Origin of the sequence: Herbaspirillum sp. WGmk3, assembly GCF_023952535.1 — a bacterium.
Classification (GTDB): Bacteria; Pseudomonadota; Gammaproteobacteria; order Burkholderiales; family Burkholderiaceae_D; genus Herbaspirillum; species Herbaspirillum huttiense.
Window position 1 is genome coordinate 57,672 of record NZ_JAKYWT010000006.1, and the last position, 115,343, is coordinate 173,014.

Sequence of the window (115,343 nt, forward strand, 5' to 3'; positions counted from 1 at the left end):
GAGGATTTCCTCAAGCTGGTGGAAAAGGATTCCAAACCCCACGTGCCGGCCGCCAACCTGGACGCCAGCGTCTGGGACCGCTTCACCAACCGCCTGCAATACGCCTCGGTCAATGCCAAGGAAGCCGGCAGCTTCAGCCACCTGAAAGAAGCCCTGCGCGAAGTCGACGGCCTGGCGCGCGTGTTCTACCTGGCCACACCGCCCAGCCTGTTCGCTTCGATCTGCGAGAACCTGTCCAAGGCCGGCCTGGTCACGCCGACCTCGCGCGTGGTGCTGGAAAAGCCGCTCGGCCGCGACCTCGAAAGCGCGCGCAACATCAACGCGCAAGTGGGCCGCTACTTCCAGGAATCGCAGATTTTCCGTATCGACCACTACCTCGGTAAAGAGGCGGTGCAGAACCTGCTGGCGCTGCGCTTCGGCAATGTGCTGTTCGAACCCCTGTGGCGCCGTGAATGGATTTCCGACGTACAGATCACCATCGCCGAAGAGCTCGGCGTCGGTGGCCGCTTCGATTACTACGATACTTCCGGTGCCCTGCGCGACATGCTGCAGAACCACCTGCTGCAATTGCTCTGTATCGTGGCCATGGAACCGCCGGTATCGAACTCGGCCGATGCCGTGCGCGATGAAAAACTGAAGGTGCTGCGCTCGCTCAAGCGTTTCACCCCGACCACGCTGGCCATGAACGTGGTGCGCGGCCAGTACCGCGCTGGTCACGTCGATGGCGTGGCCGTACCTGGCTATCGCAAGGAAGCCGACGCCAATCCCGATTCGCGCACCGAGACCTATGTCGCCGTGAAGGCCGAGATCGATACCTGGCGCTGGGCCGGCGTGCCCTTCTACCTGCGCACCGGCAAGCGCATGGCCGATTCGCTGGCCGAGATCGTGGTGCGCTTCAAGAGCGTGCCGCACGCCATCTTCGCGCATCAGAACGACACTCCCAATTGCCTGGTAATCCGCCTGCAGCCGGACGAAGGCCTGCACATGAACCTGATGGCCAAGCAGCCCGGCGACGGCATGCGCCTGCGCCCGGTGGAACTGGAACTGGACTTCCGCGAGAAGTTCAAGACCCCGCGCATGGATGCCTACGAGCGCCTGCTGCTGGACGTGCTGCGCGGTCACCTCACGCTCTTCATGCGCAGCGACGAACTGGAAGCCGCCTGGGAATGGGTCGAACCCATCCTCACCTACTGGGACCAACAGGAAGCCGACCCCGTGCCCTACAACGCCGGCACCTGGGGCCCGGCTGCCGCGAGCGCACTGATCGGCCGCGATGGCCTGCAGTGGCGCGAAGAAGCGCTGCCCGAGGTCTGAGGCCACACGCTTAGCGTCATCAGGCCACTGCCATGTCCATGCTGCTTGATTCCATCCGCACCCACATCAACTCCCTCTCCAAGTCGGAGAAGAAAGTGGCGGCCACCATCCTCGCCAATCCGCAGCTGGCCTTGGCGGAGAACCTGACGGCGCTGGCCAAGAATGCGGAAGTCTCGGAACCGACCGTGATCCGCTTCTGCCGCGCCATCGGTTACGAGGGCTGGCACGACTTCAAGCTGAAGCTCGCGCAGAGCCTGGCACTGGCCCTGCCCGGTGCGGATGAAACGCTGGCGCAGGATGACCTCGCCGCCGACCTGGTCAACAAGATCTGCAGCCGCTCCATCAACACGCTGCTGGATCTGCGCAACCACCTGAACCCGGATGCGATCCAGCTGGCGCTGGACGTGCTGGCGCGCGCCAACAAGATCGAGTTCTACGGCCAGGGGACCTCCGGCATCGTGGCCAACGACGCCCAGCACAAGTTCTTCCGCTCGGGCGTACCCACGGTGGCCTACTCCGACCCGCACATCCACAGCATTGCAGCCTCGCTGCTCAAGGCCGGCGACTGCGTGGTGGCGATCTCGCAGCGTGGCGGCAATGCCGCCCTGCTGCGCTCGATCCAGCTGGCCCGCAAGGGCGGTGCCGACATCATCGTGCTGGGCCCGTCCGGTACACCGCTGGCCGAACTGGCGACGGTGCTGGTGCCCATCGATCTGTCCTTCAACATCGATCCCTATACGCCCATCTCGGCGCGCCTGGCGCACCTGGTGGTGATCGACATCCTCGCCGTGGGCCTGGCCCTGCGACGCGGACCGGAATTCCGCAAGAAGATGCAGAACGCCCAGAAATCGCTGCAGAAATTCGACATGCAATTCGATTCCTTCTTCCGTTGAGAGGACTGCGACGGATCAAGGATCAGTCATTGACCGACAGACAGCGCAGCGCCAATGCGTACAATGCCGTTGTCCCCTTCATTCTCTTTAGCAACAGGACTTTCCATGAGCCAGCTTGACCAGTTGAAGCAGTACACCACCATCGTGGCCGATACCGGCGACTTCCAGGCGATGAAGGCCTTCGCCCCGCAGGACGCCACCACCAATCCCTCGCTGATCCTCAAGGCCGTGCAGAAGGCCGAGTACAAGCCGCTGCTGGAATCGGTCGTCAAGGCCCACACCGGCAAGAGCACCGATGAGATCATCGACCGCCTGCTGATCGCCTTCGGCCTGGAAATCCTGAAGCTGATCCCCGGCCGCGTCTCCACCGAGACCGATGCACGCCTGTCCTTCGACACCGAAGGCACTGTCGCCAAGGGCCGCGAACTGATCCGCCTGTACGAAGAAGCCGGCATTGCCCGCGAGCGCGTGCTCATCAAGATCGCCTCCACCTGGGAAGGCATCCGTGCCGCCGAGATTCTGGAAAAGGATGGCATCCGCTGCAACCTGACCCTGTTGTTCTCGCTGCCGCAAGCCATTGCCTGCGCCGAAGCCCGTGTCCAGCTGATCTCGCCCTTCGTCGGCCGCATCTATGACTGGTACAAGAAGTCCACCGGCCAGGACTACACCGGCAGCGATGATCCGGGCGTGCAGTCGGTCAAGGCGGTCTACAACTACTACCGCAAGTTCGGCTACGCCACTGAAGTGATGGGTGCCAGCTTCCGCAATACCTCGCAGATCGTCGAGCTGGCCGGTTGCGATCTGCTGACCATCAGCCCGGACCTGCTGCAGAAGCTGGCCGACACCGATGGCCCGGTCGAGCGCAAGCTGAGCAAGGAAGCGGCGGATGCCGCCAATATCGAGCGCATCTCCCTGGACGAAAAAGCCTTCCGCCTGGCCTTGAACGGCGATGCGATGGCCACCGAAAAACTGGCCGAAGGCATCCGCCAGTTCGCGGCTGATGCAGTGAAGCTGGAGCAGATCGTCGACGCATTGCGTTAAGGAGAACGGCGCAGCGGCGCCTTGTCCACGAACGTGATCCAAAAAAGAAGGCCGCATCGTCTGCACGATGCGGCCTTCTTCATTGCGCAATGGAATCCTTCGATTCAGCTCACGCGGCGTTCTTTCTGGTCGCTTCTTCCAGCGTGAGCAGCGTATGCGCAATGCTGTCGGTCGTGGCCAGCGTCTTGATGGTGCCGGTACGCAGCGCGCCCAGCATGGCGCTGGCCTTGCCGCTTTCGCTGGCGACCGCAATGACGTCGGGAATGCGCCGCAAGTCATCCACCGTCAGGCCGATGACGCGCGAGTGCGTCTCCGTGCGGATGGGTTCGCCCTGGATGTTGATGAAGTCGTAGCCCATCATGTCGCCTACCGCACCATGGCGCTTGAGCTCCAGGATTTCCTGGGGCGAGAACCAGCCCATGCGTACCATCGGACTGTCTTCATGAATATCGCCCACCCCAATGAGTGCGACGTGGGCGCGGCGCGCCTTGTCCAGCGTGGGACGGACCGCATCGTTGGCCAGCAGCGCATCGCGCATGGCCGCATTGTTGACCAGTGCCGGGGCATACAGCGTTTCACTGTCGCCACCGAAACGCGAGGCCAGGCGACGGCAGATGTGATCGGAGTTCATCGCTTCGCCACCACGATAGTAACCACCGATACCACAGACGAAGGTGGCGCTGCGCCGCGTGTTGGACACCGCGTGTTCGGACACCGCATTGATGTTGCGCCCGATGCCGACGGCCACGATGCTGTCATCGGTCAGGCTGCGGTCGAGGTGATTGGCCACCAGGCCGGCCAGCATGGCGCGCTGGCGGTCCTGGTCGTTGTGGCTGACCGAGATGAGCGCACGCTCGATGCCGAAACGCTGCATCAGCGCGTGTTCCAGCTCGATGGTCTGGCCCGGATGATGGCGCACGCGGATTTCCACGATGCCCTCGTCCTGCGCCCGCTTGAGCATGCGCGCAATCGAGGCGCGTGAAATCGAAAAGCGCTCCGACAGCTCCTGCTGCGTCAGGCCGTCGACGTAATACAGCGTGGCCAGACGCGTCAATTCATCCATGGACATGGATTCCCCCCTTGGCTTGCGTTTGCCTCTGCGTCGCTGCCGGCTTGCACCCGGAAGCGCTGCGCCTATGGGCGCTTGGTATTGTGCAAATGATGTTCATACTCTTTGATGCGCTCCAGCTTTTCGGTCGAGCGCCCACCTGAAAACTCCGCCGCCAGCCAGGTATCGACGATGGCCTTGGCCAGTTCGCTCCCGACCACGCGTGCGCCCAGGGTGATGATCTGGGCGTCATTGCTCTTGCTGGCCCGTTCGGCGGAATAAGTGTCGTGGCATTGCGCCGCGCGCACCCCCGGCACCTTGTTGGCCGAGATCGCCATGCCGATCCCCGTGCCGCACAGCAGGACGGCGCGGCCGATCGCCCCTTGCCGGATCTGTTCGGCCACCGCAAAGGCGATGTCGGGGTAAATCACGGGCTCCGTATCATGGGTGCCGAAGTCCACCACGTCAAGGCCCTTTCCCGCCAGATGGGCCTTGATGACCTCCTTGAGCACATACGCCGCTTCGTCGCATCCGATACCTATTTTCATCCTTGTCTCCTGGTGACGATGAACTGCCTTGCTCATGCTCGGCCAGAATAATTATTCACCGAAGAGCATTTGTTCATCAAGAGACTAATGCAAAAGTGTTCTGCACGCCACAAAAACTGCAGTAATTCAGCTTTAATACCTCGTAAATGCATTATTGCACCGCAAAACAGAAGAAAAAGTTATTTAAAGCGATGAGCAAATGAGCATTGACAGCAAAAAAATTCTTTGCAATGATGGGCTCACAACAAACATTTACCCATCGCTGGACATTTGACCAGCGCATGTATGGAGACAGCCATGGCAGAGCTTTTGCTGGAAGCACATGGAGTGAGCAAGTCCTTCCACGAGGTCGTGGCGCTGGCCGACGGACGCCTGCAGTTGAAGCGCGGCAGCGTGCATGCGCTGTGCGGCGGCAACGGTGCCGGCAAATCGACCTTCCTGGCCATCATCATGGGCCTGCTGCGGCGGGATGGCGGCGAGATCCGCCTCAAGGGCCAGCCGGTGGATTTCCATTCGCCGGCCGAAGCCCTGCAGCACCACATCGCCATAATCACGCAGGAGCTCTCGCCCATCCCCGGCATGAGCGTGGCAGAAAATCTCTACCTCGGCCGCGAGCCCCGCGTGGCAGGGCTCTGCGTCAACACCCGCGCCATGGAACGGCAGGCGCAGGCGCTGCTGGATCGCCTCCAATTCCAGGTCGATGCGCGCGCTCGCATGCAGGACCTGAGCCTGGCCCAGGTGCAACTGGTGGAAATCGCCAAGGCCTTCAGCCACGACTGCGACGTGATGATCATGGACGAGCCCACCTCGGCCATCGGCGAGAAGGAGACCGAAGTCCTGTTCCGCGCCATCCGCAGCGTGGCCGCACAAGGCGCCGGCATCATCTACGTGTCGCACCGTCTTTCCGAAATTTTCCAGATCGCCGACAGCTACACGGTCTTTCGCGACGGCCGCTTCGTCGAGACCGGCCTGATCGGCGACATCGATCGCGCCAGCCTGGTCAAGGCCATCGTCGGCCGCACGCTGCAGGTGCAGGAGCGCCGCCGTCGCCAGGGTGGCGAGGCGATCCTGTCGACCGAAGCACTGGGCCGCCAAGGGGAATTCGACCAAGTCTCGCTGCAGGTTCATGCGGGCGAAGTGGTCGGCATCTATGGCCTGATGGGCTCGGGCCGCAGCGAATACCTCAATTGCATCTATGGCCTGACCCGGCCCGACCAGGGGGCCGTCACGCTGCGGCAGCGGCCCCTGCCCGCAGGCCGGCCCGCGGCCAGCATCGCCGCTGGTCTGTCACTGGTGACCGAAGACCGCAAGGACAGCGGACTGGTGCTGTGCGCCTCGATCCAGGACAACATCGTGCTGGCCGCCTACCGGCGCATGTCGCGCCTGCCGCTGATCCGGCGCAGCCGCGTCGATACGCTGGTGCGGCAGATGATCCAGCGCCTGCAGATCAAGGTGAGTTCACCGCATCTGCCGGTCTCGTCCATGAGCGGCGGCAACCAGCAGAAGGTGGTGCTGGCGCGCTGCCTCTCGACCCAGCCACGTTGCCTGCTGTGCGACGAACCCACGCGCGGCATCGATGAAGGTGCCAAGCGCGAGGTGTACCAGCTGATCGACCGCTTCGTGCAGGACGGCGGTGCCGCCCTGGTGGTGTCTTCCGAAGCGCAGGAAATCCTCGACCTGTGCGACCGCATCGCCATCTTCAAGCGCGGCCGCGTGGTGGAAGTGGTCGATGCGCATGCCACCACGCAGGAAGAACTGCTGCACCTGGCCTCGTAAGCGCGGGACGCAGTGCGTGCCTGCCGTGGAGCAGCCGTCTGCGATATCCGTGAGATGTATCCCGATGACGATCCACCGACGATCCATGACAAACCCATGATGACCAAACCCACTTCCCTCTCCGCCGGCCGGCTGGCCTCGCCCTCCTTCACCAGCCTGCGCCAGGCCTATGCGCGCTACGGTGTGCTGGCGGCCCTGATCGTGCTGTGCATCGCGCTCTCGCTGGCCACGCCGTATTTCATGACGCTGGAAAACTGGACCGACATCCTGCGCCAGACCTCCATCAACGGCATCCTCGCCATCGGCATGACCTATGTGGTGCTGACCGGCGGCATCGACCTGTCGGTCGGTGCGCTGCTGGCCTTCTCCGGCATGGTCACGGCGTGGCTGGCGACCGGTGGCGGCTATCCGCCTGCGGTCGCAGTGCTGGCCGGACTGGGCGCAGGTGCCGGGCTGGGTGCCATCAGCGGCCTGCTGGTGGCGCGCATGGCCGTGCCTTCTTTCGTGGCCACGCTGGGCATGCTGAGCGCCGCACGCGGTGCCACCTACATCTACAACGACGGCATGCCGGTCTCGGACCTGCCGCCGGGCCTGCTGTCCATCGGTGGCGGACAGATCCTGCACGTGCCGGTGCCCATCGTCATCTTCGGCGTGGTCATCGCGGTGTCGTGGTTCGTGCTGCGTTTCACCGTCTATGGCCGCTACATCTATGCGGTCGGCGGCAATGCGCGCAGCGCCAAGACCAGCGGCATCGATACCCGCAAGGTCTACTTCGCGGTGTACGTCATCAGCGGCCTGCTGGCCGGGCTGGCCGGCGTCCTGCTGGCCGCACGCACGACGGCGGCGCTGCCGCAGGCGGGCGTGTCCTATGAACTCGATGCGATCGCTGCCGTGGTCATCGGCGGCACCTCGCTCTCGGGCGGCACCGGCACCCTGGGCGGGACCGTCGTGGGTGCGCTGCTGATCGGCGTCATCAACAACGGGCTCAACCTGCTCGGCGTGTCTTCCTACTACCAGCAAGTCATCAAGGGCGTGATCATCGTCGGCGCTGTCCTGCTGGATTCCTCGCGCAAGAAAAACTGAAGTCCCACAACAACTCACACGGAGACGATTCATGATCAAGAAAACCCTCGCCAGCCTGCTGCTGATGGCCGTGGCCACCGGCGTCAGCGCCCAGAACAAGCCCCTGCGCATCGGCGCGGCCGTCTACGGTCTCAAGGGCGAATTCATGCAGATGTGGAGCAATCAGCTCAAAGCCCATCCGGCGGTACAGGATGGCAGCGTGCAGGTCACCGTCTTCGACGGCAACTACGACGCCCTCACCCAGAGCAACCAGTTCGACACGATGATCCTGCAAAAGTATGACGCCATCATCTTCGTGCCCATCGACCTCAAGGCCGGCGCGGCACCGGTGCAGAAGGCGGTCAAGGCCGGCATCCCGGTGATCGGCTCCAATACCCGGGTGCAGGGCGATGTGCTGACGTCCTACGTGGGCAACGATGACGTGGTGGCCGGCCGCCTCGAAGCGGAAGCGCTGATGAAGGCCATCGGCGGCAAGGGCAACATCGTCATGATCGAAGGACCCATCGGCCAGTCCGCGCAGATCGAGCGTGCGCGTGGCAACGATGAAGTGCTGGCGCGCAACAAGGACGTCAAGGTGCTGGCCCGCAAGACCGGCAACTGGTCGCGCGCGGAATCGATGGCGCTGATGGAAAACTGGCTCACCGCCCATCCCGGCCAGATCAAGGGCGTGCTGGCGCAGAACGATGATGAGGCGCTGGGGGCACTGCAGGCCATCAAGGCCAAGGGCATCGATCCCAAGACCATCCCGGTGGTCGGCATCGATGGCATTGCCGATGCCATTGCCGCCGTCAAGCGCGGCGAGATGGTGACCCAGTTCCAGGATGCCCAGGCGCAGGCGCAAGGCGCGCTGGATGTGGCCTTGCGGGCCATCAAGGGGCCGTCCTACCAGCCGCGCTCGACGATCTGGACCGAGTACGGCGACAAGCTTCCCTGGAAGGGCGGCACCGAGAAATCCTATACCGTGCCCTGGACCACCATCACCCCGGAGAATGCCGATGCCTTCCTGAAAAAGGTCAAGAAATGAGCGCAGCCCTGTCTGCCGATGCGATGACGCGGCCGCATGATTTTTCCGGACGCGTGGCCCTGGTCACGGGGGCTGCCGCCGGCATCGGGCTGGCCACCAGCCAGCTGCTGGCGCGCTGCGGTGCCCGGCTGGTGCTGGTGGACCGCAGCGATGCCGTGCTGCAGCTGGCCCGACAGCTCGGGCCGGACCACGCGCACCTGGGCCTGGTGCTCGATGTCTGCGACGAAGCCGCCATCGGCCGCGCCATCGTTCAGGTCGAACAGCACTACGGACGCATTGACGTGCTGGTCAACAATGCCGGCGTGGCCTTGTTGCAGGAGGCCGAATCGGCCACCTGCGCCGACTGGGAGCGCACCATGGCCCTCAATCTGAAGGCCCCCTTCCTGCTGGCGCAGGCGGTGTTTCCGCTGATGCAGCGCCAGCAGGGCGGACGCATCATCAACCTCGCCTCGCAGGCCAGCGTGGTGGCGCTGGAGCGGCATGCCGCCTACTGTGCCAGCAAGGCCGGACTGGTGGCGCTGACGCGCGTGCTGGCGCTGGAATGGGCGCGCCACGGCATTACCGCCAATGCCATTTCACCGACGGTGGTGGAAACCGAACTGGGCAAGCAGGCCTGGGCCGGCGCGGTGGGGGTGGCGATGCGGGCGCGCATACCCGTGGGCCGCTTCGCCCAGCCCGACGAAGTGGCGCATCTGGTGGCCTATCTGGCCAGCCCGCAGGCGGCCATGATCACGGGCGAGAACATCCTCATCGATGGCGGCTACACCGTGACCTGACGCTTTGTTTTTGCAGTGGACCGACGTTTTTCCAAGGACTGATTCATGACTCTCAATCGCATCGTCAACAACCCCGACCTGGTCGTCGAGGACATGCTGCGCGGCGTGCTGGCCGCGCACCCCGGGTTGTCCGCCCACCCTGACAATCCGCGCGTACTGCGCCATCGCAGCGCCGGCACGCCGGGCCGCGTGGGCATCGTCACCGGCGGCGGCTCCGGCCATGAACCGGCCTTTCTCGGCTACGTCGGCCAGGGTCTGGTCGATGCCGTGGCCGTGGGTGAAGTGTTTTCCTCACCCACCGCAAAATCCTTCATGGACGCCTTCCAGCTCGCCCATGGCGGCCAGGGCATCGCCTGCCTGTATGGCAACTACGCCGGCGACAACATGAACGTCAAGATGGCCATCAAACTGGCCGAACGCGCCGACATCCAGGTGCGTACCGTGGTGGCCAATGACGACGCCGCCTCGGCACCGCCCGACCAGCCCGGCAAGCGGCGCGGCGTGGCCGGTGAAATCCTGATGTGGAAAGCCGGAGGTGCGGTGGCCGCGCAAGGCGGCACGCTGGATGAAGTGATACAGGCCGCGCAAAAAGCCATCGACAACACGCGCTCCATCGGCATCGGCCTGTCGGCCTGCACCATCCCGGCGGTCGGCAAGGCCAACTTCACGATCAAGCATGGCGAGATGGAAGTCGGTATCGGCCATCACGGCGAGCCGGGTGTATCGGTGCAGGCCGTGGTTCCAGCGCGCGACATGGCGCGCCTGATGCTGGACAAGCTGCTGCCCGATCTGCCCTTCACTCGTGGCGACAAGGTCGCCGTACTGCTCTCGGGCCTGGGGGCCACACCACTCATGGAGCAATACATCCTCTATGCCGATGTCGCCGATGGCCTGCGCGAAGCCGGTCTGCAGGTAGCGCACAGCTTCGTGGGCAATCTCTTCACTTCGCTGGAAATGATGGGGGTGACGCTGACCCTGATGCGCCTGGATGCGCAGCTGGACCAATGCCTGGCCGCCCCCTGCGACAGTATCGGCCTGCGCCAGGGAGGCCAGCCATGAACTCCGGATTCGACATGCGCCAGGCTGCCTGGGTGGTACAGGATCTGGTGTCGACCATCAACCAGCACCGCGATTGGCTGAGCGAAGTCGATGGTGCGATCGGGGATGGCGACCACGGCATCAACATGAGCAAGGGTTTCAGCCTGTGCGGTGAACGTCTCAAACAAGATCCTGAAACCTCGCTGGCGGCGGCCTTCGATACGCTTTCGATCACCCTGATGGAAGGCATCGGCGGTTCCATGGGTCCGCTCTACGGCAGCTTCTTCATGGTCATGAGCACGGTGCTGGAAGGCCAGCCCACACTGGACCGCCAGCTGTTCCTGAAGGCCCTGGACGAGGGCATTGCCGCCGTGCAGGCCATCGGCGAAGCCAAGGTCGGCGACAAGACCCTGATGGACAGCCTGATCCCGGCACGCGACGCCTTCCGCCTCGCACTGGGCCGCGACCTGCCCTTCGCCGCCTGCCTGCAGGCCATGCAGCACGCTGCCGACACCGGCCGCGATTCGACCCGCGCCCTGCAGGCCCGCGTCGGCCGCGCCAGCCGGCTGGGGGAGCGTTCCATCGGCGTGCTCGATGCCGGTGCCTGTTCCTGCGCGCTGATCCTCGGCAGCCTGGCCAAATCGCTGCAGGCCGGCCTGCCCCACTAATCCCCAAGCAAAGGACATCCCATCATGCATTTCCATGACGACGACATGCTGGCCGTGGTCTGCCACGCACCACGCGACTATCGCCTGCAACGGGTCAAGCGGCCGGCGGCCGGTCCCAATGAGGTCATCATCAAGATCGCCTCGTGCGGCATCTGTGCCGGTGACTGCAAGTGCTTCGCCGGTGCCGCGCGCTTCTGGGGCGACGAGGTCAAGAACAAGCCCTCCTATGTCAAGCCACCGGTGATTCCCGGCCATGAATTCTGGGGCCATGTGGTAGAGATGGGACCGGGCGCAGCCGAGCACCACGGCGTGGCCATGGGCGACCGGGTGATCGCCGAACAGATCGTGCCTTGCGGCAAGTGCCGCTACTGCAAGACCGGCTATCGCTGGATGTGCGAGGTGCATGATGTCTACGGCTTCCAGCGCCAGGTGGCCGAGGGCGGCATGGCTGACTACATGCGGCTGTCAGCGCGGGCGGTGATCCACAAGATTCCCGAGCACATCTCATTCGAAGATGCCGCCGTGACCGAACCGCTGTCCTGCGCCATCCATGCCGTCAACCGGGGCGACATCCAGCTCGATGACGTGGTGGTGATTGCCGGTGCGGGCACGCTGGGCTTGCTGATGGTCCAGGTGGCGCACCTCAAGACACCGAAGAAACTGATCGTCATCGACCTCTCCGACCAGCGCCTGCAACTGGCACGTGAATACGGGGCCGATATCGTCATCAATCCGGGCCGCGAGGATGCGCAGAAGATCGTGCGTGAAGCCACCGGCCAATATGGCTGCGATGTCTACATCGAGACCACCGGCGCGCCCGCCGGCGTGACGCAAGGATTGGACATGATCCGCAAGCTGGGCCGCTTCGTGGAGTTCAGCGTCTTTGGCCGCGATACCACGGTCGACTGGTCCATCATCGGTGAGGAAAAGGAACTGGACTTGCGCGGCGCGCACCTCAGCGGAGACTGCTATCCCATCGCCATCGACCTGCTGGCGCGGGGCCTGGTGACCTCACGCGGCATCGTGACGCACAACTATGCCCTTTCTGAATGGGAAGCCGCCATCAAGATGGCCGACTCGATGGATTCGATCAAGGTGCTGCTCAAGCCCTAAGCCAGGCTGGCCTGCATGCCGCGCGCCAGCTGGCACTGGAAGAAACCGACCGAGGAACGCAAGGTCGTGGCACGGCGATTGAGTTCCTCGGAGGTCGCCGCCAGTTCTTCGGAACTGATCGAGTTCTGCTGAACAATCTGCGCCAGCTGGCTGGCCGCGGCGCTGATCTGGCTGACGGCGGCCGATTGCTGCTCCGACGACTGCACGATTTCCTGCACCAGCGCCGAGGTGCGGGCGATGGTCGGCACCATGTCGCCGAGCTGCCGTTCGACCCGGCTGGCCAGGACCGTGTGATCACGTGCGACCTGGTCGATCTCTTCCGCGGCAGCCTGGCTGCGTTCGGCCAGACGCCGCACTTCACCCGCCACCACGGCAAAACCGGCACCATGCTGCCCGGCATGGGCGGCTTCAATGGTGGCATTGAGCGCCAGCAGATTGGTCTGATAGGCGATGTCATCGATGATGGCGATCTTGCCGGCAATCACCTGGATCGCCGCGACCATTTCACCCACCGTATCCGCGCACTGATGCGCCTCCACGGCAGCGGCCGCAGCGATCTGGTCGGTCAGGCGGGCATTGTCCGCCGTGGTGAGGATGGCGGCATGGATCTGGCTCAGGGCCGAGCTGGTCTGCGCCACGCCGCTGGCCTGCTCGGTGGCCGCCGTGGCCAGCAATTGGGCCGTGGCGCTGACTTCGGCAGCGGTCTCGGCCATGCCCTCGGCGTTGCCGCGCACCTCGGCCACTACCCGCCCCAGGCGCTCGACCATCTTGCGGATGGCGTGCATCATGCTGTCGGCACAGCCGGGCTTGAGCCGGATCTGCTGCAACAGATCGCCGTCGGAAAGCCGCTGCATGACCGTGACCACCTCGCCCGGCTCGCCTCCCATCTGGTGCAGCAAGGTGCGCGTGAGCAGCCAGCCCGCAGCGAGCAACACCAGCAATACAGCGCCCGCCACGACAGCCACCGACTCCAGCGCATGGCTGATGATCTCGCGCGCACTCAATGCGCTGGCCTCACCCAGTGCGACGTTGTAGGAACGATGGCGCGCAAAGCTGGCTTGCACGCTGTCGATGGCGGTGCGAAATTCCAGGCCGAGCGCAGTATGGCTGTCATGGACCAGGCTCCTTCCGCTCTCCACCAGCAAGCGGTTGCGGACCTCCTCAAAACCCGCAATGCGGGCATGCACTTCGGCCAGCATGGCGCCGTCGGTCTCATCGGAGATGTAGGCATCGCCATAGGTCTTGAGATGCCCGTTCATGCGCGCGCGCAGCTGATCCATCTCCTGCACCAGGCGGGCACGGTCCGCCGGATCGAGGTTGATGAGGTAGAAGTAGACGCGCTCGCGCATGGCGTTGAAGGCGGCCTGGGCATCGTCCAGCGTGGTCACGCTGGGCACCGTATTGACCTGTGCGTAACTGGCCGCCTCATAGACATTGCCGATCTGGCGCAAGCTGACGATGGCGGTCGCCACCAGCCCCATCGACGCCAGCAGGATCAGCACGAACAAGCGCTGACCGACGGTCAGCAAACGAAACCCGGGCCTGGACATGATTCCTCTCCCCAGAGGCAAGGCTGTGGCTGCGTTGTTGGCGCGCTCCCCTCGCTGCTGCGCGCTGCAGAGCTGTCGATGAAATTATCGTCGGCGACCAGGCTTGTCAATCGGGGCCGCGCTGTCCTCTCATCCGCTGCAAAAGAAAACACCGTCCGGCAACGCTGCGCGACGGCATCCTCACGAGCTCTCACCAGCCCTCACGAAAATCTCCCGTCAAGACAACGGCACCTGGCCTATGCCAGCCGGGGCTGCATGCCGCGCACCAGCTGGCACTGGAAGAAACTTACCGTGGTCTGCAACAGCACGGCGCGCCGGTTGAGTTCTTCCGAGGTCACGGCCAGTTCCTCCGAACTGAGCGAGTTCTGCTGGATCACCTGGGCCAGCTGGCTGGCCGCCTGGCTGATCTGGCTGACCGCCGCCGACTGGCTCTCCGAGGAGTGGACGATTTCCTGCACCAGCGCCGAGGTGCGCGCAATGGTCGGCACCATGTCGTTGAGCTGGCGCTCGGCGGCGCAGGCCAGGGCGACGTTGCTGCGCGCGACCTCGTCGATCTCCTGCGCGGCCGACTGGCTGCGCTCGGCAAGCCGGCGCACTTCGGCGGCCACCACCGCGAAGCCGGAGCCATGCTCACCGGCATGCGCTGCTTCAATGGTGGCATTCAACGCCAGCAGGTTGGTCTGGTAGGCGATGTCGTCGATGACGACAATCTTGCCGGCGATCTGCTGGATGGCCTCCACCATCTGCTTGACGGTAGCGGCGCAGGCGCGCGCCTCGATGGCAGCGGCCGCAGCGATCTGGTCGGTCAGCCGGGCATTCTGCGAGGTGCTGAGGATGGAGGCGTGGATCTGCTCCAGCGCCGCACTGGTCTGTTCGACGCCGGAAGCCTGCTCGGTGGAGGCGCGCGACAAGGATTGCGCGGTGGCGCTGACCTCCTCGGCGGTGCTGACCAGCCCCTCGGCATTGCCACGGACCTCGCTCACCACCAGGCAGAGACGCTCCATCATCTTCTGGATGGCGTGCATCATGCTGTCGCGGTAGCGTGCCTTCACGCTGATCTGCTGCACCAGGTCACCATCGGACAAGCGCTGCATCACCGTCACCACATCCCCCGGTTCGCCGCCCATCTGGCGCAACAGCGTCCGCGTGAGCAGCCAGCCGGCCCCCAGCAGAACCAGCATGATCCCGCCCGCCAGCAGGCTGACCGTCTGCAGCGCATCGCTGATCATTTCGCGCGCACTGAGTGCACTGGCATCACCCAGCGCGATGTTGTAGGAACGGTGACGGCCGAAGGTCACCTGCACGGCATCAATGCTGGCGCGGAACTCCAGGATCGCCTGCGGCAAACTGTCCTCGATGCGGTCCTCATCGGACACCTTCAACAGTCGCCGCACCACCTCGTCGAAGGCGACGATGCGCGCCTGGTCATCGGCCAGCATGAGACCATCGGTCTCGTCAGTGACATACGCTTCGGCGTAGGTCTTGAGATGCCGGTTCAGGCGTGCGCGTTGCGTCTCAATCTCCTTGAGCAGACGCGTGCGGTCGAGCGGATCGGGATTGACCAGGTATTGGTAGATGCGCCCCTGGACGGCATTGAAGGCCGCCTGCGCATCATCGAGCGTGGTCACGCTGGGCACGGTATTAACCGTCGCGTAATTGGCCGCATGGTAAACGTTTTCGATCTGACGCAAACTGACGGCCGCTGTTGCGACCAGCCCCAGCAAGGCCAGCAGGATCAGCACCGACAGGCGCTGACCGACGGTCAGCGTACGAAGCCCAGGCCTGGACATGGTTTCCTCCCCCCAGAGGTAATACGGTGGCTGCATGAAATGGTGCCCGCCCCTCAGCCAGGCCCCATGCAGATTTGGCAACGCAATTATAGCGGGCGGTAACGCTTGTCCATCACTGTCGGACAAACGTTTGCGCGGCGGGCAAAAAAAATGCCGCCCGGCAATGAAGCGGGCGGCATCAGCGATGCAGGAGCGTTGGCGGAGGCCACAGAGACCGTCCGCCCGCCTGATGCTCAGTCGAAACTGATCTGCACCTTCATCATCCTGGAGCGGTCACCGGCGATCTCGAAGGCTTCCACCGCCTGGGCGATGGGATAGGTCGCCGTGATCAAGGGCTTCACGTCCACCAGCTTGCGGTTCATCAGCTCCACCGCCATGGCGAACTCTTCATGGAAGCGGAACGCGCCGCGCCAGTCCAGCTCCTTGCCCACCAGCAGATTGGCCGGGAACTGGATGTCGCCCCCCAGGCCGACCTGCACGATGACGGCTTGCGGACGCAGCGCTTCCAGCGCCCCCACCAGCGCCCGTTCATTGCCGCTGGCTTCGAAGAGCACATCGAAGGTCCCCTTGTCGACGGCATAGGCCTTCAAGGCATCGGGCGTCTCGGCCATGTTGATGGCACGGTCCGCGCCCACCTGCAGGGCCGCTTGCAGCGGCATGCTGGCGACATCGGTGACCACCACTTCCAGTGCACCGGCGCGGCGCGCGGCCACCACCACCAGCGCGCCGATAGGACCACAGCCGGTCACCAGCACGCGCTTGCCCACCAGCGGACCGGCGCGGCGCACCGCATGCAGCGCCACCGACAGCGGCTCGGCCATGGCCGCTTCGCCATCCGTGACATGATCGGCCACGATGTGGGCCTGCGCACGTTCGATGATGATTTCCTGACGGAACGCACCCTGCACGTGCGGGGTGCGCATGGCACTGCCGTAGAAGCGCATGTCCAGGCAATGGTTCTGCTTGCCTTCCTGGCAGTACTTGCACACGCCGCAGGGGCGGCTGGGCGAGATGGCGATGCGGGTGCCGGGTGCGATGTCGGTGATGGCCGAACCCACTTCGGCGATCTGGCCCGAGACTTCATGGCCCAGCACCATCGGTTCCTTGATGCGCACCACGCCGAAACCGCCGTGGTGATAGTAGTGCAGGTCCGAACCGCAGATGCCGCCGGCCTTGACCTTGACCTTCAGTTGCTGCGGTTGCAGCGGGGCGGACTCCAGCGACTGAATGCGCAGGTCGTGCGGTGCATGGATGACGAGGCCTTGTTGCATGTGTATCTCCGAAATGAGCTAAATGATTTACAAGGTAGCGGTCACGCCGCCGTCCACGTAGAGGATGTGGCCATTGACGAAACGTGACGCGTCGCTGGCCAGAAACACGGCAGCACCGACCAGGTCTTCCACATCGCCCCAGCGGCGCGACGGGGTGCGGCCCACCAGCCAGTCGGTGAACTTGGCATCGTTGACCAGGGCCATGTTCATCTCGGTCTTGAAGTAGCCGGGACCCAGGCCGTTGACCTGCAGGCCGTACTTGCCCCAGTCGATGGCCATGCCCTTGGTGAACATCTTCACCGCCCCCTTGGTGGCGGTATAGGGGGCGATGTTGGGACGGCCCAGTTCGCTCTGCACCGAACAGATGTTGATGATCTTGCCGGCACCGCGCGGGATCATGTGGCGTGCCACGGCCTGGGCCACATAGAAGACGCTGTTCAGGTTGGTATTGACGAGATCGTGCCAGTCCGATTCCTTGAACTCTTCCAGCGGATTGCGGCGCTGGATGCCGGCGTTGTTGACCAGGATGCCGATGGCACCGATCTCGCTTTCGATCTTCTGCACCGCCGCCTTGACCTCGTCATTGACGGTGGCATCGAAGCTGGCTTCATGAATGGTGTGGCCCTCGGCACGCAATTGCGCCGCGACGGTGGCGAGCTTGCCGGCATCGCGTCCGTTGAGCACGATGGCAGCGCCCGCCTGGGCCATGCCGCGCGCCAGCGCCAGGCCGATGCCACCGGAAGAACCGGTGATCAGGGCCAGCTTGCCTTCGAGGGAAAAGCCCTGCAAACCTGCGGGCAACGGGGTGGTCTTGATGGTCATGTGGTCTCTTTCTTCTTGTCGGAAATTTCGTTGTCAAACCCTGCCCTGCCCGTGATGGCACAAAACAGGACTCAGTGCTGCTTTCCGGTCTCGCGCTGGAAGGCGGCGATGGCGTGATACTCCGCCTCCAGTTTGGCCGGAATGGCGGCAAAGATGGGTTGCAGGCGGCCATAGACGGCGACCGCCTCGGCCTCGGGAGCGTGATGATTGGTGGAGCCGACCATACCCGAGATCACCGACAGCGACGGCAGCAGGCCCAGCGCCCACGCGCCCAGCACGGCCGCGCCGAGGCAGGACGATTCCACGCTCTCCGGCACCACCACTTCACGGTTGAAGATGTCGGCCATCATCTGTCGCCACAGGGCCGAGCGGGCGAAGCCGCCGGTGGCCATCATGCGCTTGGTCGGGCCAACCAGTTCTTCCAGCGCCGGCAGGATGCTGTAGAGGTTGAAGATCACCCCTTCGAGCGCAGCGCGGATCATGTGGTGCTTGCCGTGATGCAGGGCCAGGCCGAAGAAGGAGCCGCGCAGGTCGGCATTCCACAGCGGGGCGCGCTCGCCGGCCATGAAGGGATGGAACAGCAGCCCTTCGGCACCGGGCCGCACCTTCTCGGCGATGCGGGTCAGTGCCTCGTAGGGATCGACGCCTTCCTCACGCGCAGCAGCCGCTTCGGCGGTGGCCAGCTCATCGCGCACCCAGCGGAAGATGTTGCCGCCGTTGTTGACGGGGCCGCCGACCACCCAGTGTTTTTCGGTCAGTGCATAACAGAACAGGCGGCCATGCGGATCGGTCAGCGGCTCATCGATCACGGTCCGCATGGCACCGGACGTACCGATGGTCACGGCCACATGGCCGATCTCAATGGCGTTCACACCCAGGTTGGACAGCACGCCGTCATTGGCACCGATGATGAAGGGCGTCTCCACCGACAACCCCATGCGCTGCGCCATCTCCGGCGACAGGGCCGGCAGGCGGTGCGTGGTCGGGACCGGTGTGGGCAACTGCTCGGCACGTACGCCCAGCAATTCCAGCGCGCCCTGGTCCCAGGCCAGCTCGCGCAGATTGAACATGCCGGTGGCCGAGGCGATGGAGTGATCCACCACCCACTGGCCGAAGAGCTGATACAGCAGGTATTCCTTGATGCCGACGAAGCGCGCGGCCTGATGGAAGACCTCCGGCTTTTCATGCCGCATCCACATCAGCTTGCTCAGCGGCGACATGGGGTGGATGGGGGTGCCGGTACGGCGATAGATGGCATTGCCGTCGTGCTCGTGCTTGATGCGTTCGGCCCAGACCGAGGCGCGGATATCGCCCCAGGTGATGCTGTTGGAGAGCAGGCGATTGTCGGCATCCAGCGCGATGACGCTGTGCATGGCGGCGCTGAAGGACAGCAGCGCAATCTCCTGCGGCGCAGCCTTGGCGGCCTTGACGGCACCGGCGATGGAAGCCAGCGCGGCCGCGACGATCTGTTCCGGGTCCTGTTCCGCCATGCCCGGTTCGGTACAGAGGACCGGGTATTCCTCTGCATGCTGGGCGACCACCTTGCCATCGAGCGTGAAGACCACGGTCTTGGTGCTGGTGGTGCCGATATCGACGCCGAGCATGTAGGGTGCGGAAGAGGACATATGCAGTTTCCTTAACAAACAAAGCAAGACGCCCGGACCAGCCGGGCGTTGCGATCAGTCTTAGACGACCAGGTTGAGCAACATGATGAAGATGATAGCAACAACCGAGATCAGCGTTTCCATCACCGTCCAGGTCTTGAAGGTTTCACCGACGCTCATGTTGAAGTATTCCTTGACCAGCCAGAAGCCCGCATCGTTGACGTGCGACAGGATCAGCGAACCGGCCCCGGTGGCCAGCACCAGCAATTCCTTGTTGGTGCCGGGGATCAGCGCCACCAGCGGCGCGACGATGCCGGCACCGGTGATGGTGGCGACGGTGGCCGAACCGGTGGCCACACGGATCACGCCAGCTACGAACCAGGCCAGCAGCAACGGCGAGATCTGCGCATGCACGGCCAGCTGGCCAATGGCAGTGCCCACGCCGGAGTTCACCAGCATCTGCTTGAAGCCGCCGCCGGCACCGATGATGAGCACGATGGCCGCGGTCGGGGCCAGGCTCTGGTCCACGAATTTCAGCACTTGCTGGCGGCTGAAGCCACGGGCGATGCCGAAGGTCCAGATCGCCAGCAGCAGTGCCGCCAGCAGGGCCACGATGGGGTTGCCGATGAAGTCCATCAGGTCGCGCACGGCGTGGCCTTCCGGCAGGGTGACGTCGACGAAGGTCTTGAGCAGCATCAGGAACACCGGCAGCAGCACCGTCACCAGCGTGGTGGTGAAGCCCGGCAGGTTGGTGGTCTGCGGTTCGCGCGCCAGTTGCGCCATCAGTTCCTCGGAGGGCTTGATGTCGACGTAGCGCGAAATGAAGGCACCGAACAGCGGGCCGGCGATGATGACCGTCGGCAGGCCCACCAGCAGACCATAGAAGATGGTCTTGCCGATGTCGGCACCGAAGATGCCGATGGCCAGCAGCGGGCCCGGATGCGGCGGCACCAGGCCGTGCATCACCGACAGGCTGGCCAGCATGGGCATGCCGATCTTGAACAGCGGCACGCCGGAACGGCGCGCCACGATGAACACCAGCGGGATCAGCAGCACGAAGCCGATCTCGAAGAACAGGGGAATGCCAACCAGGAAGGCCCCCATCATCATGGCCCAGTGCACGCGCTCGCGGCCGAAGGCGCGCACCAGCGTCTGGGAAATCTGGTCAGCGCCGCCGGACTCGGCCATCAGCTTGCCCAGCATGGTCCCCAGGCCCAGCACGATGCCGACGAAACCGAGCACGCCGCCGAAACCGTCCTGGAAGGACTTGACGATCTCGGGCAGCGGCATGCCCGAGATCAAGCCGAGGAAGCCCGATGTGATGGTCAGGGCGATGAAGGGATGGATGCGCAGGCGCGTGATCATGAGGATCAGCGCAAGGATCGCAATGACTGCATTGAACAGCAAGGTAGCGTCGTGGCTCATGCCCAGCATGGGATCTCCGATTGCCGATAGCCGATGGCGCACGATCCCTGGTTCAGCGCAGCAGCGCGGCCCCGCGCATGGCGCCAGGGCGAGCGTCTCCTGCGGCCTCTCCTGGAGAAGGCACGGGCATCTGCACTATCTGCGTAGTGTTTTATTGAGGAACCCACGAGGGCTGCACTGAGTTCCGTTCCTGAGTGTGGTATGCCGCCGCCAGCTCCGCCGCCGTGTGCCCGGAGGTTCAGATGTTAGCGTTAACATGGGGCGCGATGATAACGCTAACATTTTGCGCGGGTCAAACACTTGTTGTGTTGCGGTGCGTCAGAAGCGGGAGTTGAGCGGGCGCCGGTGCGATATAAATTGTTTTGCGGAAATACCCGAAAGGACTTCCTGCATGCCAAGAGGGCCCCGCAAGCAGGTATCATGTCGCCACCCTGAATGACCGCCCTCCTCCGCATCCATGACCCAGCGCGCAGCACCCAAGTCCAAGCCCAAAGCCCCACCCGCCGTGCGCGGTAGCCGTGCCACCGGGCGCGTCACCATCATCGACGTGGCGGCCGAGGCCGGGGTGAGCCCGATGACGGTGTCCCGTGCGCTGAAAAATCCCGGCCTGGTGCAGGAACAGTCGCGCCAGCGCATCCTGGAAGCCATCGATCGCCTGGGCTATGTGCCCAACCAGGCGGCCTCGACGCTGGCCTCGGCGCGCTCGCAGGTAATCGCGGTGCTGGTGCCGTCGCTGACCAATGCGGTGTTCATCGAGACGCTTTCCGGTATTCGTGACTACCTGGCCGGTGCCGGCTACCAGTTCCTGATCGGCGAGACCGGTTACGTGCGCGCCAAGGAAGAGCAGCTCATCGCCACCTACCTGGCCCATGCGCCGGCCGGTTTCCTCCTTTCCAGCAGCGAGCAGCACGACATCCTGCAGGCCCGTCCCGGCAGCCGGGATATCCCGGCGGTGCGCATGTTCGACCTGGGGCGCAGCCAGCATGATTTCTCGGTGGGCTTCTCGCAGACACGTGCCGGGCATGCGGTGGCCCGCCATCTGGTCGAACGCGGCTACCGGCGCCCGGCTTTCCTGGCGGCCCAGCTCGACCCGCGCATGATGAAGCGCCGTGAGGGCTTCCGCAAAGGCTTGCTGGAAGCGGGCATCAAGCCGGAGATCGAAGTCTTGCTGCCCGAGCCGACCACCGTCGACATGGGCGCGCAACTGCTGCGGCGGGTGCTGGAACAGCATCCGGAATGCGATTCCGTGTTCTGCTGCAATGATGACCTGGCCTTGGGCGCGCTGTTCGAATGCCAGCGCCAGGGCATCAGCGTGCCGCGCGAGATGGCCATTGCCGGTTTCAACGATCTGTCCTGGGCGGCTTGCGCCACCCCTTCCATCACTACCGTAGTCACGCCGCGCTACGACATCGGCTACAAATCGGCCGAGATGCTGGTGCGCCAGCTCAAGGGCGAGGACATTCCCAAAGGCCGCCTGGACCTGGGCTTCGAGCTGGCGCTGCGCGAGAGTACCTGAGCGAGCGTTTGCGATTGCGTATGCATTTACGTTCGCGCCTGCATCCCACGCATCCGTGGACGAATCGGCGCCAATAATCCATCCATCGCCGGCTCCCGGCTCTGGACAGAAAATTGCCATTCTCTACAATCTCCCGGTGTCGTTCTGCTCTGCAAGAATGCAGCAGCACAGCAATAGGCTGATGCAGGGATGCAGCAGCGCGGACGGCATTTCTATAAATAATATGCAGATAACCAAGTCCAGATCACCAGGAGCAACCCTCATGCAGACATTCACCGGTCTTTGCAAACCCGCCGCCATGGCCCTGCTGCCGCTGTGCGGCGCGCTGGCCTTCCTGCCGGCCTCGGCCCAGACGGCAGCGCCGTCGGCCCCGGTCGTCAAGTACGACCTGACCTATGACATCATCAGCCCGGTCCACAGCCAGCACGGCATGGTGGCCACCGAGCAGGAGCTGGCCACCAAGGTCGGCGTGGATATCCTCAAGAAGGGCGGCAATGCCGTCGACGCCGGCGTGGCAGTGGGCTTTGCCCTGGCCGTGGTGCTGCCCAATGCGGGCAACATCGGCGGTGGCGGTTTCATGATGATCCACGACGCCAAGACCGGCAAGAACGTGGCGCTGGACTTCCGCGAGATGGCCCCGCAGCGCGCCACCCGCAACATGTACCTGGACGACAAGGGCAACGTGGTGCCCGGCCGTTCGCTCTATACCCACCTGGCCGTGGGCGTGCCCGGCACCGTGGCGGGCCTGTCGCATGCGCTCTCCAGGTACGGCACGATGAAGCTGTCGCAGGTGATCCAGCCGGCCATCGAACTGGCCGAAAAGGGTTACCCGGTCAGCCGCAGCCTGGCACTGATCCTCTCGGCCGAGCGCGAACACCTGGGCCAGTGGGATTCGTCCAAGGCCATCTTCTTCAAGGAAGGCCGTCCGCTGAAGGAAGGCGAAATGCTGGTTCAGAAGGACCTGGCCAAGTCGCTGCGCCTGATCGCCAAGGAAGGTCCGAAGGCCTTCTATGACGGTGCCATCGCCAAGAAGATCGTGGCCGAGATGGACAAGCACGGCGGCCTCATCACCGCCGAGGACCTGAAGAACTACAAGGTCGTCGAACGCGTGCCGGTCTCCGGCAACTATCGCGGCTACCAGGTCATGTCGATGCCGCCGCCGAGCTCGGGCGGTGTGCACATCATCCAGATGATGAACATCCTGGAACGCTATCCCCTGAAGCAATACGGTGCCGACAGCGCGCAGACCATCCACCTGATGGCCGAAACCATGAAGCTGGCCTATGCCGACCGCTCCGAATACCTGGGCGATCCGGATTTCACCAAGGTCCCGGTCAAGGGCCTGACTTCGCGCGCCTATGCCGACGAGCTGGCCAAGAAGATCAACCCGGACCGCGCCACGCCCTCCACCGAGATCAAGCCGGGCCAGCCGCAGCCGTATGAAAGCGACCAGACCACCCACTACTCGGTGGCCGACAAGGACGGCAACCTGGTGGCGACCACCTACACGCTGAACCTGAACTTCGGCAGCGGCATCGTCGCCACCGGTACCGGCATCACCTTGAACAACGAGATGGATGACTTCGCCGCCAAGCCGGGCGTGCCCAATGCGTTCGGGCTCATCGGTGGCGACGCCAACGCGGTCGGTCCCTACAAGCGTCCGCTGTCGTCGATGTCGCCGACCTTCGTGCTCAAGGATGGCAAGCCCTTCCTGGTCACCGGCAGCCCGGGTGGCAGCCGCATCATCACTACCACCCTGCAGACCATCCTCAACGTGATCGACCACGACATGAACGTGGCCGAAGCCACCATCACGCCGCGCATCCACCACCAGTGGGCACCGGACCAGCTGCGCGTGGAAAAGGGCTTGTCCGCCGATACGCTCAAGATCCTGCAGGACAAGGGCCAGAAGATCAGCGTGCAGCCTTCCATGGGCCGTACCCAGACCATCCAGATCCGTCCGGATGGCTTTGACGGCTTCTCGGATCCCCGCAATCCGGATGGACGTACGCTGGGATTCTGAGGCATCGGCAATTGACGCAGTGATGCGCTGATGTGATTGCCCGTCACGCGTTTATCCGGCACGGAACCGGACCGGCCAGTCCCGGTCCGCACCATGGCTCCCGATGATTCGGGAGCCATTTTTTATCAGGGAGCGCGTATCACTTCCCGCACGATGGCTGCCATTTTTCAAGAAACGTTCATTTCCTGAAACGGCGATCTGAACCGGCCTACCCGGTATCAAAACTTATTTTCACTCCGGCACAATAAAATTGTTCGAACTCCGATCAGTTTTCTTTGCAGCACTTTACTCACTCCCAAAAAATCACCACTCGATTTCGCGAGAGCGCCTCCGACGCGGCTTTCCGGGCAATTCCAATTACCTGCCTGCTGGCTTTCTGAATTTATTCGATCAAACTCAAGAAAATTTTCGAGACATTCTTCGAAATCTGAAGAGCCGTATTTCGTTAAATTTTTGTATTTCGGTTTTATTCCCTTGATCCCCTTATCAGGACAAAACGACGCCATCACTATGGCAGGCGTTTGTCACTGAGCACGATTTTTCAACCGCTCACGTTCACCCGTACCGCGCACCGAAAGGTGTCTTGCCGGCAGGCACCTGCCCTGTCCTGCCAGCGGCTTGGCGTGAGCGATGAAAGCGTGCGTGACCCGATTTCGATTTGTCACTTTCTAGGGAGTACCACCATGACCGTTACCGTTCTCAAGCTGTCCGACGCCGACGCCTACCTCAAGAACATCTCCATCAAGAGCATCAAGGACGTCCGCGCGCTGGACGTGGACCTGATGCTGGTGCTGGTCAACGGAGATCGCATCATCATCAGCAGCGGCGCGGTCAGCGCCATGAGCGCCCCGGAGTCTTCGTTGCAGTTCGCCGATGGCCAGCTGCCGCTGGCCAGCGTGTTCCAGCAGATCGACAAGATCGATGTCTCGCCGGAAGCCAACCTGACCGTGAGTTCCAAGGAAATCACGCGCTACAACCAGAACAACGCCAGGAACAAGAAGGCCCGCAAGAACGACGAGGAAGACAGCGACAAGCCGGTGGTGGTCGAAGACGGCGAGCGCGATCCCAGCGCCGCTGCAGAGACCAGCGGCAGCAGCGGCAACACCGAGCGACCCAACTTTTCGCCCACCAGATCTCCTGACAACCAAAGCCAGATCGCCGATGCCGAAATCAACTCGCAGCATGAAAGGAACTGGGGCGTGCAATGGCCCATCGCGGCCGGCGCGCTGGCGCTGCTGGCAGCGGCCGGGGGCGGTGGTGGTGGCGGCGGCAGCGGGGGCGGCAATGGCGGTAGCGCTGCTAACGGTGGCAGCGGCGGCGCAGGCAGTGGCGCAGGCGCTGCAGCCGCCGGCAGTGCAGGTGCAGGCACGGTCGACCCGTCCGCCGCAGTCATCCGGGGCAACGCCGCGCTGGGTCCCATCAAGAACGCGAACGTCACGGCCTATGACGCAGCCGGCAATGCCATCAGCGATACCGTGGCCGTGGTCGACGGCAAGTACACGCTGACGCTCAAGCACCCGCTCTACAAGGGCCCGATGATGCTGGTGGTGCGCGACAACACCCCCGGCGGAGCCGACAACTACATTGACGAAGGCAGCCTGCAGCTGACCGACCTGGGCCCCACGCCGCTGCGTGCACTGGTCATGGCCAGCGGCGTCAACCAGAACGTCAACGTCACCGCACTGACCGAACTGGCCGTGCTCAAGGCCGGTCTGGACCAGGGCGTCACACGCGCGGCCGAGCAGCCTGACGTCACGGCCGAACGCATCATCGCCGCCAACAATGCGGTCAGCGGCTTCTTCAAGGTCGATATTCTCGGGACGGACGTGGTCACCACTTCCGCCACCCATGCGAACGGACGCGGCATCCCCAATCCCAGCTTCAACAGTGCGTTGAGCGTGGAGACGCAGAACTATGGCGCAGCGCTGAAGGCCATCGCCAACCTGGTCCGGCTGGACAAGAAGACTTACCCCAACCAGGCCAGCGCACTGGTGCGCCTGGCTGACAGCCTGGACTTCGTCGACGAGGCCGGCAGCGGCCTGAAATGGGCGACCACTGCACGCGGCCAGACGCTGGCCAAGGCCAGCGCCCTGCAAGGAGCGCTGTTCAGCGAGGCGCTGACGCAGATCATCGAGAATCCCGACAGCACGGATGATGCAGTAGAAGGCGCCCAGCGCACGCTGGAGGCTTTGCAGAACCTGCCCAACGGCAGCACGGTGGCCGACTACCTGATCAACAACCACGTGGCCATCCCCAACCCGATCATCACCATCCGCAATGCCGTGGTCAGCAATCCCAAGCAGTGGCAGACGGCTCCGCTCAACAGCACGCTGGTGCTGGACCAGGGTGACCTGCTGGACGGCGACCTGCGCGTCAAGACCACGCCCAATGCCAAGGTCTCGGTCACCATCAAGGGCATCGACACTCTCGGACATGAGGTCAGCGTCAACCTGCCCGTGGCCCACGCCGATGCCAACGGCAACGCCATCCTCAAAGCCAGTGAGGAGAACATGGAGGTCCTGCACGGCGTCGACCGCGGCCGCGCCATCAGCGCCCAGGTCACCGTGACCGACGGCAGCAACAGCCGCACCAACCATGCGCTGTGGAGCAGCAGCAATACCGATGTGCGGGTGGACCTGAATACGCCCGAGAGCATGACCCGCTTTGCCGCGCAAAATCCGCTGAGCCTGGTCAGCGACACCTTCTACAACGACAGCAGCACCGGCGGCGACAGCGGCAGGTTCCCCGCCACGCAGGGCGACAGCGACCGCATCACTCGCGATGGCAGACTGCGCATTGCCCTGACCAAGGCGCTCAACGGCGAAAGTGAAGTGTTGCAACTGGCCGTGGCCAGCAGCACCGACCGCAACGGCAACCCGGTATGGGACAACTGGCACGAAGTGAACGGACTGACCGAAAACGGCAGCCCCGCCGCAGGCCGCTTCATCTACGAGACTGGCAAGGTGACCGAAGCCAACGGCCAGATCTGGGTCAAGGCGCGCATCGTGCAAAAGGGGCGCGAGTTCACCGGTGGCTACGGCAATGCCAACACGCTGGAGACACCGCTGCACTTCACCCTGGACAGTCTCGCCCCCACGCCCCTCCGCCTGCGCCTGCCCACGGGTGCGGACGATGGCATCGCCAGCGACGATGGCATCACGCGCCAGCGCGATACCAGGCTGGAACTGATGGCCCCGCGCGAAGGCGGCGCGGAACTGCACCTGCAGCTGCAGGCCGTGCCTGGTACCGCCAATGACACCTTGGCGGCGATCAATACCGCCGGCGTCGGCCGCACCATCGCGCCCGGCAGCTGGATCACCCTCAGGGCCGACGAACACCTGGTCATGAGCGGCAACACCAAGACCGGCAACGGCAAGGTAGTACTGAAGCTGCGCCACATCGACGCCGCCGGCAACTATCAGGAGATCAGCCAGACCTTCGTCACCGACAGTACCGGCACCATCGAACTGGTCAACCTGCTGGTGCAGCGCAATAGCGTCCTGCAGGAAGCGCGTAAGGCCACGGCACAAGCACAGACCGCCTTCGACACGGCGACGGCCACCGAGCGTACCGCCAAGCAGACCGTGCTGGCAGCCGCACAGCGGGTCGAGCAGGCCGCCCGCAAGGCCCATGAGGAGGCCGTCGTGAGCGTGCGCACGGCATTGACTACAGCACGTGAGGATGGCACGTATCGCCTTGATGAAGTCTTGAACCAGAACACCGATAAAGCCTATTTCCCGGCCATCGTCAACCAGCTCAGCCGCGAGACCAATGTGGAGGAGCTCAATCACCAAAGCGGACTGAAGAGCTTCGTCACGAGGGCCATCGAGAAGGCCGACGCTGCCGTGACCAAGGCTTCCCTCTACGGGGATGATCCGGCCAAACCGGCACCGGATCACGAGGATTTCTTCGCCATGGGCGTGCTGGGCCTGGACAATAATGCGGTGGCCATGGCGGCGGTGGTGAATGCCATCGAGAAGCTACCGAAGGACAAGACCAATTCCATTGGCAAGATCCAGGCGGTCACCGACGCCTACCTGAAGGTGCTGGCGCTGGCCAATGAGCGGACCGACACGGCAGACACGGACCTGCCTGCGGCCACCGTCTACGCAATCCTCGGGGTGAAACCGGCCTTGACGCCGGCAGCGGCCACCATCCTGGGCAATGTGCTGGATGACAAGAAAACACAGGATGTCGATACCATCGACAAGCTGAACCTGATCGCCGCATCGGCCCAGCGCATCGCGGAGCAGGCGGCCAATGCCACGACCGCCCATGCACCGACCGTGGAGGACTTCCGCAACCTGGGCATCAATGGCGTAACGGATGACAATGTGGCCGCCGTGCGCAACAGCCTCTATGACGTTCCCACCATCCTGCGCGGAGCCAACCGCCCCGACAGGGTGATCGGCCCGGTCGACACCTTGCGGGAGGTCAAGTCGATCGTCGCCCACAACATCGGCCAACTGCAGGTGCTGATCAACTATGCAGAGGGCCGCTCGCCGATCAATCCTGCGTCTCCGCTGCAAACGGAACCAGTCGAGGAGAATTACCGCCCGCCATCCTCCCTGGGCCTGACCTCGGCCGTGACCGCCTCGAACCTGCCATCGATCAACAGCGCGCTGCGGGCCGTGGGTGCAGCCAACATGAACTCGTGGCAGAAGGTCGGTGAGATTGTCGCTTCGTATGAGCGCATCCTCACCGCGGCCAATGGCAACCCGGGCGATGCATCCTCCCTGCCCGCGCTGGAGGACTATGTCCGGGTGGGCGTCAAGGCCCTCACCAACGTATTCAGCAGCGCTGGCGCGGTCGATACTGCCGGCCAGGCCAGTGCCGTGCGCCTGCTGTCGGAAGTCATTGACGGGAGTGCTCGCAGCAAAGTGGCCGCCGTCCCCGCCCTGGAGGCACTGGCCGACATCGCCGCGCGCACGGTCCATCTGGCCAAGCAGCGCGACACCGCGCTCAGCGCTGCGGAACTGAAGCAGCTGCTGTCCGCTGCTGATCTCTACGACGATGCACAGATGGCGATCATCCGTTCCGGCATCACCGGTACCAAGGATGATGGCACCAGGGTCAACAGCGTACAGGGGCTGCGCGATGTGATCGACAAGGCACTGGCCGCCGCCGCGAAGATCCGGGCCTATGCCGATGACGCCAACAAAACCGCACCTGTCGTCGACGATTATCGCGACCTCGGCATTGCCGGCATCGATAACACCACCAAGGCCACTGCCCTCAACAGCAGCCTGGCCACCGACAAGATCAACGGAGCCGCAGTGGCCTCGCCTGCCGCCCTGCAAGCGATTGCCGATGCCTACCTGCGCATCATCGGCGAAGCCGGCGATGTCGCCAATGCCAACACCGATCCGGGCGCGGCGGACTACACCGCCATCGGCGTGGAGATCTCCCTCACCGCCAATGCCGCGCAATTGCTCAACTCCGTCCTGCACAAGAAGAGTGCCGAAGACGTGGGCACCGTGGCCAAGGTCACGGTGCTGGCACAAGCCGCAGCGGAGCTGCACGCCCTCGCCAAGGGCGCGCCCGAACCCGAAGACGCGGTTGCGCTGACCACCGCCCAACTGACGGCCATCAAGGCCCAGCTCACCAAACTCGGCGTGACCTCTCCCGACGACGCGGTGCTGCCAGCGGTCATTGCCGCCCTGCGCTTGAGCCCTGCCGATGGCGCGAAGATCAACACGCTGGACAAGCTGCAACAGCTTGCCGACAAGGCCGCCGATGCACAGCGCAAGATCAGTCTTTACGCCGATGATGCCAGCAAGCCCAAACCGACCGCTGATGATTATCTCGACATGGGCGTGGACAAGGTCAGCGACCTCAACCTCAATGCAATCAACTCCGCGCTGGCCAGCCCGCTGGTCGAATCGGCACAGACCGCCAGCCCGAAGCTGGTACAGGGCATCGTCACCTCCTACGCAAGAATCCTGGCAGCGGCCGATGGCATTGCAGACAATGCCACCACACCGGCGAGCGCGCCAACCGCGCCTACGGCCGTCGACTACGAACGCGTGGGCATCAAGACGGAACTGGTCACCAAACTGAAGGACAGTGCCTACCCGCTGCTGGGAATGCTCAATACCCTGGTCGATGCCACCAGCAAGGACAAGGTCAATACCGTGGCGCTGCTGCAGGAGCGCGCCGAGATCGCCGACAAGATCATTGCCCAGGTCCGGGGCGTGCCCGGCGACAGCAAGGTCAACCAGCAGGAATTGACAACGGTCGGCATCACCGAATTGCAGGCCGACACCTTCGCCGCCGTCCTCTCGGCACTGGCGGCCAGCAAGGATGACGGTTCGGAAGTGATCGGCCAGATCGGCGGCACCTTGCGCCTGCAGCTCCTGGCCAACAAGGCCCATGCAGCCCAGCGGGTGCTGGAGAACTACGCCGACAACAAGCAGGAGGCCACCGAGCCGAACAGCGACACTTACAAGGACATCGGTCTTGACCTGACCAAACACCTTCCGCAGGCCGGCAGTGCGGCCAAGGCCGTGGCCGCCCTCAACAGCGCATTGCAAACCACCGCCGTGACCAAGGCGCAGGTCAATCCGCCGGCCAGACTCAAGGAAATCATCGAGAGCTACCAGAAGGTCCTGGTGGCCGCTAACGGGGAAGCGCCCGCCGATGGCAGCCTGAGTCCGGAAGCCAGCCAGCTCACGGCGGAGGGACTGGGCAAGCTGGGCATTGCCGGTCTGGCCGCTGCCCCTGACGGGCTGCTGCCCAATGTGCAGGCGGTGGTGGATGGCATGGCACGCGAGAAGGCGCTGGATGTGGCCAACCTGCAGAACAGCGTGAATATCCTGTTGAAGATCAGCCGGCTGGCCGACGGCACGGCCGGCAATGCGACCGTCGCTGAGCAATTCACCGATGCCCTTGCGGAACTGGAAGCCGTCGGGATTACCGTGACCGACCCGGTCGTGGCGCAAGCGGCAGTCAGCGCCATCGATGCAGTGCGCTTCACCGAGATCAACAGCCCCAGGAAGCTGCGCGCACTGGTCGAGGCCTATGAACGCATCCTGCAGGAGGCCAATGAAAATCCGCGGGCTGCCGGTGCCCCTCCCGTGAACGAGCAGGCTGATACGACGCCAACGGAAGACCCCGGCATCGTTCATTTCCGCACCATTGGCGTGAAAGTACCGGGCGTTACCGAAGCACCGGTCTCTCCCGAAGACCAGGCGGCCCGCCTGCGGCTGCTGAATGACGCGCTCAAGTACAGGACGCGCGCCGAAGTCGATACGGTCGGCGAGCTGACCACCTTGGGTCAGGCCGTGGATGCCTTCATGACGCTGGCCGCCCAGGCTGCCGGCAGCGCGAGCAGCGTCACTGCCGAGCAGTGGCAGACGCATGCGCATGCGCTGGGCATCAGTGGTATCGATACAAACGCCGAGGACGGCAATCTCGCCGAAGTGCAGGCAGCGATCCGTGGAAAGGGCGTGGAGACCATCGAAAGCATCAGCAAGCTGCGGGAGATCGTCCGCGAGGTCAACGCGTCGCTCGAAGTGATTGCCGCCTATGCCGAGAACAGCACCAATCCCGCCCCGACAGTGGCCAACTACACGCAGGCCGGCATCACCGCGGCGGGCGGTGCGGCGCTGGTCACGAGCGAGAACCTGGCCGCCATCAACAGTGCCATCGACAGGCTCAGCCGCGACGACGTCAGCTCCCGCCGCAGCATCAAGACCGTGGTCAATGCCTATAACGCCATCCTCGCAGCGGCCGATGGCGAGGACCTCAACAGCTCGGGGGCGTCCCTCACCGCCATGGGCTATCTGGCCATCGGCGTGCCGGTGGGCAACGCCGCCATCGGCATGGGCAGGCTCGTCATCAAGCCCGACGGCTCACGGATTTTCGAAGATGTGGACCAGGCCAAGCTCGCCCTCTTCAACAACGTGGTGGGCAGCCGCAACAAGCAGGACGTCGACACGCCCGCCAAGCTGGAAGCCCTGGCCAAGACCGTCGCCGATCTCATTCGCACCGGACGTGAACAGGATACGGATGCGGTCGTCAATGCGGGCGGCACCGCGCTGAGCCTGGAGAGCCTGCGCAATCTGGGCCTGACCGGCATCGATACCCCGGTCCGCCGCACGGCCTTCCTGAATGCGGTCAAGTACAAGGGCAACCGGGTCGATACCGCCACCGGTGAGCCCAGGACCGGCGACGCTGACAGCCACAATGTCGAAGGCATCAATACCCTCGCGAAACTGAAGCAGATCGCCGCCAGCTACAAGACCATCCTCGACCACGTGGGCACAGGCGAGAGCGCTGCCACCCCCTTGCGTGAGGACTATCTCAACATCGGCGTGCAGTTGCCTGTGCAGGGCGGGCAACATGCCCTGCAACTGTTCAACAGCGCCATTGCCGCGCAGGCCAGCGAAAACAAGATCGACGATATCGGCAAGCTCAACAAGCTGGCGCTGACGGTGGACAAGCTCATGCAGGTCGCGGCCGTGAAAAAAACGGCGGAAAAGTACCCCGACCAGTATCCGGAGGTGGCGATTGCGCTGGAGGCCGATGCCCTCGCCAGCCTGGGTTTGCAGCGCATGAACGAGGCCAGCGTGCCCCTGCTGCTGGCCAAGCTGCAGACTACCAATGACGATGGCAGCGGCGCCACCCGCATCGCTACCCTGCAATCCATGGCCGATGCCGCCGTGGCTGCGCAGGAGAAAATCACGAAATACGCCAGGGACAACAGCGGTACGGCCCCTGTGATCGGCGACTTCACGGCACTGGGGCTGAGCTGGCCTGCCAGCACGCAGAGTCCGGACCCCTACCTGACCGCCATCAACGATGCCCTGCGCTCGCAAGCCGTGACCGATGACAAGGCCAATACGCCAGCGCTGCTGCAAAAGATCATCGTGGCCGCCGTGCACGTGGTTGATGCGGCCAATGGCACCGCCGGCGATGCCGTCGCCATACCGAACAAGGAGGATTTCCTGGCCCTGGGCCTGGACGCCGCCAAACTGACCGCCGTCAAGGCGACCGGGGTGGGCTTCCTGGGCGAGACGGTTGACGCCAGCACCATTGCGCAGCTCACCCACGACAGCAGCGGCAATCCGATTGCCTTGCCCGACAAGCTGGCCAGCCTGCTGGACCTGATCCAGTCCCTGATGAACACGGTGGCGGGCACCGCAGCCACACCGCCGCTCTCGCAGGACACGCTGAGGCAACTGGGCGTCAACCTGGACGGCCTTACCGTCGACAGCACGGGCAAGCTGGTCAACTGGCCGGCCATCCGCGCTGCCATTGCTGGCAGCGCGGCGAATGGCTCGGAGGTGGACAGTCTCACCGAGCTCAATGCGCTGGTGGGAAAAGCCGACGCTTCGCAGGAAACGCTGCGCAACTACGCCGCTACGAACGCCGGCACGCCTCCCACCCAAGCGGATTACAAGAACGTCGGGCTGGTCAGGTTCCCCTCCCCGCCCGCCGCTGCGGATGGCCCGCGTCCGGCGCTGGTGGGCGCTGAACATGTCGAGGCCATCAACGCCGCACTGCGCACGGCCAAGGTCGGTGCCGAGCAGGCCGGTACGCCCGAAGCGCTCACCCAAGTGGTCGAGGCCTACCTGCACATTCTGGCGCGCGCCAATGGTCCGCAAGCCGATACCGGCGCGGCCCTCACCGCTGCGGATTTCGAGCGCATCGGTGCCGACATCGCGGGCGTCACCGACGGTGCGGCGCACGCCAGCGCCGCCGTGCGCGCACTGCTGGATTCGGTCATCGCCAACAAGACCGCAGCCGACGTGAACACACCCGCAAAAATCGAGCGCATCGGACTGCTGGTGAACAAGGTCATCGAGCAGGCCAAGGCCGGCACTGGCGAAGCAGACAAGCTTGCCGCCGCCGACCTGAACGAGCTGGGCATCAGCGCACCTCAAGGCAGCATCACGGATGCGGCCAATGCCGAGGCCGTCAAGGCAGCGCTCTACGCCATCCGCGCCGGTGACGATACCGGCAGCGCCGTGGACAGTTTCACTGAGCTGCAGGAGGTGGTCGGCAAGGCCATGACCGCCTACAAGAAGATCCAGGACTACGCGGTCCTGACGGCGCTGCCCGCCGGCTTCCCCGACGATAGCGCACGTCCGGATGAGAACGACTTCCAGGCCATGGGCCTGGCCGTCCCCGAGGCGGTCAGGGCCGACAAGGCAGTCGGTGCCGCCGCCAGCCTGGCGACCGCCCACATCGACGGTACCGCCATCAACACCATCGACAAGCTCGCCACCCTGCTGCGCAACTGGAACGACTTGCTGACCCTGGCCAACGGGGTAGCGGACCAGCCTCTGGCCGCCGACCGACGCAGCGACTTCAGGAACCAGCTCGCCGCCGTGGGTGCGCCTGCTCCTGCCGCCACCACGGATGCCGCCATCGACCTGCTGCATTCGGCGCTGGACAAGATGAGCACGACCGCCACCATGCATACCCCGGCCCAGTTGCTCTCCCTGCTCAAGACCAGCCAGGCCCTCACTACGCTGGCTGGCACCCCGCAAGCCTTCTCCGGCACCGGCCTGCCCGAGGGGCTCGGAGCACCGGATCTGGTGGCCCTGGGCCTGATGCCCGCCGAACCGTCCAGCACGCCTGGCGCAGCCGCCGCCATATTGGGGGCCATCGCTGCCACCACCGGCAGTAGCGAGGTCGACAGCATGGCCGAGATCGCGCCACTGGCCGCCACTGCGCTGGCGGCCCACGCGCGCCTTCTTGCCTACGCCGCCAATACGGCCTCGGCCATCGCGCCTGCGGCCGCTGACTATGCGGCCATCGGCCTGGTCAGCAACGATGCGGCCCGCACGCCCCTGGTGAACGGCAACAATCTGCAGGCCGTCAACTCCGCCCTGGCCAGCAGCGCCATCGATGCCGCCAGAGCCAATGATCCCGCCTTGATCAAGACGATCATTGATTCATACGACCGCATCCTGGACTGGCAGAGCGGGGGCACAACCATGCCGGCTCTGGGCCAATATGAAGCTATTGGCGTCACCAGCCTCAACGAGCAGGCCAAGACGCTGCTCAATGATGCCGTACGCCAGTTGCCCCTGCCCGATGTGAAGAACCAGGCAAAATTGCAGAGCGCCGCCACGACCGCCACCCGTATCGTGATGCTGGCCGATGGCCTCGCCAACACGGCCGATGGCACGCTCCCCGCTGCTGACGACTATGCTGCGCTGGCCCTGCAGATGGGCCACAGCAGCAGCGCCACGGACAGCGACGGCTCGGGTGCCGCCCTGATGGGCAGCGTACTGGACCGCAAGACCTGGAGCGAGGTCAACAGCCTCGCCAAGCTGCAAACCCAGCTCGACCTGGTCAACAAGTTCATGGACCGGGCGGCCACACCCGAGACCGCCGCGGCACTGAGCGCCACCGACTTCCAGACGCTGGGTCTGGACATCAGCGGCAAGAGCGCTGCCCAACAAGGGGCCATCCTCGCCGCCGTCGGCACCAGCGGCGCAGACGGGCAGGCCATCAAGTCCATCCCGCTGCTGCAGACGCTGATCGACAAGGCCGTCATCGCGCTGGCCAAGGTCACGGCCTATGCCCAAAGCAACGCCTCCGATGAAGCCCTGCGGCCCACGGTGGAGGACTACAAGGACATGGGGGTGGCCCATGTCGATGCGACCAACCTGGCCGCCATCAATGCGGCACTGGCCACCGACCAGGTCGGCGCTGCCCAGGCTGACACCCAGCCCGAAGTCCAGGCCATCGCCGATGCCTACCGCAAGATCCTGAAAGCCGCCGATGGCGTGCGCGCCAGCGTCGACCCGGTCGGTAGCGAACTGGTGCCCACTGCCGCAGAGCTGAACCTCATCGGGGTCACCGTGGCCCCTGGCACCTCCCCGGACGTGGTCAACCTGCTGGCCACCGCGCTGGATGCCGTCCCCCGCGCCAAGGTCGGCAAGCCGGCCGACATCGACGTCATCAAGGCCTCGGCCATTCGCGTCATTGCCGCCGCCACCAATAGCCCGAGCGGCAGTCCCCTCGGTGCAGCCGCCGCCGCCCTGCAACTGTCCGATCTGGAAAATCTCGGCGTCAACGGCCTCACCGACGATGCCATGCCCGATGTGCGCACGTTCATCGCCGGCAACCCGGCCGGCAGCGTCAACACCAGCACGCGCCTGCAGAACCTCATCGACGGCCTGTTGCTCGACCTGAAGCTGATCCGCTACTACGCCGACAACAAGCCCAACGACGACGCCCGGCTGGGTGCGCTCGACGTGGTGCTGGAACCCACTGCCGCCAACTACGCCAATGCGGGGGTCCTGCATGTGACGGCCGCCAATCTGGTTTCCATGAATGCCGCCGTCAAGGCGCAGGGCAACGGTACCAAGGTCGACAGCAAGGCCAAGCTGCAGGAGATTGCCGACGCCTACCTCCACATCCTGCAGGCCGCCGATGGCGTGGCCGGCAACGTCACCGGAGGCCCGGTCACCCGCGCGGAGCTGGTGCGCATCGGCCTCACGGAGCACGAACTGCCCGATCCCGACAAGGCTGGCCTCACCCCGCAGCAGAAGCACCAGGCCAGCGCCACGCTGGGCCTGCTCACTACCGCGCTGGACGCCCAGCCTGCCGACGGCAGTACTGTCAAGACACCGGCGCTGATCCGCGAATTGCTGGCCCTCTCGGGCAAGGTGGTGCAGTACGCCGCCACTGCAGCTATTGCCGAAACCGATGCAGCCCCGGCCGCGCCTACGCTGGCTGAACTGCAAAAGCTGGGCGTACGCCAGCTGCTGCCCTTGGATGGTCCGATCCCCGGCACGCTTGCCCTCTTCAACGGCGCACTCGCCAAAACGCCCGCCGCCACGCTGGAGACACTCGACCTGAGCCGGCTGCAGACCATCGCCACGGCGGCGGCCAAGCTGCGCCTGCTCACCAGCAGTCCCGGCGTGACGGAAGACGCGCTGCGTCCGACAGCAAACGCCACCGACGCCAGCGGCCTGCCCAAACCCGGCGCACCGCTGACGCACGCCGAGCTCACCGCGCTGGGCATGGCCATCGAGGACAAGCCATCCCACATCAAGCTGCTCAATGAAGCCTTGGACCGCCAGCCCAACTTTGGGGCCGTCTCCGACGTCACCAAGCTGGACAACCTGAACCTGGCCAGCATCGTCAATCGCGTGATGCAACTGGCGGCGCACGATACGGACGCGCCTGCGCTGCCTCCGGTGAGCCTCAGCAATGCCGACTGGGCCAAGCTGGACATCCCCGTTTCCGGCGCCAGCGCGGTGGTCGACGTCAACTCCCTGCCCGCCTTCGTAGCCGCACTGAAGCTGCACCAGCCGGCCGACATGGACACGCTGTCCGAGTTGCGCGCACTGGCCGTGGCAGCGCACACGGCGCTTAAAAAAATCCGCGACTACGCCCAGAACGCCAGCGACGGCACAGTCGCAGCGGAAGGCACCAGCGGCTTGCCGACCCTGCAGGACTTCAAGGATATCGGCGTCATCGACGTGGACAAGTTCGTCCTGCCCACAGCGGATCGCGACGATCACATGCCTGCCGGCCTCTTCGCCCTGCTCTCTGGCCTGGCCAGCGCGGACGTCAAGGGCAGCGACGCCACCACCCACAGCCAGATCCAGGACATCGTCAACAGCTACAACAAGGTCCTGACGCTGGCTGACGGCATGGCCAACCTTGCCACTGGCGCGGCCGCTCCCCTGGCAGAGGACTACACCCGCATCGGCAGCACGCTGGGCAGCGTGGCCACGCAACCGGCCTATCTCAAGCTGCTCAACTCCGTCATCGATCCGCTTGCCGCTGACAAGGTCGACACCCCGGCCGAGATCAGCGCTCTGGCCGCCAAGGTCGCCAAGGTCCTCGGCTATGCCAACAGCCTTGGTGCCACCCCGGCACCGGCGGCCCCCACGCGGGAGGACTTCACCGGGCTGGGGATCAGCGGCCTGGAAGCCGATGACCTGCCCGCCGTGCTGGCGCGGCTGCAACGCATCGGCGAGCCTGAAGCCGCAGGCATCACCCGCCTGGGCGGGTTGCAGGAGATGGTCAGCCAGGCCGTGCAGGCACAGGCCAAGGTACGCCGCTACGCCGACACCCATGCCGCCGATGATCTGCCCGGCATACAGGATTACCTCCACATGGGCGTGATCATGCCCACCCTTGCCGGCCAAGCGGACTACCCGCAACGCATGCTGGAAGCGCTCAATTCCACTCTGGCCTCCCCACTGGTAACGCGCGCCCAGGCCAACACGCCGCAACAGCTCGACGCCATCCTGGCGATCTACCACGGCAAGGTGCTGCCGATGGCCGATGGCCTCAGCAACACTACCGAGGGCCACAAACTGAGCGCCGCCGAGCTGGACTTGCTGGGCCTGGACACCACCGCCCACCAGCTCACGGAGGCCGGGCATCTTCAATTGTTCAATGACATGGTGGACACCATGCCCGATGCCACCAAGGTGGCCCGGCTCGACAAACTGAGTACGCTGGCCGCACGTGTGGTCAAGGTCCTCGCCATTGCCAACCAGACCCCGGCCGATACCCTCGTCAATGCGCATCGCTTCGATGCCGACGATTTCAGCTACTTCAGGGGTGCGGATCCTGCCTTGACGCCTTTGGACGAGATCGCGATTTACTACGCCCTGCAAGCCAGACAAGCTGCGGACGTGCTGACGTTCCAGTCCGTCAAGTCCCTGATGACACAGGCCCCCCTGGCCTATGCCACGATCCTCCGCTATGCCGATGGCGTGGACGGAGCAGCCGCCCCGACGGGTGCCGACTACGACAAGCTGGGCATCAGCGATGTCCGCGAAGTGGCTACCACCGGCAAGCCCGCCAATCTGGCATCGCTGCAGGCAGTACTGGCGCTGCCGGCCATCAATGCGGCCAGCCTCAATGCGCCGGGCAAGCTGCAGGACATCGTCAACAGCTACAACAAGTTGTTGGCGCAGGCCAACGGAGCGGCCGCCGATACCGCCGAGAGCAATCTGGCCACGCTGCAGGATTTCAAGAACATCGGCGTGAACCTCACTGAATTGGAAGCCATGGATTCGACTCGCTCGGCCAATGCCGTGCAGTTGCTCAGTTCCATCATCGACAGCCGCTCAGTGACTGATGTCGATACCCCGGCCAAGATCCAGGCCTATGCCAATCTGGCAGAAAAAATTGCCCGACTGGTCGTCAATGATCGCAGCAAGCTCCCGAGCAAGGAGGACTTCAACAAACTCAGCATCCCGGGCGTGAAGGATGGCAACCTGGCCGCCGTCCTCGACAAGATCGCCGCCTTGAGCGACGACGGTGTGCAGGCCAACACGTGGAGCAAACTGGCCGATGCCGTCTTCACGGTCACCAACGTGCCCAGCCTGAACCTGGTCACCGAGGACAACGTCATCAACCTGGCCGAACGCACCAGTGGCGTGACCCTCACCGGGACCGCAGGGAAGGACGACACGGTCACCTTGCGCCATGCCGACGGCACCGTCATGCGGGCAGGCATCGTCACAGTCGATCCGCACAACGGTACCCAGCTGTGGAACTGGAGCTATACCCTGACCGAGGCGGACTGGACCAAACTTGGCGCGGCCAGTGCCAACAACGTCAAGAAGACCATCACCCTGCAATCGCACAATACCGTCAACGGACTGCACTCGATTCTGGTCAATGGGGAGTTCTTCATCGATACGGTGGTCCCGGCCTTCAGCAGCCCGATCCGCCTGGAGGTGGATAGCGGCGTACCAGGCGACCGCATCACCAACAACGGCAAGATCATCGTGCCTGCGCCCGAGGCGGGCGTCAGCTGGAGCTACCAGATCGACGGCGGCAACTTCCAGACCGGCAGCGGCACCAGCTTTGTGGTTGATGAAGGCGCACATACGGTCATCGTGCGCCAGAGAGATGGCGCGGGCAACAGCACCGACCAGAACCTGATGGTAACGGTTGATACCATCGCCCCGATCAAGCCGACCGTCGCGCTCAAGGAAGATACCGGCGAACGGGACAATGACTTCATCACCCGCACCGGCGTGGCCAAGGTCACCGGACTGGAACCCGGCGTGAAGTGGCAGCACCGCAGCGGCAGCAGCGGTACCTGGATCGATCACGGACTAGCCGGACCGGCCGACAGCGAGCACATCGTGGATCTGTCTGACGGTGCCGATGGCGAGCGCCGCATTGAAGTACGGCAGATTGATGCGGCGGGCAACGAAAGCCCCATCAGCACTGAACTGGTCTTCATACTGGACCGTACCGGCCCGGTGCTCACACTGCGACTGGCACAGGATACCGGCACCGCTGGCGACGGCATCACCTTCAATGGCACGGTGCAGGTCAATGGCCTGGAAGCGGGACGCGCCTGGGCTTACCAGATTGATGGCGGTGACTGGCAAGCGGTCAGTGGCAGCGCGGGCCTGAACACCGTGGCCGTGTCTGGCCAGAGAACCGGCGGCACCGATGGCCTCAGAAAGGTGCGCGTCAAGCAGACCGATGCTGCCGGCAACGAGACCGTGAGCAGCGAATTGTCTTTCACGCTGGACACCATCGATCCAGTCTTCAGTAGTGACATCAGGCTGCAATTCGACAGCGGCAGGAGCGACATCGACGGCATCACCAACAATGGCAGGATCATCGTGCCCGCACCGGAAGCTGGTGCCAGCTGGAGCTATCGCATCGATACCGGCAGCTTCCAGAGCGGCGGCAGCACCAATATCGTCGAGGTTCCCTCAGGAATCCACGATGTCACGGTGCGCATGACCGATGTGGCCGGCAACTTCACCGAGCGGAGCAAGCACGTGACCGTGGACACCCTGCCACCCACTGCGCCGACGCTGACCCTGGTCAACGACACGGGCGACTTCAACAACGACCGCAAGACACGCGATGGCAATGTACGCGTGAGCGGCCTGGAACCCGGCGCAAGCTGGAAATACAGGATCGGTGCCAGCACTTACCTGCCCGGGGGCAGTACCAACATCATCGACGCTACCAGCGGCCCGGATGGTGAACGCCAGGTCAGCGTGATCCAGATCGATGAAGCCGGTAACGAAAGCGTCGCCGCCGAACTGATCTTCACCGTGGACCGCACCGGCCCGCCGCTGGTCTTGAGCCTGCTCAACAAGACGGGCAGCACGGCAGCGGCGATCACCAAGGATGGCACCGTCAAGGTCGATGGACTGGAAGCAGGGCGCAGCTGGCAATACCAGATCGGTGAAGGCGCATGGGTGACCGGCAGCGGCAATACCGTGGTCGTGCCCGGTGCCAACGTCAGCGGCGGCAGCGATGGCGTGAAGAAGATGCGCGTCAAGCAGAGCGATGTGGCGGGCAACGAGACCATCACCGCTCAATTGGAATTCACCCTCGACACCACCCCGCCCATCAAGCCAGTGCTGGCACTGGTGCGCGATACGGCGGGCGTGGCGGGCAGCGGCGTTGTCACCTCCGATACCGACAAGATCACCAGCGATGGCCACGTGCGCATCACCAATGCCGAGGTGGGTACCAAGATCGAATACTCCTTCGACAATAGCAACTGGATCACCCTCAGCGGCGACACCATCGACCTCGCTGGCAGCGATGGCCTCAAACAGATCTGGATGCGAGAGACGGACGTGGCGGGCAATGTGGCCATGAGCGACAAGTTTGAATTCACGCTGGATACCACCGTCGCCAAGCCCGGCCTGCGGCTGGTCATCGATACCGGCAATACCGGGTTCTTCGGCGATGCAGCCACCGACAGGAACACCCGCGATGGCACCCTGGAGGTGCTGAACCTGGAGGCCGGTGGCACCTGGCAATACAAGCTCGAAGGCGGCGACTGGCAAAACGGCAGCGGCAATCGCTTCACGCTCCCTGGCAGCGCCAGCGGCGGCAGCGATGGCGTCAAGCGCGTGCAGGTGCGCCAGACCGACAAGGCAGGCAATGCCTGCACGATGAGCGAAATGGTCGAGTTCACCCTCGACCAGCGCGCACCGCTCGCCCCCACCTTGAACAAGGTCGCCCCTTTGTTCTTTGACGGAAAAAACTATTCCAAGGACAGAGGCTTCACCGTCTCAGGCATGGAAGCCGATAGCGTGGGCGAATACACGCTCGGGGGCGGCACCTGGGTTCGCTTTGCGGGAAATTCCTTCACCTTGCCTGCAAGCCAGGCGGATGGGGAGTATCGCGTCGCCGTCAAGCAGACTGATCGGGCGGGCAATGTCAGTGGTGCCAGTGCGGAAGTGATCTTTACGCTGGATACCAAGGCAGATGCACCAACACTGCAACTCAACAATCCTGCTGGTACCAATCCGGCAGGCGAAGCGTTGACCACGGCAGCGAGCTTCGTGCTTTCCGGCGTGGCCGAGAAAGGGGCGCAGGTCACCGTGCGCAATGGCAGCAAGGAGGTTGGTACGGCCACGGCCTCGGCCACCGATGGCAGTTGGTCGCTCACGGTCAACAGCACGCTGGAGATCAACGGCTTGCGGCGCGTGGATGGCGGGCTCAGTGCGGCCAATGGGGTGTATCAGTTGATGACGCTGGATCAGGTCCGTGCGTTGCCGAGATTCGATTCCAACTTCAGCATCGACGGCAACAACGACATCGACGCCTCCCGCCCTGTCTACCGGATGACTACTGCTACCGGCGAGACCTGGTACGTCTGGAGCGCCCTCAACGGCGACTATCGCATCTCGCGCCTGAACGGCTCCGACGAATGGTATCGGGAGATATTGAATTCGCCCAAGCCCACTGCCTTCCCCGAAGACATCGTGAGCGGCATGGCGATGAATGCCGCTTTCGCTACCGTACAATATGAATTGCGCTACGACGGCAGCAGTACGCACCAGCGTGCGCTCAAGCGATCCGAGATCAGCCTGATCGGCACCAACAGCCCGCGTGATCTGCAAGAATTGAGCGCCACGCAAACCGACCCGGTCGGCAACACCAGCGCCCCCAGTGCAATACGGAAGGTACGCATCGACACTACGCCTCCTGCGCCGCTCGATCTGGATGCCAGCGCCGCGGGCATCCAAAGGTTTTCAAGCCTGGAATTCACCCCGTCGCAACTCAACACCGGGATCAATCTGGTAGGCAACGGCGCGCCGCCGGAGAGTACCGATATTGAAACCATCCTCGTGCGCTTTACCGAGCAGGGCAGCAATCGCGCCACCAATCAACTCATGGTGGGCGGTACGACCCTGTTCATGAAAGACAATCTGGCACAGCTGAATAACCAGACCATCGGTACGGTGAGCGGACTCAGTTTCAGCTATGACGCCACCGGGGCTACGCTCACTGTGCGTAAAACTAGCAGCCCGCAGGCACTGACCGGCAGCGAAGTCGAGCGCATTCTGGAAGCCATCAAGATCAAGAACACGGCGGGCAGCATCGCCACCGGAGGGGACTTCTTCCGTGCTGAAGTGATCTTGCAAGACTTTACAAAGCAAAACGAACACTTGCCGCCTACGACTTTACTCAACATCTTCAATGATCAACTGCTGTTGGATATGGACCCCAGCTTGGCCGGGATTCAACATGAATCAAAAGTCAGGTATCACCAACGCTCCGCCGAAAGCACATCCATTGTGACGGACATCGAAGCCTCCTCTTCTGCAATGGGCATTCATATGCGCACTTCCATCACTTTCGCTGCCGGCAAAGATTTTTTGTACGCAAATAACGGGGCCGGTGTCTTGGCACCCATTCCCCTCGACAGCCACACTCCCTTAATAGGGATGGTAGGTGGCATATCCAATGTTCGCATCACAATGTTGGAAGCGGGCAATGGTCTCGATATTGTGCGTAATAGTGGCGGAGAGTTTTCCGCCAACGAAATACAGGCAGTCATCAAAGGTCTCCAATTCCGTAGCACAATATCATTCGAAAACAGTCCATATCCATTTTACTTTTCTCTCATCAAGAATCGTGTGACTGGAGAAGTGGGTCCTATCTCTTTAGCCTATTTGATTTTTGATACCGGCTCTCCTGTACTCGACCTCGACGCCACCGCCGCCGGCACCCAATTGAACGCAACCCGCATCATCAACCTGGCAGGCCAATCGGAAGGCGTGAGCCTATTCGCCAAGCCTATCGCCACGCCGGCGGACAACGACGTAAAGAGCATCCAACTGGCCTTCTCCGGCACCCTGGCCGTGACGCTGGACAAGCTGGTGCTGGGCAGCTACACGCTCGCCTTCGATACCGCCGCCCCGGACAATCTGGTGCAGACCATTGCCGGTGTGCGAGACGTGGCCATCCGCTACACCCGCTCCAGCGATGGCGTCACGCCGCAGCTGACGCTGACCAAGACCACCGGTGCCAGCTTCACCGGTGCGCAGGTCAAGGCGGTGCTGGAAGGGCTGCAGTTCAAGACCACCTCCAGAGACACCAGCGCCCGCCTGATCGACATCACCCTGACCGATCAGGCCGGCAACGTCAGTACCCCGGCCCGCGCCCGCGTCACGCTGGACACCAAGGCAGCGCCGGCCTTGACCTTGGACATCCCCAACAGCAGGCAGGTCAGTTACGACTATCTGGAATTCAAGGATGTCTTCGGCGACAACGCCACCACGGTATTCACCAAGAACGATAACGACGTCGAGATTCGCTACCCCACAAGCCAGACCCCTGAACAATTCCTCAAGAGCATTCGAGGCCTCTCGGCGGTATGGGGCGGCAAAGGCATTGCCGGAATCCCCGGTAACGATGGCGCCAATCGACTGGACGAGGATGTGAAGAGCTACATGGGCTTCGCTATTCCGCCGGGCAACAACGTGCCATTCGCGTTTGCGCATCAGGGAGGAAGCTACATCAAAGCGGATGTGCTCAACTTCAAGGCGGATACAAGCAAGCTGGTGCTGCAAAATCTGGGCTCGTTCAACGTCCCTAATCTGGACCTTCACAAATTCGAGGGCGGTACTGGCTCCGGCCGGGGCGACCTCTACGGCATCGGCAAGATCAAGTTGCTCTACGAGGTAGCGACCACCCAGAGCACCAGCACCCCAACCCTGGCAATCGCCTTCGACGGTACCCAGGCGAGCGTGGGCGGGCTCATGGCGATCTACGAGGGAAGCCGACTGCTCGTCAGCAAGGTGCTCACCGCCGACGACCTCCGCGCCAATGAAGTCCGGCTCACCGTTACGGAGAGTCTGAGTCGCGGAGACCATCAATTCATTGCGAAGTACAGCGAAGAATCGGGAGATCAAAGCGAATCGTTGCCGGTACCACTGACTGTCGAGACATCCGGCGTGCTGCCGTTCCTGAGTGACCTGAAGGTCCAGCTGCCTTACGCCACCACAAAGCCTGCTCAGGATCTCGGCACGTCCAGCAGTTCCTATGCGGTGTTCGTCGACGCGAACGCATCCGGTACCGCCAGCAACTACCAGCAGGGTCCAAGCTTCACCGGCAAGGTCGGCACACGGGGTGCCGCCACGTCCGGCACGTATCTGGTGCAGGCAAGCATGGGCGGCAAGCTGCTCGGCTTCGATGTGGTTGGCGAGGGCGACTTCACCATCAGGACCAGTGCCAATCTGCTCAAGCCTGGCTTCTACAATGATCTCAGCATCACGGCAACCAACATCACGCCGGGCAGCGAGAACAAGGGCCAAGCCAACGGCGTGCAGGGTCTGGCACTGGGCTACTACTGGGCACCGCAGGCGCTGGAGGACCTCAAGGGCGGTGCCGGTAACGATGAAATCCTGGTGGGTGCCACAGCGAGAAGGTCGGCCACAGAAATCGAAACCGGTGCCGGACGGGATGTGCTGATCCTCAGCGCCTTTGGCAAGACGGCGAACCTGGAAGCCACTGTGACGGACTTCCAGTTGGGGACGGATCAGGTCAAGGTGTTGTCGGGCAATAGCCCTTCCGGCTTGGTCTATCGCGCCATCACGGCTGACAACTGGCAGCAGTTCGCGCCCCGAGCAGAACAAAACACCTACGGCAGCGGCACGAAGCTGGTCATTGATCTGGACGGCGCTGGCGCAGGAACGGACAAGTACACCCTCTACCTGCCCACGGTGGCCTTCAATTACGACACCAACACCAAGAGCCTCTTCGGTCTGTAACACGCCTCACACTGCCCGCAGCACCCCGGCCCATGATCCATGGGCCGGGCTCTGCTGCCACCCCATCATCGCAAGACAGAAAGGAAGGAGACCCGATGTATGTCCAGAAAAATAGGCGACGGCCGCAACCTCTGGCGGCCCGGCAACGAAGACCTCCCCATGCTGGTGGAACGCCTCCATGCGCAGCGCGAAGACCGCGCCTGGCTGAGCATGCCGGAACGTCCCGACACCGGCCCGTCCAGGCTGCCGGTGACATTCGACGACAGCCTCATTCTGCTGCCCCAGCTCACCGATGCCGACTACTGGAGCAGCGCCCTGACCCTGTCCCCGGACTGGTTCAGTCACGCCGATGCCCTCAAGAGATCGCCACGGCATTGATGCATCACGCCCCCAACCCCTATGCCAACAACGCGCATATCACCCACATCACGCATACCATGGATAACCACAAACTCGCCATCGGCCAACGCCTGCGCACCATCCGCCTGAAGATGGGCATCAACCAGAACGTCTTCGCCCGCGCCCTGAACACTGCGCCCAATCACATCTGCCAGATCGAACGCGGCCGCTGCATTCCCGGTAGCAAGCTGCTGCGCCTCATGCGCGAACAGTTCGGCATCGATATCACCTGGCTGCTCAGCGGCCAAAGCGCAGCCACGACCACCAGCCTGCTCAAACGCGAAATCGGCGCGCTGGTGGAGGACTACCAGCGCGCCGATGCCAATGGCAAAGCCTTTCTCATTTATACGGCGAGCTTTCTGGTGGAGGGCACGGAGAAACACGATGCCCGGTCCGCCTCAAAAAAATAGGCAGTCGATGACTGCTCGCCATCGCCTGCCTTTACGGTGTTGCTGAAGAACGCTCAACCAGCGGATCGCAGAGCACCCGGCTGCCTCACCCGATCACCCTGCCACAGGCGCAAGCAAAGAGGCGCTGGCTCTCCTTATTCGCGCACGTCCCCACCCTTCGGATACACCTTCACCAGCACGATCTTCGGTCCCGACATGCGCTTGATGACCACATCAAAGGCCGCGAACTCGATCTTCTGGCCTTCCTTGGGCAGGTCGCCCAGCTTCTCCATCACCAGGCCACCGACCGAGTCGATGCTGTCGTCGTACTCGATGTCGATGCCCAGCATGTGCTCCAGCGTCACGATGGGCAGGCTGCCCTTGCCCAGCAAGGTACCGTCATCCTGACGGCTCCACTCGCCGGTGTTGTGGCGGAATTCGTCGCGGATCTCGCCCACCAGGAAACTCAGCATGTTGTCCAGCGTGATGAAACCCTGCGGCGGCTGGCCCTTCTTGCCGATGATGGCAAAGTGCGGCATGCCGGTGCGGAAGCGGCGCAGCAGGTCCAGTGCCGGCAAGGCCGGCGAGATGAACTGCACCGGACGCAGATATTCCTTCAGGTTGCCGATGGCGCGGCCATCCTGCTGAGCCAGGAACACATCCTTCAGGTGCACCAGGCCCAGCACCTGCTGGCGCTCGGCATCGAAGTAGGGATAACGCGAATAGCGGTTGCGATAGATGATGTCCAGGTTCTCTTCCAGGCTCTTGTCATCGCCCAGGGACACGATCTCGCTGGCCGGACGCATGATGTCGGCCACGTCCAGTTCGGCAAAGTTCAGGCTCTGCGCCAGCACGTTCCACTCGTCACGGGTGAACTTGCCACTCTTGCCGCTCTTGCTGCCGGCGCGCAGGATGAGCTTGAGTTCGTCCGAGGAATAATGGGCATCGTGACCATGTCCCGCACCCAGTCCGGCCACGCGCAGCAGCCAGTTGGAGCTGGCATTGAGCACCCAGATCAGCGGGTACATGCCCCAGTAGAAACCGTACAGCGGCACGGCACACCACAAGCCCAGTTTCTCCGGGCTGCGGATGGCCATCGACTTGGGGGCCAGTTCACCGGCCACGATGTGCAGGAAGGAAATGACGAAGAAGGCGAACACGAACGAGATGCCGTGAATCAGCTCCTGATTGGTCACGCCGACCAGCGAAAAGAGCGGTTCCAGCAAGCGTGCGAAGGCGGGTTCACCGATCCAGCCCAGGCCCAGCGAGGCCAGGGTGATACCCAATTGGCAGGCGGAGAGATAGGCATCCAGCTGATTGTGGACCACGGCCAGGATGCGGCCGCGCATGCCTTGTGTTTTTGCGATGGCCCGGATGCGCGTTTGACGCAACTTGACCAGACTGAATTCTGCTGCAACGAAAAAACCGTTCAACGCAACCAGGAAGAAGGCCGCGACGATCAGTAATATGTTTTCCAACTAGGGTTCCTATCGGGGTTGTCTAAGGGCCCGGACGCCATGAGCCGGTCCGGACTCCGTAATTTACCATGCATGTGGCATGGAACCCGATTCGTTGTCAAAAAAGTAATCTATGCGTGATCTGCATGACCAAGGCGTGACCTGTGCAGGAAGACAGGCAGGCGGAGCAGCCGACCTGCCGCTCCACAGCCTGCGCGCTTCAGTCCGCAAACCCTTCCAGCACGATCTTCCCCTTGGCCTTGCCCGACTCCAGCAGGGCATGCGCACGCCGCAGATTCTCCGCGCTGATGCGCCCGTAATGCTCGCCGGTCGTGGTGCGCAGCACGCCCTCGTCCAGCAGTTGTGAAACCCGTTGCAGCAGTTCGTGCTGGCGGATCATGTCGGCGGTCTGGAACATCGAGCGGGTGAACATCAGTTCCCAATGCAGCGAAATGCTCTTGCGCTTGAGCGGCACTGCATCCAGCGTGGCCGGATCGTCGATCAGCGCCAGCTGGCCCTGCGGTGCCAGCGCCTCGATGATCTGTGCATAGTGCTGGTCGGTATGGGTCAGGCTGATGACGATATCGATCTCAGGGAAACCCAGCTGCTCCAGTTGCGGTTTGAAGGGCTGGCTGTGGTCGATCACGTGATGTGCGCCCAGCTCGCTGACCCATTGCGCGGTTTCCGGGCGTGAGGCGGTGCCGATGACGGTCAGCTGCGTGAGCTTGCGCGCCAGCTGGGTCAGGATCGAGCCCACGCCGCCGGCTGCGCCGATGATGAGCAGACGCTTGCCCTGCCCCGCGCCTTCGGCGACGCCAACGCGGTCAAACAGCAGTTCCCAGGCGGTGATGGCCGTCAGCGGGATGGCGGCGGCATCTGCATGGTCCAGGCTGGCGGGCTTGCGGCCGACAATGCGCTCGTCGACCACGTGCAGTTCGCTGTTGGCACCGGGGCGGACGATGGAACCGGCGTAGAACACCTCGTCGCCCGGCGCAAACAGGCTGACCGCCGGGCCGACCGCACGTACCACGCCGCTGACATCCCAGCCCAGCACGCGGGCTTCGCCAGCGCTGGCGCGGATCTTGGTGTCGACCGGATTGACCGAGATGGCCTTGACCTCGACCAGCAGGTCATGCTCGCCAGCGACGGGATCGGGCAAGGTGGTGTCGGCCAGCGAGGCGGCGTCAAGGATGGCCTTGGCTTGCGGGTTGGTGATAATGGCTTTCATGCTGAATCCTTCACGATAATGAGCAACAGATGGGTGACATCTTAGGACAGCGCCACCCGATCAACCACTCCCGGGACCACGAAAGAGTTTCTTCATACAGGCGAAAATCCACCCCTGTCCCACACCTGCCCCCGCATCCGCGCAGGTGACCGCTTACACCAGATGCGGCTTGATCACCGCCGCCAGCTTGTCGAAGGCGCGCGCGATCTCCTCATTGGGCACGCTCGCATAGCCCAGCAGCAAGCCCCGCCGCGCCCCGCGTGCATGCATGTAGTAGCGCGACAGCGGGCGCACCACAATGCCTGCGGCCAGCGCCTCTTCGCAGATGAGCACGTCGTCGCACTCCTGCGGCAGGCCCAGCACAAGATGCAATCCGGCCTCGCCGCCGGTAATGGTCATCTTTTCGCCGAAGTGGCGGTTGATGGACTGCTGCAGCAGTTGCAGCCGTTCGGCATACAGCACGCGCATCTTGCGGATGTGCGAAGCGAAGTGGCCCTCGGCCATGAAGTCGGCCAGCGTGGCCTGCAGGAATACCTGGCCGTTGCGATACAACTCGGCAATGCCGGTGGCAAAAGCCTCGGCCAGCGACTCCGGTACCACCAGGAAGCCGATGCGCAATCCCGGAAACATGATCTTGCTGAAGGTGCCCATGTACAGCACCCGATCCTGCGTATCCATGCCCTGCAGCGACGCCAGCGGACGGCCACCGTAGCGGAATTCGCTGTCATAGTCATCCTCGATGATCCACACCTTGTGGGTCGCCGCGTACTCCAGCAGCATGCGCCGCCGCGACAGGCTCATCACCATCCCCAGCGGATACTGGTGCGAGGGCGTGGTGCAGATGAAGCGCGGCGGTCGGCGCAGGTTGGCCAGACGCATGCGCATGCCTTCCTGATCCACCGCGATCGGGACCGACTGGATGCCCAGCGAATTGAGCACGCTGCGTGTACCCCAGTAGCACGGGTCTTCCACCCAGGCAGTATCCCCATGTTCCCCAAGCAGCTTGACCACGATGTCGATGGACTGGTGGATGCCGGTGGTGATGAGCACCTGCGAGGGCGTGCAGTTGACCGAACGCGCCACCCGCAGGTACTCGGCGATCTGCTCGCGCAGCCCGGCATAACCGGCGCCTGGCCCGTAGGTCAGCAGGTCCGAACTGGAACGACGCCAGTGCTTGTTCTGCAGGCGTCCCCAGATCTTGTGCGGCACGCAGGTCACGTCCGGCACGCCCGGCATGAAGGCCCCCCACTGCCGCTCGCCCACGCCGGCCTGGCGTGTGAGCAATGCACCGCGCGCGGACAGTTCCGATTTGCCGGAAGGATCGGTCAGCGGCTCCTTGCGCTCCACCGCCTCGGGGATCTGGTCCGGCGCCGTATCGGCCACGAAGGTTCCGGCACCGGTGCGGCTTTCCAGATACCCCTCGGCCAGCAATTGTTCATAGGCATAGGTCACCGTATTGCGCGAGGTACCGAGCTCCAGGGCCAGGTCGCGTGAGGACGGCAATTGCATGCCCGCCGGTAGCGTATGGGCCAGGATGGCTTCGCGGATCAACTGGTAGATCTGGCGGTTGACGGGCATGCGCTCGCTACCCGTCTTTACATTTTTGGTGGTCTTCGCTGCGCCGCTTTCGCGGCTGGCCGCCGCCTTGCCCTTGCCCGGCGCGGCCTTGGCGGAGGTGCGATTGATGCGCAGCAGCAGATAGTCGGACAAGGAGGCGAGTTTCAAGTGGCACCATCAAATAATTGAAATTGGCTCTATATTACAGTGCCACTTGGGTTTTATATTGTTTCCCGATTCAGCAATTTCCTGCACATTTCCGCGCCCTGCGGCGCATTCAACGAAGCAAGATCGGAGCAAGCCATGACCAGCAAGGCCACCAACCAAGAGCTGCAACAACGAAAGAATGCCGCCACCCCGCGCGGCGTGGGTGTGATGTGCGACTTCTACGCCGAGCGCGCGTCGAACGCCGAGCTGTGGGATGTGGAAGGCCGCCGCTTCATCGACTTCGCCGCCGGCATTGCGGTCCTCAACACCGGCCACCGCCATCCCAAGCTGCTCGACGCCATGCGCGCCCAGCTCGACAAGTTCACCCACACCGCCTACCAGATCGTGCCCTACGCCAGCTATGTCGAACTGGCCGAGCGCATCAATGCGGTGACGCCAGGCAACTATCCCAAGAAGACCGCCTTCTTCTCCACCGGTGCCGAAGCCGTCGAAAACGCCATCAAGATCGCCCGCGCCCACACCGGCCGTCCCGGCGTGATCGCCTTCGCTGGCGGCTTCCATGGCCGGACCATGATGGGCATGGCGCTCACCGGCAAGGTCGCGCCTTACAAGCTGGGCTTCGGTCCCTTCCCCGGCGACGTGTTCCATGCGCCCTACCCCAGCGCCCTGCACGGCATCACCACCGAAGACGCACTGGACGCGGTCCACGGCCTCTTCAAGAGCGACATCGAAGCCAAGCGCGTGGCCGCCATCATTCTCGAACCGGTACAGGGCGAAGGCGGTTTCTATGCCGCCCCGGCCGATTTCATGCGCGGCCTGCGCGCCATCTGCGACGAGCACGGCATCCTGCTGATCGCCGACGAAGTGCAGTCCGGTTACGGCCGTACCGGTAAATTATTTGCGATGGAACATTACGACGTCCTGCCCGACATGATGACCATGGCGAAGAGCCTGGCCGGTGGCATGCCGCTGTCGGCCGTCAACGGCCGCGCCGAGATCATGGATGCGCCCGCCCCTGGCGGCCTGGGCGGCACCTATGCCGGCAACCCGCTGGCCGTCGCCTCGGCGCTGGCGGTGCTGGATGTGATGGAAGAAGAAAAGCTGGTCGCCCGCGGCCAACGCCTCGGTGACAAGCTGCAGGAGCACCTGAAGGAATTGCGTTCGGCCGTGCCGCAGATCGCCGAAGTGCGCGGTGTCGGCGCGATGGTGGCGGTGGAGTTTGCCGATCCCGTCACCGGCAAGCCGGATGCGGACTACACCAAGAAGGTCCAGCAACATGCGTTGAACAATGGCTTGCTGCTGCTCTCCTGCGGCAGCTACGGCAACGTGATCCGCTTCTTGTTCCCGCTGACGATTCCCGATACCGTCATGGATGAGGCGCTGGGCATCCTGTCCAGGGCGATCAAGCTGGCCTGAGTCTTGCATTGCAAGGCAGCTTTCAGCAGTGGGTTAAAGGGGCCGGACCAAGTATCCGGCCCTGCGTACAAGAGAGGATCGATGATGGCAGCTTATGCAATGAAGCAAGCGGCGCAAGCACACGCGCCGGCTACCGGCAGCGGCAATGACGTGCTGGTGCAGTTCTGCGGCGTGAAGAAAACCTACGATGGAGAAAACCTGATCGTCAAGAATCTGGATCTCGACATTCGTCGCGGTGAATTTTTGACCCTGCTGGGTCCGTCCGGCTCCGGCAAGACCACCTGCCTGATGATGCTGGCCGGTTTCGAATTCCCGACCGGCGGCGAGATCCGCCTCGATGGCCAGTTGCTCAATCGCGTGCCGCCGCACAAGCGCAACATCGGCATGGTGTTCCAGAACTATGCGCTGTTCCCGCACATGACCATCGCGCAGAACGTGGCCTATCCGCTGTCGGTGCGCAAGATGGATCGCGCCACCCGCGAAGCCAAGGTCAAGCAGGCGCTGGACATGGTGCAGATGGGCAAATTCGGCGACCGTTATCCGACCCAGCTCTCCGGTGGCCAGCAGCAGCGCGTGGCGCTGGCGCGCACGCTGGTGTTCGATCCGCAACTGGTGCTGATGGATGAACCGCTGGGCGCGCTCGACAAGCAATTGCGCGAACACATGCAGCTCGAACTCAAGGCCCTGCACAAGCGCCTGGGAGTGACTTTCGTCTACGTCACCCACGACCAGAGCGAAGCGCTCACCATGTCGGACCGCGTGGCCGTCTTCGACCAGGGCGTGATCCAGCAACTGGCCCCGGTCACCGAGCTCTACGAATATCCGGACAATCAATTCGTCGCCAACTTCATCGGCGACAACAACCGTCTCAAGGGCAGCGTGGAATCGGTCCAGGGCGAACACTGTACGGTGCGCCTGGCCGATGGCACGGTGGTGACCGGCCTGAACGTGCATCGCGCCCATGCCGGACAAAGCATCACCGCCTGCGTACGCCCGGAACGCATCCGCCTGGCCGCAGGCGGCAGTGCCGAACCCAACAGCATCCGCGCCACCATCGCCGGGCTGATCTATTTTGGGGATCACGTGCGCGTGCGATGCACGGTGACGGGGCAGGAAGACTGCTTCGTCAAGCTCTCCCTCTCCGACCCGGCACTGGCGGGACTGAGCGAGGGCAGCAGCGTGGTCCTGCATGTGGCGCAGGATCGTCTGCGCTGCTTCCTCTGATTTCTCCACACTCCCCGTTTACTTAGTTTTTTGAGTTATTCCGTTTTTGTTCTTTTGTCGCACCTGATGTTATGCAGTACCGCTTGATGAGCGAGGCAACTCAGATTGCCGCTCAGCTCTACCTTAGTTCAACACAGTCAACACGCACGATAACCAACGAGGAACAACAATGAAACGCCTGACACCTGCCCTGCTGTCCCCGCTCTTCCTGGGCCTGCTGTTTTCCGGCGCGGCTTCCGCCGCGGAACTGACCCTGGTCAACTTCGGCGGTGCCAATGGCAACGCCCAGAAGGTGGCCTACGTCGAGCCCTTCCAGAAGAGCACCGGCACCAAGGTCGTGACCGCCGAATTCAACGGCGAACTGGCCAAGGTCAAGGCCATGGTCGAGACCAAGAAGGTCAGCTGGGACGTGGTGGAAATCGACGGCGGCGACCTGACCCGCGCCTGTGATGATGGCCTGATCGAAAAGCTCGACCTGGCCAAGACCATCAAGAAGGATGACTACATCCCCGAAGCCACGGTCAGCGAATGCGGCATGGGTGCCTTCGTCTGGTCCACCGTGCTGGCCTACAACGCCGACAAGCTCAAGACCGCACCGACTGGCTGGGCCGATTTCTGGGATACCAAGAAATACCCCGGCAAGCGCGGCATGAAGAAGAGCGCCCAGTACAACCTGGAGTTCGCGCTCATGGCCGATGGCGTACCGACCAAGGATGTCTACAAGGTCCTGGCCACCAAGGAAGGCGTGGATCGCGCCTTCAAGAAGCTGGATCAACTGAAACCCAACATCCAGTGGTGGGATGCCGGTGCCCTGCCGGCGCAGTTCCTGGCCTCGGGTGACGTGGTCATGGCCAACGCCTACAACGGCCGCATCGATGCCGCCCAGCGCGAAGGCAAGAACCTGAAGGTGGTGTGGGCCGGCAGCGTCTACACCCTGGATTACTGGGTGATCCCGAAGGGTTCGCCGAACAAGGCACTGGCCGAGAAGTTCATCAACTTCGTCAGCCAGCCGGGGAACCAGAAGGTCTACGCCAACAACATCGCCTACGGCCCGGTCAACAAGGCTGCCTTGAAGCTGCTGGATACCAAGACCCTGGGCAACCTGCCGACCTCGCCGGCCAATGCCAAGGATGCGGTGCAGCTGAGCCTGCAATTCTGGACCGACCACGGTGAAGAGCTGGAACAGCGCTTCGCTGCCTGGATCGCGAAGTAAGAGGTCCGATACAAATGCTGGACGGCCTGACTCCCGTTCGTCCTGAGTAGCGGCGCAGCCGCGTATCGAAGGTTCGCCGTCGGTGCGCCTTCGATACGGCCCTTCAAGGGCCTACTCAGTCCGAACGGTAGTGGCTCGCTGCCGCTTTGTATTCGCCCCTACCGGCGCGCAACGCTTTTCATGCGCCGCTGTGTTGAACCCCGCTGCCACCGGACACCCGAGACATGACCACCATCGCCACCCGCTCCGCCGCCGCCATGCCCCTGGCCGAACCTGATCCGCAGCAACTCAAGCGCGAACTGCGCGCCGCCCAGACCCGCAAGCGCCTGGGTGCGCTGGCCCTGATCGCGCCGCTGGCGATCTTCCTGCTGCTGACCTTCGTGGCCCCCATCGTGGCCCTCCTGCAGCGCGCCATCGAGAATCCGGAAGTGGCCGCTACCCTGCCGCAGACCGTGGCGGTACTGTCGAAGTGGGATCGCAAATCGGCCCTGCCGGACCAGGCCTTTTCAGCGCTCGCGGAAGACCTGGCCCGCGCCAAGGAAGACACCACCGCCGGCAACCTGGCGCGCCGTCTCAATATCGAACTGTCCGGTTCGCGCTCGCTGGTGATGGGCACTGCGCGTGCCATGCCGCTGCGCGATGCCGATGGCAAAGCCTTGAGCCCCGCCGCCGCGCGCGAGGCCATCATCGCCCTCAATCCACAATGGGGCCAGCCGGACGTGTGGCGCGTGATCGCCCAGAACGGCTCGGTCTATTCCCCCTACTATCTGCTGGCCTCGCTGGACCTGCGCCAGAACGTCTTCGGCGACATCGAAGCGGCCGCCCCTGAATCGGCGATCTACCGCACCATCTTCGGCCGCACGCTGTGGATGAGCGCAGTGGTCACCCTCATCACCCTGCTGCTGGCCTATCCGCTGGCCTACTGGCTCTCCACCATGCAGGAGCGCCGCGCCAACCTGTTGATGATCCTGGTACTGATTCCCTTCTGGACCTCGATCCTGGTGCGCGTGGCCGCGTGGATCGTGCTGCTGCAATCCGAAGGACTGGTGAACAAGGCGCTGATGCTGGCCGGTCTCACGCAGTCGCCGCTGGAGCTGGTATTCAATCGCGTCGGAGTCTATATCTCGATGACGCACATCCTCCTGCCCTTCATGATCCTGCCGCTCTACAGCGTCATGAAATCGGTGCCGCCCACTTACCTGAAGGCCGCTGTCTCGCTGGGCAGCCATCCCTTCGCGGCCTTCTGGCGCGTGTATGTGCCGCAGACTTATCCGGGCATCGGTGCGGGCGTGCTGCTGGTCTTCATCATGGCCGGCGGCTACTACATCACCCCGGCGCTGCTGGGCGGACCGAATGAACAGATGGTGAGCTACTTCATCGCCTACTTCATCAACACCACCATCAACTGGGGCATGGCCTGCGCGCTGGGTGCCCTGCTGCTGGCGGCGACCCTGGTGCTGTATGGCGTCTATCGCCGCTTTGCCAAGGTCGATGTGGGCATCAGCTGAGCCATTGAAGAATCCAAGGAGTACGCCATGAACAAACCGCCTCTCTTCCCGCCCTACACCTCGCTGGTGGAACGCGCCTGGTTCTTTGCCTCGCGCGGCTTCAACCTGCTGGTGCTGCTGTTCCTGCTCTCGCCCATCCTGGTGATGATCCCGCTGTCGTTCTCCGACAGCAGTTTCCTGATGTATCCCATCAAGGGCTTCTCGCTGCGCTGGTACGAGAACCTGTTCAGCTCCGATGAATGGGTTCGTGCCGCCAAGAACAGTTTCATCGTCGCACCGGCGGCCACCGTCATCGCGACCGTACTGGGCACGCTGGCCGCCGTCGGTCTGAACAAGTCGGACTTCCGCGGCAAGGGCATCCTGATGGCGATCCTGATCTCGCCCATGATCGTGCCGGTGGTGGTGGTGGGCGTGGGGGTGTATCTGTTCTTTGCCCGCATCGGCCTCTCCGACAGCTACCTTGGCCTGATCCTGGCGCATGCCGCGCTGGGTGCGCCTTTCGTGGTCACGACGGTGCTGGCCACGCTGCAGGGCTTCAACCACAACCTGGTGCGGGCCAGCCTGAGCCTGGGGGCCAGTCCGCTGCGTACTTTCTTCCGCATCACCTTGCCGGTGATCGCGCCGGGGCTGATCTCGGGGGCTTTGTTCGCTTTTGCAACTTCTTTCGACGAAGTGGTTCTGACCTTGTTCGTGGCCGGGCCTGAGCAAGCCACCTTGCCGCGCCAGATGTTTGCCGGCATCAAGGACAACATCAGCCCGACCATCGCCGCCCTGGCGACGATCCTGATTCTGTTTTCGACCTGCCTGCTGCTGGCCCTGGAATGGCTGCGCGGGCGCAACAAGGCGGCCGCGCGCTTCTGAGCCTGCCCCCCCACTTTTACGGAGACCTGACATGCTGCAACAACTCAAAGATCCTTCCCTGCTGCGCCAGCAGGCCTATCTCAACGGCCAGTGGTGTGATGCCGACCACGCTGGCAAGCACGAGGTCTACAACCCGGCCAACGGCAGCCTGCTGGGCAGCGTGCCCATGATGGGTGCGGCCGAGACCCGCCGCGCCATCGAAGCCGCCAACGCCGCCTGGCCGGCGTGGAAGAAGAAGACCGCCAAGGAACGCAGCGTCATCCTGCGCCGCTGGTATGAGCTGATGATGGCCAATGCCGACGACCTGGCACTGATCATGACGGCCGAGCAGGGCAAGCCCCTGGCCGAAGCCAAGGGTGAGATCGGCTACGCCGCCTCCTTCATCGAATGGTTTGCCGAGGAAGGCAAGCGTACCTATGGCGACACCATTCCTTCGCCCTCGCCGTCGAACCGCATCGTGGTCATCAAGGAAGCCATCGGCGTCTGCGCGGCGATCACGCCGTGGAATTTCCCCGCTGCAATGATTACCCGCAAGGCCGGTCCGGCGCTCGCCGCCGGCTGCCCGATGGTCTTGAAACCCGCTGAAGCCACGCCCTTCTCGGCACTGGCGCTGGCCGTGCTGGCCGAACGCGCGGGCATTCCGGCCGGGGTGTTCAGCGTGGTCACCGGCAGCGCCAAGGACATCGGCGGCGAGATGACCTCCAACCCCATCGTGCGCAAGATCAGCTTCACCGGTTCCACGGGCGTGGGCAAGCTGCTGATGGAACAGAGTGCATCCAGCATCAAGAAGCTCTCGCTGGAACTGGGCGGCAATGCACCCTTCATCGTCTTTGACGATGCCGACCTGGATGCCGCCGTGGAAGGTGCGATTGCCTCCAAGTACCGCAATGCCGGCCAGACCTGCGTGTGCGCCAACCGTCTTTACGTGCAGGATGGGGTGTATGACGCATTCGCTGCCAAGCTGGTGGAAGCGGTCAAGAAACTGAAGGTCGGCGATGGGATGGAGAACGGCGTGACGCAAGGTCCGCTGATCAACGAGCAGGCCGTCAAGAAGGTGGAGCAGCATATCGCCGATGCGGTCAGCAAGGGAGCCCGCGTGCTGCTGGGCGGCAAGCGCCATGCGCTGGGCCACAGCTTCTTCGAGCCGACCGTGCTGGCCGATGTGACGCCGGCCATGCAGGTGGCCCGCGAAGAGACCTTTGGTCCGATGGCGCCGCTGTTCCGTTTCAAGACCGATGAAGAAGCGGTGGCCCTGGCCAACGATACCGAATTCGGGCTGGCCAGCTATTTCTATTCACGCGACATCGGCCGCATCTGGCGTGTGGCCGAAGGGCTGGAGTCGGGCATGGTGGGCATCAATACCGGGCTGATCTCCAATGAAGTCGCACCGTTCGGCGGCGTCAAGCAGTCGGGACTGGGGCGCGAAGGGTCGCACTTCGGGATTGATGATTACCTGGTCGTGAAGTATTTGTGTATGGGGGGGATCTAAGAGCGTCCGCTGCATGGCACACATGTCGAAGGCCGCCATCATGGCGGCCTTTTCACGAGATGGTCTTGACGTGCGGGTAGGCGCGAACTTTGGCATGCGTATCGAGAACGATCATTGGCCCGCCTCCCACTCCACATCGAGCGGCTCAGTAGGGTCTTCGTAACGTAATACCGAGCCCGCCAGGATAATCAGCGGCGCACGCTCGGCTGCCCGAAACGGACGGACTTCCACGGTGGGCTTGCCGTGGTCGGTCACCACTACGCTTTCCCCGGAGGCTTCCACCTGGCGGAAATATTCCAGCGCCTTGGCCTTGAATTCCGTCTTGGATACTGGGTTGCCTTGCATGGATCACCTCTTCATGAAACGACGACGGCCTGGATCAAAAACTTTTCACACCATGCAACGAAATGACTACGCATACAAGTCATTTTAACGACACCATCGTTCTTCACGATGAGTGCTCCCGTGTGGCCTGCCCGTCCTTGATCAGGTCAGCGCCTTTACAGGATGTTTACGTCTCCACTCAAAAATACAACCCGCCGTTTACGTCCCCCATCCTACATTGACGTCTCCTCCACTACGGACCGGCCCAAGCCCGTCCCCCGTTCATGAGACCGATCGCCATCCTCCAGCATGAAAGCACCCAGGGCCCCGGTGTCCTGCTGGATCATCTGGAACAACACGCCCTGCCCTATCGCCTGTTCCATCCCGCCGCAGAAGGCGATGCCCCGCGCGATGCCAGCCAGTTTTCCGGCATCGTCACGCTGGGCAGCGACCACAGCGTCAATGAAGACCTGCCCTGGATCCATGCCGAACACGCCCTCCTGCAAGATGCCCTGGCCCGCGACGTGCCGGTGCTGGGCCACTGCTTCGGTGCCCAGCTGCTGGCCCGTAGCATGGGTGCGCAGGTCAGCCGCAACCTCTGCGCCAACATCGGCTGGAGCCCGGTCTGGGTCACGCCACCGGCACAGCAGCGCATGGGACTGGCACGCCAGGCCACCATCTTCAACTGGCATTACGACACCTTTGAAATCCCCACTGGTGCGGTGCGCACCATGTATGGCAGCCATTGCCTCAACAAGGGATTCATGCGCGGCAAGCAATGGGGTTTCCAGGGCCATCTGGAAGTGACCGAAGAGAGCGTGCGCAACTGGTGTGCGGCCGGACGCGACGAACTGCTGTGCGCACACGGCCCGGCTGCGCAAAGCCAGGCACAGATCCTCGATCATCTGCCCGAACGCATCGCCGCCCTGCGCCTGGTCGCTGACCAGACCTACGCAGCGTGGACGCGACAGTTGGACCGCCCCCTGCGTATTTCGGTACGCAACCCTGCGTATTACGGATGAACCCGGCTGCGCTCAGTGGAACGCAGGATGCGCCCGCAGGCGGCTCACCGCCAGGTCAATGAAGGCCCGCACCTTGGCCGGTGAGCGCCGCCCTTCCGGATAGAGCACGTGGATCGGCAGCGGCGGCTCTTCGAACTCGCGCATGACCCGCTGCAAGCGCCCGGCCTGCAAGTCGGCCGCCACCTGATAGGACAGCACTCGCGTCAATCCCCAGCCCTGGCGGGCGGTACTGATGGCGGCTTCATTGGTATTGGTCTGCAGCGCCGCATCGACCACCACGCGCTGGCCGTCGGCAAAGCGCCACTCCGGCGAAGCCCAGGCGCTGGTGGACGTGACGATGCGATGCTGCTTGAGATCGGCGGGTGCAGCCGGCGTGCCATGCTGGCGCAGATAGTCGGGCGAGGCACAGATCACGCGGCTGACCGAACCGACCTGGATGGCCGTGAATCCCGAATCAGGCAGATGGCCGATGCGCACCGCCACATCCATGCCCTCTTCCACGATGTTGACCGGGCGATCCACGAAGAAAGTGCGCGCCCGCATGCCCGGATAGAGATCGAGATATTCCGTGACGATCGGCAGCACATGCAACTGCCCGAACAGCAAGGCCGCCGTCACCGACAGCGTGCCCGAGGGCTGGTCGTAATGGCCGGCCGCCGCCGCTTCGGCTTCGGCGATTTCAGCGAGGATGCGACGGCAGTCTTCCAGATAGCGCGCCCCGGCTTCAGTGGTCTTGACCGAACGCGTGGTGCGTACCAGCAGCCGCGCACCGACCAGTTCTTCCAGCCCCGCCACGGTGCGGGTGACCACCGGCGCACTCAACTGCATCTGCCGCGCCGCCTTGGCGAAACTGGCGGTCTCGGCCACTTGCACGAAGATTCGCATTGCCAGCCATCGGTCCATGAGCCTTCCTTCCCTGCCTGTCGGAGAAGGTCGCATTATGCCCTCTTCAGCGGCATCAGGACGGAGGACTTGCCAAGGTCTTCATATCACCCTCACAGCGCCAGTTCCAGGCGCGGTGCATCGGTTCCGGAGGGCTTGGCCGGGCGCGCACAGCACAGCAGCACTTCGCCTTCGCCCACGCTGGCCTGCGGCGGCTTCAGGTAAGTCACTTCCCCGGCCAGCACGCGGGTGCGGCAGCTGCCGCAGTGGCCTTCGCGGCAACTGAACTCCGGCGACAGACCGCGTGCTTCGGCCAACTCCAGCAAGCTGCCGGAATCCGGGGTCCAGCGGGCTTCCTTGAGGCTTTCCATGAAGATCACCGGGACGGCCGTGTCCGCCACCGGTGCCAGCGGCAGCGCTGCGGCGACGGTGTTGCCAGTGCGGGTGAGCGAGGCCGGACCAAAGGCTTCGGCATGGATGCGCTCATCGCTGATGCCGAAGCCGCGCAAGCCATCGTAGAGCCCCTGCATGAAGCCGCCCGGACCGCACAGGTAGAACTCGTAATCGCCAAACGGCAGGCTGCGCGAGAGCAGGTTCATGTCGATACGGCCGGCGGCATCGAACGCGTCGCCCTCACGCGCGCCGGTGGTGTCACTGAGCACGCGAACCAGTCTCACCGCACCGCGCGAGGCCGCCACCAGCTCGGCCAGCTCGGCGTCGAACGCGCGCTCGCCCAGCGTGCGTGCGGCATGAAACAAGATGGCCGGGCGCATGCGCTGGCGGCGCACTCCTTCCTGAACGATATGGCGCAGCATGGCCATCATCGGCGTAATGCCCACGCCACCGGCCAGCAGCACCACCGGTCTGTCCGCGGCGGTATCGAGCGTGAAGTCTCCCGCCGGGGCACGCGCCTCGATGCGGTCGCCCTCGCGCAGCTGCGCATGCAGGTACTGTGATACCACGCCCTCGCGCTTGACGCTGATGCGGTAATGCCCCTCATGCGGTGCCGACGACAGGGTGTAGGTGCGGATCAACGGCGCGGCCCCGGCCTCGGTACGCACCCGGATCGGCAGGTGCTGGCCGGGCAACGCCGGCAGCAGCCCGGCGCCATCGTCGGCCACCAGGTGGAAGGAGCGGATGGTCTCGCTTTCCTGCACGATGCGCGCCACCTTCAGGCTGCGCCACTGGCCCGCCAGGGATTGGGCGCGCAGGCGCTCGGCGGCTTGCTGCCAGTCGCCCGTCATCAGCGCATAGGGCGAAAAGGCTTGCTCCTGGAAGGCCCAGCGCAAGGCCAGTGCCGCACGGCGGCGCACGATGCGCTGCGGACGGAAAGTCCACAGGCGCTCGGCGCCCTCGAAGGCGGCGATCTCGGGGGAGTCGAGGATCACCTCGGCCTGCCCGGTCATCTGCAAGACATCGCCCGAGGCATAGTCCACAAAAAGCAAACCCGCACGGCCGTTGAGCACGATGTTGCCCAGGGTCGAAAAGAACAGGTTGCCGTTGAAGTCCGGCACGGTCAGCACGCCCTCTTCATCGACCCGGACGAACCCCGGCTTGCCGCCACGATGGGAGACATCCACCTGGCGCCGCCCTTCCTGGTCGGCATAGGTCGCCACGAAGAAGGCATCGGCGCCGGCGATCAGGGCCAGGGCCGGTGCGTCCAGCGTGCACAGCGTCTCGGCCCGCCCGGTGTGCGCTTCGGCAGGCTCACGGGCAAAGGAATAGTCGCGCAGCTGGATGTAGCGCGGGCAATTGCCGAAGCTCTGGTCCACCTGAACGCGCCATCCGTCGGCCAGCGGTGCGAGCACACCATTCATGCGATTGCGGCGGCGCGTGTGCATCTCGATGCCGAGCAGGCCGACCGGCGCCCCTGCGGCCATGCCAGCGGCGGCCGGGTCTTCGGGCGCGGGATGGGCGTGCATGTCCAGCTGGGTCGGCGCAGGCGAGGCCAGGAAGCCGGGATGGCCTTCAAGGAACGTCGCCCATGCATCGCCCGACGGATCGACACTGCCCAGCACGATGAAGGGCAACTGGCCGTAGAAGTCGCGGTGCTGCTCGGGCATGAAGTCGCGTATCACGCGCTGGCCTACGGATTCCATCTTGTCGGCCACGCCGAGTTGCGCTTGCAGCTGCTTCTCGCCGGCATGCCAGACGGGGGACTTGGGGGATGCACTCATGGCGGACCTCTCGAAAAGAAACTGCAAACACGCGGTGCGGGATGACGTGACTATTGGAAAACTCAGGCCTGCGCCGCGCGCAGACCCGCCGCCGTCCTCGGGAAGGGCACAAAGCCCGGCAGGGCCTCGATCCCTTGCAGCAGGCGCAGCACCGACGGGTAGCCGCTCAGGTCGACATTGCCTTCGGGGGCCGCCACCAGATAGCTGTAGACAGCCACATCGGCGATGGTCGGGTGATCGGCGGCCAGCCATGCGCGGTTTGCCAGATGCTGTTCCATGCGACCCAGCAGCAGGTGGGCGCGCTGGATCACTTCTTCCGGATTGAAACGGGCGCCGAACACGGTAATGAGGCGTGCAGCGGCCGGGCCATAGGCCAGCTCACCAGCGGCCACCGACAGCCAGCGCTGCACGTTGGCGGCACCTTGGGCATCATCGGGCAGCCAGTCAGTGCGACCCGCCTTCTTGGCCAGGTAGACCAGGATGGCGTTGGAGTCGGCGATGACGACATCCCCATCTTCCAGCACCGGCACTTGGCCGAAAGGGTTCAAGGCGAGGAAGGCCGGCTGCTTGTGGGCGCCAGCGGCCAGGTTGACTTCGATCAGCTCGGCCTGGAGGCCCAGGAGGGAAGCGAACAGGACGGCACGATGGGCGTGGCCGGACAATGGGAAATGATGGATCTTCATGACATGGCTCCTGGTAGGTTGGCTCGGTCAGGAAGATGTTCCTTGACCGTGATGCCAGTGTGGAGCCAAGCGCGGATGAAGAGAATCCGTACCGTCGGCACTTCTTTATTGCACAGGGAGGAATAATGCGGCGGAAATGAAAACGGCTTCCGGCAAGAGCCGAAAGCCGTCAGGTGCCGACGCCGGATCAGGGGATCCGGCGCATCCGTTCAGAAATGCGCATTGCCCGCGACCGGCGCAGCGCCGCCACGCGGGCCGTAGCGCAGGGTCAGCAAGGTGCCGAGACTGATGGCGACGACGGCGAAGATCGGTCCGCCCAGCGCGCCCACATGGTCCACCAGCACGCCGCCGCCGATCGCGCCGCTGGCAATGGCCACCTGGAACGCCGCCACCATCAGGCCGCCCGCGCCTTCGGCATGGTCCGGCGCGGCGCGCACGATCCAGGTCTGAAAGCCCACCGGGAAGGCACCGAAGGCAAAGCCCCACAGCGTGATGGCGATGGCCGCCACCACCGGCGAGCTGCCGGCCACCCACAGGGAGGCCGCCAGCAGCGCGATGAGCGTGCCGCCGCTGACGATGGCATAGCGTTCGCTGCGCTCGGCGATGAAGCCACCGGCAAAGTTGCCGAAGAAGCCGCCCACGCCATAGCCCAGCAGCACCGCCGAGATGGTCGCCACCGACATGTGGGTGATTTGCTCCATCAGCGGGCGGATGTAGGTGAACCCGGCAAAGTGGCCGGAGACCACCAGCAGCACCGCCATCAGCGCCACCCGCACATCCTTGCGGCCGAGCAGTTCGGCCAGCACCTTGAGGCTGGGATGGTCCTTGGGCGGCAGGCGCGGAATCGCGATCCACTGGATGGCGAAGGCCACCAGGCTGACCACGCCGGCGGCAATGAAGGCGCTGCGCCAGCCCCACAGGTTGCCCATGTATGCACCGATGGGCGCTGCGCACACGGTCGCCACCGAGACCCCGGTGAGGATCAGCGACATGGCCCGGGCGAACAGGTGATCCGGCACCAGGCGCATGGCCAGCGCCGCCGCCATCGACCAGAAGCCGCCCAGCGCCACGCCCAGCAGCACGCGCGCCACCAGCAGAACCGGCAGATTGGGGGCCAGCACGGCCATGAGATTGGAAACCAGCAGCAGCAGGGTCAGCATCAGCACCACACGCTTGCGATCGATGTTGCGGGTCAGCAGCGGGATGCTGGGCGCAGCCACGGCACCGACGATGGCGGTGGCCGTGACGGCCTGGCCGGCAGCGCCATCGGAGACGTGCAGGTCGGTGGCGATGGCCGTGAGCAGGCTGGCGGGGAGGAATTCAGCGGTGACCAGGCTGAAGACGCCCAGCGCCAGGCTGGCGATGCCGCTCCAGTTGGCCGGGAGCTCTTGCGCTGCCTTGTGGGCAGGGGCCGCAGAGGCGCTGGCCGGGGCCGCCGTCTCGGTCAGCGGGGCCTCGATGATGCCGGGGTTGGACATGGGAAAACCTTTCTTGTGACGTTTCATGACTGGGTAGCGCAGTCTATGGTTAAATGTCTGGACTTTCCATGCCGATATTTCGCAAAGATATGACTATTCGTCCAAATCTCCCGGAAATCACTGAGTGCGGCCCCAAGAACCGTCCCGCCGATGGCGTCGATCCGCTGACCGAGATCCTCCTGGGCCTGCGGCTTGATGGCGTCGAGTACGCGCGCTACGTGCTGCACGAGCCCTGGGCGGTGGCCTTCCCGGCGCGGCGCGAGGCGACCTTCCACTTCATCGCCCAGGGCAGCTGCTGGATGCAGGTCGGCCAGGACGACTGGCTGCAGCTCAATGCAGGCGATGCGGTACTGCTGCCGCGCGGCTCGGCGCATGCGCTGGCCAGTGCGCGCGCCCTGCCGACGGTGGAGATCGGCAAGCTGGCCCGCAAGGCGGTGGCGGACAATCTGTTTTTGGTCGATGACAGTGCGCATGCCCAATCCGACGCTGCCCCCGCGCCGCCGACGCACGTGGTGTTCTCGGGTACGCTGCGCTTCAACCTGGACCCGCTGCACCCGCTCTTGATGATGATGCCCGAGGCCATGCGCGCCTGCGACCTGGCCCAGCGCGATCCGGCGGTGCTGGCGCTGCTCGATGCGATGGAGCGCGAAGTGGCGCTCAACCGCATCGGCGGCTGCGGCATCCTGGCGCGCCTGGCCGACGTGCTGGCCGCCAGCATCATCCGTGGCTGGGTGGAATGTGCCTGCAGCGATGCCAGCGGCTGGATCGCCGCAGTGCGCTGCCCGCTGGTCGGACGAGTGCTGGCGGCGGTGCACCAGCATCCAGAACGCGACTGGTCGGTCAACGAACTGGCGGCCTTGATGGGTGCCTCGCGTTCCAGTTTCATCGAAAAGTTTTCGGCCACGGTGGGCGAGACCCCGGCCAAGTACGTGGCCCGCGTCAAGATGTTCCAGGCGCGCCACTGGATCGCCCGCGACGGCTTGCGGGTGGCGGTGGTGGCCAACCGGCTGGGCTACGATTCGGAAGCATCGTTCAGTCGCGCATTCAAGCGCATCATCGGCCATCCGCCCAGCGCGGCGCGGCTAGCCTGAGAGCCATACGGGGCCTGCGTTTTCACCCCGATTTGCGCAGCAGAAATATTGCCTGAAGGGATGTGTGAAGAAGCCTTCATTTCCCCCTGTACGCGCCCATTCCGCTTGGCTATGATCGCCAGAGGGGACTAGCCTGCCGGGGCAGGCGGATAGCAAAGCGCAAGGGGACGCTATGCATTATCAGATCGTGCACGCCTTCGGAGCCGGAGTGTATTGCGTCTTCATCGCGCTGTTCCTGCTGGCGGCGCGCATCCCGCGCACACCGCCCGGTGCCAACTGGTTTGCCGCCGCCATCAGCTGTGCCCTGCTGGGCCGGCTGGCGGTGCTGTATCTCACGCCGCTGGGTGAACTGGCGCTGGCCAATCCGGTGTATGGCAGTTTCCTGATCCTGGAAAAGGTGCTGCTGGTGATGGGCTTCGTGCGCTTCTTCGATCTGCAGCAGAGAACGCTGCTGGTGCGCGCCGTGGGGGTGGCGGCAGTCGCCGCCGGGCTGTGGATGCTGTGGTCCGACAACCAGCTGGCGCTGCCGCTCATCAAGAGCACCAGCTATGCCCTCTTCAACGTGTTCGCGCTGGGCAGCCTGTCGTGGATGATCCTGCACGACAAACTCGACTGCCCGCCGCTGATCCGCCGCTGCATGGCCACGGCCTGTATTGCGCTGACGCTGCACTGGGCCAGCGGCGGGCTGATCGGACACTTCTATCCGCCCTGGCTGCGCTACGGCTTCCTGCTGGGCACGGCACTGGTAGCGCTGCAGTACACGAGCCTGCTCACGGCCATTCTGGCGCTGTTCCACCGTCGCCTGATCCAGGCCGAGGCCAAGGCCCTCAAAATGGCCTTCAAGGATCCGCTCACCGGCCTCTACAACAAGCATTTCATGAACAACCTGTTCGACCAGGCGCTGCTGCTGGCCACCCGTCCGCATCATCTGGTGGCGGTGTATTACATCGATCTGGACAACTTCAAACCCGTCAACGACCAGGCCGGCCATGCGGTCGGCGACAAGGTGCTCATGTGCGTGGCGCAGCGGCTCAAGGAAGCGGTGCGCAGCACCGACATCTGCGCACGCCTGGGCGGGGATGAATTCACCGTGATCGCCACCCAGCTGGAACGCCAGGACCAGGCCCCGGAAATCGCCAAGAAGCTGCTGGCCAAACTGGCGGCCCCCATCGAGGTCGGGCACCAGCAATTCGTCCTGGGCGCCAGTATCGGCATCAGCCTTTATCCCAGCCACGGGCAAGACCTGTCACGCCTGCTGGAGCAGGCCGATGCCGCCATGTATCACGTCAAGCACCGGGGAAAGAGCGGATATGAACTTTACACCGCAGGATAAGGCGCAGAGCGCCTGTCAGAAGCCCACTTGCAGCCGCATGGTGAAGGTACGTGCACTGAGGGTGGCATTGGAACCGAACAGGTAAGCCGCCTCGTATTTCACGAACTGATGCCCCATGCGCAGCGTACCGAACAGCGCCGGTCCGGCGCGATGCGACTGCTGATCGCGCGAGGCCCAGTGATCCCATCGTCCCAACTCGCCGAAGCCCTGCAGCCCGAAGTTGAACCAGGGCCGCCAGTGCTGACGCACCTGCCATTGATAGACCAGTTGTGTCGGCCCGTTCTGCTGGCTGCGGTAGTCACGCTGCAGGAACAGGTTGGCGTTGAACTGCGTGCGCCACCATTCGGTTTGCAGCGCCGGCCCCCACTCCAGTGAATAGCCGTCGCGCTGGCTGTTTCGATACTGGCCGACATCGGCGTGGATGGCCAGGTCGAAGGGATATTCCCCTTGCGTGAGCAGGACATCGTTCTGCCAGTTCATGCTCAGCATCTGCGTGCCCTGCACGGCATCCTGCTGGGTCACGCCATACAGCTCGGTGTACCAGCGCGAATTGACGCCATAAGCGATCCCCAGCTCGGGCGAGCCGATCGGCGGGCCGACGCTGGCCTTGGCGTTCCAGTACTTGTAATCCAGCGTCCACTGGCCGGGGTCGGAATAGACGCTGACCAGGTAGTAGCCGGTGCCGGCCTGCGCCGGCCGCACCCCGGCGGCCAGCAGCAGCACGGCCAGCACCAGGCCGGCACGCCCGTTGCGCTTGTGCATCACTGGCTCCGGCGTCAGCGGGCAGGCAGGCCCTGGATGAACTGCGTCAGCTCGCGCACGTAGAAGCGCGCCATGCCGGTGGTGCCATGGCCACGCGTCTCGGCGCTGGCCGGGATCAGCAGCAGCTGTGCGCCCGGCACTTCCTTCAGCGCGGCCTGCATGATGCCGGTCTCGGGCGGGTTGCGTTCATCGTCGGCGGAATTGATGGCCAGCACCGGCACCTTGATCTTCGACAGACCCGGCGCGGCGTTGTAGTCGGCCGAGGAACCCCACTGGTAGATGAAGTCATTGGCATCCGCCGTCACCGGCGCGGCCAGGCGCTCGTCGACCAGCTTGTCGGCCTGAGCATGGGTGCCGGCGATGGCCTGGTAGGCCAGCGTGCCGCCATTGGTGGCGAAGACGAACATGTTGTTGGCCAGGCGCAGCGACGGCGGCTGGGTGGTGTAGTTGCCGTTGTTCCAGGCCGGGTCCTGCTTGATCGACTCCACCAGCATGCGCCGCATCATCCAGTTGCGGCTGGCCATTTCGGTCGGCTGCGAGGCCATCGGCACCAGGCCATCGGCAAAGCCGGGATAGGTGCCGCCCCAGATCCAGGTCTGCATGCCGCCCATGGAATTGCCGATGATCAGGCGCAGGTGCGAAATGCCCATGCCTTCGGTCAGCATGCGGTATTGCGCCAGCACCATGTCGTCATAGTTGTATTGCGGGAAGGCCGCGCGCAGGCCGTCCGAAGGCTTGGTGGATTTGCCCACGCCGATGCCGTCCGGAATGATGATGAAGTACTTGCTTGCATCCAGCGGCTGGCCGGGGCCAAAGAGCTGGCCGCCGAAGTCCTTGGACAGCATCGCACCGGCGCTCTGGTAGGTGCCGTGCAGCACCAGTACTGCGGGGTTGCTGCGCTCGCCCAGGGTGACATAGTGCAGGCGCAGGTTGTCCAGGGTCTGGCCGGTATGGAACTGGAAGCGCGGTGCCACCCAGCTGCCTTCGACCGGCTTGGGCGGTTCGGCGGCGTGCAGCGGAACGGCCGCCAGCAGCAGCGTGGCGGAGGTGAGCAACAGGCGGGCGGCCCGGCGCAGGCTTGAAGTCAAAGTCATGAGGTTCTCTGGTCCGATTATTGTAAAAATTACACGCCCTCTCACCCTCTTCCCAAGGGCTGGTACGGCGCAGGCCAGAGTATGTAACAACTGTAAGAGAACGTGTTGCAACTCGAATCTTTTCGAGATCGAGCTGGTCTATTGCCATACCCGCTCCCGCAAGCACGCCGCCCTCAGGCAGCATGCGCGAGCCGGACCCTCATTCAAAAAACTTCGGGAACAAGTCTTTATTTACGATCAGGAAAAAATCATGAAAACACTTCACAAGATCGCTGCCATTTCCGTCACTGCCATCGCGCTGACCGCCATGACCGGCTGCAGCAACATGAGCACCCGCGACAAGAACACTGCCATCGGTGCCACCGTGGGTGCCGTCGGCGGTGCCATCCTCACCGGTGGCAGCGGCATCGGTACGGCCGGTGGTGCGGCCGTGGGCGGCGTGATCGGGCACCAGATCGGTCGCTGATCCCGTCAAGTTTCGTCAAGTTTGCGCGGCGACGGCCGCAGCAGCTTCGCCAGGGCGGCCTTCGGGTCGCCCTTGTCGCGTCTGAAGCACGCAATGGCAGGCACCGCTAGACCGCCAGGAAGCCGCCATCCACCGGCACCACTGCCCCGGTCAGCATGGCCGCATCCGCCGACAGCAGCATGGCGATGCTGCGCGCCACGTCCTCGGCGGAGGCGAAGCGCTGCAAGGGATGGCGCACCATCATCGGGGCCGACTTGGCCGGATCGCTCCAGGCCGCCTCGGCCAGTTCGGTCAGGGTGATGGTGGGAGCGACCGCATTGACGCGGATGCCATGCGCGCCCAGTTCCTTGGCCAGCACCCGCGTCGCCCCTTCCAGACCGGCCTTGGAGGCGGCATAGCACAGATGCTCGGCAAAGCCGCGATGGCCCGCAATGGAGGTGATGTTGACGATGGCCCCGCCGCCACCGGCCGCGATACGCGCACGGGCGAAGGACTGGCAGGTGATGAGGGCCGCGCGCAGGTTCACGCCCAGCACGGCTTCATAGCCTGCATCGGTCATCTCGGTACTGGATTGCAAAACGTTGATGCCGGCGCTGTTGATGAGGAAGTCCGCAGTACCTGCCTGCTCCATGGCCCGCCGGGCAGCGGCCGCATCGGCCAGGTCGACCTGCACCGAGCGTGAGCCGATTTCTTCGCGCAGGCTGGCCAGGTCGCTGGCGGTGCGCGACAAGGCGATCACCTCGGCACCGCGCTGCGCCATCAACCGTGCGCAGGCGCGGCCTATGCCTTTGCCGGCCCCGGTGATGATGACCGATGTTCCTGAAAATTCCATCTGCTTGTCTCCATTCAGTGAGCCGCTGTGGCCGGCGCGGACTGCGCCGCCAGCAGCGGGGCCAGGCTGTCGCGTACCTCGCGCGCCAGGTGCTGGCTCTTGAGAAAGGACTGGTAACGCGCCTCGTGCAGGCGGCCGATGGCCTCCCCTGTCGGCGCATTGCGCCCGGCCACGCTGGACATGGCCGCCATGGCACTCTGCAGGTCGGCATGCGTGCCCGCAGCAACCGCCGCCAGCATGGCCGATCCCAGCAGCACCGGCTCAGGACAGGCGGTGATTTCCACCGGCAGGCCGGTGGCATCGGCCAGCAACTGGCGCGTCAGCGGATGCGTACCCGCGCCGCCCGAGACCGAAATGCTGGCAATGCGCACCCCGCATGCCGCCTGCGCTTCGATGATCTGGCGCAGGCCATACCCCAGGCTGCACAAGCCGGCGACATAGAGCGCCACCAGGCTGTCGATGTCGTGCTCCATGCCCAGCCCCAGCAGTACCGCACGGGCCTGCGGATCGGCCAGCGGTGAACGGTTGCCGAGGAATTCCGGCACCACGTTGATCTGACCGGCCAGCCAGACTGCCTGCGCCGGCTGCGCCACCGAGGCCAGCGCGCGTGCGGCCAGCCACTGTGGCAATTCCATTCCCTCGGCAGCGGCCAGCTGGCGCGCTTGCGGCGTAGCCGGATGCAGCGTCAGCAGATGATCGATGGCCGCACCCGCGGCCGACTGTCCGCCTTCGTTGAGCCACATGCCGGGGGCCATGGCGTTGTAATACGGGCCCCACACACCGGGCACGAAGACTGCCTCGGCATTGCTGGTCATGGTGCAGGACGAGGTACCGAACACATAGGCCATGCAAGCCGCTGCATCCTCCGCACCACCGCGCGCAGCGACCGTGCCGACGCCACCCGCATGCGCATCGATCAGACCGGCCGCCACCGCGATGCCGGGCCGCAACTGCAATTGCTGCGCAGCCTCGGGCGACAAGCCGCCATGCAAAGCGGTACCGGGCCACACCACTTCCTGGCCAATGCGCGCAAAGCCTTCCTCGGCCAGATCGCCCAGGCCGATGCGGCGGAAGTAATCCGCATCCCAGCGCCCTTCATGGGCAAGATAGGTCCACTTGCAGGTCACGGTGCAGGACGAGCGCTGCAGCGAACCCGTCGCCTTCCAGGTCAGGAAATCGGTGAGATCGAAGAAATGCGCCGCCCCGTGATACACCTCCGGCAGCTGCTCCTTCAACCACAGCAGCTTGGGCGTTTCCATCTCCGGCGAGATCACGCCACCTACATAGGACAACACCGCATGCCCGCCCGCATTGATGCGCTGCGCCTGCTCCAGCGCGCGATGATCCATCCACACGATCACATCGCGCTCGGGATGGCCGGCATCGCCCACGCCCGCCGGCGCGCCTTGCACCACCAGCGAACAGGTGGCATCCACGCCGATGCCGGTGACGCTTTCCGGATCGATGCCGGCCCTGGCGACGGCACCCCGCACCGCATGGCATACCGCATCCCAGATCTGGGCACTGGATTGTTCGACGCGCGCGCGGCGCTCGTCGCGGAAGAGATCGATGTCATGTTTCGCGCTGCCACACAGCTTGCCGCTGCGATCAAATACGCCGGCCCGGGCCGAGCCGGTGCCGACATCGATGCCGATCAGATAGGTCTCCATCTTTCCTCGCTGGTTTGGAAAAGGGCCACCTGCCGCGTTGCTCACTCACACGCGATCGAAATTGGTGGGGAGCACGAGCATATCGCGGATGGTCACATTGCGGTTGCGGGTCAGCATGTACTCGACCGCATCGGCCACCTCCGAGGGCTCGATCAGGCTGCCCGATTCCTTGGCCTTGCGCAGGTTCTCTTCCGGCCAGTCGGCCAGCAGCGCCGAGATCACCGGGCCGGGCGAGACCTGTCCGACGCGCACGCCATGGGGAATCATCTGGCGCCGCATGGTCTGCACGAAGCAGGTGATGGCCCATTTGGAACCGGCATAGACCGGCTCCCAGTAAGTCGGGAAATGCCCGGCCACCGAGCAGGTGACGATGATGTCGCCGGTCTTGCGCGCGATCATTTGCGGTGCCACGGCATGCACGTTCTTCATTACCGCATTGACGTTGAGGTTGAGCATCTTGTCGATGGCCTCGGGCGTGGTATCGACCAGCTCGCCGCCGATGTAGGTGCCGGCATTGCAGTAGAGGATGTCGATGTGATCGACCTTGGCCAGGATCTCCGGCACCATCGCCGCGCAGCTGTCGGCGTCCAGCAGATTGGTGACCTGCGGGATGGCCTGCGGACCGAGGCGGGCTGCCAGTTCGTCCAGGGCCTTGGCATTCCAGTCCACCATCACCACGGTCACGCCATTGGCCAGCAGTTTTTCGGTGGTGGCCAGGCCGATGCCGGAGGCGGCACCGGTGATGACGGCGATCTTGCCTGCGAGAGAGTGGGGCATGTTCTGTCTCCTTGTGAATGAAATCAAGTATGAAAAAAAGGAATGGAAATGCTCAGCGCCATTCCCGGGCGATATAGATCGCCAGCAGGATGATCACGCCGCGAATGATGTCCTGCAGGTAGGGATTGATGCCCATCAGGTTCAGGCCATTGTTGAGGATGCCCAGCAGCACCGCGCCGATGAGCGTGCCCACCACCAGCCCGCGTCCACCGGCAATGGCCGTGCCGCCCAGCACCACGGCGGCAATCGCATCCAGTTCGAAGCCCACGCCCGCATTGGGCTGGCCCGACATCAGGCGGCCCGTCAAAATGATCGCGGCCAGGCCCGAGGTAAAACCGGAAATCGCATACACCGCCAGCTTGATACGCGTGGTCTTCACGCCCGACAGACGCGCCGCCATCTCGTTGCCGCCGATGGCATAGACATGGCGGCCGAAGGGCGTACGCTGCAGCAGCACCCAGGCCAGTGCATAAACCACCAGCATCAGGATCACCGGCACCGGGATCAGGCCGATGCGGCCCACGCCGAACCACGAGATCCAGCCCGGCAAACCGGAGATCGGATAGCCGCCCGAGTAGATCAGCCCGACCCCGCGCGCCACGCCCATGGTGGCCAGCGTGACGATGATGGCAGGCATGCGGCCCCAGGCCACCAGTGCGCCGTTGAGCAGGCCGATGCCTACGGCCAGTGCGATGCCGGCCAGCAGCGCGACCGGTGCGGGCAGGCCGCTGTTGACGATCAGCCCGGCCGACAAAGTGCCGGCCAGCGCCATGGCCGCACCGACCGAGAGATCGATGCCGCCGGTGAGGATGACGAAGGTCATGCCCACGGCGAGGATGCCGACGATGGAGACCTGGCGCAGCACGTTGAGCCAGTTGGAGACGGTGAAGAAATTGTCCGAGGCCAGCCCCATCAGGAGCGAGACCACGACCAGCCCGGCCAGCGGCAGTGCCAGCGGTGAATGGATCAGGGCGCGCCAGCGCGCCTGCGATGAGGCGCGCACGGGGGCGCTGCCCAGGGTATTGGCTTCATGCTGCATGGTGGAGTCTCCCGGTGGTGGCATGGGTCATGATTTCTTCGGCGGTCACGGCATCGCCTTCGACGGTGGCCACGATGCCGCCGCCCTTGAAGACGCAGACCCGGTCGGACATGCCGACCACCTCCGGCAACTCGGAAGAAATCATGATGATGGAATAGCCCTGCGCGGTGAATTCGCGCATGAGCTGATAAATCTCGGCCTTGGCACCTACATCAATGCCGCGTGTGGGTTCATCGAAAATCAGCACCTGCATGTTGTGATTGATCCAGCGTGCGATCACCACCTTCTGCTGGTTGCCGCCGGACAGCGTATCGACCCGCGCCTGCGCATCCGGCGCTTTCACGCGCACGCGCTGCATGGCGAAGCGGGTCGCTTCGGCTTCGCGGCGGCGATCCAGGAACAGGCCGCCGAAGCGATACTTGCCGTAATTGTTCAGCGAGATGTTGTGCAGGATGGGGAAGCTGGTGATGAGTCCCTGCTCCTTGCGGCTTTCCGGCAGCAGGCCGATGCCTGCTTGCAGAGCTTGTGCCGGATCGGCAAAGCGCAGCGGCACACCGTGCATGGAGAGCTTGCATTGCACCGCCGGATGCGCGCCCAGCATGGCCAGCACGGTCTCGGTGCGGCCCGAGCCGACCAGGCCGGCAAAGCCCAGGATCTCGCCGCGCCGCAACTGGAAACTCGACACCGGGCCATTGCGCTTGAGCTGCAAGGCCTGCACTTCCAGCACCACGTCGCTTGCAGGGACGGCCGTCGCCTTGGGCGGGAAGCAGTTCTCGATGCGCCGCCCCACCATCATCTCCACCAGACGCGCCTGGTCCACTTCACTCACGGCACAGCTGCCGATGTAGGCACCATCGCGCAGCACGGTGATGCGGTCGCAGATCTCGAAGATTTCTTCCAGGTGGTGCGAGATGAAGATGATCGCCACGCCCTGCTCACGCAGGCCGCGCATCACCTTGAACAGGTGCTCGACCTCACCGGGCGTGAGGGTCGCGGTCGGTTCGTCCAGCACCAGGATGCGGGCATCAAGCGCCAGCGCTTTGGCGATCTCGACGAACTGCTGCTGCGCCACCGAGAGCTTGCATACCGGTACGTCCAGCGGAATTTCCACGCCCAGCTGTGCGATGATCTGCGCCGCGCGGCGCTTCATGGCGGCACGCTGCAGCAGGCCGAACGGACTGCGCAACTCGCGTGCGAGGAACATGTTGTCCACCGCATCCAGATAAGGGATCAGCGAGAATTCCTGGAACACCACGCCGACACCGGCGGCGATGGCCTCGTGATAGCTGGCAAAGCGGCGGGCCTGTCCATCAATGCGGATCTCGCCCGCATCGGGGGTAACGATGCCGCACAGGATCTTCATCAGCGTGGACTTGCCCGCGCCGTTCTCGCCCAGCAGCGCGTGCACTTCACCGGCGCGCACCTGCAGGTCCACGCCGCGCAGCACCGTCACCGGGCCGAAGTTTTTCTTGATACCAGTCAGTTGGAGCATGGCTGCCTCCATCAAGGGAAAGGAAGGCGCGACGGACCATGCCCGCCGCGCCAGCGGCTTACCAGCTGAAGCCGGCCGCGTTCTTCTTGGTCACCGGCATGACGTCGATGGGTACTTCCTTGGGCACCACGCGTGCGCCCCACTTCTTGGCCAGTGCCATGGCCAGGCCCACGCGCACCTGGTCGCGCGGGAATTGCGCGGTGGTCTCGATGAACGGCCCGCCATCGGCAATCGCCTTGACGGCTTCGGGCGCGCCGTCCACCGAGGTCAGCTTGATGTCCTTGCCGCTGCCCTGGATGGCGGCCAGTGCGCCCATCGCACCGCCGTCATTGACGGAGAAGATGCCCTTCAGGTTGGGGCGCGACTGGATCATGTTCTCCACCACGCCCAGCGCCACCGAGCGGTCCTGGCGGCCGTTCTGGGTGGCCACCAGCTTGATGTCCTTGTATTCACCGAGGGCCTGCTTGCAGCCTTCCACGCGCTGCAGGATGGGCACGACGGGAATGCCGTCGAGGATCGCCACTTCGCCCTTGCCACCGATGGCATCGGCCAGTGCGCGGCAGGACTGGTAGCCGGCATCCTTGTTCTTGGAACCGACGAACATGTCCACCGGACCGGCGGCATTGGCATCGACCGCCACCACGATCACGTTGCGCGCCTTGGCGGCTTTGACTGCGGCTTCCACGCCGGCGGAGTCGGTCGGGTTGATGAGCAGGATGTCGATGTTCTGCTGCAGCATGTCTTCGATGTCGGCGATCTGCTTGGCCACGTTATGAGCAGCATCGGTGACGATGACCTTGGCACCGAAGGACTTGGCCGCATCATCGAGGGCCTTTTTCATCGAGACGAAATACGGATTGTTCATTTCCTGGAAGCTCATGCCGATCTTGAGCTTGGACAGTTCCTGGGCGCTCGCCGGTGCGGTGAATGCCACCAGCGTGGCGGTGGACAAGGCCAGTGCGGTCAGTGCTTTCTTCATTGCAGTCTCCATTGTTGTTGGTGTGTGCTTGATGACGGGATTACCCGGCATGCTCGTTGCGAAGTGACAGGCAACACCTGTCCTGTTCGGGAAAGCCGGGGCTTTCCTGAATGCGTTTTTCCCTGGCGAGGAAATTTTTAAATGATTTAAATGATTTAAGTGATTTACGGCGTGCGTCCGACGCTACCCGGTCGCGGCAAAGAGGCCGTTGCTGGCAAAGGTATTGCGAAACTCCGAAGGCGACATGCCCTTGATCTTCTGGAAGTGGCGGTTGAAATTGGAGAGATTGGAAAAACCGGTCTCGTAGCAGATGTCGGTGATGCGTGCTTCCGGATTGTTGAGCAGCGCGAGACAGGCCAGATCCACGCGCAGCTGGTTCTTGTAGCGCACCAGCGTGGTTCCCGTGTGGCGCTTGAAGGCGCGCGAGAAGGTGCTCAGGTTCTGCCCCACCATGTCGGCCAGGTCCTGTTCGCCGATATCATCGGTGAGATGTTCGCGCAGATAGGCGATGGCGCGGTTGAGTCCGCTGCTGTTCACGCCCGACAGGTCCAGCTTGTAGGAGAGACTGGCCAGCACTTCCGGCTCGGGCGAATTGGCCAGCACGTCGAGGATTTCCCAGAACAGGGCGAGGCGCTTCAAGCCGCGCTGGTCGATCAGGCGCTGCATCAGCGGACGCACCGTGTCGCTGGTGGCGGCATCGAACAGCAGGCCGCGATGGCTGCGTTCGAGCAGCGGCATGATGGCTTCCATCTCGGGGATGCTGGCGGCGCATTGTTCCACCAGCTGCTCGGGGAACTGGATCACCAGCGAGCGCACGGGGACCACCTCATCGCGGCCGATATCGGAAATCCAGTTCTGCGGAAGATTGGGGCCGGTCATCACCAGCTGGCCCGGCGCGAAGTCGCCGATGTGGTCACCGACGTAGAAACGTCCCGAGGTCGCCACCACGAGGTGGATCTCGTACTCGGGATGGTAGTGCCAGCGCACGGTACGGAAGGGGTAGCCGTGCATCCATGCCGCAAAGGATTCGCCCTTGCGGATATGGACCAGTTCCAGGTCGGGCTGCATCGTGTCTCCTCTCAATCGAGAGCATTTTCCTTATTGAAACTGACAAATCGCTGTTGTCAGTTTTCATCATGTGCTGCATCTTAGTGCCCCTCTGGCTGCGGCTTCTACATCACCAGCGAGGAAGGACTGATACTTTTTTGCGCAAGAAGGGGTGGAGAATGAAATACGATGCCGCGCAGCAAAACGGCCCTGCAAAGCAGGGCCGTCGTGTCGGTCGGGATGGCTGTATTACACCGAACGCATCAATCCGCCATCGACCTTGATGTTCTGGCCGGTGATGTAGCCCGCACCGGAGGAAGCCAGGAAAGCGATGGTCGCGGCCACTTCCTCGCTGGTGCCATAGCGCTGCATGGGCACGCCGGCGCGGCGTTCCTCACGTTGTGGCAGGCTGTCGATCCAGCCCGGCAGGACGTTGTTGATGCGGATGTTTTCCGGCGCGTACTTGTCGGCGAAGAGCTTGGTGAACGCGGCCAGGCCAGCGCGAAATACCGCTGAGGTCGGGAACATGTCGGAGGGTTCGAAGGCCCAGGCCGACGAGATGTTGATGATGGCCCCGCCACCCTGTGCCTGCATCAGCGGCGTCACCAGGCGCGTGGGACGGATGACGTTGAGCAGGTAGGTCTCCATGCCGCGATGCCAGTCTTCGTCGGTGATGTCGAGGATGGGAGCGCGCGGACCATGGCCGGCGCTGTTGACCAGCACATCCACGCGGCCCCAGCGGGCCACGGCCTGGTCGACCAGTTTTTGCAGGTCGTCCACAGACTGGTTCGAGCCGGTCACGCCGATGCCGCCCAGCTCGGCGGCCAGCGCCTCGCCACGGCCGGAGGAAGACAGGATGCCGACCTGGAAGCCATCGGCCGCCAGGCGGCGCGCGGCGGCGGCACCCATGCCGCTGCCGGCGGCGGTGATCAGGGCTACTTTGCTGCTCATGGAAACTCCTTGTGGATAAGTGATCTTGCCGCGCGGAAAAAATTCGACCTCTCGCACGGGATTGGCGATTGTAGTTCGTGTCGATGCCGCGTGCAGGGGACGAGAAGCGCAATGGATGATCCGGAATTTGTCATGTCCCTGTTGCATTTCTGGGGCATCATCGCGCACCATTGCGCAGCCCGGCCCTCGTGCGGCCTCATGAACGTACCGGAAGTCCCATGCAAATCATCGCCAACATCAATCTCGAATCCCTGCTCGATACCTCGATCAGCCTCACCGCCGCCTTCATCCTGGGTGGCCTGATCGGGCTGGAACGCCAGTACCGGCAACGCACTGCCGGACTGCGCACCAATGTGCTGGTGGCCCTGGGCGCGGCGGTCTTCGTCGACATGGCCAATCGCATGGGCGGTCACGAAGGGGCGGTGCATGTGGTGGCTTATGTGGTTTCGGGCGTGGGCTTCCTTGGCGCGGGCGCGATCATGCGCGAGGAAGGCAATGTGCGCGGCATCAATACTGCGGCCACCTTGTGGGGCTCGGCCGCAGTGGGAGCAGCGGCGGGGGCCGACCTGATCCTGGAAGCGATCCTGGCCACCATCTTCGTGCTGGCCGCCAATACCCTGCTGCGCCCGGTGGTCAACACCATCAACCGCAAGCCGCTGGATGTGCCTTCGGTGGAAGTGACCAACACCATCCACCTGATCGTGGAAAGCGCGCACCAGAAGCGCGTGCTCATGGCCGTCACCGACATGCTGGAACAGAGCCGCCATCCTACGCATGGACTGGATGTGCGGCCCTTTACGGAGGATGAAGTGGAAATCGAAGCCACCCTGGCGGCGACCTCCGTGGATGGCGATGAACTCGATGCGCTGGTGGAACGTCTGCTGGCCTTGCCTGCCGTGAAGCAGGCTTTCTGGACGCCGAGCACGACGGATTGACGGCGAGTGCGCGGCGGTCAACTTATAATTCCCTCCTGCAAGAACAAGGAGTTCGCCATGCCTCAAACCACTTTCCTGCTACGCCCGCTGCGCAACATCGCCGCGATCCTGACCCTGATTCCTGCACTGGCGCTGGCCGCCGGCGCTGAGGCGTTGACGTTCGACAACGTCAACTACCTGCATCGCTGGTCAAAGAATGGCCAGAACGAATTTACGCCACCTGCGGAAACCGACCTGAACCACTGGACCGACATGGTCACCATCAATGTCGTCGAGCAGGCCACCGATGGCGACAAGCTGGCGCAGCTGGCCAACCTCGTGCTCAAGCGCTACCAGGCGGCGGGCAAGGTGGTCCGCATCAATTCGCTGCCCCGCTCCGACACCCGGCCCGCCGAACACTACATCGCAGCAGTGCTGGGCAATCCGGGTTTTCTGGAGGCAGTCTTCGCGCGCTTCGTGCTGGTGGAGGGGACGGGTTTCATCCTCATTCACTCGCATCGGATCTATGGGCAGCAGGCTGGCAACGACATGGCGCAATGGTTGCAAGCCAATGGGCCGCAGCAGGAAGCGGCCTTGATGGCGTGGAATGCGATGCCCTCATTGCAATCCTTGCGGCAGTTGCCGCAGAGCGCGCAGTAGGTGCATCCGGCATGGCCCTGAGAGTCGGACCTGCAGTCAGTCGCTTGATTCCGTTCCTGACTGGCACCCGGTACGCGAATCGACAGGCGGCATTGTGGAATTAATTTCCACACACGGGTCATTGAGAAGTTGCCAGCTCCGGGCAGAACAGACCAGACGCGCCATCAATAAGTGGTCGCCCTGAACTTCCCCCGCAACCACTTCACCGGCCCGCCAATGACCGGCAATTTCTGCCAGAGCTCTTCAGCCGCATCCCAGTAATCGCGATGCTCGGTCACCAGGCCCGCCGCATCGAAGCGGAAATGCGTCGCCCCCAGCACCGTGTAGAAACGGCCCTTCAGCCGAAACTCGAAACGCCAGGTGGCAAAGGCCTGCTCACCCTGCCCCATGCGTTCCAGGATCACGAATCTCGGATCCTCGGTGGTCTCGAACATGTGCGCAAAGATGGCGCGGATGGATCGCAGGCCCTTGATGTCATTGAAAGGATCCTTGAACAAAGCCTCCGGCGAATAAAATTCCCCAATCCGTTCCAGGCTGCTGCGATCCAGCGCGCCATACCAGTCCAGCAAGCGGTCAAGATGCTGCATGGTCAGCTCAGCATGAAGCGCTGGAACAACATGAAGCGCAGCCGGAACGGCAGCAGGCGCAGTATCTTCAGCCAGGCCGTGAAGCGCCGTGGGAAGTGGATCTCGAAGCGGCCTTCGGAGATTCCGCGCCAGATGGCGGTGGCCGCCTGCTGCGGCGTCTGGATGGCCGGCATGGGGAAATCATTCTTGTCGGTCAGGTCGGTCTTCACGAAGCCCGGATTGACCAGATACACATTCAATCCCTTGGGCCGCAAATCGCTATAAAGAATTTCCGCGAGATTGATCAGCGCCGCCTTGCCGGGACCATATACGGTCGCGCCCGGCAGCCCCACATAGCCGGCCACGCTGGCCACCAGCGCGATGCCGCCGCTGCCACGTGCCAGCATGTCGGGCAGCGCCGCACCCAGCGCCGAATACACACTGGCGACGTTGGTGCGCAAGGTGTGCTCGGCTTCCTCCTCCTGAACCTCCCATGTGCGCTCCGGGCGATACTTGGCCGCGCAGAACACCAGCAGGTCAACACCGCCGAAGGCCTCAACGATGCGCGCATGCTGGTCGCGCCAGGCATCGTGGCAAAGCACATCCAGCGGCGCGATGAAGGCATTCTTGTGGGCTGCCGCGACCTCCTGCAATACGTCCGCACGGCGCGCCGACAAGGCCACGCGGGCACCTGCCTGCAACGCCTGGCGCGCCAGTTCGGCACCAATGCCGCTGGAGGCCCCGACCAGCCAGATGCGCAGGCCGCGCAGGTCACTGACCGGCTGGTTCATCGGGCCGAACAACACGGCGGGGCGCGAGATCGGAGCACGCTCGCCGGCGGCTCCGGCAGCCTCCTTGGGCAGGGGCTTGGACTGGGTATTCATACACCCTCCTTGCGGAAGAACAACGTGACCTGGCCCACTTCCACACCAAACTTGCTCATGCTGGTGCGGTTGATGAGGGTGCGTTCATCCATCTGGTACATCCAGTCATCCATCTGGACTTCGTATTGCTTGTCATTGACCGGCAGCAGCAGCGTGTAATTCCAGTGCAAGGCATTGCCGGCGGTGTGGCCGATGGCCGTGCCGATGACGTCACCGGCACGGCCGCGCCAGCTGTTGTCGGGCTGGCGCACCAAGGTCCAGACGCGGGTCTGGATCTCGCCGTCGTCATAGCGGAAACGCTCGTCCAGCGTCAGCGTGTTGCCGTCCACGGTACCGGTCACGACCACATGGAAACGCCGCGCCACTTCGCCACCGCGTTTCTGGAACATGCCCCAGGCCTCGGTACGGCCCTTGAAGAACACCGCCGGATCGAACACCGGCGTCTTGGCGGCGTAGTCCGATATCTGCTGCGAGGCGCAGCCACCGAGCACCAGCGCCAGCAGCACCAGCGCGATCCCCTTCCACAGGCGCGCGGGCAGGCCCGTGCGCATCAGCTTGGCATTCATGACTCACTCCTTTTGCAAGAGGAACTGCACCACATCGGTCTGGCCTTCATCGAAGCCCACTTCGCAGAACACGTAATACAGCTGCCACAGGCGGCGGAAACGCTCATCGAAACCTTGCGCGGCGATGGTCTCGCGCTGGGCCTGGAAGGCGTCGTTCCAGCGGCGCAGGGTCTCGGCGTAATCACGGCCGAAATGGAAGCGGTCACGCGTGCTCAGGCCGGCGCGCAGCGCGCAACGCGAGAAGCGCTCATGGCTGGGCAGCATGCCGCCAGGGAAAATGAATTCGCGGATGAAGTCGGCGCTGTCGCGATAGCGTTCGAACACCGCTTCATCGATGGTGATCGACTGGATCAGCGCACGGCCACCGGCTTTCAGGCGGGCCGACACGGTATCGAAATACGTTTGCCAGAAACGCTCGCCGACGGCTTCGAACATTTCGATGGACACGATGGCATCGTATTTCCCATCCAGATCCCGGTAGTCGCACAGTTCCAGATGCGCCAGGTGATCGAGCTGCTGGTGGCGCATGCGCTCCTGGCCAAAAGCCAGCTGCGACGGCGAGATCGTCACGCCATGCACACGGATGCCCAGGCGCGCCGCATGTTCGGCAAAGCCGCCCCAGCCGCAGCCGATTTCCAGCACGCGATCGCCCGCCTGCAAGCCAAGCTGGTCAACGATGCGCTGATACTTGGCGGCCTGTGCCGAGGCCAGGCTCTGGCAGGGCTCGGTGAAGATGGCCGACGAATAGGTCATGGTCGGGTCCAGCCACAGGCGATAGAAATCATTGCCCAGGTCGTAATGCGCATGGATATTGCGGCGGCTGCCGCTGCGTGTGTTGGAGCGCAGCAGGTGGCGCAGGCGGTACCACAGCGAGGCCAGGCGTCCGCCTTCGACCGCGCTGGCAAGCATCGCACGGTTGCGCATGGCCAGGCGCAGCAGCGCGGCCAGGTCGGGCGTTTCCACCCAGCCATTGCCGTAGGCTTCGCCGAAGCCGATGTCACCGGCGCGCAGGATGGCAGCGCAGGCGCGCCAGTCGAGGATGCGCAGTTGCGCGCTGGGCGGTTGGCGCAGATCGCCGAAGGTCAGCGTGGTGCCGTGCGGTGTGATCAGTTCCAGGTGGCCGTGGCTGAGGCGCTCCAGCATCGCCAGGAACAGGCGGGCCGAAATCGGGCCGGCGCGGCGGCCGGTAGTCTGCAATGCGGGGATACGATTCACGATAGGGTTTCCTTTCCAGAAGAAGTACCTGCGGCTGCGACGCGCTCGGGCTTGCTGAACCAGGGCACGCGCTTGCGCCACAACAGCAAGGCCTGCCAGTGGATACGGGCGACCACGCCCAGCGTCAGGAACGGCTGCGCACACAGCGCGCCGAAGGCCGTGGCCGCGGTCAGGGGATGCAGATGGCCGCCGACCGAGGTGCGCATCAGGGGCTGCAAACCCTGCGCCACTTCCGACGGATGGCCGTGGTCGTAATAGTCGATGCCGACGAAGGCGGTATTCCCGCCCGCGTCCTCATGCCGTGCCTGGTCGCGAAAGCGGAAACGATAGAAACCGCTCACCTCGCAGAAGGGCGATACATGCATGAGCTTGTTGCAGACCAGCCGCGTGTGCTCGTCGATGACACCCTGTCCGGGTGCCGACAGCAGGTAGTGCTGGGTCTCGCCAAAGGTATTGTTGACCTCGGCCAGCACCGCTCGCAGCTGACCTTCACGGTCATGGCACAGGAAAAAGCTGACCGGATTGAACACGAAGCCGAACAACCTCGGAAAGGTCTGCAGCCAGATCGCGCCATCGTGCGGCAGCCCGGCCTGTTGCAGATGACCGCGCACCCAGCCGGCCAGATCGCTGCCATCGCGCGGACCATAGTCGCGCGTGCGCACGCACATCAGGCGGCGGCGATCCACGCCGAACCAGGCATTGCCCGCTTCGTTGAGGCGCGCCAGATCGAGGCGCACGCAGAACACCGGATAGACAAATTTGTGCAGCACCGGACGCAAACGCTGATGCATCACCTGCCCGCTCAACAACAGCGCGGGCGCGTCGGTGCGGGAGGTCAGCGAAGTGCTCATGGCGCAGCCCAATCGGGCGTCACGCCGAAGTCCCGGATCACGCGCAGGGCGGATTTCAGGCCATCTTCATGGAAGCCGTAACCGGTCCACGCACCGGCGAACCACGCACGATGCTTGCCCTGGATCTCCGGCAGGCGGCGCTGGGCATCGATGGCGGGCTGGTCGAAGACCGGATGCTCGTAATCGAAACGCCCCATCACCGTCGCCGGGTTGGGTGGCTGGGGCGGATTCAGGGTGAGCACGATGTCGGTCTTGCAGGGCAGATCCTGCAGGCGGTTGAGCCAGTAGCTCACGCACACCGCGCGGCTGCCATCGCTGTGGCGCGAACCAAGGTAATTCCAGGCCGACCAGACCTTGTCCAGTTGCGGCATGAGCGAGACGTCGCTGTGCAGCCAGGCGGTATTGGCCTGATAACGCACGGCCGACAGCACCTGATGTTCTTCGATGGTGGCGTCCTGCAGCAGCGCCAGGGTCTGCGGTGCGTGGGTGGCGAAGACTACCGCGTCGAACTGTTCCTCGCGCGGCTCGGCACCGCCACTGCGCACCAGCACGCCCTGCTCGTTGCGGGTAACGCTGATGAGGCGGCTGCCCAGGCGCACATCGTCAAGGGTGGCGGCGATGCGGCGCACGTATTCGCGCGAACCGCCGCGCACGGTGCGCCAGCGCGGACGGTTGTTGACCTGCAGCAGGCCGTGATTGATGCAGAAGCGCAGAAAGGTCGCCGCCGGGAAATCGAGAATGTCCGAGGGCGAGCTGGACCAGATCGCCGCCGCCATCGGGATCAGATAGGCATCACCGAACAGGACGCCATAGCCGCCCTCTTCCAGCAACTGCCGCAAGGTCACCGGACGCCCCTCGCAGGCAGCAAGGTTGGCGTGCGCGCTACGATTGAAGCGCAGGATGTCACGCAACATGCCCAGGAAGGACGGCTGCAGCAGCCGCTTGCGCTGAGCGAAGACGGTATCCAGATTGGTGCCGGCCCATTCGAAACTGCCTTCATCCATCGAGACGCCGAAGGACATGTCGGTATCGTAGGTCTCGACCTTCAGCTCCTCGAACAGCGCGATCAGGTTGGGATAGGTCCAGTCATTGAAGACCAGGAACCCGGTATCGACCGGGAAGGGGACGCCCTCCGGCGCGATCTCCACGGTATTGGCATGGCCGCCCAGCGTCGGGGCGGACTCGAACAGCACGACCTGATGCTTGCGCGCCAGCAGGTAGGCGCTCGCCAGGCCGGAAATACCGGCCCCGATGACGGCGATGCGCTGTCCTGTGCCCTGCTCGATGGCTGCTGCGTTTGGATTCATGAAAACTTGCCCGCCTATGTCTTTGTTATTGAAGTTCTGCCGTTGCCAGTCCATGGGAATGTTTCCCTGCCCTGCTGGCCCGTGCTGCTTTGGTGACCGGGGCGGCGCTTGCCGCGGACCTTTTTGGCCGCTTGCGCCGCTTATTTGCTTCTCATCCTTGATTTAGGTGCTAAGATTACTACCAAAGAAAAATAAAATCTACTAATTAGTAACTTAAGCTACCAATGAGTATTTTCGGCAAACTGAGCTTCAAGGACCAAGCCTACAAATTACGGGAGAACGCCATCCTGGATGCCGCCACGTCCGTACTGGGCAGCAAGGGCTATGACCTGATGACCATGGACGACGTGGCCGGTGCAGTGGGCATCTCCAAGCCCAGCCTGTACAAGCATTTCAAGTCCAAGGAAGAGCTGATCGGCGAGACCATGATCCGTCTCGTCGACGGGGCAATCGACCAGCTGGCGCAGCTGGAGCCGCTTCCCAGCCCGCGCGGCAAGCTCGAAGCGATGCTGGAATGGGCGCTGCGGGTGCGCCTGGAGGGGGGTCTGCCCTTCCTGCCCTCGACCAGCGCGCATGTGCGCGAGATGCTCATGCGCAACGTGAAATACGTCATGCGCGTGCTCAAGCTGAACGGGCAACTGGAAAAGCTGGTGAAGGAGGCGCAGAAAAACGGCGAGATCGATGCCGCCCTGCCCAGTGATGTGGTGTTGTACAGCTACTACGCCCGCACCTGTGACCCGGCCGTGGATTACCTGCAGAAGTTCAGCAAGATGAGCAGCGACGAGATCGTGAAATACATGCTGCACGTGGCCTTCAACGGCTTCACGAAGTAAAGGGCAGGCACGCCGCGGCCAGCAGCGGTACCCGCCCTCTTCTGCCCTGCTGTATTACAAACCGTAGCAGCGCGCTGCGGTCCCGCCCCATAGCTGCTCCTGTTCCGCTGCCGACAGGCGCGTGGCCGCCCACTCGCGGACCACGCCCGCCACCGTCGCATAGGACGCAGCCAGCAGACACACCGGCCAGTCCGAGCCAAACATCAGGCGCTGCGGCCCGAAGGCTTCCAGCGCCGTATCCAGGCACAGGGCAATATTGTCGTAATCCTTCTGTCGCAATCCGCGCAGCCAATCCGCCTCGGTGACCAGCCCCGACAACTTGCAGGCCACATGCGGCATGGCGGCCAGTGCGCGCAGCTGGCGCTTCCATCCATTGAAGGAAGCTTCACTTCGCCCGAAATCCACGAGGGCTGGCTTGCCCAGGTGATCCAGCACCAGCCAGTGGCGGTCATGGCGTGCGCAGAAGGCCTGCACCTCGGCCATCTGCCTGGCGTAGATCAGCACGTCATACACCAGGCCCTGCTGCTGCAGCCACTTGATGCCGGCATTGAAGGCGGGGGCCTCGACGAAGGCCGTGACGTCGGCTTCATCCTGGATCTGATGACGGAAGCCGACCAGCTTGTCCCGTCCCCATTGCGCGACGTTGGCAGCCAGGTGCGGCGAAGACAGATCCTCCCAGCCCACCACGCCGGCGATGCGGCGATCGGCACGCGCCAGGTCCAGCAGGAAGCCGGTTTCTTCACGTCCCACGCGGGCCTGCACCGCAATGGAGGCATGCAGCCCTTCGGCATCCAGCACCGGATGCAGCTGCCCTGGCAGACGATCACAGGCCAGCAGCTCCATGCCCTTGCCGATCCAGGGATAGTCGTCGGCGCGATAGCGCCAGAAATGCTGATGGGCGTCGATGCGAAGGGGTTTCATGGCGCGGTCTCGGGAGGGAGGAGGAGAATGAAGCGTCTCCGCATCTCTTAGTTTTTTCTGGATGAAAACTTAGAAACGGGAAAGCAGAAACTTAAGGATTTCCCCGGATCACTCCGGGGAAACCACAGAACACCCGACCGGATCAGTCGTACAGCACTTCCTTGATCTTGGGGTCGTCGATGTTGCTCTTGTCGTACCAGTAGAAGCCGGTATCGATGACCTTGGGCAGCTTCTCGCCCTTGATCGCCTTGACCGCCGCTTCCACGGTCTTGTAGCCGATCCCCACCGGGTTCTGGGTGATGGCACCAGCCATCAGGCCGTCGCGGATCGCATCCTTCTGCTGCTTGCCGGAGTCATAGCCGATGATGATGATCTTGCGCTTCATCTCCTTGACACCATTGACCACGCCGATGGCCGAGCCTTCGTTGGTACCGAAGATGCCCTTGATCTTGGGATAGGCCTGCAGGATGGACTTGGTGACCTCGGTCGACTTGAGCTGGTCGCCCGCGCCGTATTGCACGCTGACCACCTTGATCTTGGGATAGTTGGCCTTGATGCGCTCCAGGAAGCCATCGCGGCGATCCACGCCGGTACGGCTGGTCTGGTCATGTGCCACCACGGCGACTTCGCCTTCCTTGCCGATCAGCTCGGCCATCTTGTCGGCCGCCAGTGCCGCAGCGGCACGGTTGTCGGTGGTGGCGGTAGTGACGGGGATGTCGCTGTCCACGCCCGAGTCAAAGGCGACCACCGGGATCTTGGCGGCTTGCGCCTTCTTCAACAGCGGAATCGCCGCCTTGCTGTCCAGCGCGGCAAAGCCGATGGCTTGCGGCTTCTTGGCCAGGGCGGCAGAGAGCATGTCGATCTGCTTGTCGACCATGGCTTCGGTTTCCGGACCTTCAAAGGTCACCTTCACCTTCAGGTCCTTGCCGGCCTGGTCGGCACCGGCTTTCACGGCCTGCCAGAACTGGTGCTGGAAGCCCTTGGAAATGAGCGGCACATACACTTCCTGCGCGTGCGCAGCCGAAGTGCCGACGGCGAAGGCCAGACCCAGGGCAGCGGCCAGTAACTTGTTCTTGAACACGGTACGTCTCCTTTTGTTATCGATGATGGAGTGCCGGAAATGGCGCTTCCGGCGGGGCTTGCATTGCTACGAAGAAATCATTTCAGGCGCGGCGGCGACGGCGCAGGATGTCAAGATACACGGCCAGGATGATGATCACGCCGGTCACTACCGTCTGCCACTCCTGCGCCACCGACATGATGCGCAGGCCGTTGACCAGCACGCTCATGATGAAGGCGCCGATGATGGTCCCGAGGATGGTGCCGGTCCCGCCCGAAAGCGAGGTGCCGCCGATCACCACGGCGGCAATCGCATCCAGCTCGTAACCCTGGCCCAGTGCAGGCTGCGCCGAATTCAGGCGGGAGGCGATGATCAGGCCGGCGATGCCGCAGATGGCTCCCGAGAAGGTATAGACCGCGACCTTCCAGAAATCCACCTTCACGCCCGACAGGCGCAGCGCTTCCTCATTGCTGCCCAGGGCAAAGGTATAGCGGCCGAACACCGTCTTGTTGAGGATGACGGAAGCACCGATGGCGACGATGAACAGAATCAGTACCGCATTGGGAATCGGCAGCGAGGGAATCAGGTCACCGATCAGCGAATCCTGGGCGATGGCCGAGAAGCCCTCGGTATCGTTGAAGTAGATCGGGCGCGTGCCGGAGATCACCAGCGACAGGCCCTTCAACAGCATCATCATGCCCAGCGTGGCGATGAAGGGCGGCACCTTGAGCTTGGCGATCACCATGCCGGAAACCCAGCCCGAGAGCGCCCCGAAGAAGATCGCCGCAGCGATGCCCAACGGCAGCGGCATGCCCCAGTTGGTCAGCACCACCCCGGCCATGACGGCGCAGAAGGTCATCATGGTGCCCACCGACAGATCGATGCCGGAGGTGATGATCACGTAGGTGCAGGCAATGGCCAGCACGCCGTTGACGGCAGTGGACTGCAGGATGCTGACCAGGTTGTCCACCTCCATGAAGTTGGGCGAGGCGAAGCTGAAGAACAGGATCATCAGCAGCAGGCTGGCAAAGGCCAGCAGCTTCTGGCGTGCGGCCGGATTGAACAGGCGGGCGCGCAGGCCCGAGGGGGAAGCGGTGTTGGCCATGGTGGATGCGGAAGGGGCGGAGTGGATTTGGTTTGCCATGATCGGTCTGTCTCTCTTGTAATGTCTGGAAGCCCGGTGACGCTTATTGCGCCACGGCCGATTCGCGCTGCGTGGCCAGTTGCATGATGTTTTCCTGGGTGGCATCGGCACGCGCCAGTTCACCGGTCACGCGGCCCTCGCACATCACCAGGATGCGATGGCTCATGCGCAGCACCTCGGGCAACTCGGAGGAAATCATCACGATGGCCTTGCCCTGCTCGGCCAGTGCATCGAGCAGCTTGTAGATTTCGCTCTTGGCACCGATGTCGATGCCGCGCGTGGGCTCATCGAAGAACAGGATGTCGCAGTCGCGCAGCAGCCACTTGGCAATCACGATCTTCTGCTGGTTGCCGCCGGAGAGCAGGCGCGCCTGCTGTTCCACCGAGGGGGTCTTGATGGCCAGCTGGCGCACGTAGCCTTGCGCCACTTCACGAATCGCGCGCTGGTCCATGAAGCCGGCCTTGGTGAAACGGCCCATGCTGGAGAGCGCGATGTTGGCCTGCACGTCCATGCCCACGGCCAGTCCGAAATGCTTGCGGTCTTCCGACAGGTAGCCGATGCCATGCGCCACCGCATCGGCCGGCTGGCGGATCACGGCCTTGCCGCCGTGGATGATGATCTCGCCCGACTCCAGCGGATCGGCACCGAAGATGGCGCGCGCCACTTCCGTGCGGCCCGCCCCCATGAGGCCGGCGAAACCGAGGATCTCGCCCCGGCGCAATTTGAAGCTGACATCGCGGATGGCGCGGCCGCGATTGAGTCCGCGCACTTCCAATACCACTTCGTTGCCGGAGGTATCGGGCGGCATGCGTTGCTCGCCATCGAGCGCGCGGCCCACCATCATGGAAATGATGGTGTCCATGGAGGTGCCCTGCATCGGCACGGTGGCGATGTACTTGCCATCGCGCATGACGCTGACGCGATCGGCGATCTGGCGCAGTTCGTCCATCTTGTGCGAGATGTAGACAATGCCCACGCCCTGCGCCTGCAGGTCGCGGATGATGCGGAACAGTTCGGCGATTTCGGCGTTGTTGAGCGCGGCGGTCGGCTCATCCATGATGAGCACGCGCGAGTCGAAGGACAGCGCCTTGGCGATTTCCACCATCTGCTGGCGCGCCACGGTCAGGTCACCGACCGGCGTGCGCGGATCCATCTCGAGCCGCATGCGGGCGAAGATGGCGGCGGCCTGGCGGTTCAGTTGCTCTTCATCGATGATGAGACCGAAACCCTTGCGCGGCTCGCGGCCGATGAAGATGTTCTGCGCGGCCGACAGGTGATTCATCAGGTTCAGTTCCTGATGGATGATGCCGATGCCCAAGGCCTGCGCCTGGCGCGGCTCGGCGATCTCCACCGGTTTGCCGTCGAGCAGGATGTCGCCGCTGTCGCGCTGGTAGACGCCGGAGAGGATCTTCATCAGCGTGGATTTGCCGGCACCGTTCTCGCCCATCAGGGCGTGGACTTCACCGGCCACCAGTTCGAACTGGCAATTGTCCAGCGCCAGCACGCCGGGAAAGCGCTTGCTGACATTGCGCAGGGCGATCAGCGGTGTAGCCGATGCCGATGCCGCTGCTCGGGCTTGTGTCTCGTGTTCTTGTTGCATGCTCACCTCGGATGCGGATGCAGTGCTGGCCGGAACAGGTCCTGGCCATCGTTTGCGCGACTCTGCGGTCGCTGCTGTTCGGGGACTACGGTCTTGCGTGCTGCCTGCTGCTACCTGCTGCTACCTGCTGATACCTACTGTACCGCCTTGCGAAAAACTTAGAAAGCGATTTGCAAAAACTAAACTTTGCTGCAATGGAAACTTAATCTTTTCCATCTTCCTGCGCGGACAGATCGAAGATGCGCGTCATCGGCACCCACTTCTCTCCGGCCGGCGTCCACGGTGTCGCAGCCTGGAAGCGCCACATCAGCGCTTCCCACGCCTGCACCTTGGGATCACGCTCGCTGGCCGCTGCCATGGCGGCGGCGTCGAACACCGCGTCATCGGTCTCCATCACCATCACCATGCGCGTACCGAGACGATGGATCTCCATCCCGGTCACGCCCTGTCGGCGCAAATGGGCGGCGATCTCGGGCCAGATGCGCTGATGGTGCTGTTCATACTCGGCGATCAGCGCGGGATCATCCTTCAGATCGAGGGCCAGCACGGTACGCATGGCGGCCTCAGGTCAGGGCGCGGTCGAGATGGGTATAGCCCCCATCGACGAACACCCATTGCCCGGTGGTATGCGAGGAGCGGCCCGAGAGCAGGAACACGGCCATGTCGGCCATTTCCTCGGAGGTCGTGAAACGCTTGCCGAGCGGGATCTTGCTGGTGATGGCGTCCAGCTTCTCCTGCGGATTCTCGAAAGTGGCGATCCACTTCTCGTAGAGCGGGGTCATGACTTCCGCCGGTATCAAGGCATTGACGCGCACGCCGTCATCACGCAAGGCGGCAGCCCATTCGCGGGTCAGCGACAGTTGCGCGCCCTTGGAGGCGCAATAGCCGCTGGTGTTGCCCTGGCCGGTGAGGGCCGTCTTGGAAGACACGTTCAGGATCGCGCCGCGCGTGGCCTTCAGGTGCGGCACGCAGTAATGTGCCATCACGTAGTAGTGGATCAGGTTGCGTTCCAGCGACGCGACGAATTCATTGCGCCCCGCGTCCAGGCCCACGCTGTCATTGACCCCGGCATTGTTGACCAGGCCATCGAGACGGCCAAAGCGGCGCACGGTCTCGGCCACGGCCTCGCCGCAGCGCGCCTCGTCCTGCAATTCCAGCTGGAACAGCGCGGCACGCGGCTGCAGGGCGGTCAGGCGGGTCCAGAACTGCGGGTCCGGTTCGCTGCGCGCGAACACCACGGGAATCGCGCCTTCGGCGGCCAGTTGCAGGCTGATCGCGCCGCCGATGCCGGAGGCGCCGCCGGTCACGATGACGACCTTGTCTTGCAGGTTCAAATCCACATCAGTCTCCGTTTTCGTTCATCTTGTCGTGGTGGATGCAGTCTCAACCCCGGAAGCGGTACTGCTCCAGTGAAGCGGGCTTCATTTCGATCGAAAACCCCGGCAGGCTGGGCGGCATGTAGGCCGCGTTGCGGATCACGCAGGGATCGACGAAGTGCTCGTGCAGGTGGTCCACGTATTCGGTCACGCGCCCTTCCTTGCTGCCGGAGATGCACAGGTAGTCGATCATCGACAGGTGCTGCACATATTCGCACAGGCCCACGCCACCCGCATGCGGGCAGACTACCTTGCCATATTTCGCGGCCATCAGCATGACGGCCAGGATTTCATTGACGCCACCGAGACGGCAGGAATCGATCTGCACCACATCGATGGCATCGCGCATGATGAACTGCTTGAACAGCACGCGGTTCTGGCACATCTCGCCGGTGGCGACCTTGACCGCGCCGATGCCGGCGCGGATCTTGCGATGGCCCTCCACATCATCCGGGCTGGTCGGCTCCTCGATGAACCAGGGTTCCGCAAAGGCCAATTCATTGACCCAGTCGATGGCCTGATCCACTTCCCACACCTGGTTGGCATCGATCATCAGATTGCGGTCCGGGCCCAGCACTTCGCGGGCGATGCGCACGCGGCGCTTGTCGTCTTCCAGGTCGCGGCCGACCTTGAGCTTGACGTAATTGAAGCCCTGGTCGATGGCTTCCTGGCACAGGCGGCGCAGCTTGGCGTCGTCATAGCCCAGCCAGCCGGCCGAGGTGGTGTAGCAGGGATAGCCTTCCTGTTCCAGGATGCGCAGGCGTTCGGCCTTGCCGGCTTCCTTTTCGCGCAGCAGGGCCAGTGCTTCATCCGGGGTGATGCAATCGGTGATGTAGCGGAAATCGATGGTGCGCACCAGTTCCTCGGGCGACATGTCAGCCACCAGCTTCCACACCGGCTTGCCGGCCGCCTTGGCCCACAGGTCCCAGGCGGCATTGACCACTGCGCCGGTGGCCAGGTGGATCGCGCCCTTGTCCGGGCCGATCCAGCGCAGCTGGCTGTCAGAGGTGACGTGACGCCAGAAGCGGCCCATGTCGGCGGCGATCCAGTCCAGGTCCAGGCCCACCACCAAATGCTCCATGGCGCGGATGGCGGCACAGCAGATCTCGTTGCCGCGACCGATGGTGAAGGTCAGGCCGTGGCCCTTCAGTTGCTCATTGTCGGTATCGAGGATGACGTAGGCGGCGGAGTAATCCGGATCCGGATTCATTGCATCCGACCCATCCAGCGATTGCGAAGTGGGGAAGCGTACGTCCAGCACGCGCAGGGCAGTAATCTTGGTCATCGGTCTCTAGCGTGGATGCCGCTGCGGTGGCGTGCCGCAATCGGCGGGGCCATCCGTGGCGGACAGCCTGGGGTGATCGTCTCCGGGGCCAGGCCCCTCTTTTGTTTTCTCTCACAAGTGAAATATCATTTCATCTGTGAGTGCCAGAGCATAACCTTGATTATCCTCCCATTGCAGGGCCAGTCCGATGAAGTTTCCAACCTGACCGATATCGATTTTGGGATGACGGGGCGAGGCCAAGAGATCATGCATGAAAAATTATTTTACGAATAAAATGGATTTTTCATCAAAATCCCCTACAATCCGGCCCCAGAAAAGCCCCCTTTTGCGATCTACCGTCCCCTGCCGCACCCGGAAAACGCCATGCCCAGAACCCGCAAACTCAATCCCGCCGAGGCTCCCGCCGTGCAGACGGCCGCCGACCACGAAGAGGACAGCGCTGCCGGCAAGACGCGCTACGCCGCGCCGGCGCTGGACAAGGGACTGGATATCCTGGAGTTGCTGAGCCGCTCGGAACAGATGCTGACCCTGAACCAGATCTCGCGGCAACTGGGACGCAGCGTCAATGAAATCTTCCGCATGGTGGTCACGCTGGAACAGCGCGGTTATCTGGTGGCCGACAACGACCATTACCGGCTCTCGCTGAAACTGTTTGAGCTGGCCCATCATCATCAGCCGATCCGCTCGCTGGTGAGCACCGCCCTGCCCCACATGCGCGAGCTGGCCAATCGCTCCATGCAGTCCACCCACCTGACGGTCTACGAAGCGGGCCGCGTGATCGTGGTGGCGCAGGTCGACAGCCCCGAACGCTGGGCGTTTGGACTGAAGGTCGGGGCGCTGGTGAGCCTGACTGACACAGCATCCGGCCACGTGTTGCTGGCCTTCCGCGATGAAGCCGAACGCGCCAGCATGCTGGCCGCGCACGTGCGCATGGATGGCGAACAGGAAATCGGGACAGCGCAACTGATGCGCCAGATCGAGGACACGCGCAAACGCGGCCACTCGCGCATGGAAAGCCGGCAGATCCGCGGCGTGATCAACCTGTCCTATCCGGTGATGGGGGCCAACAACCGCATGCTGGCGGCCTTGAACGTGCCCTATATCGAACGCATCGACAAGAAGGTCAATCCCAGCCTGGACGAGGTGCAAGGCATCGTTCAGGAAATCTCGGCACGGCTGTCGCGGCTGATGGGGGATTCGAGTTTCGGGTCCTGAAGCGGACCCGATGAAAGGATGGCGTGGGGAGCGAAAGCCCCACGCCGCAGACGGCCTCAGCCGGCGAAACGCACTTCAGGCAAGCCGCGCACATCGAGATGCGGCGCGCTGAACAAGCCACCGGCCAGCTTGTCTTGCGCGCGCTGTTCGGCGCTCATGCCTTCGTGAGCCGTGGTCACGAACAAGGTATCGAAGGCCGCCCCGCCGAAAGCCACGCAGGACGGCTGCGCCGTCGGCACTTCGACGATGCGGTCAATGCTGCCATCGGGCGCGAAGCGCACCACGCGCGCACCACCCCACTGGGCATTCCACAGGTACCCCTCCGCATCGACGGTCGACCCATCGGGGCCGCCCGGCTGCTGCGCCAGATCGGCGAAGACGCGCTGATGGCTGACCGCGCCGCTGTCGGTGTCGTAATCACACACCATGATCTTTCCGGCCATGGAATCGCAGTGATACATCAGCTTGCCATCGAGGCTGAAGCAGATGCTGTTGGAAATGGCGATACCCGGCAGCGCCAGGCGCTCCAGACTGAGGTCGGCATTGAGACGATAGAAGCTGGCGATGGGGTCACGGCCTGCGTCCTCATTCAATGTTCCGAAGACGAAACGGCCCTGGCGATCGCAACGGCCATCGTTGAGCCGTGTGGTCGGCAGGTCATCTTCGATGCGGCAGATCGGGCTGATGCTGCCGGTGTCCAGGTCGAAGAAGGCCAGACGCGATGCGAGCCCGATCAGCAGGCGCCGGGCATCGGCCGTGAAGGCAAAGCAGCACAGGCGTTCCGGCATGCTCCAGCTGCGCGTGGCACCGCTGGCCGGATCATGGTTCCACAGGCGGGAGGCGTGGATGTCGGTCCAGAAGACCGTCTGCGAGCGCTCGCACCAGAGTACTCCTTCGCCCAGTTCATGATGTCCATCGACCAGCAATTGCGCATTCATCGGGGTTCCGCCTGCAAATCAAGAAAATGAAATAAACAAGATAAACAATATAAATTGTTTTGCACGACTGCGGCAGATACCGGAAACGTCTGCCACAAAGACAAAAAAGGGTGGGCTTGCGCCCACCCTCAACTACATCAAGACCACCTCAGGAAGGATTACATTACTGCTGTTCGTTGCATCAGAACGAGTGGGCGATACCGAAGTAACCGCCGGTCTGCTTCAGGCCCGACACGCCCAGGTTGCCGCCGTTTTCCAACTGGTGGCTGGCACCGGTGCCGTTGCGGACGGTACCGACGTCAACGTACAGCAGGGTACGCTTGGACAGGAAGTAGTTCACGCCAGCCATGTACATGTTGGCAGTGCCACCGCCGTTGCCCACGCCGGCCGCATTGACCGAAGCGTTGTTGGCGTTGACGTGGAACCATGCGCCGACCAGCTGGAATTGCGGGGTCACGTCATAGTTCGCGCCGATCCAGTAGTGGTTCGCACGATCCGGAGCACCGGCGACAGCGTCGCTGGCGCGCAGGTTTTCCCAGCCGGCGAACATCTTCAGCTTGTCGAACTTGTAGGTACCGCCGACGATCAGCTCCTTGGAGTGGCTCCAGATGTCGCTGTAGTTGCCGTTCGCATCGCGCACGGTGTCATAGATCACGCGCAGTTCCAGACCGTTCTTCTGGTAGGCCAGCGAGATGCCGTCCTTGCGGCCGTCGCTGGAACCAGCGTTGGGCACGCCACCGTTGAACGAACCCGGCTTTTCGCCCAGGCTGGTCTGCAGGCCGACGGTGAAACCGCCCATGTCAGGGCTGTTGTACTCGATGATGTTCGATGCACCCGGCCAGTTGCGGCCGTTGACCAGGCTGGCAGTACCGATGGCTTGTTGGCCGGTCGGATCCAGGTACCAGATGTCGTTGTTGATGAACAGGTTCTTGCCGACCTTGATGGAACCGGCGGAAGCCGAGGACAGGCCGACGTAGGAACGGCGGTTGAACAGTGCGGTACCGTTGCTGGTATCAGAACCGTTGAAGCTGCCCTTGGTCGAGTTGAAACCGGATTCCAGCAGGAAGAAGGCATTGGTACCGCCGCCCAGGTCTTCCGTGCCCTTGAAGCCGATCATGCTGGTGCCCCATTGGTTATTGGCAGCGCTCCAGCGAGTACCGGTGCCGTTGGCGCCAGCATTGGTCAGGAAGTCGACGCCGGCCACAACACGGCCGTAGATGGTGACACTGCTTTGCGCCTGCGCCTGTGCCGAGAACGCACCCATCAGCGCGAGCGCGCACAGGGTCTTTGCTCCAATAAAGGATGGCTTCACTTGCTTCATGAATAGTCTCCGTGGATATTGCCGTTTAAAATTTTTTTCGTCGGTGGGCTTGGCCGTGCAGCGTTGCACTTCAGACCCCTGGATCCTGACGGACTCCTGACAGTCTCCCAACTTGTTGTTTTTGATGCTGCCCGACCTTCTTCTCTTTCATCCCGCTGCTGTGCTGGTTGTCTCCTGTACAGCCCGGAATGTGGCTAGATACTAAGTATTCAGTTCATGTCTTTCCAATGAAATCTTTAGCAATTCCGATATGCGATTTGATATCATCAATTCCTAATAAAAAAACGATTGAAAAAATTTAGAAAACCGTCCCCGGAGACTTATGAAAAACAGTGACCCGAACTGGTTTCTGCGGGCGCGATTGAAGACCCGTCAGCTCCTGCTGCTGATCGCTCTCGACGACACCCGCAACATCCACCGCGCCGCCAGCGAGCTGAACATGACGCAGCCGGCTGCTTCCAAGCAACTCAAGGACCTCGAAGACATGCTGGGCGTGTCCCTGTTCGAGCGCCTGCCGCGCGGCATGCGGCCCACCATCTATGGCGAGGCCATGATCCGCCATGCGCGCATGGCCCTGACCAGCCTGTCCAAGGCGCACGAGGACATCGTGGCCCTGAAGTCCGGCCTGTCCGGCCAGGTCGATGTGGGCGTGATCCTCTCGCCCGGCATGGCCCTGTTGCCGCCGGCCATCGCGCGGGTCAAGGAACAAGCGCCGATGTTGCGCATCGGCGTTGAAGTGGAAAGCAGCAACATCCTGCTCTCGCGCCTGCTGCACGGCGAGCTGGACTTCATCATCGGCCGCATCCTGGATGAGGAAGCCCGTGGCGGCCTGCTCTATGAAGAGCTGGCCGACGAGCCGGTGTGCGCCGTGGCGCGGGTGGGACATCCCTTCCACACCCGCACCGACCTGACCCTGGCCGACCTCGCCGGCGAGGCCTGGATCATGGCCCCCAAGGGCAGCATCCTGCGCGCGCGCTGCGACCAGATGTTCCGCGAGCAAGGCCTGGCGCCGCCCTCCAACGTGGTCGACACCACCGCCATCCTGTTCATCACGAGCCTGCTGCAGCAGACCGATTTCATCTACGCCATGCCCACCGAAGTGGCGCGCTACTACACCCAGGCCCGCCTGATGGACATCCTGCCCATCGACCTGCCCTGCCGCATGGCCGGCTTCGGCATCATCACGCGCCAGGACAACCTGCTCTCGCCCGGGGCCAACCTGGTGCTGCAGTCCATCCGCGAAGTGGCGAAAATGATTTACTGATTCCCCCGCCTGCCCGGGCATGTGCCATGCCGGGGTCGGTTTCCTGCGCCGAGTTTTATTAAGAAATGTAAGGAAGCGTAAGCCTCTCTGAAAACGGCCGGAATCGCAGGAACAAAACTGAATTCACGCGACGCAAAACTTTAAAAAAACGCGGCAAAAAAACAACACTTCAGGCAGGTAAAAAACTAAGTTTTTTCAAGCTGTCATACAGCTTTTTTCTGAAACGGCCTCACTTCTCTTCCCGCTTCGACACTCTTTTGGCGTTTGCGCAAAATTTGCGCAAAAAAAAGAGTCGCCATTTGGCGACTCTTTCTGGTCCGCAGCGCAGAAGCGTTTCGTCAAACCGCTCACACCCATCCGGCGTCGACGATGAATTCCTGCGCGGTACACATCGCGCTGTCGTCCGCCGCCAGGAACAGCACCATGCGCGCCAGGTGCCAGGGCAGCAGGTCACCCTGCAGGCATTGATTGCGCGCGATCGCCTTCTTGCCTTCTTCATCCAGCCACAGCTTGATCTGGCGTTCGGTCATGACCCAGCCCGGTGTCACGGTATTGACGCGGATCTTGTGCGGACCGAGGTCGCGCGCCAGGCCACGGGTCAGGCCCAGGGTCGAGGCCTTGGCCGTGGTATAGACCGGGAAGCCGCCACCGGACTGGTGCCAGCTGATCGAGCTGAAGTTGATGATGGAACCGCCACCGCGGCGCTTCATGCCTTCCACCACCGACTGCACGGCGAAGAAGGACGGACGCTGGTTGATGGCGATGCGGTCGTTCCAGTATTCCAGCGTCACTTCTTCCAGCTTGTGGCGCTGGTCGTTGGCGGCATTGTTGACCAGCACGTCGAAGTCGCCCAGCTGTCCTTGCAGCTCGGCGATGGTCGCCTGGAAGGCGGGAATGTCGCGCAGGTCGCAATGACGGAACAGCGGCTTGGGGTGGCCGGCTGCCGCGATGTCATCGCACAGTGCTTCGCTGGCTTCGGTGGCGATATCGACGAAGGCCACATGCGCACCTTGTTGCGCGAACGCTTCGACGATGGCCGCACCGATGCCGGTGCCGCCGCCGGTGATGAAGACGCGCTTGCCCTTGAGGCTGGGGAAGTTCGCCAGTTGCACGTTCTGGGGAGTATTGCTCATGAGGTTTCCTTGCAGGCCGGTGCGCGCGCCAGGCGCGGCACCGGCATCATGATGACGGGAAGAAGATCAGTGCGAGTGCTTGGGCACGGCCGCGCCACGGCAACCGACCAGGAAGTCGAAGTCACAGCCTTCGTCAGCCTGCAGCACACGGTCCACATACAGGGACTGGTAACCACCGGCCATCTCCGGCTTGCGTTCGGCCAGCACCTTGGCGCGTTCGGCCAGGCGGCGCTGCATCTCTTCTTCGCTGATGTCCAGCTGCAGCTTGCCGGCGTAGGCGTCGAGTTCGATGAAGTCGCCATCCTGGACGATGCCCAGCGGACCGCCGGCAGCGGCTTCCGGTGCCACATGCAGGATCACGGTGCCGTAGGCGGTACCGCTCATGCGCGCATCCGAAATGCGGACCATGTCCTTCACACCGGTAGCCAGCACCTTGGGCGGCAAGCCCATGTTGCCCACTTCGGCCATGCCCGGATAGCCCTTGGGACCGACGTTCTTCATCACCAGCACGCAGCTGGCATCGACGTCCAGATCAGGATCGTTGATGCGTTCCTTGTAGTGCGCGAAGTCCTCGAAGACCACGGCGCGGCCGCGATGCTTCATCAGTTCAGGCGTGGCCGCCGACGGCTTCAGTACCGCGCCGCGCGGTGCCAGGTTGCCGCGCAGGATGCAGATGCCACCATCCTCGATCAGCGGCTTGGCCAGCGGGCGCACCACTTCATCGTTGTAGATCGGCGCATCCTTGACGTTGTCCCACATGGTCTGGCCGTTGACGGTCAGCGCATCCTTGTGCGGCAGCAGGTCGGCTTCGCCCATGCGACGCAGCACGGCAGGCAGGCCGCCGGCGTAGTAGAACTCTTCCATCAGGTAGCGGCCCGAGGGCTGCAGGTCGACGATGGTCGGGGTGCCACGGCCGATGCGGGTCCAGTCTTCCAGTTCCAGGTCCACGCCGATGCGGCCGGCGATGGCCTTCAGGTGGATCACGGCATTGGTGGAACCACCGATGGCGGCGTTGGTGCGGATCGCATTCTCGAAGGCCTTGCGGGTCAGGATCTTGGACAGGGTCAGGCCTTCCCAGACCATGTCGACGATACGCATGCCGGACAAGTGCGCGAGAACATAACGGCGCGCATCAACGGCCGGAATCGCCGCATTGTGCGGCAGCGACACGCCCAGCGACTCGGCCATGCAGGCCATGGTGGAGGCAGTGCCCATGGTGTTGCAGGTACCGGCCGAACGCGACATGCCGGCCTCAGCCGCCATGAAGTCGTGGATGGTGATTTCACCGGCCTTGACCTGTTCCGACAATTGCCACACCACGGTACCGGAACCGATGTCGCGGCCCTGGTGCTTGCCGTTGAGCATCGGACCGCCGGTCACGACGATGGCCGGCACGTCGCAGCTGGCCGCGCCCATCAGCAGGGCCGGGGTGGTCTTGTCGCAGCCGGTCAGCAGCACCACGCCGTCGATCGGATTGCCGCGGATCGATTCTTCCACGTCCATGCTGGCCAGGTTGCGGGTCAGCATGGCGGTCGGGCGCAGGTTGGATTCACCGTTGGAGAAGACCGGGAATTCCACCGGGAAGCCGCCGGCTTCGATGATGCCGCGACGCACGTGTTCGGCGATCTTGCGGAAGTGGGCGTTGCAGGGCGTCAGTTCCGACCAGGTGTTGCAGATGCCGATGACCGGCTTGCCCTGGAACTCGTGGTCGGGGATGCCCTGGTTCTTCATCCAGCTGCGGTACATGAAACCGTTCTTGTCGGCGGTACCGAACCAGCCGGCCGAGCGCAGGGTGCGGCTCTTGTCTTTTTTGTCGCTACTCATTGTTGAATTCCCGAATGACAGAAAACGAAGGATCTCGAAAAACGCTTGCACCCGAATGCAAAAGGCGGGCGCCAGGCCCGCCTTGCTTGATCCGGATTACTTGTTCTTGTTGTAGACGTCGAAGCAGACGGCCATCAGCAGCACCAGGCCCTTGATCATCTGCTGGTAGTCGATGCCGATGCCCATGATGGACATGCCGTTGTTCATCACGCCCATGATGAAGGCGCCGATGACCGCACCCATGACCTTGCCCACGCCGCCGGAAGCCGATGCGCCGCCGATGAAGCAGGCTGCGATCACGTCCAGCTCGAAGCCCAGGCCCGCCTTGGGGGTGGCGGTGTTCAGGCGCGCTGCGAAGATCAGGCCGGCCAGCGCCGCCAGCACGCCCATGTTGACGAAGGTGAAGAAGGACACGCGCTCGGTCTTGATGCCCGACAGCTTGGCCGCCTTCTCATTGCCGCCCACGGCGTAGACGCGGCGGCCCAGGGTGGTACGGCTGGTGATGAAGGTGTAGAGCACCATCAGCGCGAACATGATGATCAGCACGTTGGGCATGCCGCGATAGGTCGACAGCAGGTAGCTGAAGGCGATGATGGCGATGGCGAAGACGCCGTTCTTGAGCAGGAAGAACATGGCCGGTTCATCTTCCATGCCGTGCTTGGTCTGCTTGCGGCGGCCATGCAGCTTCACCAGGATCAGCACCACGGCGGCAATGATGCCGACGATCAGCGAGGTGGTGCGGAAGGTGGTGTTGTCGGTCAGCTCAGGAATGAAGCCCGAGGACAGCATCTGGAAGGTCTGCGGGAAGGGGCCCAAGGACTGGCCTTGCAGCAGCGCCAGCGCCATGCCCTTGAAGACCAGCATGCCGGCCAGGGTGACGATGAAGGACGGGATCTTGAAGTAGGCGATCCAGTAGCCCTGCGCTGCGCCGATCAGGGCGCCGGCGATCAGGCAGACGATGGAGGCCGGCACGAAGCCCCAGCCGTAATCCACCATCAGCACGGCGGCCAGCGCGCCGATCAGGCCCACCACCGAGCCCACCGACAGGTCGATGTGGCCGGCCACGATCACCATCAGCATGCCCAGCGCCATGATGACGATGTAGCTGTTCTGCAGGACCAGGTTGGTCAGGTTCAGCGGACGCATCAGCGTGCCGTCGGTCATGATCTGGAAGAAGGCCATGATGGCCACCAGCGACATCAGCATGCCGTATTCGCGCATGTTGTTCTTCAGGAAGCTGCCGTAGTCCTTCTTTTCGACGGCGCCGCTGGCGACGGCCGGTTTCTTGCTCATGTCAATGCTCTCCATTGTCTTGCTCCTCGGGTGCTCTCTGGTCTTGATGGACTTTATGGGTGATGCTGCCGGTTTGGCTCCGGCTTGATAATGGGTGTTCAGGCGGCTTGCGACAGGCCCGGATCATCAATGCGCTTGTTGCGCATGATGGCGCGCATGATGCTTTCCTGCGTGGCCTCGGCCTTGGGCAGGTGGCCCACGAACTGGCCTTCGTTCATCACGTAGATGCGGTCGCACATGCCCAGCAGTTCCGGCATTTCCGAGGAGATCATGATGATGCACTTGCCCTCGGCCGCCAGCTTGCTGATGATGTTGTAGATCTCGAACTTGGCACCGACGTCGATGCCGCGCGTGGGTTCATCCAGGATCAGCACTTCCGGCTGGGAGAACAGCCACTTCGACAGCACCACCTTCTGCTGATTGCCGCCGGAGAGGTTGACCACCTTCTGCAGCACGCTGGAACAGCGGATGCGCATCTGCTGCTTGAAATCAGCCGCGATCTTGTACTCGCGCGCTTCGTCGATGACGGTGCGTTCGGAAACGCCGCCCAGGTTGGCCAGCGAGATGTTCTTCTTGATGTCTTCTTCCAGCACCAGGCCATCGCCCTTGCGGTCTTCGGTGACGTAGGCGATGCCCTTGTCGATGGCCTTCTCGATGGTGGACAGGTCCACTTCCTTGCCGTGCAGGAAGGCCTGGCCGGTGATCTTCTTGCCGTAGGCACGGCCGAAGATGCTCTTGGCCAACTCGGTACGGCCCGCACCCATCAGCCCGGCGATGCCGACGATCTCGCCAGCGCGCACGGTCATGTTAACGTCCTTGATGGCCAGGCGATCCGAGTGCAGCGGATGGTGCACACGCCAGTCGCGCACTTCAAAAATCACGTCGCCGATCTTGGGATCGCGCTGCGGATAGCGGTCGGCCATTTCGCGGCCCACCATGTGCTGGATGATGCGGTCTTCGCTGATCGGTTCAGCGCGGCAGTCGAAGGTATCGACCGTGGTGCCGTCGCGCAGCACGGTGATCGAATCGGCCACCTTGGAAATTTCGTTGAGCTTGTGCGAGATCAGGATCGAGGCGATGCCCTGGCGCTTCAGTTCCAGCAACAGTTCCAGCAGCGCATCGGAGTCGCTTTCATTGAGGCTGGCGGTCGGCTCGTCCAGGATCAGCAGCTTGACTTCCTTGGAGAGCGCCTTGGCGATCTCGATCAACTGCTGCTTGCCCACGCCGAGGTCACCAACCTTGGTCAGCGGGGATTCCTTCAGACCGACCTTGGCAAGCAGTTCCTTGGCGCGCACGTAGGATTGTTCCCAGTCGATCACGCCGCCACGGGCTTGCTCGTTGCCGAGGAACAGGTTTTCCATCACCGACAGCAGCGGCACCAGCGCCAGCTCCTGGTGGATGATGATGATGCCCAGGTGTTCGCTGTCGCGGATATCCTTGAAGGCACGCACCTCACCCTTGTAGACGATGTCGCCGGAATAGCTGCCGTGCGGGTAGACGCCCGAGAGCACCTTCATCAGCGTGGATTTGCCGGCGCCGTTTTCGCCGACGATCGCATGGATCTCGCCTTCGCGCACGGCCAGGTTGACGTTGTTCAACGCCTTCACACCCGGGAAGCTTTTCTCGATGCCGCGCATTTCCAGAATGTTGCTCATGATGCTGACCTCTCATTTGCCGGGCTTGCGTGGATCACGTAGCCGGACTTGTTTGTCTCTTGCGCGTTGCAGTGGGGCAAGCGCGACTTCCTGAAAGAATTAGTCCCGCACAGAGCGGGACCATGCTGTTCTTCTTACGGTGATTCTTGTTCTTGTTGGGTCTTGCGGTACTGCCGCAGGCGGCGACGACATCGAGGATGCCGGCCGCCCGCGTGTTACATCAAAGGATTACTTCAGTTGTGCTTCGGTGTAGTAACCGCTGCCCACCAGGATTTCCTTCCAGTTCGACTTGTCGACCACGACCGGCTTCAACAGGTAGGAAGGCACCACCTTCACGCCGTTGTTGTAGGTCTTGGTGTCGTTGATCTGGGGCTGCTTGCCACCCAGGACGGCGTCAACCATACCGACGGTAACCTTGGCCAGTTCGCGGGTGTCCTTGAAGATGGTGGAGTACTGTTCGCCACGGATGATGGACTTGACCGAAGGCACTTCCGCATCCTGACCCGAGACATACGGGAACGGCTGTTGCGGGGTGCCGTAGCCGACGCCGCGCAGCGAGGACAGGATACCGATGGACAGGCCGTCATACGGGGACAGCACGGCGTTGACCTTGGCGTTGGTGTAGAAGGCCGACAGCAGGTTGTCCATACGGGCTTGGGCGGTAGCCGGATCCCAGCGCAGGGTCGCAACCTTGTCCATGCCCATCTGCTTGGAACGCACCACCAGCTTGCCGCTGTCGATGTAGGGCTTCAGGACCGACATGGCACCGTTGTAGAAGAAGAAGGCGTTGTTGTCGTCCGAGGAACCGCCGAACAGTTCGATGTTGAACGGACCCTTGCCTTCCTTCAGGCCCAGGGCCTTTTCCAGCGATTGTGCCTGCAGCACGCCGACCTGGAAGTTGTCGAAGGTGGCGTAGTAGTCGACGTTCTTGGAACCACGGATCAGGCGGTCATAGGCGATGACCTTGACGCCCTTGTCGGCAGCCTTCTGCAGCACGTCGGTCAGGGTGGTGCCGTCGATGGCGGCGATCACCAGCACCTTGGCGCCCTTGGTCAGCATGTTCTCGATCTGGGACAGCTGGTTGGGGATGTCATCTTCCGCGTATTGCAGGTCGGTCTGGTAGCCCTTTTCCTTCAGGACCTTGACCATGTTGTTGCCGTCAGCGATCCAGCGTGCCGAAGACTTGGTGGGCATGGCCACACCGACCAGCTGCTTGCTCTGTGCGCTCACTTGGGCGCTGATGGACATCAGGGTGACGCCCAGGCCGAGGGCAATACCGCTCAATACGGATTTGATTTTCATGCTTCGAGTCTCCAGTCTCATTGTTGGAATGGCGTGTTGTAGTTATCTAAAACAGCGCCGTGATTTCTGATGAATGTCATGCAGAGCAACTGTTTTGCGGGCTCTACATTAATTGCTTTACCAATACATTTCTAATGATTTTTTGAGCGTAATGGATATGTTTTTCGGTATAACTCCCTCTATGTAAAGTTATCTTAATTAAGCTTAAAAAATCCCGCCTAAGCCACGGCTGGCGCGGCTTTCGCCGATCCGGCCGATTTGCCGCGCAGGGCTCCCAGGGAAATGACACGCTGCGCGACGCAAAAGACGAACAGCAGCGCGCCAATGAAGATCTTGGTCCACCAGGAACTGAGGCTGCCATCGAAGGCAATGAGGGTCTGGATCACGCCAAGGATGAGCACGCCGGTCAGTGTTCCCGCCACGTAACCATAGCCGCCGGTGAGGAGCGTGCCGCCGATGACCACTGCCGCAATCGCGTCCAGCTCCACACCCTGCGCATGCAATCCGTACCCCGACAGCATGTAGAAGGAGAACAGCACACCCGCCACCGATGCACAGAATCCGCTGAAGGCATACACCAGAACCTTGGTGCGTCCGACCGGCAAGCCCATCAACAGCGCCGAGCTCTCGCTGCCGCCGATGGCGTAGACGGCGCGTCCGAAGCGGGTGCCATGCGCCATCCAGATCGCCACGGCCAGCACGATCAGTGCGATGACCACGCTGGGCGAGATGAACAGACCGCCGAACTCCAGCCGCGACTGCGACAGTTCCACGAACAGCGGCTCATCGATGGTGATGGAATTGATGCTGATGAGGTAGCACAGTCCGCGCGCCAGGAACATCCCTGCCAGCGTGACGATGAAGGCCTGCAGTTTGAAGTAATGGATCATCGCGCCCATCGCCGCACCGAAGCCCGCGCCCATCAGCAGGACGGTCGCGATCACCAGCAGCGGCGGCCAGTGCCAGTTCTGCAGCAGGAAAGCCGCCACCATGGTGGTCAGCGCCAGCACCGACCCGACCGAGAGGTCAATGCCGCCGGAAAGGATGACGAAGGTCATGCCGATGGCCACCACCAGCAGGAAGGCATTGTCGATCAGCAGGTTCAGCATCACCTGCGGCGACAGGAAGCCATCGTAGCCAAACGCCCCGATGACCAGCATCAGCACCAGCAGCGCTACCGTGACCATGGAGGTGAACCACGGCGCGTGCGAAGCGCGCCGCAAGGAAGAAGCAAGCATCATGATTTGGACATCCTCAACATGCGGCGGAATTCCGGCGACTGCGACAGGCAGACCAGGAACACCACGATGGACTTGACCACCATATTGACTTCCGGCGGCACCCCCAGCGAATAGATCGTATAAGTCAGCGTCTGGATGATGAGCGCGCCGATGACGCTGCCCACCAGGCTGAACTTGCCCCCGGCCAGCGAGGTGCCGCCCAGCGTCACGGCCAGGATCGCATCCAGTTCCAGCAGCAGGCCGGCGTTGTTGGCGTCGGCACTCTTGATGTTGGAGGCGATCATCAACCCCGCCAACCCGGCGCAGGCACTGCAGAACATGTAGACGAAGAAGATCAGCGCGGCAGTACGGATGCCGGCCAGGCGCGAGGCCACCGGATTGATGCCGACCGACTGGATGAACAGGCCCAGCGCGGTCTTCTTCATCAGCAATGCCAGCAGCAGGAACATGGCCCCGGCGATGTAGAGCGAGAACGGCAAGCCGAACAGGTAGCCACCGCCCAGGAAGAAGAAGGGCTTGTAATACACCGTCACGATCTGGCCATCGGTGAGCAGCTGCGCCAGCCCGCGTCCGCCCACCATCAGGATCAGCGTGGCGATGATGGGCTGCAGCCCGAGACCGGCCACCAGCAAGCCGTTCCAGGCACCGCACAGCAGTGCCGCACCCATCGCCGCGCACAGGGCCCACACCATCGGCACGTTGCTGACGTATTCGGAGACACCATTGACTACCACCATCTTGCCGCCGATGAGAACGGCCGCAACGGCACCGGAGATGGCCACCACCGCGCCCACCGAAATGTCCACCCCGCGCGTGGCGATCACCAGCGTCATGCCGAGCGCTGCCAGCATCAGCGGTGCGGCACGGTTGATGATGTCGATCAGTGCGCCATACAGGTGGCCATCCTTGATCTCCAGCTTGAAGAAGCCCGGCACCAGCAGGAAATCGATCAGCAGCAGCAAGGCCAGCGCCGCCAGCGGACGCACCAGCGGGTGACGCAGCAGTGCTGCAAAGGCCGGCGCGCTGCCGCCGGCGGCGCTGTCGGGAATCAGTTTGGAATCCATGGATGCACTCATGCGGCCTCTCCCGCGATCACCTGCAAGACCGATTGCTCATCGAGCTCGCCGCGACGGTACTCGCCGCAGGCACGGCGGTCACGCAGCACCAGCATGCGGTCGCTGCAGCGCAGGACCTCGGGAATCTCCGAGGAAATGAAAAGAATGGACATGCCCTTGCGGCACATGGCGATGACGAAATCCATGATCTCCTGCTTGGCCCGCACATCGATGCCGCGCGTGGGTTCATCCAGAATCAGCATGCCCGGATCGGTGGCCAGCCAGCGTGCCAGCAAGGCCTTCTGCTGGTTGCCGCCGGAGAGCAGGCCGATGGGCGTCTCCAGGTCGGCCGTCTTGATGCCTAGCCACTTGACGTAATCGGCGGCGATCTGGTTCTGGCGCTTGCGCGGGAGCACGCGGAACAGCCCTTGGCGCGCCTGCAGCGCGAGGATGATGTTTTCGCGCACGGAGAGTTCGAGGATCGCACCTTCCTTCTTGCGATCCTCCGAACAGAAACCGATGCCCGCCGCAATCGCATCACGCGGATTGTCGAGCTTCACGCTGCGACCTTCGATGCGCAATTGCCCGCAATCGGCGCGGTCGGCACCGAACAGCAGGCGCGCCATCTCGGTCCGTCCGGAACCGAGCAGACCGCACAGGCCGAAGACTTCACCGCGCCGCAATTCCAGGTCCTGCGGGGACAGCACGCCACGCCGGCCGAAACCATCCGCCTGCAGGAAGACCTCGCCCTTGCCGGCTTCATCGGCCGACAGCCCAGCAGCCAGTGCCTCGGCGCCCGCTTCCACCTTGCGATGATCGACCGCCGTCACGCCGACCATCTTGTTGACCAGATCCAGGCGCGACAAATCGCCGACCAGATATTCGCCTTCGCGCACGCCATTGCGCAGCACGGTAATGCGATCCGAGATGTCGTAGGTCTGGTCCAGGAAGTGGGTCACGAAAAGAATCGCCATGCCCTGCTCGCGCAGGCGGCGCAGCACCTTGAAGAGTTGCTGGACCTCGGCTTCGTCCAGGCTGGAGGTCGGCTCATCGAGAATGAGCACCTTGGCCGAGACCGAGAGCGCACGCGAGATCGCCACCATCTGCTGGATCGCCAGCGGATAGGACGACAGCAGCGCGCCGACATCGATGTCGATCTGCAGCTGCTGCAGCAATTGCTTCGACTGTGCATGCACGCTCTTCCAGTCGATGCGGCCGAAACGGCGGGGATAGCTGCCGACGAAGATGTTCTCGGCCACGGAAAGATTGGGACACAGGTTGACTTCCTGGTAGACCGTGCTGATGCCCAGCGACTGCGCCTCCAGCGTAGAGGCCGGCGCAATGGCGCGGCCATCCAGTTCGATCTTGCCTGCATCGGGTTCATGCACGCCGGTCAAGACCTTGATCAGCGTGGACTTGCCTGCGCCATTCTGTCCCATCAGGGTATGCACTTCCCCCGGGAACAGCCGCAGGCCGACATCGGTGAGCGCCTTCACGCCCGCGAATGCCTTGTGGATACCGCTCAATTCCAGCATGGGACGCGCCTGCGTCCCGTCAGACATCGTCATCGCAACTCCATCAGAAGCATCGGAATCCTGATGGGCGCGCGTCGTCTTGCGCACTCCCATCAGGCCACACCAGCACCGCGCGCGCCCTGGGCAATCCAGTGCGCGCGCGCTGCCCTCATGCAGGCATCAATACTTGCGGTTCGGGAATTCCTTGGCCGCCACTTCCGCCGGGAAGATGCCTTCCTCGGTGGTGATGCGCTTGGGGACTTCCTTGCCGGCCTTGATGTCCTTGGCGATCTGCATCAGTTGCGGGCCCAGCAGCGGGCTGCATTCGACGGTGACATTGAGCTTGCCGGCCATCATGGCTTCGAAGGCGCCCTTGACGCCATCGATGGAGATGATGGTGATGTCCTTGCCCGGCTTCAGCCCGGCTTCTTCGATGGCCTGGATGGCGCCGATGGCCATGTCGTCATTGTGGGCGTAGAGCACGTTGATCTTCTTGCCCTCGGCCTTGAGGAAGGCTTCCATCACTTCCTTGCCCTTGGCGCGGGTGAAGTCGCCGGTCTGCGAGCGGATGATCTTCAGGCGCGGTTCGCTCTTGATGACTTCCTCGAAACCGGCCTTGCGGTCGATGGCCGGTGCCGAACCGACGGTGCCTTGCAGTTCGACGATGTTGATGTCGCCAGCGGGCATGGACTTGGCCTTGTCCAGCAACCAGCGGCCGGCGCGGCGGCCTTCTTCCACGAAGTCCGAACCGATGAAGGTGACGTACAGCGACTTGTCAGAAACGTTGACGGCGCGGTCGGTCAGGATGACCGGAATCTTGGCTGCCTTGGCTTCACGCAGCACGGTTTCCCAGCCCGACTCCACCACCGGCGAGAAGGCGATCACGTCGACTTTTTGTGCGATGAAGGAGCGGATTGCCTTGACCTGGTTTTCCTGCTTCTGCTGGGCGTCGGCGAATTTAAGGTTGACGCCGGCCTGCTTGGCGGCATCCTTGATCGATACGGTATTGGCGGTGCGCCATTCGCTTTCGGCACCCACCTGGGAGAAGCCCATGGTCAGTGGTTTGTCGGCGGCAAAGGCGGGGAAGCTCACGGCGCTACCCAGGCTCATGCAAATGGCTGCGCCCAGAAGCGCTCTTCTCTTCGAATTCATTGTCAGTCTCCGTTGACAGGGAATTGTGGACTTCCCTTTGTTCTATGCGTGGGGTGCGCTGCGCCGAAATGCGTTTGACTTGTAGGTATGGATTGGAAGCGGCGCGGTGCGGTTGGAATCGCGGACAGCCCTGATCGTCCTTGATTCGCGCTCCATATTAGGCAAGCGACCAATTCGCATCCAATGAATTTTTAATGTTTTTCGATATCGTTTCGCACATCGTTGGGGCAGCGCGCCCCGCCTGTGCATCGAGCTGGCGCATGCCGGCCACGCATGCTGCCTCACTGCCTGCCTCACTGCGGACGACGCGCATTTTTGATATCGTTTGCGATGATTTTTTCATTATTCCCTATCGGAGTGCGGTGATAGGATCAGCCAGATTTTTTTTGAAGCGCACTGCATGAAGACCGGGCGCGAACCCACGTGAGCCAACTCCTTCTTCCTGCCGACGACTTCAGACAGCCCCAAGGGGGACGACGCGACGGACAACGCGTTCCCGTGCCCACGATGCACGCAGCACTCCATAACAAGATACGAGACACCATGCCATCCCGAGCAAGCGATGCCCAACGTGCAGGCTCCCAGGGGCTGCCGGAAATCCATACCCTGCAGTCAGGGCGCCAGCGTCTGCACGTGCTGCCGACGCTGGGCGGCGCACTGGCCGGCTGGGAATGGCAGCGTGACCGCAAGTGGCTGCCGCTGCTGCGCCCCTGGAGTGCCGACCCGGAAAAGCTGTACGCGACCGCGTGCTTCCCGCTGCTGCCCTGGTCCAACCGCATCACCGGCGGCGGCTTCGATTTCAACGGCAAGCATTATCCGCTGAGCCCCAATCGTGCCGGCGAGCCCTACCCCATCCACGGCGACAGCTGGCGCCAGGCCTGGACCATCGTGTCCCAGGCCGACGACCGCATGGCGCTGGAACTGGATTCGCATCGCTGCGACGGCAACCCCTATGTCTATCGTGCGCGGCAGGTACTGACCCTGCGCGAGAACGCGCTGGAAATCGAACTGCGCGTGACCAATACGGGCGAAGAGACCTTGCCCTACGGCCTGGGCCTGCATCCGTATTTCCTGCATGACGCGCAAACCCGTCTGCAATTCCGTTCGCGCGGAGTGTGGCTCTCCGGGCCGGACCGCATCCCCACCGGTTTCTCGCGGGAACTGCCGAGCGGCTGGGACTACAACCGCGCCGCCTCGCTGCAAGGCGGCCTGATCGACAACTGCTTCGAAGGCTGGGACGGTCTGGCCATGATCGAGGATCCGGCACGCGGCCTGCGCCTGCAGATGCACACCACGGATCGCAGCGGCTATGTGCTGATGTTCCGCCCCAATGGCCTGCCGTATTTCTGCCTGGAACCGGTCACGCATCCCATCGATGCCTTCCACCAGCCGAACCAGCCGGGCCTGATCGCGCTGGCCCCGGGAGAAGACATGGTGCTGCTGACCCGCTTCACGGTCTGCGAGATCGCCCAGGAGCCAGTCCGTGCCACCACCCAACAGACAAGCCTGGCGCGCTGACGCCGGCAAAGAATGACGATGAACCAAGCACTGAATCAAGACTGCGCCCTGATTGCCCTCGACTGGGGGACCTCCTCGCTGCGCTGCTATCGTTTCGATCGCAGCGGCCAGGTGGTGGAGCGCCGCGCCCATCCCTGGGGCATCATGAACCTGCCGGCCGTGGGCCACGGCGAAGATGCCCACGCCCCCTACCGTGCCGCGCTGGAAGCCGCCTGCGGCGACTGGCTCAAGGCCGCGCCCGGCGCCCCGCTGATCGCTGCCGGCATGGTCGGCAGCAAGCAGGGCTGGCGTGAAGCCGCCTATCTGAACGTGCCGCTGGCCCCCGCGCTGATCGGCAGCCAGCTGACCGAAGTCGATACTGGTCTCGGCCGTCCGCTGTGGATCGTGCCCGGCCTGCTGGAAGCGGGTGCCCTGCCCAATGTGATGCGCGGCGAAGAGACCCAGGTCATCGGTGCCCTGCAGACCCGTACCGAGCGCGAGCTGCTGATCGGCCTGCCCGGCACCCATTCGAAGTGGGTGCGCGTGGTCGAGGGCCGCATCGAACATTTCGATACCTTCATGACCGGCGAAGTCTATGGCGCGCTGTGCGGCCACACCATCCTGGGCCGCACCATGCAAAAACCGGAGGTGGCCGATGACGAAGCCTTCCTGCGCGGTGCCGGCGTGGCCAGGACCGCACAAGGCAAGAGCGGCGTGCTCGCCAACATCTTCAGCAGCCGCACCCTGGGCCTGACCGGTGAACTGGCGGCCGAGGCGCAACCCGACTATCTCTCGGGCCTGTTGATCGGCCACGAGATCGCCGCCCTGAAGAATCTGTATCCGACCACGCCGGCCATCGTCCTGATCGGCGACCCCGGCCTGTGCCGCCGCTACCAGCTGGCGCTGGACCTGTATGGACTGGGCCCGGCCGCCGAGGCCGGTGCCGCCACCGAAGCGGGCCTGTGGATCCTGGCGCAGCACGCCGGCCTGCTGGCCTGATCGCCCCCTTTACTGCACCACCTACGACGCACCCGGACAAAAGACCATGAGCACCCATTCCCAACGATTCCACGACGCCCTGCGCAGCACCGGCATGATTGCCATCCTGCGCGGCGTGCGCAACGAGGAAGCCGAAGCCATCGGCGCGGCCCTCTACGAGAGCGGTTTCCGCATCATCGAAGTCCCGCTGAATTCACCCGAACCGCTGGCCAGCATCAGCATCCTGCGCAAGAGCCTGCCGGCGGACTGCATCGTCGGTGCCGGTACGGTCCTGAAGCCCGCGCTGGTGCAAGACGTCAAGAATGCCGGCGGCGAGCTGATCGTCATGCCGCACAGCGATGGCGCCGTGATTCGTGCCGCGCGCGATGCCGGCCTCTACAGCGCACCGGGCGTGGCAACCGTGACCGAAGCCTTTGCGGCGCTGGACAACGGCGCTGACGTACTCAAGATGTTCCCGGCCGAACAGCTGGGTCCGCAGGTGGTCAAGGCCTGGCGTGCCGTGATCGCCCGCGACATCGCGCTGCTGCCGGTCGGTGGCATCACGCCCGAGGGCATGGCGGTGTTCCGTGCGGCCGGTGCCTCCGGCTTCGGCCTGGGATCGGCGCTCTACACGCCGGGCCTGTCCGCCGACGCAGTGCGCCAGCGTGCAGAGGCCTTCGTGGCGGCCTGGAAGGCGCTGGGCTGATTTCCCGCACCCCAGATTCATCGTTGTCACCGATCGCACAGCGATCATTCATCTACAGAACAGATTAAACGCATAACCGGACCGAACAATGAAAATCACCAAGATCTCCACCTTCATCGTGCCCCCGCGCTGGTGCTTCCTCAAGATCGAGACTGACGAAGGCATCGTCGGCTGGGGCGAGCCCATCGTGGAAGGCCGCGCCCACACTGTCGCGGCGGCCGTGGACGAGCTGGCCGACTACCTGGTCGGCAAGGACCCGCGCAACATCGAAGACCACTGGACCGTGCTCTATCGCGGCGGCTTCTATCGCGGCGGTGCCATCCACATGAGCGCCCTGGCCGGTATCGACCAGGCCCTGTGGGACATCAAGGGCAAGGCCTTGGGCGTACCGGTGCACCAGCTGCTCGGTGGCGCGGTGCGCAACTCGATTCGCGTCTATTCCTGGATCGGCGGTGACCGTCCGGCCGATACTGCAGCGGCGGCCAAGAACGCCGTGGCCCGTGGCTTTACTGCCGTGAAGATGAACGGCACCGAAGAACTGCAATTCATCGACAGCCACGACAAGATCGAACTGACCCTGGCCAACGTGCAAGCGGTGCGTGAAGCCGTGGGCCCGAACGTGGGCATCGGCGTGGACTTCCACGGCCGCGTGCACAAGCCCATGGCCAAGGTCCTGATCAAGGAACTGGAGCCGTACAAGCTGATGTTCATTGAAGAGCCGGTGCTGTCGGAAAATTCGGAAGCCCTGAAGGAAAT

At 63.4% G+C, this 115,343-nt stretch carries 84 protein-coding genes (2 of these 84 cut by a window edge); 34 read left to right on the plus strand and 50 right to left on the minus strand.

Annotated features, from left to right (window positions below; genetic code table 11):
* From zwf to tal, 3 genes are all read left to right on the plus strand, one after another.
* Positions 1 to 1,314: the 3' portion of a glucose-6-phosphate dehydrogenase gene (gene zwf, locus MKD49_RS21585; RefSeq protein WP_121044221.1), read on the plus strand. The gene continues 153 nt to the left of window position 1, outside the view; only the last 1,314 of its 1,467 coding nucleotides appear in the window; its start codon lies off the left edge, out of view; the stop codon is at positions 1,312 to 1,314.
* A gap of 38 nt (positions 1,315 to 1,352) precedes the next feature.
* Positions 1,353 to 2,207: an SIS domain-containing protein gene (locus MKD49_RS21590; protein ID WP_034310514.1), complete on the plus strand. Its 855-nt coding sequence runs from the start codon at positions 1,353 to 1,355 to the stop codon at positions 2,205 to 2,207.
* 105 nt (positions 2,208 to 2,312) lie between these two features.
* On the plus strand, positions 2,313 to 3,248 hold the full coding sequence (tal, locus tag MKD49_RS21595) for a transaldolase (protein WP_252697325.1): 936 nt from the start codon (positions 2,313 to 2,315) through the stop codon (positions 3,246 to 3,248).
* A gap of 109 nt (positions 3,249 to 3,357) precedes the next feature.
* Here the strand turns inward: tal and MKD49_RS21600 are convergent, their stop codons facing one another.
* A complete protein-coding gene (locus tag MKD49_RS21600) occupies positions 3,358 to 4,317 on the minus strand; it encodes a sugar-binding transcriptional regulator (protein ID WP_121044224.1) in 960 nt (319 codons plus the stop codon).
* Between the two features lie 65 nt (positions 4,318 to 4,382).
* On the minus strand, positions 4,383 to 4,844 hold the full coding sequence (rpiB, locus tag MKD49_RS21605) for a ribose 5-phosphate isomerase B (protein WP_121044227.1): 462 nt from the start codon (positions 4,842 to 4,844) through the stop codon (positions 4,383 to 4,385).
* A 297-nt stretch (positions 4,845 to 5,141) separates the two neighbouring features.
* On the opposite strand from rpiB, the gene MKD49_RS21610 reads away from it, so the two are divergent.
* The 7 genes from MKD49_RS21610 to MKD49_RS21640 all read left to right on the plus strand — a co-directional run bounded on the left by MKD49_RS21610 (position 5,142) and on the right by MKD49_RS21640 (position 12,322).
* The gene (locus tag MKD49_RS21610; RefSeq protein WP_252697326.1) at positions 5,142 to 6,620 is read left to right on the plus strand and encodes a sugar ABC transporter ATP-binding protein; all 1,479 of its coding nucleotides are present in this window, start codon (positions 5,142 to 5,144) and stop codon (positions 6,618 to 6,620) included.
* 96 nt (positions 6,621 to 6,716) lie between these two features.
* Positions 6,717 to 7,703 carry an ABC transporter permease gene (locus tag MKD49_RS21615; protein ID WP_034340050.1) on the plus strand — a complete coding sequence of 329 codons (987 nt, stop codon included), beginning with the start codon at positions 6,717 to 6,719 and terminating at the stop codon, positions 7,701 to 7,703.
* 34 nt (positions 7,704 to 7,737) lie between these two features.
* Positions 7,738 to 8,727, plus strand: a complete 990-nt coding sequence (locus tag MKD49_RS21620) for a substrate-binding domain-containing protein (RefSeq protein ID WP_371925506.1) — start codon at positions 7,738 to 7,740, stop codon at positions 8,725 to 8,727.
* Complete coding sequence (locus MKD49_RS21625) at positions 8,724 to 9,503, plus strand: GolD/DthD family dehydrogenase (RefSeq protein WP_252697327.1); 780 nt, start codon at positions 8,724 to 8,726, stop codon at positions 9,501 to 9,503. Before MKD49_RS21620 ends, MKD49_RS21625 begins: the two co-directional genes overlap by 4 nt.
* A 45-nt stretch (positions 9,504 to 9,548) precedes the next feature.
* The gene (locus MKD49_RS21630; protein ID WP_121044236.1) at positions 9,549 to 10,562 is read left to right on the plus strand and encodes a dihydroxyacetone kinase subunit DhaK; all 1,014 of its coding nucleotides are present in this window, start codon (positions 9,549 to 9,551) and stop codon (positions 10,560 to 10,562) included.
* On the plus strand, positions 10,559 to 11,209 hold the full coding sequence (gene dhaL, locus MKD49_RS21635; protein ID WP_252697328.1) for a dihydroxyacetone kinase subunit DhaL: 651 nt from the start codon (positions 10,559 to 10,561) through the stop codon (positions 11,207 to 11,209). The genes MKD49_RS21630 and dhaL overlap by 4 nt, the downstream gene beginning before the upstream one ends.
* Before the next feature lie 24 nt (positions 11,210 to 11,233).
* On the plus strand, positions 11,234 to 12,322 hold the full coding sequence (locus tag MKD49_RS21640) for an alcohol dehydrogenase catalytic domain-containing protein (protein ID WP_034334064.1): 1,089 nt from the start codon (positions 11,234 to 11,236) through the stop codon (positions 12,320 to 12,322).
* Here the strand turns inward: MKD49_RS21640 and MKD49_RS21645 are convergent.
* The 6 genes from MKD49_RS21645 to MKD49_RS21670 form a co-directional block, all read right to left on the minus strand.
* Positions 12,319 to 13,872: a methyl-accepting chemotaxis protein gene (locus MKD49_RS21645; protein WP_252697329.1), complete on the minus strand. Its 1,554-nt coding sequence runs from the start codon at positions 13,870 to 13,872 to the stop codon at positions 12,319 to 12,321. The genes MKD49_RS21640 and MKD49_RS21645 overlap by 4 nt on opposite strands.
* Before the next feature lie 236 nt (positions 13,873 to 14,108).
* Positions 14,109 to 15,662 carry a methyl-accepting chemotaxis protein gene (locus tag MKD49_RS21650; RefSeq protein ID WP_252697330.1) on the minus strand — a complete coding sequence of 518 codons (1,554 nt, stop codon included), beginning with the start codon at positions 15,660 to 15,662 and terminating at the stop codon, positions 14,109 to 14,111.
* A gap of 233 nt (positions 15,663 to 15,895) precedes the next feature.
* Positions 15,896 to 16,933: an L-idonate 5-dehydrogenase gene (locus MKD49_RS21655; protein ID WP_034334063.1), complete on the minus strand. Its 1,038-nt coding sequence runs from the start codon at positions 16,931 to 16,933 to the stop codon at positions 15,896 to 15,898.
* A gap of 27 nt (positions 16,934 to 16,960) precedes the next feature.
* Positions 16,961 to 17,755, minus strand: coding sequence for an SDR family NAD(P)-dependent oxidoreductase (locus MKD49_RS21660; RefSeq protein WP_252697331.1), 795 nt, complete (start codon positions 17,753 to 17,755; stop codon positions 16,961 to 16,963).
* 71 nt (positions 17,756 to 17,826) lie between these two features.
* Entirely contained in the window at positions 17,827 to 19,380 is a 1,554-nt protein-coding gene (gntK, locus tag MKD49_RS21665) for a gluconokinase (protein WP_252697332.1), read from the minus strand.
* A 60-nt stretch (positions 19,381 to 19,440) separates the two neighbouring features.
* Positions 19,441 to 20,793: a GntP family permease gene (locus MKD49_RS21670; RefSeq protein ID WP_252697333.1), complete on the minus strand. Its 1,353-nt coding sequence runs from the start codon at positions 20,791 to 20,793 to the stop codon at positions 19,441 to 19,443.
* 448 nt (positions 20,794 to 21,241) lie between these two features.
* On the opposite strand from MKD49_RS21670, the gene MKD49_RS21675 reads away from it, so the two are divergent.
* The 5 genes from MKD49_RS21675 (at position 21,242) to MKD49_RS21695 (ending at position 47,118) form a co-directional block, all read left to right on the plus strand.
* Positions 21,242 to 22,300 (plus strand): LacI family DNA-binding transcriptional regulator, encoded by a 1,059-nt coding sequence (locus MKD49_RS21675; protein WP_209532101.1) that lies wholly within the window; start codon positions 21,242 to 21,244, stop codon positions 22,298 to 22,300.
* A 262-nt stretch (positions 22,301 to 22,562) separates the two neighbouring features.
* Positions 22,563 to 24,323 carry a gamma-glutamyltransferase gene (gene ggt, locus MKD49_RS21680; RefSeq protein WP_209532103.1) on the plus strand — a complete coding sequence of 587 codons (1,761 nt, stop codon included), beginning with the start codon at positions 22,563 to 22,565 and terminating at the stop codon, positions 24,321 to 24,323.
* A gap of 683 nt (positions 24,324 to 25,006) precedes the next feature.
* Positions 25,007 to 46,309, plus strand: coding sequence for a hypothetical protein (locus MKD49_RS21685; RefSeq protein ID WP_252697334.1), 21,303 nt, complete (start codon positions 25,007 to 25,009; stop codon positions 46,307 to 46,309).
* A gap of 99 nt (positions 46,310 to 46,408) precedes the next feature.
* A complete protein-coding gene (locus MKD49_RS21690) occupies positions 46,409 to 46,687 on the plus strand; it encodes a hypothetical protein (RefSeq protein ID WP_252697335.1) in 279 nt (92 codons plus the stop codon).
* Entirely contained in the window at positions 46,687 to 47,118 is a 432-nt protein-coding gene (locus tag MKD49_RS21695) for a helix-turn-helix domain-containing protein (RefSeq protein WP_252697336.1), read from the plus strand. The genes MKD49_RS21690 and MKD49_RS21695 overlap by 1 nt, the downstream gene beginning before the upstream one ends.
* Before the next feature lie 134 nt (positions 47,119 to 47,252).
* Here MKD49_RS21695 and MKD49_RS21700 read toward each other — a convergent pair whose 3' ends face one another.
* The 3 genes from MKD49_RS21700 to MKD49_RS21710 all read right to left on the minus strand — a co-directional run bounded on the left by MKD49_RS21700 (position 47,253) and on the right by MKD49_RS21710 (position 51,507).
* Positions 47,253 to 48,575 (minus strand): hemolysin family protein, encoded by a 1,323-nt coding sequence (locus tag MKD49_RS21700; protein ID WP_039789033.1) that lies wholly within the window; start codon positions 48,573 to 48,575, stop codon positions 47,253 to 47,255.
* A gap of 199 nt (positions 48,576 to 48,774) precedes the next feature.
* Complete coding sequence (locus MKD49_RS21705) at positions 48,775 to 49,782, minus strand: zinc-binding alcohol dehydrogenase family protein (protein ID WP_252697337.1); 1,008 nt, start codon at positions 49,780 to 49,782, stop codon at positions 48,775 to 48,777.
* Positions 49,783 to 49,935: 153 nt separating this feature from the next.
* Entirely contained in the window at positions 49,936 to 51,507 is a 1,572-nt protein-coding gene (locus tag MKD49_RS21710; RefSeq protein ID WP_252697338.1) for a PLP-dependent aminotransferase family protein, read from the minus strand.
* 135 nt (positions 51,508 to 51,642) lie between these two features.
* On the opposite strand from MKD49_RS21710, the gene MKD49_RS21715 reads away from it, so the two are divergent.
* From MKD49_RS21715 to gabD, 6 genes are all read left to right on the plus strand, one after another.
* The gene (locus MKD49_RS21715) at positions 51,643 to 52,923 is read left to right on the plus strand and encodes a 4-aminobutyrate--2-oxoglutarate transaminase (protein WP_252697339.1); all 1,281 of its coding nucleotides are present in this window, start codon (positions 51,643 to 51,645) and stop codon (positions 52,921 to 52,923) included.
* Positions 52,924 to 53,007: 84 nt separating this feature from the next.
* Positions 53,008 to 54,147: an ABC transporter ATP-binding protein gene (locus tag MKD49_RS21720; RefSeq protein ID WP_232729751.1), complete on the plus strand. Its 1,140-nt coding sequence runs from the start codon at positions 53,008 to 53,010 to the stop codon at positions 54,145 to 54,147.
* Positions 54,148 to 54,316: 169 nt separating this feature from the next.
* Positions 54,317 to 55,360: an ABC transporter substrate-binding protein gene (locus MKD49_RS21725; protein WP_252697340.1), complete on the plus strand. Its 1,044-nt coding sequence runs from the start codon at positions 54,317 to 54,319 to the stop codon at positions 55,358 to 55,360.
* Between the two features lie 224 nt (positions 55,361 to 55,584).
* Complete coding sequence (locus MKD49_RS21730) at positions 55,585 to 56,868, plus strand: ABC transporter permease (protein ID WP_252697341.1); 1,284 nt, start codon at positions 55,585 to 55,587, stop codon at positions 56,866 to 56,868.
* A 27-nt stretch (positions 56,869 to 56,895) separates the two neighbouring features.
* A complete protein-coding gene (locus tag MKD49_RS21735) occupies positions 56,896 to 57,729 on the plus strand; it encodes an ABC transporter permease (protein WP_034341087.1) in 834 nt (277 codons plus the stop codon).
* Positions 57,730 to 57,760: 31 nt separating this feature from the next.
* Positions 57,761 to 59,218, plus strand: coding sequence for an NADP-dependent succinate-semialdehyde dehydrogenase (gabD, locus tag MKD49_RS21740; protein ID WP_166675602.1), 1,458 nt, complete (start codon positions 57,761 to 57,763; stop codon positions 59,216 to 59,218).
* A gap of 111 nt (positions 59,219 to 59,329) precedes the next feature.
* Here the strand turns inward: gabD and MKD49_RS21745 are convergent, their stop codons facing one another.
* Positions 59,330 to 59,563 carry a type II toxin-antitoxin system Phd/YefM family antitoxin gene (locus tag MKD49_RS21745; protein WP_252697342.1) on the minus strand — a complete coding sequence of 78 codons (234 nt, stop codon included), beginning with the start codon at positions 59,561 to 59,563 and terminating at the stop codon, positions 59,330 to 59,332.
* Positions 59,564 to 59,826: 263 nt separating this feature from the next.
* Between MKD49_RS21745 and MKD49_RS21750 the strand changes: the two genes are divergently transcribed.
* A complete protein-coding gene (locus MKD49_RS21750) occupies positions 59,827 to 60,564 on the plus strand; it encodes a type 1 glutamine amidotransferase (protein ID WP_252697343.1) in 738 nt (245 codons plus the stop codon).
* 12 nt (positions 60,565 to 60,576) lie between these two features.
* On the opposite strand, the gene MKD49_RS21755 is transcribed toward MKD49_RS21750, so the two are convergent.
* The 4 genes from MKD49_RS21755 to MKD49_RS21770 all read right to left on the minus strand — a co-directional run bounded on the left by MKD49_RS21755 (position 60,577) and on the right by MKD49_RS21770 (position 65,784).
* Positions 60,577 to 61,467, minus strand: a complete 891-nt coding sequence (locus tag MKD49_RS21755; RefSeq protein ID WP_252697344.1) for a LysR family transcriptional regulator — start codon at positions 61,465 to 61,467, stop codon at positions 60,577 to 60,579.
* A 92-nt stretch (positions 61,468 to 61,559) separates the two neighbouring features.
* Positions 61,560 to 63,623: a pyridoxamine 5'-phosphate oxidase family protein gene (locus MKD49_RS21760; RefSeq protein WP_252697345.1), complete on the minus strand. Its 2,064-nt coding sequence runs from the start codon at positions 63,621 to 63,623 to the stop codon at positions 61,560 to 61,562.
* A gap of 62 nt (positions 63,624 to 63,685) precedes the next feature.
* Positions 63,686 to 64,306, minus strand: coding sequence for a glutathione S-transferase family protein (locus MKD49_RS21765; protein WP_252697346.1), 621 nt, complete (start codon positions 64,304 to 64,306; stop codon positions 63,686 to 63,688).
* A 209-nt stretch (positions 64,307 to 64,515) separates the two neighbouring features.
* Entirely contained in the window at positions 64,516 to 65,784 is a 1,269-nt protein-coding gene (locus MKD49_RS21770; RefSeq protein WP_209567803.1) for an MFS transporter, read from the minus strand.
* An 89-nt stretch (positions 65,785 to 65,873) separates the two neighbouring features.
* Between MKD49_RS21770 and MKD49_RS21775 the strand changes: the two genes are divergently transcribed.
* Positions 65,874 to 66,875, plus strand: coding sequence for an AraC family transcriptional regulator (locus MKD49_RS21775; RefSeq protein ID WP_252697347.1), 1,002 nt, complete (start codon positions 65,874 to 65,876; stop codon positions 66,873 to 66,875).
* Positions 66,876 to 67,047: 172 nt separating this feature from the next.
* On the plus strand, positions 67,048 to 68,208 hold the full coding sequence (locus tag MKD49_RS21780; RefSeq protein ID WP_039789058.1) for a GGDEF domain-containing protein: 1,161 nt from the start codon (positions 67,048 to 67,050) through the stop codon (positions 68,206 to 68,208).
* A 15-nt stretch (positions 68,209 to 68,223) separates the two neighbouring features.
* Here MKD49_RS21780 and MKD49_RS21785 read toward each other — a convergent pair whose 3' ends face one another.
* Both MKD49_RS21785 and MKD49_RS21790 read right to left on the minus strand, forming a co-directional pair.
* Positions 68,224 to 68,970: a hypothetical protein gene (locus tag MKD49_RS21785; protein ID WP_252697348.1), complete on the minus strand. Its 747-nt coding sequence runs from the start codon at positions 68,968 to 68,970 to the stop codon at positions 68,224 to 68,226.
* Positions 68,971 to 68,984: 14 nt separating this feature from the next.
* The gene (locus MKD49_RS21790) at positions 68,985 to 70,064 is read right to left on the minus strand and encodes an alpha/beta fold hydrolase (RefSeq protein ID WP_134221535.1); all 1,080 of its coding nucleotides are present in this window, start codon (positions 70,062 to 70,064) and stop codon (positions 68,985 to 68,987) included.
* A gap of 250 nt (positions 70,065 to 70,314) precedes the next feature.
* Here MKD49_RS21790 and MKD49_RS21795 point away from each other — a divergent pair, with 250 nt between their 5' ends.
* A complete protein-coding gene (locus MKD49_RS21795; RefSeq protein WP_006465163.1) occupies positions 70,315 to 70,530 on the plus strand; it encodes a glycine zipper 2TM domain-containing protein in 216 nt (71 codons plus the stop codon).
* A 106-nt stretch (positions 70,531 to 70,636) separates the two neighbouring features.
* Here MKD49_RS21795 and MKD49_RS21800 read toward each other — a convergent pair whose 3' ends face one another.
* From MKD49_RS21800 to MKD49_RS21835, 8 genes are all read right to left on the minus strand, one after another.
* Positions 70,637 to 71,362, minus strand: a complete 726-nt coding sequence (locus MKD49_RS21800) for an SDR family oxidoreductase (RefSeq protein ID WP_252697349.1) — start codon at positions 71,360 to 71,362, stop codon at positions 70,637 to 70,639.
* A gap of 14 nt (positions 71,363 to 71,376) precedes the next feature.
* Positions 71,377 to 73,032 carry an FGGY-family carbohydrate kinase gene (locus MKD49_RS21805; RefSeq protein WP_252697350.1) on the minus strand — a complete coding sequence of 552 codons (1,656 nt, stop codon included), beginning with the start codon at positions 73,030 to 73,032 and terminating at the stop codon, positions 71,377 to 71,379.
* Positions 73,033 to 73,077: 45 nt separating this feature from the next.
* Complete coding sequence (locus MKD49_RS21810; protein ID WP_252697351.1) at positions 73,078 to 73,809, minus strand: SDR family oxidoreductase; 732 nt, start codon at positions 73,807 to 73,809, stop codon at positions 73,078 to 73,080.
* A 52-nt stretch (positions 73,810 to 73,861) separates the two neighbouring features.
* Positions 73,862 to 74,872 (minus strand): ABC transporter permease, encoded by a 1,011-nt coding sequence (locus tag MKD49_RS21815; protein WP_371925502.1) that lies wholly within the window; start codon positions 74,870 to 74,872, stop codon positions 73,862 to 73,864.
* A complete protein-coding gene (locus tag MKD49_RS21820; protein ID WP_252697352.1) occupies positions 74,838 to 76,340 on the minus strand; it encodes a sugar ABC transporter ATP-binding protein in 1,503 nt (500 codons plus the stop codon). Before MKD49_RS21820 ends, MKD49_RS21815 begins: the two co-directional genes overlap by 35 nt.
* A gap of 58 nt (positions 76,341 to 76,398) precedes the next feature.
* Positions 76,399 to 77,319 carry an ABC transporter substrate-binding protein gene (locus tag MKD49_RS21825; RefSeq protein WP_134221530.1) on the minus strand — a complete coding sequence of 307 codons (921 nt, stop codon included), beginning with the start codon at positions 77,317 to 77,319 and terminating at the stop codon, positions 76,399 to 76,401.
* 183 nt (positions 77,320 to 77,502) lie between these two features.
* Positions 77,503 to 78,387, minus strand: a complete 885-nt coding sequence (locus tag MKD49_RS21830) for an AraC family transcriptional regulator (protein WP_252697353.1) — start codon at positions 78,385 to 78,387, stop codon at positions 77,503 to 77,505.
* Between the two features lie 228 nt (positions 78,388 to 78,615).
* Positions 78,616 to 79,317, minus strand: a complete 702-nt coding sequence (locus tag MKD49_RS21835) for an SDR family oxidoreductase (RefSeq protein WP_034340273.1) — start codon at positions 79,315 to 79,317, stop codon at positions 78,616 to 78,618.
* 218 nt (positions 79,318 to 79,535) lie between these two features.
* Between MKD49_RS21835 and MKD49_RS21840 the strand changes: the two genes are divergently transcribed.
* Positions 79,536 to 80,252 (plus strand): MgtC/SapB family protein, encoded by a 717-nt coding sequence (locus tag MKD49_RS21840; RefSeq protein WP_121044325.1) that lies wholly within the window; start codon positions 79,536 to 79,538, stop codon positions 80,250 to 80,252.
* A gap of 57 nt (positions 80,253 to 80,309) precedes the next feature.
* Positions 80,310 to 80,891 carry a hypothetical protein gene (locus MKD49_RS21845; protein WP_252697354.1) on the plus strand — a complete coding sequence of 194 codons (582 nt, stop codon included), beginning with the start codon at positions 80,310 to 80,312 and terminating at the stop codon, positions 80,889 to 80,891.
* A gap of 164 nt (positions 80,892 to 81,055) precedes the next feature.
* Here MKD49_RS21845 and MKD49_RS21850 read toward each other — a convergent pair whose 3' ends face one another.
* From MKD49_RS21850 to MKD49_RS21875, 6 genes are read right to left on the minus strand one after another with little or no spacing between them, the layout of a single operon-like run.
* Positions 81,056 to 81,478, minus strand: coding sequence for a nuclear transport factor 2 family protein (locus MKD49_RS21850; RefSeq protein WP_039789077.1), 423 nt, complete (start codon positions 81,476 to 81,478; stop codon positions 81,056 to 81,058).
* Between the two features lie 2 nt (positions 81,479 to 81,480).
* Complete coding sequence (locus MKD49_RS21855; RefSeq protein WP_034340269.1) at positions 81,481 to 82,341, minus strand: SDR family NAD(P)-dependent oxidoreductase; 861 nt, start codon at positions 82,339 to 82,341, stop codon at positions 81,481 to 81,483.
* Positions 82,338 to 82,907: a DUF3833 domain-containing protein gene (locus tag MKD49_RS21860; RefSeq protein ID WP_252697355.1), complete on the minus strand. Its 570-nt coding sequence runs from the start codon at positions 82,905 to 82,907 to the stop codon at positions 82,338 to 82,340. The genes MKD49_RS21855 and MKD49_RS21860 overlap by 4 nt, the downstream gene beginning before the upstream one ends.
* Positions 82,908 to 82,910: 3 nt before the next feature.
* The gene (locus tag MKD49_RS21865; RefSeq protein WP_252697356.1) at positions 82,911 to 84,122 is read right to left on the minus strand and encodes a class I SAM-dependent methyltransferase; all 1,212 of its coding nucleotides are present in this window, start codon (positions 84,120 to 84,122) and stop codon (positions 82,911 to 82,913) included.
* The gene (locus MKD49_RS21870; protein WP_039789821.1) at positions 84,119 to 84,973 is read right to left on the minus strand and encodes a DUF1365 domain-containing protein; all 855 of its coding nucleotides are present in this window, start codon (positions 84,971 to 84,973) and stop codon (positions 84,119 to 84,121) included. The genes MKD49_RS21865 and MKD49_RS21870 overlap by 4 nt, the downstream gene beginning before the upstream one ends.
* On the minus strand, positions 84,970 to 86,280 hold the full coding sequence (locus MKD49_RS21875; protein ID WP_121044342.1) for an NAD(P)/FAD-dependent oxidoreductase: 1,311 nt from the start codon (positions 86,278 to 86,280) through the stop codon (positions 84,970 to 84,972). Before MKD49_RS21875 ends, MKD49_RS21870 begins: the two co-directional genes overlap by 4 nt.
* Before the next feature lie 224 nt (positions 86,281 to 86,504).
* On the opposite strand from MKD49_RS21875, the gene MKD49_RS21880 reads away from it, so the two are divergent.
* Positions 86,505 to 87,113 carry a TetR/AcrR family transcriptional regulator gene (locus MKD49_RS21880; RefSeq protein ID WP_252697357.1) on the plus strand — a complete coding sequence of 203 codons (609 nt, stop codon included), beginning with the start codon at positions 86,505 to 86,507 and terminating at the stop codon, positions 87,111 to 87,113.
* 54 nt (positions 87,114 to 87,167) lie between these two features.
* On the opposite strand, the gene MKD49_RS21885 is transcribed toward MKD49_RS21880, so the two are convergent.
* From MKD49_RS21885 to MKD49_RS21915, 7 genes are all read right to left on the minus strand, one after another.
* Entirely contained in the window at positions 87,168 to 88,034 is an 867-nt protein-coding gene (locus tag MKD49_RS21885) for an amidohydrolase (protein WP_121044349.1), read from the minus strand.
* 142 nt (positions 88,035 to 88,176) lie between these two features.
* Positions 88,177 to 89,115, minus strand: a complete 939-nt coding sequence (locus MKD49_RS21890) for an ABC transporter substrate-binding protein (RefSeq protein WP_209579621.1) — start codon at positions 89,113 to 89,115, stop codon at positions 88,177 to 88,179.
* 82 nt (positions 89,116 to 89,197) lie between these two features.
* Complete coding sequence (locus MKD49_RS21895) at positions 89,198 to 90,238, minus strand: ABC transporter permease (RefSeq protein ID WP_121044357.1); 1,041 nt, start codon at positions 90,236 to 90,238, stop codon at positions 89,198 to 89,200.
* A gap of 43 nt (positions 90,239 to 90,281) precedes the next feature.
* A complete protein-coding gene (locus MKD49_RS21900) occupies positions 90,282 to 91,838 on the minus strand; it encodes a sugar ABC transporter ATP-binding protein (RefSeq protein ID WP_252697358.1) in 1,557 nt (518 codons plus the stop codon).
* Positions 91,839 to 92,040: 202 nt separating this feature from the next.
* Positions 92,041 to 92,394: an L-rhamnose mutarotase gene (locus MKD49_RS21905; protein ID WP_121044363.1), complete on the minus strand. Its 354-nt coding sequence runs from the start codon at positions 92,392 to 92,394 to the stop codon at positions 92,041 to 92,043.
* Between the two features lie 7 nt (positions 92,395 to 92,401).
* A complete protein-coding gene (locus MKD49_RS21910) occupies positions 92,402 to 93,178 on the minus strand; it encodes an SDR family oxidoreductase (RefSeq protein WP_134137211.1) in 777 nt (258 codons plus the stop codon).
* 43 nt (positions 93,179 to 93,221) lie between these two features.
* A complete protein-coding gene (locus tag MKD49_RS21915) occupies positions 93,222 to 94,499 on the minus strand; it encodes an L-fuconate dehydratase (RefSeq protein WP_252697359.1) in 1,278 nt (425 codons plus the stop codon).
* 363 nt (positions 94,500 to 94,862) lie between these two features.
* Here MKD49_RS21915 and MKD49_RS21920 point away from each other — a divergent pair, with 363 nt between their 5' ends.
* Positions 94,863 to 95,714, plus strand: coding sequence for an IclR family transcriptional regulator (locus tag MKD49_RS21920; RefSeq protein WP_134137212.1), 852 nt, complete (start codon positions 94,863 to 94,865; stop codon positions 95,712 to 95,714).
* Between the two features lie 56 nt (positions 95,715 to 95,770).
* On the opposite strand, the gene MKD49_RS21925 is transcribed toward MKD49_RS21920, so the two are convergent.
* Together MKD49_RS21925 and MKD49_RS21930 are read right to left on the minus strand one after the other, a co-directional pair.
* A complete protein-coding gene (locus tag MKD49_RS21925; RefSeq protein ID WP_252697360.1) occupies positions 95,771 to 96,652 on the minus strand; it encodes an SMP-30/gluconolactonase/LRE family protein in 882 nt (293 codons plus the stop codon).
* A 181-nt stretch (positions 96,653 to 96,833) separates the two neighbouring features.
* Complete coding sequence (locus tag MKD49_RS21930) at positions 96,834 to 97,973, minus strand: porin (protein WP_209579640.1); 1,140 nt, start codon at positions 97,971 to 97,973, stop codon at positions 96,834 to 96,836.
* Between the two features lie 322 nt (positions 97,974 to 98,295).
* Between MKD49_RS21930 and MKD49_RS21935 the strand changes: the two genes are divergently transcribed.
* Complete coding sequence (locus tag MKD49_RS21935) at positions 98,296 to 99,237, plus strand: LysR family transcriptional regulator (RefSeq protein WP_252697361.1); 942 nt, start codon at positions 98,296 to 98,298, stop codon at positions 99,235 to 99,237.
* Between the two features lie 347 nt (positions 99,238 to 99,584).
* Here MKD49_RS21935 and MKD49_RS21940 read toward each other — a convergent pair whose 3' ends face one another.
* The 9 genes from MKD49_RS21940 to MKD49_RS21980 form a co-directional block, all read right to left on the minus strand.
* Positions 99,585 to 100,370, minus strand: coding sequence for an SDR family NAD(P)-dependent oxidoreductase (locus MKD49_RS21940; protein ID WP_252697362.1), 786 nt, complete (start codon positions 100,368 to 100,370; stop codon positions 99,585 to 99,587).
* A 66-nt stretch (positions 100,371 to 100,436) separates the two neighbouring features.
* On the minus strand, positions 100,437 to 102,194 hold the full coding sequence (locus MKD49_RS21945; RefSeq protein WP_039789103.1) for an IlvD/Edd family dehydratase: 1,758 nt from the start codon (positions 102,192 to 102,194) through the stop codon (positions 100,437 to 100,439).
* A 96-nt stretch (positions 102,195 to 102,290) separates the two neighbouring features.
* Positions 102,291 to 103,502: a multiple monosaccharide ABC transporter permease gene (mmsB, locus tag MKD49_RS21950; protein WP_039789105.1), complete on the minus strand. Its 1,212-nt coding sequence runs from the start codon at positions 103,500 to 103,502 to the stop codon at positions 102,291 to 102,293.
* An 83-nt stretch (positions 103,503 to 103,585) separates the two neighbouring features.
* The gene (gene mmsA / locus MKD49_RS21955; protein ID WP_039789107.1) at positions 103,586 to 105,142 is read right to left on the minus strand and encodes a multiple monosaccharide ABC transporter ATP-binding protein; all 1,557 of its coding nucleotides are present in this window, start codon (positions 105,140 to 105,142) and stop codon (positions 103,586 to 103,588) included.
* 228 nt (positions 105,143 to 105,370) lie between these two features.
* Positions 105,371 to 106,444: a multiple monosaccharide ABC transporter substrate-binding protein gene (gene chvE, locus MKD49_RS21960; RefSeq protein ID WP_034336091.1), complete on the minus strand. Its 1,074-nt coding sequence runs from the start codon at positions 106,442 to 106,444 to the stop codon at positions 105,371 to 105,373.
* Positions 106,445 to 106,662: 218 nt separating this feature from the next.
* Entirely contained in the window at positions 106,663 to 107,685 is a 1,023-nt protein-coding gene (gene yjfF, locus MKD49_RS21965) for a galactofuranose ABC transporter, permease protein YjfF (RefSeq protein WP_121044381.1), read from the minus strand.
* Positions 107,682 to 108,761 (minus strand): ABC transporter permease, encoded by a 1,080-nt coding sequence (locus MKD49_RS21970; protein WP_252697363.1) that lies wholly within the window; start codon positions 108,759 to 108,761, stop codon positions 107,682 to 107,684. Before MKD49_RS21970 ends, yjfF begins: the two co-directional genes overlap by 4 nt.
* Positions 108,758 to 110,308 carry a sugar ABC transporter ATP-binding protein gene (locus tag MKD49_RS21975; protein ID WP_252697364.1) on the minus strand — a complete coding sequence of 517 codons (1,551 nt, stop codon included), beginning with the start codon at positions 110,306 to 110,308 and terminating at the stop codon, positions 108,758 to 108,760. The genes MKD49_RS21970 and MKD49_RS21975 overlap by 4 nt, the downstream gene beginning before the upstream one ends.
* 126 nt (positions 110,309 to 110,434) lie before the next feature.
* The gene (locus tag MKD49_RS21980; RefSeq protein ID WP_039789112.1) at positions 110,435 to 111,406 is read right to left on the minus strand and encodes an ABC transporter substrate-binding protein; all 972 of its coding nucleotides are present in this window, start codon (positions 111,404 to 111,406) and stop codon (positions 110,435 to 110,437) included.
* A gap of 543 nt (positions 111,407 to 111,949) precedes the next feature.
* Between MKD49_RS21980 and MKD49_RS21985 the strand changes: the two genes are divergently transcribed.
* The 4 genes from MKD49_RS21985 to dgoD all read left to right on the plus strand — a co-directional run.
* Positions 111,950 to 112,924 (plus strand): aldose 1-epimerase, encoded by a 975-nt coding sequence (locus MKD49_RS21985; RefSeq protein ID WP_252697365.1) that lies wholly within the window; start codon positions 111,950 to 111,952, stop codon positions 112,922 to 112,924.
* A gap of 18 nt (positions 112,925 to 112,942) precedes the next feature.
* Positions 112,943 to 113,902 (plus strand): 2-dehydro-3-deoxygalactonokinase, encoded by a 960-nt coding sequence (locus tag MKD49_RS21990; protein WP_252697366.1) that lies wholly within the window; start codon positions 112,943 to 112,945, stop codon positions 113,900 to 113,902.
* 46 nt (positions 113,903 to 113,948) lie between these two features.
* A complete protein-coding gene (locus MKD49_RS21995; RefSeq protein ID WP_039789118.1) occupies positions 113,949 to 114,587 on the plus strand; it encodes a 2-dehydro-3-deoxy-6-phosphogalactonate aldolase in 639 nt (212 codons plus the stop codon).
* Between the two features lie 88 nt (positions 114,588 to 114,675).
* A protein-coding gene (gene dgoD / locus MKD49_RS22000; RefSeq protein ID WP_034336070.1) for a galactonate dehydratase crosses the window boundary here: on the plus strand, positions 114,676 to 115,343 show its 5' portion. It continues 481 nt past the right edge of the window; the window shows 668 of its 1,149 coding nt (coding positions 1-668); the start codon lies at positions 114,676 to 114,678; its stop codon lies off the right edge, out of view.

Excerpts from the sequence above, each read along its gene's own strand:
- MKD49_RS21590 (WP_034310514.1), top strand. The coding sequence starts at position 1,353 with ATGCTGCTTGATTCCATCCGCACCCACATCAACTCCCTCTCCAAGTCG.
- tal (WP_252697325.1), top strand. The coding sequence starts at position 2,313 with ATGAGCCAGCTTGACCAGTTGAAGCAGTACACCACCATCGTGGCCGAT.
- MKD49_RS21600 (WP_121044224.1), bottom strand. The coding sequence starts at position 4,317 with ATGTCCATGGATGAATTGACGCGTCTGGCCACGCTGTATTACGTCGAC.
- rpiB (WP_121044227.1), bottom strand. The coding sequence starts at position 4,844 with ATGAAAATAGGTATCGGATGCGACGAAGCGGCGTATGTGCTCAAGGAG.
- MKD49_RS21610 (WP_252697326.1), top strand. The coding sequence starts at position 5,142 with ATGGCAGAGCTTTTGCTGGAAGCACATGGAGTGAGCAAGTCCTTCCAC.
- MKD49_RS21615 (WP_034340050.1), top strand. The coding sequence starts at position 6,717 with ATGATGACCAAACCCACTTCCCTCTCCGCCGGCCGGCTGGCCTCGCCC.
- MKD49_RS21625 (WP_252697327.1), top strand. The coding sequence starts at position 8,724 with ATGAGCGCAGCCCTGTCTGCCGATGCGATGACGCGGCCGCATGATTTT.
- MKD49_RS21630 (WP_121044236.1), top strand. The coding sequence starts at position 9,549 with ATGACTCTCAATCGCATCGTCAACAACCCCGACCTGGTCGTCGAGGAC.
- dhaL (WP_252697328.1), top strand. The coding sequence starts at position 10,559 with ATGAACTCCGGATTCGACATGCGCCAGGCTGCCTGGGTGGTACAGGAT.
- MKD49_RS21640 (WP_034334064.1), top strand. The coding sequence starts at position 11,234 with ATGCATTTCCATGACGACGACATGCTGGCCGTGGTCTGCCACGCACCA.
- MKD49_RS21645 (WP_252697329.1), bottom strand. The coding sequence starts at position 13,872 with ATGTCCAGGCCCGGGTTTCGTTTGCTGACCGTCGGTCAGCGCTTGTTC.
- MKD49_RS21650 (WP_252697330.1), bottom strand. The coding sequence starts at position 15,662 with ATGTCCAGGCCTGGGCTTCGTACGCTGACCGTCGGTCAGCGCCTGTCG.
- MKD49_RS21655 (WP_034334063.1), bottom strand. The coding sequence starts at position 16,933 with ATGCAACAAGGCCTCGTCATCCATGCACCGCACGACCTGCGCATTCAG.
- MKD49_RS21660 (WP_252697331.1), bottom strand. The coding sequence starts at position 17,755 with ATGACCATCAAGACCACCCCGTTGCCCGCAGGTTTGCAGGGCTTTTCC.
- gntK (WP_252697332.1), bottom strand. The coding sequence starts at position 19,380 with ATGTCCTCTTCCGCACCCTACATGCTCGGCGTCGATATCGGCACCACC.
- MKD49_RS21670 (WP_252697333.1), bottom strand. The coding sequence starts at position 20,793 with ATGCTGGGCATGAGCCACGACGCTACCTTGCTGTTCAATGCAGTCATT.
- MKD49_RS21675 (WP_209532101.1), top strand. The coding sequence starts at position 21,242 with ATGACCCAGCGCGCAGCACCCAAGTCCAAGCCCAAAGCCCCACCCGCC.
- ggt (WP_209532103.1), top strand. The coding sequence starts at position 22,563 with ATGCAGACATTCACCGGTCTTTGCAAACCCGCCGCCATGGCCCTGCTG.
- MKD49_RS21685 (WP_252697334.1), top strand. The coding sequence starts at position 25,007 with ATGACCGTTACCGTTCTCAAGCTGTCCGACGCCGACGCCTACCTCAAG.
- MKD49_RS21690 (WP_252697335.1), top strand. The coding sequence starts at position 46,409 with ATGTCCAGAAAAATAGGCGACGGCCGCAACCTCTGGCGGCCCGGCAAC.
- MKD49_RS21695 (WP_252697336.1), top strand. The coding sequence starts at position 46,687 with ATGCATCACGCCCCCAACCCCTATGCCAACAACGCGCATATCACCCAC.
- MKD49_RS21705 (WP_252697337.1), bottom strand. The coding sequence starts at position 49,782 with ATGAAAGCCATTATCACCAACCCGCAAGCCAAGGCCATCCTTGACGCC.
- MKD49_RS21715 (WP_252697339.1), top strand. The coding sequence starts at position 51,643 with ATGACCAGCAAGGCCACCAACCAAGAGCTGCAACAACGAAAGAATGCC.
- MKD49_RS21720 (WP_232729751.1), top strand. The coding sequence starts at position 53,008 with ATGGCAGCTTATGCAATGAAGCAAGCGGCGCAAGCACACGCGCCGGCT.
- MKD49_RS21725 (WP_252697340.1), top strand. The coding sequence starts at position 54,317 with ATGAAACGCCTGACACCTGCCCTGCTGTCCCCGCTCTTCCTGGGCCTG.
- MKD49_RS21730 (WP_252697341.1), top strand. The coding sequence starts at position 55,585 with ATGACCACCATCGCCACCCGCTCCGCCGCCGCCATGCCCCTGGCCGAA.
- MKD49_RS21735 (WP_034341087.1), top strand. The coding sequence starts at position 56,896 with ATGAACAAACCGCCTCTCTTCCCGCCCTACACCTCGCTGGTGGAACGC.
- gabD (WP_166675602.1), top strand. The coding sequence starts at position 57,761 with ATGCTGCAACAACTCAAAGATCCTTCCCTGCTGCGCCAGCAGGCCTAT.
- MKD49_RS21745 (WP_252697342.1), bottom strand. The coding sequence starts at position 59,563 with ATGCAAGGCAACCCAGTATCCAAGACGGAATTCAAGGCCAAGGCGCTG.
- MKD49_RS21750 (WP_252697343.1), top strand. The coding sequence starts at position 59,827 with ATGAGACCGATCGCCATCCTCCAGCATGAAAGCACCCAGGGCCCCGGT.
- MKD49_RS21755 (WP_252697344.1), bottom strand. The coding sequence starts at position 61,467 with ATGGACCGATGGCTGGCAATGCGAATCTTCGTGCAAGTGGCCGAGACC.
- MKD49_RS21760 (WP_252697345.1), bottom strand. The coding sequence starts at position 63,623 with ATGAGTGCATCCCCCAAGTCCCCCGTCTGGCATGCCGGCGAGAAGCAG.
- MKD49_RS21765 (WP_252697346.1), bottom strand. The coding sequence starts at position 64,306 with ATGAAGATCCATCATTTCCCATTGTCCGGCCACGCCCATCGTGCCGTC.
- MKD49_RS21770 (WP_209567803.1), bottom strand. The coding sequence starts at position 65,784 with ATGTCCAACCCCGGCATCATCGAGGCCCCGCTGACCGAGACGGCGGCC.
- MKD49_RS21775 (WP_252697347.1), top strand. The coding sequence starts at position 65,874 with ATGACTATTCGTCCAAATCTCCCGGAAATCACTGAGTGCGGCCCCAAG.
- MKD49_RS21780 (WP_039789058.1), top strand. The coding sequence starts at position 67,048 with ATGCATTATCAGATCGTGCACGCCTTCGGAGCCGGAGTGTATTGCGTC.
- MKD49_RS21785 (WP_252697348.1), bottom strand. The coding sequence starts at position 68,970 with ATGCACAAGCGCAACGGGCGTGCCGGCCTGGTGCTGGCCGTGCTGCTG.
- MKD49_RS21790 (WP_134221535.1), bottom strand. The coding sequence starts at position 70,064 with ATGACTTTGACTTCAAGCCTGCGCCGGGCCGCCCGCCTGTTGCTCACC.
- MKD49_RS21795 (WP_006465163.1), top strand. The coding sequence starts at position 70,315 with ATGAAAACACTTCACAAGATCGCTGCCATTTCCGTCACTGCCATCGCG.
- MKD49_RS21800 (WP_252697349.1), bottom strand. The coding sequence starts at position 71,362 with ATGGAATTTTCAGGAACATCGGTCATCATCACCGGGGCCGGCAAAGGC.
- MKD49_RS21805 (WP_252697350.1), bottom strand. The coding sequence starts at position 73,032 with ATGGAGACCTATCTGATCGGCATCGATGTCGGCACCGGCTCGGCCCGG.
- MKD49_RS21810 (WP_252697351.1), bottom strand. The coding sequence starts at position 73,809 with ATGCCCCACTCTCTCGCAGGCAAGATCGCCGTCATCACCGGTGCCGCC.
- MKD49_RS21815 (WP_371925502.1), bottom strand. The coding sequence starts at position 74,872 with ATGCCACCACCGGGAGACTCCACCATGCAGCATGAAGCCAATACCCTG.
- MKD49_RS21820 (WP_252697352.1), bottom strand. The coding sequence starts at position 76,340 with ATGCTCCAACTGACTGGTATCAAGAAAAACTTCGGCCCGGTGACGGTG.
- MKD49_RS21825 (WP_134221530.1), bottom strand. The coding sequence starts at position 77,319 with ATGAAGAAAGCACTGACCGCACTGGCCTTGTCCACCGCCACGCTGGTG.
- MKD49_RS21830 (WP_252697353.1), bottom strand. The coding sequence starts at position 78,387 with ATGCAGCCCGACCTGGAACTGGTCCATATCCGCAAGGGCGAATCCTTT.
- MKD49_RS21835 (WP_034340273.1), bottom strand. The coding sequence starts at position 79,317 with ATGAGCAGCAAAGTAGCCCTGATCACCGCCGCCGGCAGCGGCATGGGT.
- MKD49_RS21840 (WP_121044325.1), top strand. The coding sequence starts at position 79,536 with ATGCAAATCATCGCCAACATCAATCTCGAATCCCTGCTCGATACCTCG.
- MKD49_RS21845 (WP_252697354.1), top strand. The coding sequence starts at position 80,310 with ATGCCTCAAACCACTTTCCTGCTACGCCCGCTGCGCAACATCGCCGCG.
- MKD49_RS21850 (WP_039789077.1), bottom strand. The coding sequence starts at position 81,478 with ATGCAGCATCTTGACCGCTTGCTGGACTGGTATGGCGCGCTGGATCGC.
- MKD49_RS21855 (WP_034340269.1), bottom strand. The coding sequence starts at position 82,341 with ATGAATACCCAGTCCAAGCCCCTGCCCAAGGAGGCTGCCGGAGCCGCC.
- MKD49_RS21860 (WP_252697355.1), bottom strand. The coding sequence starts at position 82,907 with ATGAATGCCAAGCTGATGCGCACGGGCCTGCCCGCGCGCCTGTGGAAG.
- MKD49_RS21870 (WP_039789821.1), bottom strand. The coding sequence starts at position 84,973 with ATGAGCACTTCGCTGACCTCCCGCACCGACGCGCCCGCGCTGTTGTTG.
- MKD49_RS21875 (WP_121044342.1), bottom strand. The coding sequence starts at position 86,280 with ATGAATCCAAACGCAGCAGCCATCGAGCAGGGCACAGGACAGCGCATC.
- MKD49_RS21880 (WP_252697357.1), top strand. The coding sequence starts at position 86,505 with ATGAGTATTTTCGGCAAACTGAGCTTCAAGGACCAAGCCTACAAATTA.
- MKD49_RS21885 (WP_121044349.1), bottom strand. The coding sequence starts at position 88,034 with ATGAAACCCCTTCGCATCGACGCCCATCAGCATTTCTGGCGCTATCGC.
- MKD49_RS21895 (WP_121044357.1), bottom strand. The coding sequence starts at position 90,238 with ATGGCAAACCAAATCCACTCCGCCCCTTCCGCATCCACCATGGCCAAC.
- MKD49_RS21900 (WP_252697358.1), bottom strand. The coding sequence starts at position 91,838 with ATGCAACAAGAACACGAGACACAAGCCCGAGCAGCGGCATCGGCATCG.
- MKD49_RS21905 (WP_121044363.1), bottom strand. The coding sequence starts at position 92,394 with ATGCGTACCGTGCTGGCCCTCGATCTGAAGGATGATCCCGCGCTGATC.
- MKD49_RS21915 (WP_252697359.1), bottom strand. The coding sequence starts at position 94,499 with ATGACCAAGATTACTGCCCTGCGCGTGCTGGACGTACGCTTCCCCACT.
- MKD49_RS21920 (WP_134137212.1), top strand. The coding sequence starts at position 94,863 with ATGCCCAGAACCCGCAAACTCAATCCCGCCGAGGCTCCCGCCGTGCAG.
- MKD49_RS21925 (WP_252697360.1), bottom strand. The coding sequence starts at position 96,652 with ATGAATGCGCAATTGCTGGTCGATGGACATCATGAACTGGGCGAAGGA.
- MKD49_RS21930 (WP_209579640.1), bottom strand. The coding sequence starts at position 97,973 with ATGAAGCAAGTGAAGCCATCCTTTATTGGAGCAAAGACCCTGTGCGCG.
- MKD49_RS21935 (WP_252697361.1), top strand. The coding sequence starts at position 98,296 with ATGAAAAACAGTGACCCGAACTGGTTTCTGCGGGCGCGATTGAAGACC.
- MKD49_RS21940 (WP_252697362.1), bottom strand. The coding sequence starts at position 100,370 with ATGAGCAATACTCCCCAGAACGTGCAACTGGCGAACTTCCCCAGCCTC.
- MKD49_RS21945 (WP_039789103.1), bottom strand. The coding sequence starts at position 102,194 with ATGAGTAGCGACAAAAAAGACAAGAGCCGCACCCTGCGCTCGGCCGGC.
- mmsB (WP_039789105.1), bottom strand. The coding sequence starts at position 103,502 with ATGGAGAGCATTGACATGAGCAAGAAACCGGCCGTCGCCAGCGGCGCC.
- mmsA (WP_039789107.1), bottom strand. The coding sequence starts at position 105,142 with ATGAGCAACATTCTGGAAATGCGCGGCATCGAGAAAAGCTTCCCGGGT.
- chvE (WP_034336091.1), bottom strand. The coding sequence starts at position 106,444 with ATGAAAATCAAATCCGTATTGAGCGGTATTGCCCTCGGCCTGGGCGTC.
- yjfF (WP_121044381.1), bottom strand. The coding sequence starts at position 107,685 with ATGATGCTTGCTTCTTCCTTGCGGCGCGCTTCGCACGCGCCGTGGTTC.
- MKD49_RS21970 (WP_252697363.1), bottom strand. The coding sequence starts at position 108,761 with ATGAGTGCATCCATGGATTCCAAACTGATTCCCGACAGCGCCGCCGGC.
- MKD49_RS21975 (WP_252697364.1), bottom strand. The coding sequence starts at position 110,308 with ATGACGATGTCTGACGGGACGCAGGCGCGTCCCATGCTGGAATTGAGC.
- MKD49_RS21980 (WP_039789112.1), bottom strand. The coding sequence starts at position 111,406 with ATGAATTCGAAGAGAAGAGCGCTTCTGGGCGCAGCCATTTGCATGAGC.
- MKD49_RS21985 (WP_252697365.1), top strand. The coding sequence starts at position 111,950 with ATGCCATCCCGAGCAAGCGATGCCCAACGTGCAGGCTCCCAGGGGCTG.
- MKD49_RS21990 (WP_252697366.1), top strand. The coding sequence starts at position 112,943 with ATGAACCAAGCACTGAATCAAGACTGCGCCCTGATTGCCCTCGACTGG.
- MKD49_RS21995 (WP_039789118.1), top strand. The coding sequence starts at position 113,949 with ATGAGCACCCATTCCCAACGATTCCACGACGCCCTGCGCAGCACCGGC.